We start from the raw sequence: 115,343 nt of genomic DNA on the forward strand, positions 1-115,343 counted from the left end.
CTAATTTCATTATAAGGATCGATCATCCCAGGGGGCAAACCAAAAACGATAGAAGGCATCCGCAAGGATACCATTCTATCGCTTCTCATGATTAACGTATCATTTTCTTATAAGACTTGATGGTCTGCGTATGCATGCCTTCATGATACATGCTGAACGCAAGGAGCTCGCCCACGGTTTGGAACGTCAGTGGACCGATGGTCAGCGGATGTGCTGGAGACTGGTCCAGACGATTCGAGAAGGTTTCGCGAATACGCGCGGTTTGTTCTTGCAAAAGCGCTACCAGTTCGGATAACGCAGGCGGCTCAGTGGTCCAATCCGCAGGCTTGGTACCGGTTGCGAACCATGCCTCGAAGCCTTCCGGCATTTGTACAGGCTCACCAGCCGTTGCAAAAGCGAACTGTTCATGCACGGTGTAGATATGTCCGAGGTTCCAGCGAATATTGTTCGTGAATCCCTCCGGAATGATATTGGCCTCTTGCTCCGTTACATTTTCTACCGTTTTGATCGTTCCGCCTCTAGCAAAATCCAATTGATTGAAAATAGCTTCATTCATATTATAATAACCCCTTCCTATTGGTACGTAACTATACTAACGTAGTATCCTCCCTATCGCAAGGAGCCTCAGGAGATTTCCCGCAGCCTTTTGAAGGTAGACACAAAACAGTGCCGTGCTGTACACGATTAGACGTAATAAAGCCTGGAGCTTGAATGATCGATTCATTCAAAATCCAGGCTTGGGATAACTTAACAAAGATAAAATTAGGCTACTCTGGCGATAATGCGATGACTCTCGAGAACTACTCTTGCATCCTCCGTGGCAGGACGATAGCCCTTCTCCAGCATTTCTTTAATATAAATTTTGTTGTACACAAAGGAGAATACGATTCCACTGATCCAAGCTCCGATTCCCAACGTAAAAGAACCGAAAACGGCGGAAAGAATAAACATGATAACAGCCCACTTCAGATCGCCGCGAAACAAAGCCGGGAAAAAGGCAAAAAACAGAGTTGTCCAGCTAAAACCAACCTTCACTTGCTTGGTAACTCCAGCATCATTTTTCAAATAGATCTTCATGATTCACACCCCAACGATTAGTGAAAAAAGAAGTCGTTCTCCAAATCTATGTAGTTCTTATGTAGTATCCCCCATGGCGCAACCGAATCTTTTTTCCTATGACTATATTACCATTTGATGGTATGGAAGTTAATCATTTTTTTTGATAATGTCGAAAAAGATGTAGAATCTTACATAAATATCATTCTTCCACACCTGATCCATTTGGACCGCTCCCGTGAAAATGTTTATACTATAGTAAATCTGTACATAAAGGAGTCGATCAAGATGAACTACTGCCGTCTCGGAAGCAGCGGACTCAAGGTTTCGAAGCTCGGCCTGGGCACGAATGCTTTTGGCAAAAGGGCCGATCAAGAGACTTCGACACGCATTATCGACCATGCACTGGACCATGGCATCAATTTCATCGATACCGCCAACATTTATGCGGGCTCTGAATCGGAACGAATCATTGGACAAGCACTGTCCGGCAAGCGTCATAACGTCGTATTGGCTACGAAGGCAGGACTTGTGAATGGCCAGGGACCCAATGAGCGGGGCTCCTCCCGTTATCATCTGCTGCAAGAGCTTGAGAACAGCCTTAAGCGGCTGAAGACGGATTATGTGGACCTGTATCAGATTCATACCTTTGACCCCCATACTCCTCTTGAGGAAACCTTGCGCACGCTGGATGACCTGATGTCGTCGGGAAAAGTGAGATATATCGGCGCCTCCAACTATGCAGCTTGGGAAATTATGAAGGCGCTTGGCATCAGCGAGCTTAAAGGATATGCCCGGTATGTGTCCACCCAGACGAGTTACTCTCTCGCGGACCGAACACCGGAACTGGAGCTGGTCCCCCTCTGTCTGGATCAGGGCGTTGGCATCATTCCGTATTTCCCTCTGGCTGGCGGTATTCTTACCGGCAAATACAGCCAAGGCAGCAGCACGCCTTCCGGCTCCCGTGCCGAGACTGATCCGAACTTCAATCGCTTCCTGGAAGATCACAATCTAAAGCTCGGTCAGCAAGTCAGTCAGCTCGCCGCAGAGCACGGTCATTCCCCAAGCGCTCTTTCCCTTGCCTGGCTGATGAATCGCCCTGCGGTGTCCACGGTCATTGTCGGCGCTACGAAAACCGAGCAGCTGGATGATAATCTGAAGAGTCTGGAAATCGAGATCGATGAGACACTAGGTTCGAGCCTGGACGAAGTCAGCAACGGCTTTGTGTATGCCAAGCCATTTGCGACATATCGACTGGGTTAAATAAACCACGCCAAAAAAAAGCCGCTCAACGAATGGTTGAGCGGCTTTCCATTTCAAGCTGGCCTGCTGTTTTTCTATTTCAGGATCTCTTCAATGCGAGTTTGAACCTCTTCGCTGAGTTCAATGCCGGATGCCTTCGCATTCTCGGTTACCTGTTCCGGACGGCTTGCGCCGACAAGCGCACTGGCAACGTTTGGTTGACGCAGAATCCAGGCAAGCGCCAGATTGCCTACGGACACCTCAAGCTCTGCCGCAATCTTCTCAAGCTCATGAACCTTCGCGATTTTTTCCTCGGTAATGCCTTTGCGCATCCAATCCAGCTTCGCAGCGCGGCTGTCGGCTGGAATATCCGAAGCGGAGGTGTATTTCCCTGTGAGCAGTCCTTGGGCCAGCGGGGAGAATACCACCTGACCGATGCCCGAGCGCTCGCTGAGCGGAATAATTTCTTTCTCGATATAACGTTCAAACATGTTGTAGATCGGTTGGTTTACCACGATACGGTCCAGCAAATAACGATCCGCTACGGTCAATGCTTCCGCGATTTGCGAAGCCTGCCATTCACTGACGCCAACATACAGCACTTTTCCTTGGCGAACGAGATCATCAAGCGCGCGAAGAGTTTCATCAAGCGGTGTTTCCGGATCATGACGGTGGCAGTAGAAAATATCAACATAATCATGACCCAGACGCTTCAAGCTGGCATGCGCCTGCTCCATAATGTGCTTGCGGGACAAGCCGCGATCGTTCGGACCATCACCCATCGGCCAGAAAGCCTTGGTCGCCAGCACATACGATTCACGCGGATACGCTTTCAGCGTTTCGCCAACCAACACTTCAGCCGCACCCTTTTCATAGACGTTCGCTGTATCAAAAAAGTTAATACCCAGGTCATAAGCCGTCTTGATGGCGTTCACCGCATTCTCGCGCTCAACATAACCGCCGTATGTAAGCCAGCTTCCCAAGCTGATCTCACTGACCTTGAGACCTGTGCGGCCCAATTTTCTATATTTCATTGCAATTCCTCCTTCAATAAGATAACGATGGTGGTACATCTGTTATTCTAAATTAGTTCCTATTCTTAGGGAAGAAGTGAAATGTTCTTCACTATATTATAGAGAGGATAGCTGATATACTTGAGTATAGTTAGTAGAATATCGGAGGGAGCCTTTCATGATGGGGAATAAATCGAGCAGCTACATACCCAAAACACCCGAACATATCGAATGCAATATCGAAAAAACGCTACTGGTCTTAGGCGGAAAATGGGCATTTCTTGTCATCCGCGAGCTCTTCGGCGGAACGAAACGGTTTGGCGAGCTCCAGCGAAAGATCCCGAACGTCAGTCCGCGGGCACTGACCACAACGCTTCGTCATCTGGAAGAGCAGGGCGTGCTTGAACGCGAGGTATTCCCTACCGTTCCGGTTACGGTCGAGTACACCTTGACCCCCAAGGGCATGGATCTGCACGTCATCTGCAAGGAAATGAAGCTGTGGGCGGCGCGGTGGACCTGACCCTCTCATATAAGCCATATAAAACAAGACACCTTTCACTATAGAGAAGGTGTCTTGTTTGGCATTCGACTGACCGTTTCACCCGGCCTCATCACACTTCCGCGTACGCCTCCGCAGCAGCATGCAGATAATAAGCCAATCCCGTCTGCTGCTCCTCCAGCATTCGAAGATGAAATTCATCGCGCAGGAAGAACTTCGTCTGCCCCGCAAAATCGGCAGCCGAGAAGGTGTGACCCTGCTCGTTCATAAACTGCAGATGATTCCGAATCGAAAGCTGAACACGCTCATCATCGTGCTTGATCCCGGTTATGAGAGCATTCGCTATGGCGGACATAAAAGCGGCTGCTTCCCTCGCCTGCTCGTTCATACTGGAAACATCGACAGGCTCCCCCTCCAACAAATCCACGTCATACTGCTCTTTCAGATGCTGATTCTGCTCCGCTAACGCATCCTCCCATTCTTCTGCACTGCCGAAGCCATTAAACAGATCTTGAGGTTCCATCGCCAGACCCTCCTTCGTGTAATGAATGGAACGCCGTAAGGTCTGAAGGATGCTCTCCAGCCGATCCTGCCTCTCCTGGAGCAGCTGCTCCTGCTCTGACAAGATGGAGAGCCGCTCCGGCGTCTCCGTCAGCAGCTCTTTAACTTGCTCCAAGGAGAAATCCAACTCCCGGTAAAACCGGATTTGCTGCAGCCGTTCCAGCTCCTTCGTCCCGTACAACCGGTAACCGGCATCACTTATTTCGGCAGGCAAGAGCAAGCCGAGTTTATGATAATGATGCAGTGTCTTGATGGTCACCTTGGACAGAATCGACACTTCTTTTACCGTATATAACATAGGTGTTCCCTCCTTCGACCTTCAGTCTAAGGCCTCCTCTTAGAGGAGAGTCAAACCGAAAAAACCTAAAAATAAGACGAGTGCTTCTGCACCCGCCTCATCTAGTTCTTACCGTATACTATATCGCATATAAGACGTCTCATGTTCTCCTGATTTCAGGTCATGCAATTCCATTATGGCTGTTCCAGTTCCAATCCCCAAGCAACCCCTTGTCTCATTACGCTTGCAAACGCCTCGTTCATCAGTCCTTCCTCCCGGTGGGCAGGCGTGATGCAGACCACTTTCCCGCTTCCGTAAGAATGAGCCCAGCCCGCGACGGACTCCCCGTCCACAGACTCCGAACGAAGGAACACTTCCGTCTCTTCTTCCCGGCAATGCACAAAGTAATGCTCATCCAGAAAGCCGAAGCGATCGCCCCCTCCTCCCAGAGCTGTCCCGGCTACAGGCGTATAGATCACCTCGCGGTGCACATCCGGATGATAGTCAAAGCTGCCGCGCAGCATGTTAACGTACTCTCCATCCTCCGCATAAGACGCGAGCCCCGAGTGCCAGGCTATCCATACGCCACCGGCGGCAACATAAGCCTGAATCTGATGCTCCGCCTCGCTGGTCATCCAGCGCTTGTCAGGGCTCCCTTGAGGATCAATCCGATCCTCGGCAAAGAGCACCACCGCATCCGGCTGTTCCTTCAGCCTATCGGCTAATTCGGTTACGGCCCCATAGCGAAGCTGAACCAAGCCTTGTTCCACAAAGGGCTTCACGATTCGGTTCAGGGAATCCGTGGCGAGCTGTCTGTCATGATAAAAATCGCCAACGATGGCCAGTATGTGTTTGGGTTGTGCCATTATAAACTCCTCCTTTCCTTGGTGCAGCACTCATCCGGATCGAAACGCAGGCCCTGATCTAAAAAGGCATCGTCTCGCCCTTATGATTGATCATCCAGCCGTCCTGCTCCGGCACCATGCGGCGTTCCACCAGATCCAGCAGGCCCTTGGCGGTATCCACGGGATCACCCGGTGCCTGATCTCCGCCCATCGGGGTACGAATCCAACCGGGATGCACGGCGTACACCATGAAATTATCGGCAGCAAGCGCCTTGCGGAGCTGGGCCGTGAAGAAGATCAGTCCGCTCTTCGATATCGCATACGGATAATCGCCGCCATAGGCGCCCGTGAAGCAGCCAGCCTCGGACGATACGTTGATAATGGCGGGTGCCGAACTCCTGCGGAGCTGTGGCAGCAGATGTTTTACCATTTTCATGGGCCCATAGAGATTGGTCTGCATGCTCTTCTCGACATCGTCAAAGTTTAAGTTCTCGATGACTTGATCCCGGCCATTCAGAATGCCGGCATTGTTAATGACCGCATCCACTTGATCCCACATCTCATGGATCTCTTCTGCCGCGGACGCAATGACGGCTTCCTGATCCACATCAAGATTCATGATCTGTAATTGCGCCGGGTAGTCGGATCGCAATGCTCGAAGCTCTGGATGACTGCTCTCTGTGTTCCGTACACCCGCCACGATCTGATGCCCGCGGCCAAGCGCCTCCCTCGTCAGTTCGAGGCCCAGCCCCTTATTAGCTCCGGTGATCACGATGTTCAATATGGTTCACCCCTTTGATGGTTGACTTCATTCTATTCCTTCTCTGCGAATGGGGTCATTCTTCTCGTTCCCGTTGTGCATACCTCTCTAATCCTGCTTCGGACCGAGCTCCTGCAATCCAAGCGTAACGCCAAGTTTATCTTCGGAGTCAAAATAGCCGTAACGGCCTGCCCCATACTCGCCTTTATGGTTCAGCGGATACCCTTTCCCTTCCAGGAAATCAATATGCTGATTAAAACCGTTTACGGTGAACATTACAAAATGCACGCCCTGCCCGCGGGATTGCTTGTATTCATTCCACGGACTCGGCTCATCATAGGGCTCCAGCAATTCCAGCACCATCGGTCCCATCTTCAGGACACACATCTTCGTCCGGGTCGGGCGAAGCTCCCCCCGCTGCCACGTATACGAATCCTCCGTCGGTTCCGGTGCGGCATGCGGATCGGGTATCGATATAGGCGGCATCTCCATGCCGAATAATTCACAATAGTGCCGGGCCGCCGCTTCTATATCATGGACGACGATTCCCATTTTGAGCAAGTGATTGTTCTCCATATGATTCATTCGGCTCTCTCCTTCTATCATGAAGATAATTCTTATTTGTCGTTCTCCAGCAGCTCGATCAGTACCTTCAGCTCACTAAACGTATCCACGTAGGCGTAACGGCCGCCCGTATATTCCCCCTTCTGGATTAGAGGCATGCCGCTGCCATTCAGAATCTCAAGCTTCTCCTTCATCCCCTCAATGACAAATGCAATGTGGTGGACCCCTTCGCCATGCGTATCCAGAAATTCGCGCCAAGTCGATGCCTGCTCATCCGGCTCAATCAGTTCCACCTGCAGCTGGCCGCAGTCAATGAAAGCCAGCTTCGAACGGGCTTCCGAAGGACCGCCGTTGTATTCGGTCTGTGCGACTTCCCGAGTATCGGTCCAGAACCATGCCGGAGGCTGGATGCCGAAAAATTTAGCATAACTCGCTCCCACCTTCTCGATATCTTTCACGATAATTCCGATCTGTGTAATGACTTTGGTTCCCAGCATACTTTGCTCCATAGTTTCCATATCTCCTTCTAAGATCAAGTTTGATGGCTTGGTATATTAACGCGGAGCAGATTACTCCTCCGCTTTAAACCCGTTGGATAGCTTGAATAAAAATAAAGTGATCAGCAGCGCAATGACGAGCAGGATCCAGGCCATGGCCGAAGCGTAGCCCATCTTGGCATACTGGAAGGCATTTTGATACAGGTACAGGGAATAGAACATCGTGGAGCCGTCCGGACCGCCGTTTGTGATGATGAAGGATTCCGCAAAAGACTGCAGCGTCCCGATCATGCCCGTAATGACATTGAATACAATCGCCGGTTTCAGCATTGGAATTGTAATATGAAGCACCTGTCTCCATGAGCTGGCCCCATCGATTGAAGCCGCTTCGTAGAGGGAATCCGAAATGCCCTGGAGCCCTGCCAGATAAATAATGATCATCTGTCCCGAGCCCCAGAGTGCCATCAGCACAAAAGCCGGTTTTGCCCAAAAAGGACTGGAAAACCAACCGGGTCCCTCGATCCCGATGAACCCGAGAATCGTATTAAGCACGCCGTTGTCCGGCTGCAGCACCCAAATCCAGAGAATCGACAGCACAACAAGCGGAACCAGCGTTGGCAGGAAGAACACCACCCGGAAGAAAGCCAAGCCCCGAATGCGCCGGTTATTCAGCAGAATCGCGATGAATACCGACCCGACCGTTGTCACCGAGATGCCAACCACAATCATGAACAGCGTGTTGTACAGCACCTTGTAGAATAAGGAATCCCCCGTAAACAGCTTGACGTAATTGTCCAGACCCACCCACACCGGCTCATTGATGATGTTGTAATCAGTCAACGAGTAATACAATGAACTGAACAATGGATATGCCGTAAATAGCAGGAACCCGATGATCCAGGGTGAAATGAACAGCAGCCCATTCCTCAGATTTTTACGGTCTGTCTTGGAAGACATGATGCCCCCATCTCCCCTCTATCCTTTAATTCCCGAGAAGGTAATCCCCTGGATGAAATATTTTTGAAGCAGGAAAAAGATGACGAGTACCGGCAGGGTCATACTCACGCCGACAGCCATCAGCAGCGTCCAGCGCGGATCGTTGACGGACATAATCTGCTGGATGCCAAGCGACAGCGTATACAGCTTGTTATCGCTCAGGAAGACGAGCGGACCGATAAAGTCTCCCCAGGCTCCTGTGAAGGCGAAGATCGCCACCGTTATAATGACGGGCAGGGATAGCGGCAGAGTTAACTGCCAGTAAATACGAAACTCCGATGCACCGTCCACCTTGGCCGATTGGGACAGCTCTTTGGGGATGCCTATGAAAAACTGCCGCAGCAAAAAGATAAAGTACGCATTGCCAAGGAAGGCCGGAACCACCAGCGGCTTGAACGTTCCGATCCAGCCGAACTTCTGGAACAGGACAAACAGCGGTATCATCGTCACCTGAAACGGCAGCATCATCGTCATGAGCACTACGATAAACAAGGCATCGCGGCCCTTCCATTCAATGCGGGAGAAGCCGTAAGCAACCAGCGTATTAGCTAATACTCCGCCAAGGATCGCCATTGCGCAGATGTAGAGCGTATTCTTGAAGTACAGCCAGAACGGAAACTGCTGAAATGCGGTTACATAGTTGGACCATACCGGCTCGGACGGAATCCAAACCGGCGGGTCCGCGAAGAGCTCCGTATTGCTCTTGAGCGATCCGGATATCAGCCACAGAAACGGGATGATATAAGCAAGTGCGGCCAAAATCAGAATGATATAGATGACATAGGTTTCAATAGACTGTCCCTTGAATTTGGTGCGGATAGAAACCACCTCACACTTCTTCTAACCGGAAGGTCCGGCTGACTAGTGCCTACAACTGATAACAGCTTGATCAAGCCGCCCTTACTTCTTCTTGTCTACTTCCTCCTGGAGCTTCTTCTGGGCAGCCTGAAGCAATGGCTGCGGATCATGGTTGTTATAGATCACGCTGTCGCGCAGCAGCATAAGCTCGTTGGACATCTCCTTGGCAACCGCCGTCAGCGCCGGATGGCCGGAATCCGGGGAGCTTGCGACTTCACGCACGATTTTATAGATCTCATCTCCCTCTTTATCCCACTTGATTGCGTCGTTTTGCTCCTTGTATATGGACAGCGAACGCCACTGGTTGATGTTGTCGGCCATAATTTCCGGTTTCACCCCGAACAGAATGAATTTCATGGCGGCTTCGGGATTCTTCGCGCCTTTGGGAATCATGAAGATATTCGTGCCGAAGTTGGACGAGTTCTTCCGCCCTCCATCCGGTGCCGGAATCGCAGCTACCTTATAATTCACATTCGGAGCATACTGCTTCAATGCGTTGCTGAACCAATTGCCGTTGATGGTCATCGCAACCTTGCCCGAGAAGAATGGATGATCCGGAGAGAACGCCCCGCCAAAACCGGAAGAGAACGATTTGATTTTCTCGGGATTATATTTCTGTGCGTACGTGTTCATCCAGTTGTACATCTCTACCAGGTGCGGATCATCGAGCTTCACTTGTTTGGAAGCGGTGTCATAATAATCTGCGCCAAAGATATAACCCCACATGTACGACTCGTCCCCGGCGTCCAGCCAAGGGATGAAGCCCAGTCGATCGATTTTATCGCCATTCAGCTTCGTTAATTGCTCAGCCGCAGCATCCAGCTCCTCAATGGTTTGTGGTGGCTGATCGGGATCGAGACCGGCTTCCTTGAACAGGTCCACATTGTAGTACAGCAAGTTGACGTTGGAATCCTCAGGGAACAGGTACGTTGTGCCCTCCACCTTCATTAGATCCCGGTAAGCATCCAGAATTTCATCCTCTTTAAAATCCGTAGCTGCAAGCAGGTCGTCGATCGGCATCAATGCCCCCTGGGCAGCCAGTGCGTATGCGCTTGCATATTCATTCGTAATGACAACATCCGGCGGGTTGCCCCCGGAAATCGCTGCAAGCAGCTTGCCATTCGAAATGCCGCCATCTGGCGGAACATAAGTAGCATTAAACTCAATATCCGGATACTCCTTCGTAAATTCGTCCATTCGCCATTGATCCCATTTCTCCGAATCGCCGCCCCATGGATACCAATACGTTAATTTCCCTCCATTCGATGAGTTTCCGCCTGCATTCTGCTCTTCTGAGGCACCTGTGCAAGCAGTAAAAACGAGACTGAAGCATAAGACAGTCAACAGCAAGACCCATCCCCTGTTCTTCATTGGCCAATCCCTCTTTTCGTTTAGGATAAGTTTCTCGTCTCCTTATTTCTCTATTGATTTGGATGCAAATTACGCGAATGGCTACCCTCCTTTTTTGTGAACACGTGTTTATTTTGAATCAAGAAGCAGCTTACCTGAGTAAGCCAACCTCCTGGATCAAACTGAACTTGATGGTTAACCAATCTAATACGCTGTCGTATGCATCACCGCAATGGCTGGCAGGAATCCCGGATCACCAGCTCGGTTGTTCCCACATAACGCTTCGAATCCGTCGAACTGACTTCAATCGTTTCAATCAATTTGCCGGTCAAAGCATCCATCATATCGGAAAAATCCACATGAATGGACGTCAGCGCAGGATGAATCCTCGCACTTAACAAATGATCGTCAAAGCCCATTAATGAAATATCGCCGGGCACGTTGATGTCTGCCTCGTTCAATGCACGCAGCGCTCCGAAGGCAACGCTGTCGTTGCAAGCAAAGATCGCTGTCGGTAAATCCTTTGTCACTTTGAGCCAATGCTGCACGGATTGATAGCCGCTTCGCTCCGAGAAGTTGGATGGAATGATCCAGTCGGACCGGACCTGCAAGCCATGGGCCTCCATTGCCTGCCTGAAGCCCTCCAGCTTCTCCGGTCCCGACCAGCGCAAGGGGTCTCCGGCAATATGCGCAATCTGGCGGTGTCCCAGACTGTAGAGATAATCGACACCCTGCCGCATCCCCTCCAGGTTGTTGAAATTGCTGATCACCCGGTTAGGCTCAGAGCGCCCTTCCAAATGCTGATCGACCACACCGACCACAAAGCCGTCCGCAATCAGCTCCTCAATGAACGGCTCGTGATTCGCTGCACCGATAAAGATGCCTCCGTCGATTCGCTGCTGGTAGAACGTATTCTTCACATTCCGCATGATGTCATCGTCTTTCGTATTGCGGATAATGTAGGTCAGCACGTAATATCCTCTCTTGGATGCGCTCTCAATTACGCGGGTAATGAGTGCGTTGGTGAGCGAATCGTTAAACACTTCCTCGCGGGAAACCATGAACAAACCGATCGTCGACGTTCTCTTCCCCGACATAATCCGCGCAGAGAAATTGGGTGCGTAATTATACTGCTCGATCACCTGCATGACCTTCTCCCGCGTAGCCTGGGGAACATTCGGGTAGTTATTGATGACTCTGCTTACCGTGCTGCGAGAAACACCGGCCATTCTGGCGATCTCCGTGCTGTTAATTTCAGACTTTTTCAATCGAGTCCCACCTCATTAACACGTGTTCATAAACGGGCGTGTATATAATATGTACTGTGTCGTCCATAGAAGGTTGTAGACAAGGTTCTATGCAGATTTCTCCGTGACATATCAATCGGATACTATCACTGAATCGTGAACACGTGTTTACATTTACAATGTAATCGCTTCAAAATGTTTTGTCAATATAAATAATCAAATCACGATGGCTCCAAATTGCCGTAATTCCTTACGCCTGCCCGGTCTCTATTAGAAAAAATGATTTTTCCTCAGTAGTTTGCTAGAATGGTCAAATATGCAAACGTATAACAGAAAGGATGTTAAACGAACTATGAAAAGAAAATGGTTGAAATACACCATGCTCCTGTTATCCATTGGAGTCTTGGGGATCGTCTCCTACTACACCTATTCTATCATCCAATTCTCAAACCATATTTCCACGGCTGTGAAGCCAGCCGAAGAAACCGATACGGCTCACAACGAAGTTGTTGAAATTCCTAAATGGGAAGGAAAAGAGCGCATCAATATCCTCCTCATCGGCGGGGATTCCCGCGGTGATGACGCTGGCAGATCGGACACCATGCTGGTTGCCTCCATCGATCCGGTTACGAAGAGAGCCCATCTATTCTCGTTATTGCGCGATTCTTATGTAGAAATTCCCGGGCATGGCAAAGGACGGCTGAATTCGGCATTTGCTTATGGAGGGATCGAGCTGACCAGACAAACCATCGGCGATTTGTTAGACTTGCCCATACATAAATATGTATATACGGATTTTGTCGGGTTCATAGCGCTTGTCGATTCATTAGGCGGAGTCGATATCGAAGTAGAGAAAGACATGTACTATACCAGCAAAGCCGACAAGCACATGTACGACATTGATTTGAAGCAGGGACTGCAGCATCTGGACGGTAAAATGGCCCTGCAATACGTGCGATTCCGGCATGATGCCAAATCTGATTTTGCTCGGACGGAACGACAGCGCATCCTGATGACGGAAGTCGCCAAAAAAATGCAGACCACGAACTCTCTTATCAAACTTCCGGGCATCCTGGATTCGATTGCGCCCTACATCGAGACTGATTTAAGCCCCAAAGAAATGCTGAAGCTGATGGCTCTCGGCTTTGACGTGAATCTGGACAAAATCGACCAGCAGCAGCTTCCCCCGTTCTCGCTGTTGTCCAACGAGAAGGTCGGACGAGCACAGGTGCTCGGCGTAGACAAGAATAAATTGCAAGCGTATGTGAAGCAGCTATTCGAAAATGATACGTTTCAATAAATAACACGTGCTGGGAGGGCTTAGCCCTCTCTTTTTTTCACTTTTCTATATCGTCCGAGGACGCTCCTGCAGCAAATCCGACGGGGCGCTGCCCGTCACTCGTCTGTAAATCCTGTAGAAATAGGAGAGATCCTGGTAGCCGAGAAATTCGGCAATCTCCTGGACCGTCAGCTGCGATTCCGTTAACAAATAGGCCGCACGCTTCATCCGCTGAGCATGCACGTATTGGCTGATCGTCTGCCCTGTGACACTCTTGAACAGCACGGCAGCGTAATTGGGTGTTTTGGCAATGGCATCACCGAGCTCCTCTTTTGTTATTTTCTCGCGGTAGTGCCGCTCGATATACGACTTCATCCGCTCCACATGCAGGTGTTTCTCCGGCGTAATTGCGCCTCTGTCGAGCTCGCGGCTGATATAAATCAGCACTTCTGTCAATAATGCTTCTATTAGGATGACATAATAAGAGGGGCGCTCGTGCCACTGCTGATGAATTACCTTCAAACGCTCGTGAATCAACTCATAACAGCCGGGTTTATGTTTCAGTGCTTCTGTCCGTTCAAGCACTGACAATCCCGCCGACACCGCTTCGGTCCATTGAACCATGATTTGAGTATGCGTTACGGTGGGGATGCTCTTCCCATAATACGGAACACCGGCTGGAATAAGCAGCAACTCTCCCTTCTCCATAATCAGCTTATCTCCATTCACCCAATATACACATTTTCCATATGTCACAAGGCTTAAGCGCCACGTTCCCTGCTCTGGATCAGCTTCTTCATACCAATCGACACCGCTAACTTGCCGTACTTCCACCGGGGTACCCATGATTCACCTCATCTCCATACTATATTCCAATCATTGTACTATAGTTCATATCATGATTCGACAAGACAGGCTACAATGTGATCATTAAGAATGATTTAATTCAATCGAATGCTGCAAAAAAATGCTGGAGGATACAATTAAAGGAGGAGCAACCATGCAAAAAACAAAAATGATCTGTACAATGGGACCTGCGTGCGATTCCGTTGACATCTTGAGGGACATGATCCAGGAGGGAATGACCGTTGCCCGCTTAAATATGGCACATGGAGAGCTGGAGGATCATGCAACCCGTATCCGGAATATTCGCCGGACAGCTGCCGAATTGAATACGTATGTGCCCATCATGATGGACATTAAAGGCCCCGAGGTGCGTATCGGCAAGCTCAAGGAGGCTTCCTGCCTTCTGCAGGCAGGTCAGGAGCTGATCCTGACAACAGAGGAAATTCTGGGGGACGCACAACGCATCTCGGTCAATTATGCCGAACTGCATCTAGTGGTTAAACCCGGTGACCGTATACTGATTGATGACGGGCTTGTGGACCTGAACGTACTTCATGTTGACGGCAAGGATATTCATTGCAAAATCATTAGCGGCGGTACTCTCAAACCGCGCAAAGGCGTCAACCTGCCAGGAATCAAGACGACGCTGCCTGGTGTGACGGAACGGGATATCATGCATATCAGCTTTGGTCTGGAGAATGGCGTCGAGATCATCGCCGCTTCATTCGTGCGCAGTGGCGATAACATCCGTGAAATCCGCAGCATCCTGAAGGAACGCGGTGCAGAGCATGTGTTAATCATCTCCAAAATCGAGAACGGTGAAGGCATGGAGAACCTGGATGACATCATCGAAGCTTCAGACGGAATCATGGTCGCCCGCGGAGACCTCGGCGTGGAAGTGCCAATCGAAGAGGTACCTATGATGCAAAAAGAAATGATTGATAAATGCAACCTCGCCGGTAAGCCGGTTATCGTGGCAACCCACATGCTGGAATCGATGCAGGTTAATCCACGACCAACCCGCTCCGAGGTGAGTGACGTGGCTAACGCGGTGATTCAAGGTGCCGACGTTGTCATGCTGTCCGGAGAATCTGCCGCAGGCAAGTATCCGGTTGAGTCTGTGCGCACGATGGCGGCAGTTGCCCGCCGTGCCGAGACGATGATCGACTACAAGGAGCAGTTTGCATTCAAATCCAGACAACAAGTGGCGGATATTACCGAAGTCATCAGTCAAGGGGCTGTCAGCTCTTCCCTCGTCCTGAATGCCAAAGCCATCATTACGGCAACAGAGAGCGGATTTACCGCGCGAATGATATCGAAATATCGGCCGCAGGCACCGATTATTGCCGTTACGCAGCATGAAGAAGTGTTGGCTAAAATCTGCTTGCTGTCCGGCGTCATTCCGGTCAAAGGCGACAAGGTTACGACTACGGACGAAATGTTCGAATCCGCTACCCGCAATGCAATCAAGACGGGCTACATCGAAAAAGGCGACATTATTGTATTGTCGGCCGGTGTGCCGATCGGTCAATCCGGCAACACAAATCTCATTAAGGTTCAGCAAGTGTAATATGTAATCTATAAGGCCTCCAATCGATTTATTCGGTGCCAATCCGTCCCTCTGGGCATATAACTAACTCAGAGGAATCAGCGCAAGGGTGATGTGCGCTGTTTCGTATCGGATAAACCGAACATTGTATCGGAGGTCTTAAACATGTATATACCGCATCAGATGGGGAAGCCGTGGCAGCCGTCTGCAAACCCTCATCCCAAGCAAGCTCACCGTTATTCAAGTCCGTACCAGATGCTCTTCCACTGGAACCGCCTGGACTGGAATTTCCCGAATCCTTCGATGAAGCAGCGATTCGAGGAGCATCAGTATTGGAAGCACTGCATGCCCGCAGGCATCAAAGTGGACCATCAAGGACGCTTCTACGTATCGGTTCCGCGCTGGGCGGAAGGGATTCCCGCTACGCTGAACACCATTGTGATGGTGAACGGCAAGCCGGTGCTCGACGCTTTTCCAAGCTGGGAGTGGAATACGCCGGGGGATGTGCGGATGCTGCAATCCGTCCTTGGCTACGAGATCGATGAACATAACCGGATGTGGATTCTGGATCAGGGAAAGATCGCTTACGACACTTCACCCGAAGGCTCGCAAAAGCTGGTCATCTGGGATCTCGGCACAAACCGCCTGATCGATTCCATTGTCATCCCGGACGATATCGCTCCGCCCCGTACATCGTTCCTGAACGATATCGTAGTGGATAACCGGAATGGTTATGCCTATATTACCGATTCAGGCTCCGGCTTTCCGGACCACCCGGTGTATGGCGGGATCATCGTCTATCATATGAGAACCAGGAAGTTCCGGCGGGTGCTGGACAGTCATTACAGCACGCAGGACGTGCCCCGTTTCCGGTTTGAGATCGACACCGAGCCGGTCTACCGGAACAAGCCGGTCCGAATCGGTGCGGACGGCATCGCTTTATCTGCTGACAGAAGCACGCTGTTCTACTGCGCGGTTACAGGACGCAATCTGTACGCTATCGATACAGGACTGCTGCGGAATTTCAATATTCCCGATTCGATCATCCGGAATTCCGTTCAGACCCTGGGCAGCAAAGGAACGACGACCGACGGAATGCATGCGGACAATAAAGGCAATGTATTCTACACCATGCTGGAAGGCAAGGGCATCGGTTATTATTCACCCTACACCCGCTCCTTCAACAAGCTGCTGTCCGACGACAGAATGCTGTGGGTAGACGGGGTGGCTTTTGATCAGTTCGGCTCCATCATCTTCAACAATAACCGCCTGCACCGCATGTTCGAGGAGCCGCAAAATATCGACTGGGACGATCCCTACAATCTGATCATCTGGAGAGCCTATATCGGGCCCGATGTGAAGTCGTACTTGTATGGTTAATGGTCCATGAAAAAAAGGGATAGGCAGACCGGGCTCTCAAGCCTTTTGCCTATCCCTTTATGTATTAGAGCTGCAAAGCCTGGCCGCAGCGGCCGCAGTAACGCGTCCCCGCAGGTGACACGGTGCCGCAAGCCGCGCAGGTCAACGGCTGCGCGGAGCCGGATGCCTTGACGCCCGCCCTGGCAGCGTTCGGGCCGACCGCATGCCGGATTCGGTCCTCCACCTGCTGGGCAGGGTTGACGGCACGGTGCATCTCCCGCTCCTCCTTCGTGCCTTGGCGAATGAGCATGATGAGCAGCCAGATCCCGACACCTCCGACCAGTACCATGCCGGCCATCTTCCATAATCCGGCGGCATAAGGATAATCCCATGCCGCGTGCAGCAGGATGCTGAGCAGCAGCAAGGATATCATCATCAGGATTGGCATCAACGCACGATTCGTGCGGGCAGATCGCTTCGATGCCCCCCTCAGCCCGTACCACAAACCGGCAGCGGCAATGGCCGTCCAGGTTCCATGTCCGAATGGGGACAGCAGGGCTCTGACCCACAGAACAGCCAGCATCCCCGAAGTTGCATGCTGCTGCAAGTACATGTATCCGTACAGAATGCTCTCTATCGCAGCAAAGCCCATGCCTGCTGCTGCCCCGAATACCACAGCATCCATCAGAAACCGCTGCCTGCGGCCGCGGAGAAACAGGAAACACACCAGCAGCTTCGCAATTTCCTCAATGACGCCGATCATAAGAGCTGCTTGAATATGCTCCGACGTCGTGGTCTCCAGTCCACTGCCAACCGACCATAAGCGTTCCAGCATCCAGGCAATCGGCACGGCAATGATACCCGAGGCCACGAATACCGAGGCCAGCCTGATCGGCTTGAAGCCGAGCAATTGGGAGCTTCTCATATAAGCGACAAAGGACACCGGTCCCACCAATCCGCCGGAGATCATAGCAGCATATATCCACAGAGGCTGCTTCAGCCAGATGGCAAGCACAGTCAATACAACGAAGATACCGCCAAGCGCCAGCAGCACATCCATCCAGCGTTCCTTTTTCGGCGGAGCCAGGTTCATGGCCTCCACCGCAGCCGCTGCTTCCTTCGGAGCATTCGGAGCGACGGTATCCGCTGCCGTGTGGTGCAATTTAGCCAGCACCTCATCCGACAGCAGATCGGGCCTGCGAATCCGCAGCACTTCATGGAACTGCCGCCGGACTGGCTCATACTGCTGCAGAACAAAATGAAATTCATCCCGGCCCATCACCATCAGCTCGCCGTTCTCCAGGGCCGTCACCGTTCCCGTATGCGCATCGCCGCTCAGCAGATCCATCTCGCCAAAATAATCCCCGGGCTTATAAATCGCTTTCTTCCGCCGACCGCTGCGCACTTCGAAGCGGCCTTCGGCGATCATGTAGAAACGGTCCGCCAGGGCGCCTTCCGCTACAATGACGTCGCCCTTGTAGACTTTCCGTCTGACCGTAACTTCCGCAAGCCCGCGCAGCTCCGCGTTCGGGATCGCGGCCCAGATCGTCGCTTTGCTCAGCATCGCATGCATCGTGCGAATCCGGGCGGAGAAGGACAAGCTTTCATGGAACATCGGACTAGCCGCGGCCAGACGGCTGAACGCGTTCTGCTCCAGCTTTAGCGCCGTCACTTCACCAATGGCCTGGGCACCCGAGGTCCTTTTTTCTTCAAGGAACAGAGAAACCTCCCCGATCAATGCCCCCTCGCCCAAGACATCCAGCGTCACTGTATGGCCGATCAAATTCCGGGACACGATCTGAACCTGTCCGCTCATGATAAAATAACAGGAATTGCCGTAGCTCCCCTCAACAATCAAGTCATCGCCGTCATGAAAATGCTCTTCATGCATCGATTGGACGGCACCTTCCAGCTCATGCAGCGGCACACCGCGAAACAGCGTATGATTACGCAAAAAATCAATTGCCAGCATCGTCATTTACATTCTCTCCATAGACGAAAAGAATCCGCCAGACGGCAGATTCCTCTCTATTCATTATGTAACGACTCTATTATCGCATATTTCCGATGATGCTGCTGCGCGAATCTTCCATTTTTTTAATGAAATTCGACATTACGTCAAAAGCTTCGTTGCGCTTGTTTGTCATCGACTGCAATTGGAGCATGTCCATCTGCTGGGAATTCGAAAGATTGTCGATGGACCCCTTAAGCTTCTCGGTTGCTTGTATAAGCTCTTCTGCCGTGTATTCCTTCTTGGATGCGTCCGCGATTCCTTCCGCTGCAAGCTTGGCGGCGAGATCATCCGGAATCAAATACTGGCCATTTACCGATTCACCGGCCAAGGCACCGTTAATCTCCGCCATCGTATCGTTCTTCTTGGCGATTTCCTCGTTGCGCTTCTGCACGTCTTGAATCTGGTTGTTAAGCTGTGTATCCAGCAATTGAGTCCGCTGCTGCTGTACAGCCATCAATGCGGTCTCAATATCCATACTGGTGATATCGATCTGACCAATCGAGTTATTTGTTGCGCTTCCGCCTACTGCCTGCTTCACCGACTGGTAAGCCTGATCATTCATCATAATGCCTGTGCCTGCAACCACACCGACTAACAAAGAAGCGGCTGTGGTTACTATCATTTTACGGTTCATCGATCTTCAACCCCAATTCTCTGATTCTTTATACCTAATACAAAATCATAGCAGATGAAATATTCATGAACAATACATGATCTCCCATATTTAGGCAATGTATATTCAATTTCAAATAATTTATTTCGCGGCTGTGCACGGCCTATGGCTCATTATAGCGGGTTAACCCTTTCTTGAAATCCCCCTCCGGGGGGATGGACAAGTGGATGCATCCCGTACGTTGCGAAGAGCAACCATACCTGATGCAGAGCAACCCGTTTTGATGGAAAGCGACCTATCGCCTGATCACCACGGCTCATGATGATATACGTGGGAGACAACAGGATCCCAGCCAAGTAAAACAGCTTGTACGAGAATCGTCATTCTCACAGGTTCACCTCTGCCATCAAATTTAGTTTCAACTTCAATTCACGCACCCATGTAGGGTGCGACTTTGAGCCAATGTTCCAAGATCAAGACCTTTACTATTTCAATCCACGCACCCACGAAGGGTGCGACCACAACATTGCTATTTACGATACTGTCCTACGTATTTCAATCCACGCACCCACGAAGGGTGCGACAAAGGTTTAGCCGTCACATCATACAGGTTGCCCATATTTCAATCCACGCACCCACGAAGGGTGCGACCAAGGCAGCTTTGGCCGATTTGGCTCAGGTACGTAATTTCAATCCACGCACCCACGAAGGGTGCGACGGTTCTTGTGAAAAACAGTTCTGGAATCATATATAATTTCAATCCACGCACCCACGAAGGGTGCGACTGAGATAGCCTTCGGTTGTATCATAAGATGGATCAATGATTTCAATCCACGCACCCACGAAGGGTGCGACTTTATATGCTTTTGCCTCTCCTAACGCTTGATGAGCATTTCAATCCACGCACCCACGAAGGGTGCGACGAATACTACAGTGATAACTTAAGTGATGTCACTATGATTTCAATCCACGCACCCACGAAGGGTGCGACAATGCCGATCCGCCCATTTCAGCCTCGATACCTACAATTTCAATCCACGCACCCACGAAGGGTGCGACGCGCTCCCACTCAGCCATGGCTCCGACCAACGTGATATTTCAATCCACGCACCCACGAAGGGTGCGACTCGCTTCTATATGCGGGCGCTTTTGCCATGCTCAAGATTTCAATCCACGCACCCACGAAGGGTGCGACGACAAACTCATCAGGTTCCTGGTTGATCCAATATATTTCAATCCACGCACCCACGAAGGGTGCGACGATAATCACAAGGGCGAGGAAGTAGTTGATTATCTATTTCAATCCACGCACCCACGAAGGGTGCGACTCGGTGTCGCCGGAGACGTCAGTGTGGTCCTTGCTATTTCAATCCACGCACCCACGAAGGGTGCGACTCAACAAATTATGGAATATTTGCTGATATATCTATTTCAATCCACGCACCCACGAAGGGTGCGACGTAATCCAGTGGGGTTTCACGTCAAGATTTTCTAGATATTTCAATCCACGCACCCACGAAGGGTGCGACGTATACCCGGGTTTCCATCCCTTTAGAGAGGAAATTTCAATCCACGCACCCACGAAGGGTGCGACTTGGAGAAGATGAACGACTGGGTGCGGAGATTTATTTCAATCCACGCACCCACGAAGGGTGCGACTCCGATTTTTAAACAAAAAAAGTCAAATAATCGGCATTTCATTAAAAAAGCATTCTGTTATTGTGAAAATGTCCCGAAAAAACATACTTAATTTGTTAATTTAATAAATTAATGTAATTTTTGAGGTGCGAATCCCCCAGTGAAATCATGTTCGCTTCCGATTCGCACTACAAAATTAAAAGGCCTTCCATATCCAAAAAATCCTTTATGCCTACATGTTCTACCTTATTCTTATAGTTGTTTCCAAGTTGATAGAATCTAAGGCTATCTTGTTCTTTGTCTATCGCATCTATCAGTTTCATTTTCAACACAGCAAACTGAGTAGCATCAACAATGCATTCAAAAACAGAGTGTTGAACGCGTTGTCCATAGTCTTGGCAAATTTTCGATACTTTTCTTAGCCTTCGCTGGCCCTCGCTACTCATTGTGCTCACATCATAAGTTATCAAAACAAGCATTGACTGCACCTACTTCCAGAAGAATGGAGGATACTCGTCCAAGTCATTGCGCAAATGACGTGCTAACAACAAGGCTTGTGCATGGGGAACCAGTCCCCAAGAGATTTTCTCTCCAAGATAAGGGTGTGTAATCTTCTCTTGCTTTTTGTTTTGCCATGCGGTCAGAAATTTCTTTCTTCCCTCATCCGTCATGATCACGGCTCCATTTTCTTTCCTCAGAAAATCCTCTTTGTTGATGACCTTCTTGTTTATTAATGATAGAACAAATTTATCTGCATAAACGCCACGCAGTTCTTCCATCAAATCCAGGGCCAGAGAGGCCCTGCCTGGGCGGTCCCGATGCAAAAAACCAACGTACGCATCTAGCCCAACGCCCTCTAACGCTGATGCCGTATCATTAGCCAAGAACGTATACGCAAGAGACAGCATAGCATTAACGTTATCTAGAGGAGGTCTACGAGAACGGGTTCGGAAGTAGAAATCCTCTTTTTGTTGTAAAATCATGTGGTCGAATAATTGGTTATAGACTAATGCCGCTTGCCCTTCCAACCCCCGAATTCGCTCCAGATCCTCGCACTCACGAATACTGATCATAATGGAAGATAAATTCTGTGATCCTGTTTTAAATTTCTCCACATCAATACGGAGAGGATAATCCCTTGTCATTCGCTCAAGAATCCACTTATGGTTATATATTTTCCCTACAATAAAATTGCGTGCAATCCTTGCTGAGAGAGCCTCATTTTCCGACACAAGGCACTGCTTCTTACGTAGAATTACATTGCCCTTGCTCGCACCAATGACTCTTGCCAAGAATCTGCCATTCATCGTCATAAAAACAATGGATATATTCCTCTCAGCGCAGTACCCCATTAGTGCTGGGCTTGCTCCCGTGTAACCGAAGGCAACCACCGATTCCAAATTGTGCAACGGAAGTCTGCCGAGCTTCTCCTGATCCTTCAATAGAACAATATTATCTCCATCAAGAGATAGGTACACATCCGGCTGTGTGATAAACAACGTGTTTAAGAGTTTTTTCATTCTCTGATTTTCCCCTCGAGATAGCTCCTGACCGTTCGTTTGTTCATAATCTCCGGTATACATATGGCATGAAGGGAACAGCTACGGCAAAAAGAACCAGTCTTCACTTTTGGTGTATGCTTCCGTCGATGGTAGTCATGCATCTCAGCAACAATGGATTTCACTTTGTCTTTGATTTCCGTTGTTAGAGGCACCTCGACTCGATGCTTGATTTCATTGTAAAAAAGAAAACCAGTAGTCATTCGACACAATAGCATTTCTTCCAGGCAAAGGGCTTGTGCAGCTAATTGCAAAACATCGGCATCGCTAACTTTAGGCTTCCCGCGCTTATACTCAACGGGATAAGCCAAATAATGGCCTTCTGCACCATGGATCGAGACACCATCATCGTCTCTAATGAACTCAACAACATCACAGATCCCTGTAATTTGGAGTTCCTCCGATTTTACAGGCATCCCACGAACGGTAAGCTTGTCTCCGCGTTTCTCACGGATAAAGGGCTGATCTGCCTTACGATGAAGGTATTGGCCCTCTACTGTTTTCACGTTTTCTTCCCATTGCTGCTCGATATGAATGAGTGCCCACTGTCGTTTACAGAATTCAAAATGCTGAATGCCCGAGAGCATCAAATAATCTTCGTCTTGATTACTGTCCATCCAGAACTTCAGCCTTTAGCCCATCTAGTGCGTACACTTCAACCGCATAATCTTCAAATGATCTCGGTTCGTCCGTCTTGGATGTTATATTCAAGGAACGATGTACCTTTGCGGATGAATATTGACCTAATTTGGAGCTGTGCTCCCACCAATACACCTTATGCACTTCCATACTGCCATCCGGTCTGGCCGAAGATAAATCATTCTCAAAAAGGGTAACCAATGCCTGTTTGATTTTATCCGCATCCTCATTGGTGAATCCGGTTTTCTCTGCCAGCTGCGTATTCACACTTCCATAGAACACATACAAGCCAAAATCCACCCGATGCTTCATCCCCATCGTATCCGATCCACGATCCTTGCCTGACTCGGAATTGACACTCTTCGTAATCTGCATGCTGCTTATATCAATGGGATCTACACTTCTTGCCGTATGAATGGATACCGGCCCTCTTACGCCGACAGAAACACCTCCGGAGCCTGAGCCTTTGAACGCAAACACCTGCCCGAAACTGCGGACATCAATCCATTCCTGACATGCCACTCTAGCAAAATCATCACTGGATACGGACTTTGACTTCAAAATCTGACTCAGCTCAGCATTGCCGTCTGCACGCTCACGCAAGCTATTAAATTCATCGTTCTTACGATCGTTGGATTGTACAAAAATGGTCTCCCCCATATCCTGCAGACGGTTTCTGATTTTGCGCTTAATCGCAACATCGGAAATCTCGCCATAACCGTCATAATTCTGTCTTGGACGGTTTCCATTAAGCGGGTCTCCGTTCGGGTTAGCATTATGTACAGATAAAATAACGGCAAAATCAATTTTATGATCCAAATTGCTCATTCCAATCACTCCTTAATCGTTAGATATTTCTGATGCAGTAGCATCGTCAGTTTTATTTTTCTTCTGGTAGAGCTCATGACGCTGACTATAAAAGCCGAGCAGATATTGGCCGCTCAAAGATTTATTGTTAAACTCTTCGGGTTTGAACGCATACCCGATTTCATCAATGATCTTACTCCAATAGGTCGCGTCCCTTCCCAATCGGGCTTGATAAGGCTGTAAAGCTGCTTGAATGACTTGCCATGTGCGCTCGGGATGCTTAGCAAAGGCATTCATGTATCGTATGGCATTTGTCGCCCGCTTCTCATCGCCTAAAGCTCGTCGTTCCAGTACATCCGCAACCGCAAGCATTCGTCCGAACAAATAACTGCGGTCATCGTTATTCACATCCAGTGCCAATCCAAGTCCCTCCTGTCGATCTGTAAAATCTTTATTAATCAATGCGCAAGCAATACTCAGCGTTTTCTCCCATTCCCAAGTTTCCATGGATACCGGGTTAGAAGCACGAATATATACATTTTTGATGATGTCCTGAGGAACTTTGGTGCCATCCACAATACATGGAAGCATACGCTCCATTAAACCTTTGACCAGCTTGTCCCCGGCTCTTGGCCCATAAGCGGCAAAAGCGATATCCTTTGTTGACGGCGCTCCATAGAAAGAAACGAATTCGCCCTGTTCATTTTTTCGGTACCGATGGAGCCACGCGCACGAGGTGTGCCATTTCACTAGCCTATTTAAATAAATTTCCATGTTTAAATTACGATAATACAATACAGCCATACGCCCCGTAGTTGCCGAGTCAAGAATCATAATATTGACCTCTCCACTGAATGGATCCGATTTCGAAACCAATTTGTTCCGGTAACCGTCCAAGGCTTTAGCTACTTCGCTCGCAAGTGCTGTATTAGTACTCGATTTAATGATGGCCTCTGATATGGCCTCAGGATCAAGGGCAAAGGTGTCTTCTGAAGGATCAGGAAGAACTAAAGCATCGTTCCCCCATACCAGAAATACCCGCTGATCCATAGTTTTACCTTGCCGATTAATGAGCCATTTCAATGCATTATGTGCTTTTTGCGACACGTCATAACTGATACTTGCAGCATCCCTACTGTGGATAAATCGTCCTCGAAAAGTAAAACCTGTCGTATCATTCGCCGAGATCAGTTTAGCCTTATCAGCAGCATTTCGAATTTTATTCGCATGTTTGTCCGTACTCGGCAACCTCTTACCGGACACATAACAAAGATCTTCGCTACCCAACTGCTCTTGGTAATATTGGATAAATGAAAGATACATTTCAGAATCGTTCCAAACCTTTGTGAGAATTCGATCAGGCGAATACACATTAAAGCGGATAAATGCGCTTGTCTGTTCGCCAGCCACAACACTAAAAATCGCAGGCTTCTCAGGATACAAAGCTTCATATTTCTTATCCCATTTTTCAATAAGCTGATTGGCCCCGTCCACACAAAGAATACTGCACCTCACCAAATCATGAATTAATTGCTTCTTGCTTAAATATTGATAGATACTCTTCACCTTGGAGTGTGTATAGGGTGAATCAGCCCAGTTCTGAAGTTCTTGTATGTAAGTTGCAAAAGGCTCCTCTCCCTTAATCTTACCGCCGTAAGCGACGTAATCTCCGGATACATAACTCAGCTTGTCATGCAGCGGATAAGGAGCAATCACCGCCCCGGCACGGCTTGCTGATTTTTCAGTGCATGGGATCAGTGTACTCATATCACTTTTATCAACAATAACCTCGGCAGAATGAAACTCTCCACTTTCGGTTACAGTGACTTCTATATGAGCATTCTGAGTTGTGTGTGATACAGGCAGTAGTGTAAATTCACGATTATATCGCTGCTCCGTTTCTCCGACACAATCCAGATTCGATTCATACGTTTCATATAATTTCATGAGCCAGCTCATGGATTCCCCTCCTCTCCCCAACTGGCTAACAATTGATCTGCAGATTCCACATTGGTATGATCAAAATGCTTCGGCTTCATATCCGAGATAGTGCGGACCTGAGTACACGCCTCTGGCCTAGGGAAAGTAATAACCCCATCCTTCATAACAGCGTTCCAGAGTCTTACCTCTAATTGCTCTCTACCGGTTTCATCCGGATAATTAATCCCATGCACCATATGACCCAGATGAATATCCCCATAGCCACCGTAAAAACTTTCGCCTTCGCCAAAAACACACGGCTCCACGTATCCTTGACACTCACGTGCACCTAAAAAGATATCTCTGCGACCACCAACCTGAAGCGAACGTTTTAATATGTTATGGTGTTTATGTTCGTTACGATCAAATTCCAGATCCGGTCGGTTCATGTTAAAAACAAAGTGAGCACGCACTTGATATTCTACGTCCTTTAAGTACGTGTAATTAGCAAGCGTGTTGCCTCCGCTATAATCGATTGTTCGAATGCCTTTCGACTCCATACGGATCGCTTTCATGACACGAATCTTATCAATGACCATAATTAGTGTGGGTTTCCAATAAATTGACTCTACAATGCCTTTAATAGCCTGATACGTCGGCACCTGATAGGAAAGTTTCTCCCCGCCCAGCTTTGTCAGAGGATCAGTAAATAATGCGTAATCACCATAAACCTTAAACTCTACGGAGTTTCTCATAGATTCACCTCCTTTCAAAAAATATGACTAATACAATTCCAAACCCGACCAGCTATCATTCTCCATATCGAGTCCAAATTCTTCGCTATATGCTCCGTCACGCAGCACCATCATTTGTCCATCCAATATCCGTTCTAATCCACCGTTCTTGTCTAAGGTCCGCAATTCATGATCAAATAAATTGATAGTGAACTGCTGCGCTCTTCGCAATAGTTTCGAGAAGTCGTCAATACGCTCAGCCCCGTTAAGCTCTGCTATAATGTCCTTACCTTCTTCTCCGTAAGGGACGATTACTGAAGTATTACGGTCATCAATCACATTGAAATGCTCTGCCGCAGTCTGATAACTGTTGACTATAAACAAAGGCAGCCTGACCTTCTTGTTGGTAGCGTACTCCTGATAGTATTTGTTATTAGCTAATCCCCCGAATAATAAGTTGGTCATACTCTGTCCTAATTTAGGAATCGAATAGTCCAATGCCGATTTGAAATCCGTATAGAACTCCTGAAAATATTTTTCCATTGCTTGCACAGACAATAGGTGACCGCCATGACACAAGGAATCCCGTTTCAAATCGATCAAAATTTTCTTGGAAATCTGTTTTCCCTTCTGAATCTCCTTAAGATGTCTCAAGTTCTCCTCTTCGTGATCAATCACATACACCTGTCTCAGAACATGTTCCCCATGACGGTTACATCTTCCGGCTGCCTGCGCAATCGAATCCAAGCCTGCTAAGGAGCGAATGACGCATTCAAAACTGACATCGACGCCGGCTTCAATTAATGGCGTGCTGACACAAATCACTTTGTCTCCATTCTTTAGAAGTTCCCGCACTTCATCCAGTTTCTTTTTTCGGTGAGCAGCACACATTGATGTGCTTAAGTGGTAAATAGGAATCTCGGAGATGCCCGTTAACAGTTGCTGATACAAATTTTTGACAACGGATTTCGTATTCAAAATCACTAAAACACTTTTTGTTTCGCCCATCCGATCAGTGATAAATTCTACTAGGCTCTCATTATTAAAAAAATGATCTGTTGCACAATCCTGTATCTCTACTCTTTTGAATGCCGTAATTACTTGTTGTATATCCTTGATCATTTCCGCATCTGGACTGATACTCAGTTTGTGCTCCACGAAATCAAGTGCTGGTTGCGTAGCCGTACAAAGAACAATGCTAGAATGAGCGTACAGATTCAGAAAGTTCAGTGCTGTATTAAATAGGGATACACATGAAACAGGTACCTTCTGCACTTCATCAAAGATAATGACGGATTCGCTCAAATTGTGAAGTCTGCGAATATTTCGACTCCCTTTGTCATAAAACACATTCAAAAACTGCACCATCGTAGTAAAAATAATTGGAGAGTCCCAGTTGTCTTTGGCTAACTTCAACTTTTCCCGAACGGACAACATACCTTCCATATGTTCATCATCTTCATCAGATTCCTCAACCACGTTGGAATGATGCTCCAGTATATTAGCGTCATCCTGAAGAATCCGTCGCACTTCAGCTGCATTCTGTTCTATTATTGTCGTGTATGGTAAGACATAAATAATATGCCTTTTGTTATAAGTTCGAGCATGCTTGAGTGCATATCGAAGACTGGCCAATGTTTTACCGCCGCCCGTTGGGATCGACAACGTATAAATACCCGAGGGTTTTTCAGCAAAACGGTCGCATTGCTCTGACATCTGATTTCGAAGTCGATTAATTGGTGAAGAACTATAACTTGCAAAGGAATCTATCTCTTTCATCAATCTGCTGTAGTAGGTATCAAAGAGACCCTCGAAGTGCGGCCTCTTGTATTCATCTAAACTTTTTTCCTCAAAACACCTGGTATTGGTTCGATCCGCATCAATAAGTGCACTAAAAACAAACTTAGTGAGGAACATACATTTATTCTCTAGGGTGATTGATGAGTTTCTACCCATGAATTCACTTAATTCAAGTTCTGCTTGGTTAACATATAGACGGAAGTCATCTTCACCAATTGTATATTCAAAGAAACGTCGTACACTTTCCTCATACTCCTCTATCTCTTTGTCCCGAACACGATTTAAATAATTCGATTCCAATTCAGGACTCAAAAAATCCTTTAGATAAGAATGATGAGATATGATCGCGTTACCTACAATCTCTGCTAAAATGCCCTTGTATCTATCAATTCTCCCAGTATGAAATAACTTATAGAGCAGACGCCCCCCAGCGGTAGAGTGATCAACACTGCCTCTTTTCGGAGGAGACTCAGGATTTTCTAAAGCTTCGTATAAGTAATTTTTGAATTTATCCGTGTACTTCCCCATATCATGAAGCATCCCAGCAAGCCCCGTAATATGCTTAACACCTAAAGGCTCCCCATACATCTCGGCTAGAATTTTGACACCGAGTAGATGCTCCTCAACAGACTGATGCTCCAGGTCACTTTTGCGAATATGGGCGATATAGGCCATCTTATGCCCCCTTTATTTGCCTTGTATATACATACAACATAGTTCTTTATTCCTATTAAAATACTAATATTCCTAACATATATAATTCTGCAGACGCATCTCCAAGACCTTCCTGAAATATACAATTTTCTATCATTTATAACTGAATTAGCTAAAAAACAACGGATGATCGCAAAAATCTGCGAATTACCGTTGTTTTTATGTTAAGTATGCATTGTAAAATACTACTTTTTACTCAGCTAGGAATGCGGCCACTTCAAAGCAAGCAACTATGTAGGGTGTGACTTCTACGAAATTTGCGGAGCAACAGATTAAATGAAAATTTCAATCCACGCACCCATGTAGGGTGCGATGCGGTCCTTCCGGCAGCATGACGAATTTATTCTGCGGATTTCAATCGTAAGCGTCAAACAGCCCCCACCTTGTCATCAAGTTGAGGGCCGCGCTATGTTGAATCTAAGCTTTAAAAGTAGTTAAGGTCAACGGCAGCTTTGACGACCATGGCAATAATCTGTCCACTGGTGTATAAAGACCGACTATGATACTTCAATCTATACTCTCATCTTATACGAATTATTGTTCATTGTCCCTACTATAGCAGCCAGGTTTTCATAACTTTTTTCGCTTTTTGTCAAGAACGGATCAGGTCATCCATAGTGGACACCACTCTTCCGATGTTCCAAAACAGTCAGTGTTAAAGCGTTATTGAGAAATCGAGTCTTTTAAAAAATCCGTAAAACTCACTGAGGATCTGCCAATCAGGTTTTCCAAAACGGGATTAGTTTGCGAGAAATCTCCCTGTCGACTTGCCTGAAACATACCCATAAGCATGCCGACCATCGCTTCCGGCAGTCCTCTGGACATCAAGTGGTTCCGATATTCATCATCCGACACGACAATTCGCCGAATCGGTCGCTCCAAGACCTTGGAAGCAATAGATGCGATTCTATCCATGTCAATCGCTTCGGAAGCCGTAAGGTGAGGAGTTATACCGTCATATCTCTGCTCTGTCAGGATTACCGCTGTGGCTTCAGCCAGGTCGGAATGGGTGGTCCAGGCAACAGGACCATCTTCCGGAGCAATCAATTCCCCTGTTTTCAAGGCATCACCCATCCACATTATCGCTGATGAGGCATAAAAGCCGTTTCGCAGCGACGTGAAAGCCATTCCTGAAGATTTTAGCATCTCTTCTGTAGCAGCATGGACGTTCATAGGAGGAAAATGCGACGTTGCAGATGAGAACATTTGGCTAGTGTACAGCAGTTGACTAACACCAGCTTTCTTTGCTGAGTCGATTGCGGTTTGATGCTGACGAACAGCAACTTCTCCCAAGGAGTGGGACGAGATAATAAGAACTTGAGATGCTTCCTCAAAGGCGTGAAGAAGACTTTCGGAATCATCGAAATTTCCTTGCCGAACACGAACTCCGCGTTCTTTTAGATCCTGTGCCGTGTTCACATCACGGACACTTACACCAATATCCCCGGCAGGAACACGCTTGAGAAGTTCCTCTACGACCTTCCGACCTAATTTTCCATTCGCTCCTGTAACAACAATCATTTCCGCACTCATCCTTTCGTTTGCAAATCAGATAGAGATTTTCTTGTCATACGATTTTCTTTGTGCAATCATATTCGTATAAGTGCATGTTCAAAAAAGTCGCGGAATCAGACACAAACAGATCAAGTCGTTTATTTTAAAATCTGCGAAGCGACGTTTCCGGGTACGCGAGCAAGATTTAAAAAAACAACGCAGAGGTGTGCAATGAATTTTCAGTGACTTTTTGAACAACAGTCTAGCACCAACCTCCTAAGTAAAGGATAAAAGGATTGAGTTGTGCAAACAACCTGCAAAAAGCTGTTTTTGTTGTGTTCCCAACATTTTTGTCCTTTTGTCTGTTAATTGAGTTCAAGAGAAAGAGGGGGGTAAAATGTCGGTAAATCCCGAGGATCCGCGTGTTAAAAGAACCCGTCAATTGTTCGTGCAGGCTTTTAACGATTTGGTTGAGAAAAAGAGAAACGTCTATTCCATTTCTGTGCACGATATCACGAATCAAGCAACCATAAATCGAACAACATTTTATGCACATTTTCAGGATAAATATGATTTTCTTGAATATTGGATGACGGGAAAGTTCCAAATGACTATAAGGGATAGACTGCCGGAAGAAACAAGATGCAATGCGGACAATTTGCGAATCCTTATTCAAACCATATTCGATTTCCTTATGCGGTTTCAACAATGTAGTACGCCGGGAGACAAGCAGTTTGAAGCGATGTTTGAAAATACCATGCATCAGGATCTTCATCGACTCCTGCTTAAACGGATAAATGAAGTGGACACACAGGGCTTTTCGCAAGAAAAATTGGAAGCTATGGCACTCGTTATCAGTTGGAGCACATTCGGATCGGCTTTGCAGTTGAGCCGGACCCCTCAAGATCGCTCAGTAGAAACGATGTTTGAAGAAGTCATTGAGGTTATATCGGTCAATTTGGCCCCTTTTTGGGAGCAAACAACCAGCTAAAGACACGCCTCGTTGACCCCGCGTCTTGATGCTTCAGCAGAGAACAGTACTACAGCTGATTTCGATTGTCCCTAGGCAAGAAACGAGTCGTAAGGACGACGCAAGAAGTGAATATCATCGAATATCACCGGCGAGCGGAGATGCCCCGCGGAACTAACTGAGACCACACGGGCACCGTCTGCCGCAGCTAGAGCATCATGTAGGCGTCAAAACCCACACACCTAGAAAATTAAAGGTAATAGGCTTTTTTGCACGAATTGTGTTATTCCGGATGCTCGGATCCCAAGGTATAGGACTTTATCAAATGGCCTATTCGGTGTATACGCTTATTCTTACTGTCATTGCGGGAGGATTTCCTACGGCAATTTCCCTTTCTACGGCCAGAGACCCTAAACTTGGGTGGCAGTTATTTAAAGGAACAGCCATTTTTCTTGTCTTGTTCGGCATCGTATTAGGGTTTTATTGCTATCGTCTCGCATCTCCAATCTCTCTCCTGCTGGGTGATCCTCATCTTGAATTTGCCTAATGTATTGCCCCAGCTATAGCGATCGTTCCATTTCTTAGTTTGCTGCGCGGGTATCTACAAGGAATGGAATTTAACAGCTATATTGCGGTATCAGAGATTATTGAACAGTTGTTTCGCATTGCTATCATGATTACGATTGCGGCTGCATGGTTACGTTTCGGTGTCCCTTATGGTGTCGGCGCATCGATGCTGGGAGCTCCTGCAGGTGCAGTCGCAGCTTTATGCTTTTACTGATGGTACTGGTAGTTTCTAGCATTCGCAAACTGGACTTTAGCAATGGCGGCAGCTGAAAAATCCCGGTATATTTTGGTTTATCTTGACCGCGATCTCCATCCTTGCCACACGTTTAATTGTTCCCACATCTGATTTTCTCGATGCTATCCTAATTCCCAATCGGCTGCAAGCTGCAGGCATGAGTGCCTCCGATGCGATTTCCGTTTACGGCATTATTACTGGAATGGCTACAACGATCGTGTATATGCCTTCTTTCGTTACATTTGCTTTGATCTACACCTTATCTACCAAATTCACAACAGATTGGCAGGCAGCAAAGATCGATTTGCGCCGCGTACAAGAGCGGCCATGAATGTCGTTTGGCTCTGGGGATGCGGATCTGCTTTGATTTTGTTCTTTTACGCAGGGGATCTTTCGAACTTGTTATTTTTCGAACAGTTTGGCGGAAAGCTGTATCCGCTAGAAGATGAAGAAGTAGAGGAAGACGGTTCATTCAATTTCCGAAGCCAGTATTTCAATTGGTGAATGGTTTGGCCATGTGCTTGGCACCAAGCGGACATGGTCAGTCCGCTAGATTTAAAATCTGTGATCCTAGCCAACCATTCTTGCAAACGTTGCTGTTTGTCCATGAGATAACCACCTTGATTTAAGATATGCTCATTTTCTCATGGACTATTGAGATATTAAATGTGGGGAGTATTTGACGCTTACTTTCAATCCACGCACCCATGTAGGGTGCGACTTAATCAATTCATACAAGACATGATACACATGACAATTTCAATCCACGCACCCATGTAGGGTGCGACAGATTCTGTTGTCGCTAGATTGTTACCCAGGGCAAATTTCAATCCACGCACCCATGTAGGGTGCGACCGGAATCTCCAGTTTCCATCGTAAAGACGTTTCAAATTTCAATCCACGCACCCATGTAGGGTGCGACGGAGTATTTCGCATTGCGAGCTCAGGGAGTATCCCGATTTCAATCCACGCACCCATGTAGGGTGCGACCTGACAAAAAATCCTTCGCTGCACCTGTGACCTTCAAATTTCAATCCACGCACCCATGTAGGGTGCGACGCTCCGGCTTATGCTCGTCATCGCCTTTCACGTAATTTCAATCCACGCACCCATGTAGGGTGCGACTTGAGTCAGTTGGAGCTTCCGACGCTTGCAACATTTCAATCCACGCACCCATATAGGGTGCGACGCTCCGCGTATTGGATAGCCTGGCGAACGATACGAAGCATTTCAATCCACGCACCCATGTAGGGTGCGACCAGGAACCGACCTTTATTGCCACATATGCCAGGAAATTTCAATCCACGCACCCATGTAGGGTGCGACATGTCCGCCAGAGAGCTCCAGGCTGCAATTAAGGAATTTCAATCCACGCACCCATGTAGGGTGCGACTGCATCGTTAGAGGGGCGTGACTGGATCGGATTTATTTCAATCCACGCACCCATGTAGGGTGCGACTCCCCTATAGAGCGAAAAACGGAACGGATAAGTTATTTCAATCCACGCACCCATGTAGGGTGCGACTGCACCGGTCGCGCCGCGCTTGGTAGCGTTGCTATTTCAATCCACGCACCCATGTAGGGTGCGACGACTTTATCTGTATTGTAGGGGATTGAGGGCAAAAATTTCAATCCACGCACCCATGTAGGGTGCGACGGACATTCCATTTACGTCCTCTCGCAGGATAGACATTTCAATCCACGCACCCTTATAGGGTGCGACCGTATGGGTCACGCTGAGATGGCGAAGGCAGTCGATTTCAATCCACGCACCCTTATAGGGTGCGACGCCAGGTGGGGGAGCAATGACATCCATTTGCAATTTCAATCCACGCACCCTTATAGGGTGCGACGTCACGAATTCATTTATGAAGGGCCTTACGAAGAAATTTCAATCCACGCACCCTTATAGGGTGCGACGGCATTACGGTAAAGGTGTAACTCGTCCAATATCTATTTCAATCCACGCACCCTTATAGGGTGCGACGCGCAGTATTAACGTCATCGTCCGCATACATAATCGATTTCAATCCACGCACCCTTATAGGGTGCGACTTGATAATCATCCCGTCTTTCTCCAGCAAGTCGAGATTTCAATCCACGCACCCTTATAGGGTGCGACCTGGATTGTCCATTGCTGTCTCTATTCGATTCCAAATTTCAATCCACGCACCCTTATAGGGTGCGACTCTGTTTTTCGGTCAAATTAAACTAAAAATAACGAAATTATAGAGAAAAAAACAGATATTAATCCATATAGACATTTATAAAAAATACATATTTTTCACATTAATGTATTATAAGGATATAACATGGTGCGAATCTACCTGGTATTTTATGTTCGCTTTACATTCGCACTAAACTCGCTACTACCACTAATAAAATCATATCATATCCCTTAATTTGTTATGTCAGAAACCACTTATAATTACTTACTAAATAACGCTTGCTTCAAGGATTTCCTTCTTATCCTTTGCTAGTGAATTTGTGATTATTCAACATATAAATAACCTTCTCAACTATTGAGTTCTTTGGAATAGCAATACTATGTATTTCACTAGCTGAAGCCAAACAATCTAACAAGCTGTTTATACCGCTATCATATCGTTGACTACGCAAGTAATAAAGAGATAACTCGCTTAAAAAACGAGTATATTGATCGGCCACCACTTGATAAGTATATGTTCCAATATCGGCTTGCTTCAATGCGTATGAAGAAATTTGACTTTCGAATTTTTCCAGAACAAAATCAATGTTGAAATTATACTTATTAGCAGCTTGAATAATTTTGATTAGTGCCGGAAGGATCTCAGCTTCTCTCGATTCAACATATGCTACATATTGAGGCAGAACCTCAACCTTCCCCATCATCAGCTGGTATAAGTATGTATTGGCCACTGCCCACATTTTATATTGATTTATAATTAGATGACTTTCTTCCGAATCCTCTTGAACCCAGCTCAGTTCAGAGTATAGTGATACATATCGTAGAGCCTGCTCATAATCTCCTCGTTCATCACAAACACCCGATAGCAATAAATAGGAGTATATAATGTACAAAAATAACGGGCGTTTAGGTTCCTTCTCGAGATCATACCTTTTAGCCTGTTCGTATTTGTAAGTGTACTGAATAGTTGCCTTACGGCCCATCTCTTCTGCTAGTTCCTCAACCTTTTCCCATTGTCGAAGGGAACTATAGATATTTACTAAGTCTTTCAACGCATCCAATTGATCTATTTCATCTAACCGCTCGACGAATCCCTCAAATTTGGTGGCAGCCCGAAGATTTTTTTCCTGGTCATGCCCTATGGATATTGTAAATAATCGGTAGTGACATAGTGCTAATCGCTCTGAATGTTGATACTTCTCGCTTTCGGCTACAGATTCGTATATGATTGCTGCTGCTGAACGCTTTTCTTGGTTTAATAAAACTTCAGCTGTATCAAAGAGTAACGGCACATAAGATAGGTTATCTGTCATGTATCGTACAACCTTCTGAATTAACTCCAGCTTATCCAGTTCGGCACAACGATATAAAAATGGCTTCAGCCTTCTCCAATTGAGTGGATAACTGAAACATTCCTCCAGATATAACTCATAAAAGCTGCCCTCAGGCAATCCCATAGCTGCAACAATACGATCCAACTGCTGCATGGCAATGGGTCGAACCCCCTTAATGATAGTACTTAATGTTCCTGAGTTAATTTTGGATAGCTCTCCAAATTGATTTATCGTTAATCCCGTCTTCTTGAGGTAAGTCTCCAGTTCTGACCGTATCGTGGTTGTATGTATCAATTCAAACAACCTCCAATAAGAATATTCCCTCTCTGAAACATCCATAATTTAGTTAATCTATATAATAATAGCGAATGACCCACCAAAATTATACATATTTACAACCTATCAAAAAATCCTCTCAAGCACCATATCTTTTAAGGACAATTTTCAGTATAAAATAAATCTTTTAGTGACTCCAATAATAACTGCCTTTCGTCTACACTTCTTGTATAAGAGGAGTCGATACATATTATGGATAAATCGGTTGCAATAACATTGGGCATTGCGATACGAGAAATACGAAAAAACCAAAACTTAACTCAAGAGGAGCTTGCCGAGAAAATCGGGTCCTCATTTAGCTATATAGGCAGGCTGGAAAGAGGAGAAGGCAATTTCACTGTTCAAACCCTCGAAAAAATTACAACAGCGCTAAATATCGACTTCTTTGACTTTATGTCACTAGGTAAAAAAGATAATGACATTATCCTTGAAATTAACTCGCTGCTATTGCAGCAGGATGAGGAAAACCAATTAAAAGGATTGAACATCCTTAAGGAGTTATATCGGAATTAGATAACATACATGAAAAAGAGATTCCTCAATTGATGGGAATCTCTTTTTTTCTTATAACACCAGTCAGGATCAAAAGGGAGCGACTATAACCTTCCCATATCCCCCAACTGTAAACCTAACACATTATTTTAACGATCTTGCCTATTCGTCTTTTTTTTCCAGTATCCTTCTATTTCGTTTATAGCATTCAAAGCATCTGCTCTAACCCCAGCGTTTTCATGATTCGCGTACTTAACTAGATACGGTAAATATTTTTTCCTGAAAGTGAAACTTAAAGTCGTTAACGCGTAGTGAAGACATGATTCTGGCAAATCATCAAGTTGAATCGCTAAGATATCAAAATTAATGTTATCTATTTCCTTATAAGTTGCTGCTGTAAGTATTGTATTAAATGCTTCCTCTTTGATCTCATTATTCTTTTCTTTGATGCCAAAATCCAGCAACCATTCAATTAAACCTTCAATATTATCAATTGAATTGTTGTAGGACTCAAAAATATCACGAAGGTGACTTAGAATTTCTATCTTTTCTTCATGATCAGAGCCTGAGAGTGTCTCTTTCAGATCTTCTATATTCAAATTTCTCTCCTCACTTTATTATGGGGTAAATGGAATATGCGTATCATTAGCAATTGACTCATCATAATGAGGACTGTTTGCTCTGAGGACATTTTCTTTATGGAAGTTCCCATTTGAATCCATGGTCCATTTCCATTTGGGGTCGACTTGCTTGACCTCTACTCGATATATCCAGCCATTCGCGGCATTACTTCCAGATGGTGCTGATAGGTCGACACTGTGTGCACGTATATCCCATGTCTTCCCTGATTCATCAAGCCATCTAAATTTCACGCCTTCCTTTGCTCCTCCAGGTACTTCCCGCCATGGAATTTGCTTTGCATCCGGAGGTATTCTTGAAATCAGATCATTAACGTCTGTAACGCCTTGAAAGTCTCCTATATTTCCAGTCCCTATCTTACTTAGATCGATATTCTTCGAATGGTTCTTGCCCGCATTCCCCTGCTCCTTGCTGCCATCTCCACCCGCATCATGCCTAAGATTAGGCGTCTTCTTCACCCCAACCCGGTTAAGAGCAACGCCGCCAAGGATCAGGGCACCCTGCTGCCCAAGATAGGTCGACATCCCCATCTCATTCATTCGCTCTTGCTCAGTCTGTATCCTCTCATCGAATTTTTCTCGGGTATCCCCGACATCAAATGCCATTTTGGCACCCCATACAGTCGTATTCACGATCTCCTCAGCCGTTCCGACCGTAGCATCGTACGCCATCTGCTTACCGGTGCCAATTGGGTCCTCAATCAAGGAGTTTGCCGTATCTTTAACCGAGCTCCAAAGCGCAGTTGCCCCTGATTTGGCTCCCTCCGCGAAGGCTTTGGCTTCATCCCCCAGATCCTTCAGTTGATCTCCAAACGACTTTTCCTCTATCCCCTTCCCAGAATGGACTTCGCTCATCCCGTCTGGGATCACTAGTTGTGGAGCCAAACATCTGTGATCTGTATGGTCTGCCTCATTATCCACCTGCATGAATCTATAGGCGATTCTCTTCAATTCCTGACTGGTCACCTGCATGTGCTCAATCGTCAACTTCATGTCTCGGTAAGCTTGCTGGAAATCATAATAAAAACGAGAACACGTCGTGCCATCCCAACAGGATACCAGCATCTGGATCTGTTGATTCAAAGTATTTTTATTGGTTTCCAGTTGATCGGAGGCTCTATCAAATTGATCCGACACTGCGAGCAGCACCTCAGGAGGCACAAGTATCTTGGTCATAAGTCAACCTCTTCGTCATTTGTTAACTAGTAATTTTACTTCATTTCAAATAACTGGAAAAGGTTCTGAGGTCCTTCATATGTCCATGATACACATACACCATATCGTGATATAGTCATTTCTTCCTATTATTAAGTCTATTAGATTCTGCTTGGAAGTTATAAGGCTATAATCTTACAGTCAATGCACAGTCCCCAAAAACGAAACGAAAAACTTGCCGTTCGTTTTCTCCATTTCTCCGTTCGTTGTTGGAGATAGACCGCAAGCAAATGCCAACTCCACGTTCCGGCCAAACATCACCTTCTTGGAACTTAAAAACCCGCAGCCCGAGCAATTAAATCCACAACCGTCCGAGGTACTTTCCCATTTCTTCTCAAAGTCTGTCATGGCTCTTGTCTTTGCGAAAGACTCCGTGATCCAAGGGGAAAATGCCAGCATCGCTACTAACAAAATAACGGATAAAGACAGAGATATTTTCTTTTTCATAATAGGTTGTTCTCCTCTTCATAAAAACACTGCTTGCAACCGCTCTATGATTTAGTGAAATTTTTTGATGCTAGATGGGATGCATTGCTTTCTTCTTTCGTAATTTTACAAGTTTACTGTCAGCGAGATTATCCATAAAATTTCCCCCTCCAACATCCTCAACCCCTCTAATTTTACCGAAAAAAAATCCAACGTCCGCCATAAGCCATCGATGCCACAAAAAAACCAGCCCAACACACGAATAGGTGTTGAACTGGCTCTTAACGTACAGCATGCTACGCAGGTTCCGACCTGCTCACGCCGTCCGTGATCACGGCAATCGCTCCATCTCCTGTTACGTTACAGGCTGTGCCGAAGCTGTCTTGCGCAATATAAAGGGCAATCATGAGCGAGGTCAGCGTTGTATCGAAACCCAGCATCGACTCGAGCAAACCCAAAGCTGCCATAACAGCACCTCCAGGAACGCCGGGAGCGGCGACCATCGTAATTCCGAGCATCAGGATGAACGGGAACATCGTCCCGATGGAAGCTGGCATACCCGTGAGCAGCATAACCGCCATGGAGCAGCTTACCAGCGTAATCGTACTGCCGGAGAGGTGAATGGTTGCACACAATGGGATAACAAAATCAGCCACCTTCCCACGGACCCCGTTCAGCTTGGTTTGACGCAGTGTAACCGGAATGGCCGCAGCCGAGGATTGAGTACCTATAGCCGTAAAATAGGCCGGCACCATGTTCTTCAGCAGGGTAAACGGATTCTTGCGCGCGACTTGACCTGCAACGAAATATTGTATGACCAGGAAAAGCACGTGCAGCGCAATGATCATAATGAATACTTTTGCGAATACCGACAGGATCATAGTCACTTGCCCGCCATAGGTCAAATTGGCAAACACGCACAGAATATGATACGGCAGCAGCGGAATGATGACCGAGGCGATCAGCTTCTCAACAATCTCCCGAAAATCCACCATCACCTTCTGCAAAGCCTGTCCCTTGATAATAGCCGCGCCCAGCCCAAGCGTGAAGGCCAGCAGCAGAGCCGTCATGACGCCGAATACGGGAGGCATCTCCACCTTGAAAAAAGGTTCCAGCAGCGCCTCTTCCGGATTGGTATAGGAATTGATCAGGCCGCCAACCTCCAGCACATGCGGATACAATAATGTCGCTGCTACAAACGCTAACAGACCGGCTAGAACCGTGGAGATATACGCAAGCCCGGTAGTGACACCTAACAGACGACCTGCTCCTTTTCCGAGCTCTCCGATTCCGGGAGCAATGAATCCGATAATAATTAATGGAATAGCAAAACCAAGGAAGTTCCCGAACAACCCGCTAAACGTAGCCAGGGATGCAACCAGCCATTCCGGCGATAATGAGCCGATCACAATACCTAGGATAATGGCAATCAGGATTTTCGGCAGTAAGCCGAGTTTTTTCTTCTTCATGTCACGATCACCTACAGATGTTTTTTCGTTTATTGTCCACTCCGAACGGACGATATTCCGTCGGAGACGGAATAAACAAACTTTATCATATTTTGGATATCATTGTCATTAGTCAAAATATGACATCTGCATCTTTCGGTGGATTGTGCCGACCCACACTACGCTTTAATAATGGAATGCCTCGTCTCCGATTCAATTCTAGATAACGTCAGCCTTGGCTCTGATGCTGGCAGCTGCATCCCGAACAGACCCTGCAGCAGTCACGGCGGATATCACGGCAACACCATCGGCTCCCGCTCCAACCACTTCTTCCGCCTTCTCTGCCGTTATCCCGCCGATCCCAACGATCGGCATATCGATTCCGGCTGCGCGCATGGCCCGCAGAAGTCCTGGGCCCTGCACCGGCTTGGCATCCTCCTTCGAGACGGTCGGATAGATCGGACCGACACCGATGTAATCGGCGCCGTGGTGGATCGCCCGGCGAGCTTCTTCTATTGTATGCGCGGAGACGCCAAGAATCCGCTTACCGATCCGCTCACGGACAGAAGCTGCGGATTCGTCGTCCTGCCCGATGTGCACGCCGTCGGCGTTCAGCTTGAGAGCCAGCCCCACATCGTCATTGACGATGAACGGAACACCGGCCTGGCGGCACAGATTCCGGATTCGGCGTGCCAGCTGAATCCTTGGCTCGCCGGTAAGCGCAGCTCGCCCTTTTTCCCGGAACTGGACCATGGTCGCACCGCCGACCATGGCTTCCTGAACAACCCATTCCGGTTCAGCGATGCAGTTCACACTGCCGAGTACGAGGTACATTCGCAGATGCTGTCTCATCATCTCGGGTGCGATCCTCCCCGTCATCGGAGCACCCCCAGACGACGTTGATACGCCCAATGATTTGTCGGCCCATGTCCTTGCCCCAAGTTCAAGCCGTCTTCAATGGCCGCCTGAATGAATGAGCGCCCGCTTCGAATGGCATCGAATGCGCTCATGCCCTGAGCCAAGCCTGCAGCGATTGCTGCTGAGAAGGTGCAGCCGGTCCCGTGTGTATGAACGGTATTCACCCGCTTCCCGCTGAGTTCCGTGAAGGCAGCACCATCATATATAAGATCGATGACTTGAGGATCTCTATCATTTCCTACAGCCTTGAAAATGGGGGAGTTCATGTGACTATACTTCTCCGGGTGCATGGCTGTTCTCGCTTGATCATAGGAACGATTCACAACATCCAGATGCACTTCTATGTGCTTTTCCGTGTGCTCTTTCAAAATATCTTCCATGTGATCGTTTATGTGATCGTTTATGTGATTGTTTTTGTGATTGTTTTTGTGATCCTCCTGGTGTTTGTCCATGTGTTTTTCCATCTGCTCTTCTGTGTGTTCTACCAAAATCTCTTTCATGTATTTGTCCGAATGTTCTTCCGAATGTTCTTCCAAATGTTTTTCTAAATTCTCTTCCCGATCCGCCCCTGCGCTGATGCCATATATCCGTGCTTCTTCGTGATCCCTATCTTCTCGGTCAGGTCCTCCCTCATCATGGCCGCCCTTAATAACAACGATCTTCGGACCGAGCGCATAAATACGCCTTGCAGCCTCTCGCCGGTCCTCCATCGTCCGAATGCGCATCCCTGCCAATACTTCCGCCTCCGGGATGTTAGGGGTAACCACCAACGCCAGTGGCAGGAGGTGCTCTTTCATTGCAAGCACCGCTTCGTTCTGCAGCAGCTCGGCGCCTCCCTTGGCAATCATCACCGGATCAACAACAACCTTCTCCCAGCCAAATTTTTGGATCTGATCAGCAACAAGACGGATGATCTCAGCGTTAAACAGCATCCCGGTCTTCAATGCGTCTACCCCAAGGTCCGAGCCTACCGCTTCGATCTGCTCCGCCGCAGCTTCCGGGGGCAGCGGATAGACGCCGTGAACCCCCAAAGTATTCTGTACGGTAATGGCGGTTATAGCCGACATGCCGTACACGCCGAGCTCCTGGAAGGTTTTCAGGTCCGCCTGGATTCCGGCACCGCCTCCACTGTCCGATCCGGCAATGGTCAACGCCCGGGGTACGCGAACCTCTGTCATCGGGCACCACCTGCAGCAGCAGCTTCACGGATGGCCGCGTAACCCTGCAGCGAACCTGGATGAAGCTTGGACAGCTCATCCAGAAAAGCGTTCTGGAAGCTCCCCGGCCCAAGATCAGCCGTACGCTCCGCTGCCCGGGAGGCGGCTGCGCCATAGAAGGCGAGGCCCGCTGTGCCTGCAAGCAGCAGGTTGGATTCAACTGCGGCAAAAGCACCCAGCACCGAGGTCAGCAGGCAACCTGCTCCGGTGACCTTTGTGAGCAGCGCATGGCCGCCGGTAATGATGCGAACATCAGTCCCGTCGGTGATCACGTCTTCTTTACCCGTGATCACCACCAGGGTGTCCAGCTCCCGCGCAGCCCGCACCGCAAGCTCGGCATTGCCGATATCTCCGCTGCTCTCTGCATCAACACCCTTGATCTCGCGGGCCTCCCCAACAAGGTGAGCCACTTCAGCCGCATTCCCGCGCACCAGCGAAACCTTCACTTCGCGCAGGATCCGCTGCGCCGACTCCGTCCGAAAGCGGGTCGCGCCCGCACCGACCGGGTCCAATAGGAGCGGTACGCCATGGGCATTCGCCGATAGCCCGGCGGTAATCATCGCGTCTACCAGCTCGCGGTTCAGCGTGCCGATGTTTAGCACCACGGCACCCGCGATGGCAGCCATATCCGCCACTTCCTCCGGCGCATATGCCATTACCGGCGACGCGCCCAGCGCGTACAAGCCGTTAGCCGTAAAATTCGTAACCACCACGTTTGTCATATTGTGAACGAGGGGGCTCGTCTGCTGTACCTTGCTCAAAAGCGCCGAAACCTCTTTTTCCCATATATTCATATGAAATCAGCCTCTCTTATCTATGCTAGATCGTTACAGACACTACTCTTTACAGCACCGCAGCCTGCATCTGCACCGGCCACTCCTCCTGCTTGTAAGCCATGTCCCAGAACATGTACTCCAACTGGCAGCTCAGCATAAAATGCTCCGTCATCCGCTCCCGCTCCGCCGCTGTGGCGCTTTCCGCCCACAGGTCGACACCGTTACAAAACTTCGCCGTCGCCTCTTCCCCGCGGTTGCCGTAAAAATAAATCCAGTCATAGAACGGGTGAGATTCATCCGGCTTCACTTCATCCAGCAGCTTGCAGCCAATCTCCAGATACGTCCAGGGACATGGCAGCAGCACTGCCATAATCTCGCCAAGACTGCCCTCATGCGCCACCGTCAACATGTGACGGATATAATGATGCGCGGACGGCGCAAGCGGATACCCCTGAAGCTCCTCGTAGGTCACCCCTGCGGCAGCGCAAAAGTTCTGATGCGGATGAATCTCGCTGTTCAGAATAAAAGAAATCTGTTCATTAAAAGTCGCAATCTCATTCCTGCTGGTAGATTTGGATATGGCAATGCCATAAATCCGCATGTAGGCGTTCAAATACTCAAAATCCTGCTTCACATAGTGAATCAGTTGTTCCCTCGATAATGTTCCGGCAGCAATCCCTCTCACAAAGGGATGATCAAAAATCGCTTGAAAAATGCCATCCGACTGCCTGCGAAGCTCTTGCGTGAAACTCATACTTATCCCCACCTCTCATGAATTGAAAAGCAGGAAGTCCGGTTACGCACACAGCCTTCAAGGCAACGCTAAAAAGCCGCCCCCGAAAACTGGAGCGGCTTCGTCAACAAGCCCGGGTACGATAGAAAAACATACCGAGGCCTTATATACGAAGGCTCCACTTTCCTACGCTAGTACGAACTAGATCAGGTTCAAAGGGTCCAAGATACACTCTTGTCTCAGCCGCCAACGGCTCCCCTAGTGGACTTCCTATTCTTTTGTCTATTACTGTACATAGGTTTTTGGATGGTGTCAAACGTTAACCGTTGGTTAACGAAATTCTTATGCACGAACCTGTGCAATCGGGTGACCTCGTTGTTGAGCGATTTAGCGAAGGATTGTGGATAGATAATCTGCACCAGGGCCAAGGGAAGAAACGGAGTCAATGTTAGGACACCGCATCGTACCAGAATAGCCATGTTCGCATAAAAACTGATCTCGATACACTGAAACACAGACGCTTCAAAGGCATATCCCCATAATGAGTACATCCGAGCAATTCAAATACATGATTTGAAGAGGAGCCTATTGATGACGAACCAATCGAAAGCTGTTAAACCCATTCGGGATGGCTGCACCTCGTAACGCAGTCTTAAGAAATTTCGCTGTGCTGAAATGGTGGTAGTCGTGATGGTTATGGGTGTGGGTGTGGGCACAATCAACTCACCTGGGTCTACGGTAATACTCCGGGGGTTTGTGATGGTTATAGGTGTGGTTATGGGCACAATCAACTCACCTGGATCTACGATAATACCGGGGGTTTGTGATGGTTATGATGGTTATGATGGTTGTGATTGTTGTGGGCATGCTGCTCTTGGGGCTAACGGACAGAGGATACGTTATTTTCCTAGAAAAGTGTTACTTTTGAGATTAACGGACATGAGATGCGTTATTTGTGATATGAGTCGGTAAATTAGCTGTTTTATGAGGTAATAAGGAATCCTGAGTCCGTTAGATTCAAAAAAGGAACTAAATGAGGCAAATAGCGGATCTGATGTCCTTTAATATGTCGAAGACATCGCCAAGAGCCAAGGTTACTCGTGAAATAGTGTCGTGAAATAGTGGTATTGGCGCAGCAGAGCTAACGCCCATTCGGGATGGCTTCACGTCCGTAACGCCGTGGATCATCTGAAGAAATCCTGCTGCGCTGTAATGGTGGTAGTGTGATGGTGGTTATTCATGGTTATGGTTATGGTTATGGTTATGGTGGTTGTTTGATGGTGGTTTGATGGCGGTGGTGGGCATGGGCATGCTGCTCTTGCGCTAACGGACAGAGGATACGTTATTTTGCTAGAAAAGTGTTACTTTTGAGATTAACGGACATGAGATGCGTTATTTGTGATATGAGTCGGTACATTAGCTGTTTTATGAGGTAATAAGGGATCCTGAGTCCGCAAAATTCAAAAAACGGGCACAATTGAGGCAAATAGCGGATCTAGAGTCCGATAATAAGTCGAGGACAGCGGCACGAACCAGGGTTACTCGTGAGATAGTGGTGTTGGCGACCAGGCTAGTATATTAGGTTATCTGATTATGTTCATTGCCCTTCCCCGCGTAGTCAGCTTCGCTCTTATTCTACTGTGAAGATTCGTTTCACTCCAATAGACGAGTGTTATACAATGGCAACTAAAGGGGGAATGTCGCTCATGTGGCGTAAGTACAGGTTTACCCAATCGGTCTGGGCAGGCATTGCCGCCGGTATCATCCTTGGACTGATCTTGAATATGGTAGAGCATTTCACCTCATACAAAGTCTACACGCTGCTCCTGAACGTTGATTACGTGCCTGTCCTGAAGGAACTGCAGCTATCCGATCTCACCGAGTTTATGCTGCACCTTCTAATCTCCGTCCTGCTGAGCATGGCTCTAACCCTCTTCCTGCAGCAAAAAGCATGGTCTCGTAAACGCAGCATGTCTTTTGTTATCCTGGTCTGTCTTGCCGTTGGACTTCTTCTGTTCCCCACCACGGCGTTGTCTGTTCGCACACCGGCGTTGTCCGACCTCGCCGCCCTGGCGTTCTGGCTGACCGGGCATCTGGCGTATGGCCTTGCCCTGGGCTGGATGCTGACAGGGGCACGCAGGGGGTAAGGTTGTGCTGCTCACTCGAATCCACCATAGGTGATCAGATTGTAATATCCAGTGCCTTCATGTGATCAGCTTGGCTTATTCAACGCAAAGTGGCCGCTCCCATTGGAGCGACCACAGCTATATACCGGAATGCGAGGAATCCGCATTCAATTCGATTTCATTTTAAGCGAATTCTAGTGTCCCAAGGACAAGTCCTTGTCTTCCCCATCGGATTCTTCATCGTCGACGTTCGCGTCGTCACCGGATGCCGCTACTCCATCCATAAAGTCTTGAATCTGACCGCTGTTGCGCGTCAACGTGGCGACGGAAACCTCGTGCTTCTTCGCAATATCAGCCTTCGTCGTTGAAATGTTCAGCGATGAGGTTACTATATATTCTAACGCACTTGCATATCCGCCCTGTTTGCGGTACTTCGGATTGGCTTCTCTGGAGAAGCTGTTCCAGACCATCAAGAGACTGAACACTTGAAACAGCTGCTGCTCATCCTGCAATTCGTAATCCTTGCAAATCTGAGGAAACACGGACTCTGCAAGCTCGCGATGCTCATCGTCGTTCCAATCCATCCATCCCAGCTTGTCGTTAATCATCTGCTGCAATTGATCGACCTGTAGCTTAGGCTCTGCTGCTTTCGCACCAGGGAACTGGATGACTTTACCGTAAACCGTACGTTCATCTCTTTCAAGACAACATCTTTTGTACTTTTTGCCGCTTCCGCAGTGACATAGATCGTTTCTTCCTAGCTTTTTCATTTCCTAGCTCCTATTTGAATGATTTCTTCTATTATACATGGAAAGTATAAAAATGCGCATCTCAAGCCTGTCGAACTTAAGGCATGCCGGCCTTACTCGTCATTACACTCTCTTAAAGGGGGGGCTTCCGATAAGGAGGTACTCAGGCAAGTTAGATAGCAAAAAAGCGCGGGTTTTCCACTATGAAAGCCGCGCTCTTTCATATTATTCTATAATATCGTCATAGCGCAAGTAGGATGTAACAAATTTGTTAGAACCTATAATAGACTTGTACCATTTTTGGTAAAGTTTCCATAGATCCGCATCATATGGCACATTTGGCCCGGCCCAATGGTCACAGACAGCGATCCCAATATCCCCTGACGCCGAGTCGTCACATGCGCAGCCTAGCTCGATTCCTTTCTCTATGAAGTTGCCCCCAAGCGGTAAACAGCTCCTTGACTCTTGTTGTTTTGCTGGCTCGAGCGCCTCTTTTCGGAGCTGCAAGTCCCTTTATGGGACTTGCGCGAGCCGCGAGCGCGCCTTTGGAGCCTGCAAGACCCCCTAAGGGACTTGCACTGGCCGCGCCTTACCTCAGCGGATATACCAGCTGGATATCCTTTACCGGGGCCAGCCCTTCATACAGCGCATGATTATGGTCTGCGCCTACAATACATAATAGCCGTTTTCCCGCATGCTGCCCAATAGCATTCTTGATTCGCTGATTCATGATCAGATGCCGGCATACCCACCTGAGTAGATGGGCCTGCGGATTGATTCGCTCCAGCCATTCATACTTCTCCTTCGTAACCCGATCGTACGCTGCTGAATTTAGAGGAATCGGACCCGATGCCCAAGTCGACAGCTGCCGCTCAAACCACTCATCCAGCTCGGCATTTAACTGCTGCTTTTGTAGCTCGCCGTAACCGTGAAAAGGGTCAAAATCGTTCCACACATCAAGCAAGCTCTACCCAATCGATCGGCACGAACTCATATTTCTTCTCTTCGCATAACGGAAAGATCAAATCCCAATACTCGCTGGCTGGCTCACCCCAGTATCCACGATGGGATCTGTCCTGCTGGTACTGCTTCCAACTGCTCGGAAGGACCTCTCCACAAATAACATCCGGTTCGAACTCAAGAATGAGCTCCTTAATGACATCCAGGGTCAAGTTGTACTTCTGCCTCAGCCCCTCGTCATGGGTCACTCCCAATATGCCAACCGTGGTCACGATAAATCCTTCCACCTTGCCCACATTTCTTGCGGATTCAGCACATACACCCCGTCATTCCTGAACATGAAATGGTGCATGATGAACTCTCGGCGAAGGGTCGCAAAATCCTCATGATAGCCCTTAATGAACTCATTGATCTCCTTCTCGCTGTACTTTCGTTCCTTTTCAAGCTGAGATACCATATGCGTGAGCACGATGAGTTTCTTCTTCAGCTGGGCAGGAATACTCTTCAATTTCCCATCGGAAGTGAAAAAGCTCTTCATAACGGAATCCTTCATCCGTTGATCCTCATCCAACACGCGCTCCGAGCCGCCAGTTGAACGTACTCTTTGATAGATCAGGTTTTCCGTCGCCGTCGCGGTATTTCTAATAAAATAATCATTCAGCGAAAAAAAGATCGTGTTCTTGTCCCTGCGCTCATTAATGAGACTCGCTTCCCGCAGCTTGGCAGCATGATGGGTGATCGTCGCCGGTGTGACGCCAATCTTCTCAGCCAGAAGCTGTCCGTTCAACTCCCCTTCGGCAAGCAGGATGAGCATCTTGATTCGGGTCGGGTCCGCCAGCGCTTTATGATAACTGACCACTTTGTCCAATTGCATAGCCAATCCTCAGCTCCCTAAATAATTTAACAAACATCTAATTTATCAATCATTAAATTAGATGTTAAACCATGAGGAATAAAATGTAAACCTATCCATGATAAATAGGCTTCAATAGCAAAACTAAGAAACCCGCCCTTCTATCGAAGGAACGGGTTTCTAATGACTCCAGTTGTTACTCGGCGCTCGGCCTGATATGCACACTGCGACTAATCGCTGCGTCCCAGCTTACACAACCGCCGCGTCTACTCTGCTCTGATCGGCATTTTGGCATCTCTTGCATACCTTAAGCGCCGTGCCGTCAGACTTGTTGGCAACGTAGAGCAGCTTAATGCGCGAAGTGCTGCATACCGGGCATGTGCCGCGACCGCGTGATGGCATGTTCCATAGTGCGCGGCCCCGTTTGGTTTTGGCCATGATTCATATCCCCTTTATTTCATAATCTCTCTAATGATCTTGCGAACCCATACACATATACAGCTCGTCCACAATGCGCTTCACCTTTGTTATATGAAGTCTGATCTTTAGGATTCACGCGCTGCTATACCTGTGCAATTCCATTATAGAGGAAGGCGTGCCGCCAAATATAGGGAATAAATGCTTATGAATTCTTTTTTACATACATGGCTTCGTGCCTGCCGTTAAGGGCTCCATATTCGGTGTATATCCGGAACATCTGATTGTTGGAAGCTAAGCTGGTACACGTCAGGGTTGGACAGAGCCTCCCACTCTCGGAAACCGATTCGGTTATCGTAATACTTCAACAGGAGCGAGATCAGATTGCCATGTGACACGATGACGGCATTTTGGCTGGGACTCTGCAATATCTCCTCCACTACACGAACCGCACGATTCATCGCCCTGTTGCTGGATTCTCCGCCCTCATAACACAGGTCCATATCATCATAGGTTCTGCGCAGCATCTCGCGCCATGCAGGAACGTTCTTGCCCGATAGAACTCTCTCCATTAGCCTCTCGTCCCGTTTAATCTGTATGCCCATGCGATCCGCCAAAGGCGATATGGTGTCATAGGCTCTGCGATAAGTGCTCGAAACCATATGGTCTATCCCTTTGTCGGACAGAAATTCCGCAAGCGCATGCGATTGCCGGACCCCCTCCCTGGTTAACGGAGCATCCGCAGCTTGTCCCTCCGCTTGGCAATGCCGCACGACGTATATTTTTTTCATGGAATTGGCACCTCCTTAACCCATTAATCCTTGTGAACCCTTGATAAGGCTCATGGCTGCATGACCGGTCAGATTGAGGTCACCATCATCCAACATAAGGCGAACTCTCTACGGTTAAAAAAGGCGGGCAATAAATTCGGTTTATCTCACAATCGGCCCAACCCAAGTTTCCGATAGGAGGAATCATTCGATGCCAAGCTTCATCCGCCTGCTTCCGAACAGCTTTATCCGCGCGATCTTCATACCCGGACGCGGTGAGGCAACCGACAATCAAAATCCAAACGCATTGACGGATACTAGAAAACCGAGTGATAACGAGGGATTCCCCCCTTTTTCTCACTCGGTTATTTACTAGTGCACTGCAGAGCTGCCCGGTTTTCCTAAAGCTTGCTCAATATCTGTTCTATGATCTGCTGATCCAAAACGGTATTATGACCCGATATACAAGTGTCAAAATCCATTTCTTTATAGTTCAGCAGTGTCCGAATATAAATTTCCTTGTCTACGTTTAGGCTTGGGATGATCTCATCCATGGAGTCTCCGACGTTATCGCCAACATGGATCACCTTGTCCGCTTCATCCAGTACACTTATGGAATCCACAGTATGTCCTGGCGTATACATGATTCGTATATGGTCCTTAGGGAAATATAATTCGTTATCGAATGTCAGATTGGGAAGGACCAATTCTGCTTCACCCTCAATGAATCTCTTGTTTTTCTGGATCATGTCTTCCCAGCCGGAATCCATCATGTCCCTGCATAGCTTGTGAGATACGATGGTGCAGTCCCGGAACGAACCATTCCCCCATATATGATCCCAATGATGATGTGTATTGATCACAATGATGGGCTTGTGGTCGTGCTTTATGTATTCTTTAACTGGTTCGATGTTCAAAGATCCCAGACCCGTATCAATGATGTAATTATTCCGGTCTCCCATAATAAGCTGGACATTTAAATCCCATCCCGAGGGGATATGGTTGGTAAACAAAACGCTTCTATTCTTTATCTTTTGAATTTTCATCATTCACTCTCGCTATCTGTCATTTTTTCGATCATGAAGCTTACTCGTAATTGTGTTCTTATCAGATTCTATGACGCGTGTTAGTCTAAAGTCAACATGGAATGCGCGTGTTTACTCTAACTTGTTAGTCGCTTCGCTCTTAACTTTTTTCCCGGAATATGGTTTATACCACCCTCCGATATGTTACCATACACCATGGTAGATCCAGGAAGATATTTTGAAGGAGGTACTTATGAGCTATCGCGGATCAGAGTTTTACGATAACGAAAGTAACTTCGAGAAGTACATGTTGCGGAGGCAATGGCAGGAGAACGCCAACGATACGTTAGAGAAGCCCGTCATCTCGCAGCTGCTCGGGGATATCTCCGATCAGCATATTTTGGACCTCGGGTGCGGAGATGCCGGGTATGGCGCCGAGCTGCTGGATAAGGGCTGTTCCACTTATGTCGGCATCGAGGGTTCCCGCAATATGTTCGAAGCCGCCTCCAGTTCACTTGCAGCTTACAGCAACGGTACCGTAGTGCACACGATGATAGAGGATTATACGTACCCGCCAGATGCCTACGATCTGGTGCTGTCCAGACTTGCCATTCATTACCTTCAGGATATTGAGCATGTCTTCCGCTGCATTCATCAGACCTTGAAGCCAAGCGGCCGGGTGATCTTCTCCGTCGAGCACCCCGTCATCACCTCCACGCTTCAGCCATCGGGCACAAGAACCAACTGGGTGGTGGACCATTACTTTAACGAGGGCTACCGCGAACAACAATGGCTAGGCGGCACCGTTCATAAATACCATCGTACCGTCGAGGCTTACTTCCGAGCGATGCAGAAAGCCGGCTTTATCGTCGAACAGCTTCGGGAGTCCAAGCCGGTGCGAGAGAATTTTACGAACGACGAAACCTATGAGCGCAGGCTCAGAATTCCGTTGTTCCTGTTTCTTGTGGGAAGAAAGAATGCGTAATACATACCATTTCGAATAAAAAAGCACCCGTCCACTTCAATGAAGGGAACGGGTGCTTCTTGTTCTTCTGTTTAGGATGATTGTGGAATAGCGGGAACGCCTGCATAAACTCATCCGTTAATCGTCAACTCCTCTTACGAGGTTCTGCCTGCCTTGCTGCCTTTATTGAATCCTTCAGACCTGCGTTTACGGGCTTGGCCATCCTTGGGCTTATTCGTTACTTCCGCCTTTAGCTTACGTGCCATCTCTGAATACGGATTACTAACTGCGTCCACCTTGGGTTTACGCGCGGTATCCGTGCTCGAATGGCGCACTGCGTCCGGCTTCGGCTTGCGTGCCGTGTCGGCCTTCGGTTTGCGGGCTGCATCACCCTTGGGCTTAGCAGGTCTGGCCGCCGCCGACTTGGCATTGCCCGGTCTTGCCGAGCCCGATTTCGGGGAACGGTCCACCTTGGCGGATCTTAATGAACTCGACATCGGAAAGTCATGATCTTTAACCTCGGGAATGGACTTTCCGATGAGTTTTTCAATATCGCGGAGAAAAGGAATCTCGTCCACTTCGCAGAACGAAATCGCCGTCCCACTAAGGCCCGCACGCCCTGTGCGGCCAATCCGGTGAACGTACGTTTCCGGGATATTAGGAAGATTAAAGTTAATGACATGCGACAATTCGTCAATGTCGATGCCTCTGGCGGCGATATCCGTCGCCACCAACACCCGGGTCTCCCCGCTCTTGAAATTCTTCAATGCCGTCTGGCGGCTGACCTGGGATTTGTTGCCGTGAATGGCTTGTGCCGTAATATTCACCTTGGTCAGATCGCGCACAACTCGGTCAGCGCCGCGCTTCGTACGAGTAAAGACCAATGCGGACACGATGGATGGATCCTTCATCAGCTCATTCAATTGCTTCTGTTTATTCCCGGTTTCCAGCAGATACACCGATTGCTTGATTCGTTCAGCCGTAGAAGATACCGGTGTGATCTCAACTTTTACGGGATTCTGCAGCAATGTTTTTACAAGCTGGGTGATCTCCGCAGGCATCGTGGCCGAGAAGAAGAGCGTTTGCTTTTTGCTCGGCATTTTGGAGATAATACGTTTCACGTCATGGATAAAACCCATATCCAGCATACGGTCAGCCTCATCCAGCACCAGAATCTCCACATGCTGCAGATCGATACGCTTCTGATTCATGAGATCCAGCAGTCGGCCCGGGGTCGCAATCAGGATGTCCGCACCTTGCTGGAGCGCCCGTTCCTGCGTCTTCTGCGAAACGCCGCCAACAATAGCGGTAGAACGCAATTTCGTGAACTGGCTGTAGGCCTTGACGTTATCCGAAATTTGCAGGGCAAGCTCCCGGGTCGGCGACAATACCAATGCACGAATGCGTCGCGCCATGCCCGGTTTAGGGGGTTGTTCGTTCAATAACTGGATCATGGGTACCGAAAAAGCGGCTGTTTTCCCTGTTCCGGTCTGGGCACAGCCCAGCAAGTCTCTGCCGGCCAGCACAGCCGGGATCGCCTGAGCCTGGATCGGCGTTGGCTCCTTGTAATTCTCCTTCGCTAAAGCCTTAAGAATTACAGGGGATATATTTAAATCTTGAAATGTCATGGAATCTCCTTTATGGTGAATAGCTATATTTTTCGCATCACGTAACATGGGGCATCTCTTCTTAGAGTCTCCACAAGCCGTTCCTTTACGTCATAACACATAACGATACCACAGATTGGTACAAAAAAAGAAGCGGAATTTTCCTCCGCTTCTCTGGTTTAAGCTCCAAACCGCTGCCGATACCCGCATTTTCTGCATAATTCCTCAACGGCTTCCCGCCGCGAAAAGCCATCCACGAGATTATTCGCCCGCTCCCCGTCCACGATGTCCGAGAAGGATTTCTGATGAATATTCCCCAGGTTGATGACACCTTCCCCATCCAGACAGCATGGCACAACCGTGCCGTCCACAAGAATGGCCGCCTGGCTGCGAAGCGCATGACAGAAGCCTTTTCCTTCATCCTCCGGCGCTGTCAGGCTTGGCCACTGGAACTCGTAATCCTGGTTCAGATAGACGTGATCCGCCACCCTCACGCCCCCGCCGGGTTCAACCCTCTCCTCGATTCGGTAGTCCAGATTAAATTCCTGTTCCAATATTTCGAGCGTCTGGCGATTTCGGCTCTTGTCCAGATTGGTTGCATTGTCCTGCGTCAGGTTCCATAAACGGAATGAAAAGATGACCTTAAACTCCTCTGCGGCACGGACAAAGGATAGAATCTCCCGTAAGTATCCCTCGCGGTTCATTGAACCTTCGTGTCCATCAAAGCTGTGGAGGGAAAAGTTCATCTGTCTCAGCGCTGGCTTGCCCAGCAGCTTATGCCGGTTCTTCGCGATCAACGTGCCGTTGGTCGTGATGTTGACCTTGAATCCTTTTTCATGGCTGATATCCAGCAGTTCGTCGATCTTCGGATGGAGCAGCGGCTCCCCCTTCACGTGCAGATAAATATAACGGGTGTGCGGCTTGATCTCGTCCAATCTTCTCGCAAAATCCTCTACCTTGATGAAGTTGGCCTTGCGCTCCGTCGGCGGACAAAACGTGCAAGCCAAGTTGCAAATACTCGTAATCTCTATGTAAACTTTCTTAAACGTCTTCAAGATGTTATCCCCAATCCAGATGTCTATGATTGCATGGTGATTTGCTAGCTTACTAGCTTGCCAATCCCTCATATCGTACCATAGGCGGGCCTATACAGCTACAACTACAGATGCTATCAGATGCCATTCTGTCTTCCATTTTCCTTCTTCTTCATTCAAGGCAATATAATACCAAAACTTACGTTCTTCAAGTAGCATTTTATCTTCAAGTGATTTGACGGTTACTATAATCGACCCCTTTTGAGCGCCTTCATAGTTACTTTCATCAAGCGGTGTGAATTGTGGTACATCATTTTCTCGTTCAGGAACCTCTGTCCCGGTTTTCTGTTCCGTATTAGTAGGTATCGCTGTTGCATTCTACAACCGCTAAGTAAAATACTAAAAACAATGATAGCAGCGCATATCTTTCTTCATACGGTCCCTCTTATAAAAGAACCGCGCGGGAGCGCGGTTCTTTTAAACATGCAGCTACAAATAATCGAAGGCGGGAATCCCCGGGTCCGCTTAATTTACTCGCGCAGATGGTTGTACTAACGCAGCTTATTTTGAATCGTTGTCGTCATTCTCTGCAGCATCGCCAGCTTTGTTACCCAATGCTGCGCCTGCGATACCACCTGCAATCGTGCCGATTGGACCCAATATGGAACCAACGGCAGCACCTACGACGCCACCGCCTGCAGTTCCTAAGGCTTCTCCAGCGTCAATATCCATGTTGGTCGTGTCGCGGTCAGAATCAACCTTTTGATTACGATCATTTTTATTAGCCATCCATCTCACTCCTTCGACATTGTGATAGGAACAGCTCCATCTTGCCAGACGTTGTTCCAAATCATATCTTGCCCTAACGGATCTGAAAGAATTCTTAAAAGTATAACCTGCTCAGATCTTTGTCCACTCCAAAATAGGTTGCGTATTTTAGACGATGTTTGCGGATTATGGGATTATGTAAACGGTACCAAGACTGCTACAATGAACATGCAATTACGAAATGAATGCAAGACTGACTTCGCCTTTGGATAACGCTTCTAGAAGCCCCGCAGAGCGCTCTCTCAGCAATCTCTCCATTTCCTGATCCAAAGGATTTGCGGTCTCTGCCGATCGCTTCATCCCGCCGGCCTTGCCATGAGCTTCAATCCATAACTGGGCTGCAGCTACATGGTTTCTTAAGATTTCTTCGTCTTCCGGATAGGATGGGAGCTTGCTCCGCCATACATGGACTTGCTGAAGCATAACGGCTGCATTCTTCCCTACGTATAACCGCTCTCCCTCCGCATAGACCTGATCTCCAATCGCCAGCCCCTGTTTCGAAAAGCTGTCGATGTCCGTGATCAGCGTATTCGGAGCGTTGTCCACGCTGTCAATGGCAATCGTATATAATTCACCGTTCGGACACTTCAGGTTCACCATTCGATCAAAGATGCTGTGTACCGTTCCATGAAATTTCAAGCTTCTTATTTGTTGAAGGAATCCCGCATCGCAAGAGATGGCTGCGCTTACAACACAAACAGCTTCAGTACTGGTTTTCTTCCCGCAGCTTCCCTTTATATCGCCTCCTTAGCTTACAAATGGATAAGTGCTGTCTTTTGTCAGGCTATCCCTTTGAATGTTTCATTCACCTTGGATCGGCCATGCCTTAGTTGTGGATAAATGACCTTAGAGCTATACTGAATTCAAAATTAGCCAATATATAAACGTCGAACATATAACAGGTGAATGACTTTCCACTGCCAAAAGGATATTTTGTGAATTATATCACAGTTGAAGTTACGAACCGCTCCTGACACCCTTATTGTAATCCAGGGCTACACTCCGGTCATTGTACAGCGAAACTAAAACATCGCATATTCACTGTGCACATTGCACAATGAGAACAAAAACAAAGGTGTGTGTTAAGAATGCTTACCATCAGGGACATCCTTCAGATCAAAGCGATCGAATGCATTAAACTCGTTGCAGGTTCGGCAGGAATTAATCACCAAATATCCATTGTGAATATTATTGAAAATCCGGATGTATTCGATTGGCTGGCTTCGAATGAGCTGCTCTTATCCACCGGATATATTTTTAAAGATAGCGAGGAGCTGCAGAATCGGGTCATTCATGAATTGGCCGAGAACAACTGCGCGGGCCTGTGCATCAAAATGAAACGTTATTTTGACCGTATTCCGCAAAACATGATTGATCTGGCGAACAAGTATGGGCTTCCGCTGCTGGAGCTCCCTTTTGAATACACGCTGTCCAAGGTGATCGCGATCATTAATGAGAAGACCAATGCCGATTATGACGCGCTGAATCGCAGATCGCTCGACCTGCATAATGCGCTGTTCAAAATTCCGCTGGAAGGGGGCGGTATATCCTAGCTGTCTTCTCGTCTTGATTGAGCTACCGTTTCCGGTTATAGCATAGCGAGACGAATTTTTATTTAGGGTTTTGCATTATTAACTACATTGCGTATTTCCTGGTGGTTCTTCCGAATATCTTGTCTCACGGGGAAGAATCCCATTACCTCGTACACAAGTACTTCTCTAGTTCATCTCCAACTTCTCCTTCTTAACCTAGTCGATACTTCGGACACCCTATACCCCACCAGCCAATTTCCCTTCAGTCGATACAAACTTGACTTCAACATTCCTTTTCCCATCCGTCAGGTTGGACGGGATTTCATATGACACATTCCTTCGGATCAGAAGACGCACGGCCTGATACTTTGGTCTCTCAAAATCCTTGCCGCTTAACTTATCCACAGATATGTACCGTTCCTCTACACCCAGCTCCCGAAATTTGACGAGCTGCCTTTCCGAATTTTTGTCCCTCGTAGATACTCGACCATATGCCAGTTTCAACAGTCCCACTCCCATCTTGTCGTTTCAAAAAGTGATTAAATATCTTGGAACATTCCTAAAGTCATTTTAATGGTTTTGAACGTAGAAACATAGGGATTCTAAAGTGTCCCAAAAATCATACTTTATGGCACTAATTGAAATTCACCCCACCTCAAAAGAAGAAGGCCAAACGGAGGATCCGTTCGCCTTCTTCTTTTGAAGTGGTAGGTAGGGTTTCTTTTGTTGCTGTTCGTTAAAGTCAATACCGCAATGCTTTGGTAACTGAATGAATACCGTCGTTACTAAATATCCGACTATCACTAAGTTATTTTTCATTTAAATCTATTTTCCAATCAACAGAAGTATATATTCTTTCCATTAATGTCCGGACTACCTTAAATTCTCCTTCAATATGCGGAAGTCCCTCTATAACAAATTCAGAATTATCACTAATCTCAGTCCCATTTCCTGAAGGAGATAAGCCACCTCTGAATTGAACTGGATATTTCTTTATGTCACCAATAGGCTGAATAAACCATTGATCATTTATAAAGTTACTGTTGCTAAAGCCATTAATTTTAATTATAGTTTGACTGTTTTTATCCCCTCCCTCAGTGGATATAGTGACATCATTTAAATGAATCTGATCTTCGTTGTTTTTTCCTTTGAACGTTATTCTGTTTTGTCTCAATTCATTTGTATTAAAAACAATCGAAGAACCATCTTCCTCCAATAGTGAAAGACCATCAAATACAAAAACAGCGTCATCTGGAATATTTATAAAGGAGTAAGACCAATGTGTGATTTTTTCATCTTGGGGGTCAGTATAATGATGTACTTCTAGCAATCCCTGCTTATGCCCACCCTTGGTACTTCCTACACTATGGATTTCATTTCCAGTATCATCTTCAAAGTGAAACATAAGACTTCCAACTTTTAATCTATGGGAGGTCGAAGTGGTTTCCATCTCTAGTCTCGTTGATGAAGGGGTTTGAATTAACCTATTCATCTGAACAGTAATATTTGTGTTAGGAACAATATAGGACTGATTAATTTCTTTTACAGTGGATATCTGATTAGCTTTATTTAAATCCAACGCAAAATTGAAATTCCAATCTCCCTGTATCGTTTTTTGATTACTGACCGTACCTCCAAGATGATTAATTTCACCAACTACCTTAATGCTTTCTGATTCAATAATGTTAGGAAATATCACAGATAACTGGTAGTAATCGTTGGTTTTGCCTACATTGCTAAACTCACCTAATATATTTCCTTTCTCATCTTGAACATATATGCGGTTTTCTTCACCTAATTTCAGCATACCTTCTGAACTTAAACCATTAGAATTAATAAGCTGAAGAGCCATTACCATACGTCCGCCGTCTGCACTAACTTCGTTTATTTTTAAGGTATAACCATGATCTACGACTAACACGCCAGGATCCAGAATAGTTCCATAATTTTTTGCATCTAACAATCCAATGTCAGTTGTGCCCCCTGATAAAAGTGATTTAAACGTGTCAGCAATAGTTGGCCCAGATATATAGAGGAATGACCCAATAATTAATATGACTGATGTGAACACAGCCAATAACCTTTGTTTTTTCCATCCCTTTTTTTGACGAATTGGATCCTTCGTTCTAACATGATTATAAATGGAATGCATAACGTTTTCATTTATTTGTTCTTTGGGGCTCTCCACACTAAATAAATAACGTAGATCACGATGCTCATTAAGAACTCGTTGATAAACTTGTGTGCAGTGAAGGCATGTTTCAATATGGAGTTTTTGGAGACTATTATCCTCTTCAAAAATTAAATTTTCAATCTCCGAAGTTTCTAAGCATTTCATTTAAATCATCTCCTTTTTCCTGAATTGTTGAACGAAGCTTCTTTTTAGCACTAAATAATTCATTTCTTACTTTCATTGAAGATATTTGCAATATGTCAGCAATCTCTTGATAACTGAGTTCACCCAGATAACGAAGTATCAGTATTTGTTTTTTTTTCATGGGCAAAACATTCAATAAATTCATTATGGATTTTTTTTGATCCTCATATATAAATTCACTTTCCGGTGTCCTGTAATCTGCTACGTTTTCATTCACGGCAAAAGGAAGTTTTAGCATCCACTTTTGTTTTCTTTGAAAATCCCTCATTAAATTGATAGCAATACTAAAAAGCCATGTTGAAAACTTTTTCGATAAATTATGTTGATCAAGTTTTGTGTATGCCTTGAAGAAAGTTTCTTGGGTAAGTTCCTGTGCATCACTATAATTCATGCCCATTTTAATAAAATAACTAAATATTCTGTTCTGATACTGATCGATTATAATTGAGAATTTATCTATTTCTCCGTTCATTATCTCTAAAATCAACTTTTTTTCATCTGTAAAATTGTCCATCCTAACCTCACCTCCAAACTTTTTTCTTTACTGTAAGACGTATATAAAGCCAAACATGTCTAAAAATAGTGAAAATATTATTGAAAATATTTTCCTATTATTGTAATATAAGCGTGTACAAAAAATATTGGGAGGGGAAATTGTGAACAAGTTAAAACAAATCATGCCCTTATTTCTTTTACTTAGTCTTTTTCTGAGTACTTCAATCTTTGCCACCTCAGCGAACACGGTTGAAAAAAGCAATGAAGCATTGGATGTTGCACACCTCTATTTTAAGGCTTTACTTAAAAATGATGTAAATGGAATGATTGAGTATTCTAATGATCTAAATTACATTGACAATAAGAGTAGAGAAAAAGGATATAATGAATTTGCAACAGACACTTTAGTTAGCTACGAAATTCTCAAAGTTGAAAACATTAATGATACGGAATATCAACTCCAAGTCCAACTTACATATACAGACGTAGATAATTACCCTCCTCTCCCATACACCGTTTCCAAAACTGAACAGGGGTGGAAGGTTATAATAAAGCCTTTAGAAGTTAATCTTGACCCAGGTTCATCAGATTATCTTAAAGTCAAAGCTGGAACACCAATTCATAAAATGATTCAGGAACCTGAAACAACTATCCAGCCATTTGCTGAATTAGTATATTATTCTTTTGACCTTTTTGGTCAACAACCTTTACTTGGACAAACAAATTTCAATATTTCTAGAGGCTCTGTAACTGTACATGGTTGGCAGAATGATAGAATTGGTACAGCGTCAGTTCGTTACGAAATTGTTAAACCTTTATCAGGAGGAAATGTTAACTGGTATGGACAAAAAACGGTAAATGGTAACTATCCACAAAATGGAACGTGGTACAGTGAAAGCATATCTCTTAGTGCTTCGCCAATAACGAATGCTCGTATAAGAATTACAAATATGAGTTATGATGTATTTGGAGCAGGTAATGTCTACGAGTAATTACAAAAAAGCGTGAGTTTCCTGGGACTGATCCTATAACGTGAGACAAATTAAAAACACCTTCAATAGAAAGCAACCATCTCGTAAGAAATGGGGACAACTTTGGAGGTGTTTTTGCGTTGGCAACAAGAGTCAGCTATCCAGTAGAAATGAAAGAGAAAGCGATTAAAATGAGGTTCGATAGCATCCCGGTGAATATGTATGTTATTGGTTAATAGGTAGGCTCATTCGGCTCAGTAGCCCCTTACGAAGCCATTTTACTCCTCCTCAGGTGGATACACGGACGACCAGCCAAACAGCCATAAAAGAATCCCCTTCCATGGCTGTTCACTCTTGCTTATTTTCGTTTCATTGGCACTCCGCTAACTCTTGATAAACACAATTTTTACGCCAACCACCTGTTCCAACTCATTCACGGCCTTATACACGCCGTATGCTCCATCGCCCATGCCGGTACGAGATACGACGCCCCCATCCAGGACACCCGCTTCTTCTCCGCTCTCGGTGATGTCGCAGCAGGCATAATACCATTCCGTATCCGTGTCCGAGCTATCCGATGCTGAATCCGCATCCGGAATTCGGTACTTTTGAATATCAAAAATACCCGCCTGCCCGCTATCCACCCCAGCTATAAAAGGACACTTGATCCACTCCAGGAATGCCCCCTGTTCAACTGCCGAGTGATGGTAAGCCGTTAGCTTGGCGTTGGCTTCGCCCCAATCCGGGATTTCCACCTTCTCCACTTCCCCTGCCCACGTTCCATTCAATACGCCTTCCAACACGCCCATAATAATAATGTTCGTCTCCAATTCATAACAAGGATCGGCCACAACCAATTGTCCGGAATTCACTTCAAAATGGCCCAGTTGAATGTTCAATGAAGATACCTCCAATAACTCCGTATGATGGTTCTATTTTAGCACGTATGATGCGGAGAGTTTAAATGGGGTTCCTGCCTCTAATTTGACATGCCTCTCGAATCTTATTGCAAAGCTTCCGCAAGGATGACTTCCTTCGTGTGCTCCGCCTGGCTCAGAATGTTCGACTCGATGTATATCTTGATTTCGATTATAGAAAAACCGCTCCAATATAACCGAAACGAAGGAGCGGTTTGTATACAATAATTTTCAATTAATGAATCAATAAATCTACCTTAGACAAAACCTCATTCAAGGTCTCCTTAGGAACTCTGCAAATAAACTTGGCTTGGCGAGATTGCCAATCGAGACTCTTGATTTGATCAGAAAGAATAACCCCTTCTATCGGTAAATCCTGAGGAATAACAACCTCAAAGGGGTAGCCTTTAGCCTTGGAAGTAACCGGACAAAATAAGGCTAAACCGACCTTACCGTTATACGTTACAGGTGAGAGTACAAGAGCTGGCCGTTTCCCCGATTGCTCATGACCAGATTGAGGATTAAACTGAATCCATACCAAGTCGCCACGATCAGGAATGTATTGTTCTTTTACCATGACTCCCGTCCTTGCGGCTCACCCGTTTGAACCTCGGAATGGATATTATCAGGCGTTATTTTCGAAAGTAGATCTTCCAGTGTGTTGGTCCGTGGTTTGATGACGAGATGACCATCTTCAACGTCAAGATCGATTTCTGATCCCTCCTCAAGTCCTATCTCCATGGCCAGTGCCTTTGGGATGCGAATGCCTAAACTGTTTCCCCATTTTTGAACTTGCGACATGCTACCACCTCACACAAATGTTTATACAAAGTATAAACATTATTCGGAATGAAGTCAAATTATCGACCTTTAATAAATTATACAAGATCCTTTGATTACCTCCTGAAGGCAGGATTCGTTTTCTTCTTCTTCGTCCCGCTGCACAACCACCACAAAAAACGCACCTCCCTATAGAGATGCGTTTTTCACTGGCTCTCATATGCTACAAACCACATGTTACCTGTTGCTTGCAGGGTTACTCCGGGATATTCCCCCCGGCCACCCGGTCGCCGGAATTTCCGGATGGATCGGTTACTTCGTCATCCTCGCCGGCATGAATGATCAGCGAGCGTCCCAAAACGGAGTTCGGCTGGTTCTTTCCAAGAGTTCCATGCTGGATGATCATCTCCGCTTCCACGGTACCGTCTGCACCTACGACCAGATTCGGCATATCGCCAACATGGCTTCCTTGTGGATGCTTGAGGCCATGATGCTTGTCGGTCGGATTAAAATGCCCACCAGCAGATTTGAAATCTCTATCTTTGATCGTGTTCTCATGTACATGGAACCCATGTTTTCCTGGTGTGAGGCCAGATGCGGTAATCTTCACCTTTACCCCGTCATTGATCTGCTCCAAGGTAGCGGAACCAACAGACTCTCCTGCCGCATTGTACAGCTTGACTACAAGATGCCCCAGAGTTTCCTCCCTGAAAGCCTGGTCCCAGAACACCGGTTGGTTAACCGGATCCGAAACCATGCGAGCGGGTACATCGCTGCTGCCGGTAGGAAACTTAGAATCCGAGGCCGCCGTTCCTTGTTTCGCAAACGGGCCATCAGCGGTGAAGTTGTCCTTGCCGTTAACATAGTGGCTTATTTTAGACATCGAGTGTTTCATCGCATCTAAAGTTCCTTCGGGATTCGCAGCAGCGAACAAAATTCCTGTAAACAGCAGGGCTCCGGCCACAAATGCGCCAGCCATATATTTTAACTTGTTGGTCTTCTTTTTCACTTCATCGCCTCCTGAATAATGTTATTCATTCATCTCCCAATCCCCTGATTTTATACGTCTAAGGCGTTATTTTATGGGATGAGGCGTTCGGTAATAGTCATTAATTCCAAAGATATTTACAATCAATAAATAAACTCATACTTTCTATAATATCCAGCTACTGAACAGAAAAAGAGAGGGGCTCCGATAACGGCTTTAACGCCCCTCTGGCAAAATGAGTTCTCTCATCCGATCCGTATGTTTGGCCGAAACCACATATACATCTTCTCCCCAATCCTTGAAACCGTAGCTGAACACACTTTCCTGACCCTCTTCTCCCAACCACAGCTTGATGGCATGAATCGGAGATTGCTGGGCATAGATGACCATCACGTCGTAATTCGGGTCCGTTCGTTTGGCATCATCCGGCTTCTTGCGAGCGGCAAGGATCGCTTCCTCAAATGCGATTACAGCCTTCTCATCCTTGAAAGACAGCAGTGGATCCCCATTCATCTCGTCCCATGTCTCGAACGCTGAAATCCGGATTTCGGCAACCTGTTCGTCTAGAAGCTGCATCGTCTCCCAACCGGGTTCCTTATCGCAACCTACCAATAGAGCCGTTACGTAGAGCATCATGATCATTAATAAGCGCTTCATTAAACCGTCCTTCCTTATCTACGAAAATAACATTATTGGATGACCCCATGCAGCTTCAGCTTGTCCATCAGCATGGTTCTGTACGTCTCTTGATCATAAAGGGAGTTGTTGATTCGCTCCTTGTTCAGTCCGAGACTGTCCAAGATCCGGTGCTCCAGCTTGCGCCGGGCTTCCAATACTTCCAGCGTCCCTTTAACGCCCTCCAGCGGATATTTCACCATGCCAACGGTCACCGGATTCTGGATGAAGCAGCACTCAAAAATCATAACGGCAGCCTCATCTCACGTCTGCTCCGCAAATGCCTCCCACCGCTCAGTGATAAGTCTCCTGTTGAGGTCCAGCGGAAGCTCGTAAACATCCTGCTTGGACAAGGAATGATATAGATCATCCGGAAAAGAGGTACCGTATTCGTTCTTTAGCTTCTGGTAGGGCAAGAGCTTCCAGCGGCCTTTTGGGGCGGCTCGCTCGATCAATACTTCTTTCAAGGTGCCTGCGGCTTGCAGCAACTGCCCAAATTCTTCTTCAGTCACACACGCCGTTCCCTCATAATCCACCGGATGGTCAATATCCCCTTCCAACACAAGCCGGGCCTCGATGTTTCTTTCGGTTAAAATATCATAAATCATACGGGACGTCGTCGATTTGCCGAATCCCGGCAGACCTTCGACCATGATCAATTTTGTCTTCATTACAATTCCTCTTCAAATCTCAAAAATAATGGCAGCTTCAAGTTATTCTGTGTGGGCCAGCTGATATCCTCTTGTTTATACAAAAAGACTCCGGACGTATTGCGTCCGCAGCCTTCTTTCATGAAGATCCACTCATCTCAATGGTTATCGAGCCGTAGATCACTCATTTAAATGCATATACAACAATTGCTGAAGCGCATACGGTGGAGACAGATATTGAGCAGGACGGAACCAATGAGATTGTTGCTACAGTTGGTACTGCTGCCCAAACATCAATTTACAAAATTAAGAATGATCATATCGTAGTAACAAATCTAAACGAAACGCTGGAGGCACAGGAAGTGACATATGATAAAGAATCCAATACTTTTGTAAGCGGTGTGAAGATTTGGAGAGTCAAAGGTGAGGAATTAGTGAGTTCAAAAAATAATTCGAGCCAACTTGGCTCTTTTTTTGACTAAAACATATTATCAATTACTTAAGTTTCATTAAACGTTGGATAAAACGAGAATCCTGAACTCCATACTCATCATAGCCCCTATTTCTCTCCAAGGACAACCCTTCATACTTAGTGATCACCCTACCAGACCAGCGCTCATATCTATTCGCCTTTATACTATAGACATCTCTTTTTTAACGGACTATAATGACAAAAGCGCTCGAAAAAACGAACATTAAGGCGGTAAACATGAGTAAATATATGCAATTGTTTCAAGGGACTTCTTTTTCAAGCAAATCTCCCACCGAAATTCAAGTGTTAACAGACTGTCTATATTGCATCAATGCGGACGGAATGATTGAGCGAGTCGTGGCGCCGGAAGACGCCGAATATCAATCCTTGCTGGATACGTATCAGGGCAGCGACAGCTTTCATCGATTAGAGGAGGGACAGTATTTCCTTCCGGGTTTTGTTGACTTGCATGTTCATGCCCCGCAGTGGGCTCAATCTGGAACCGCTTTGGACATTCCGCTCTATGACTGGCTCAACACCTATACCTTCCCGCTGGAATCGAAATTCTCCGATCTCGAGTTTGCGCAAAAGGTCTACGAGGATTTGGTAAGCACCCTGCTAGCCAACGGAACCACGACGGCGCTTTATTTTGCCACGGTGCATAAGGAAGCCAGCCTGCTGTTAGCCGAAATCTGTGCGGGCAAAGGCCAGCGCGGACTTGTTGGGAAGGTCGTCATGGACGATCCCGAGCAAAATCCGGATTACTACCGCGATGCAGACACATCCACAGCATTGGTGGATACGGAAGCATTTATTATCGCTGTCAAGGAACTCGCCAAGACCACGAAACAAGGCGTGTATCCCGTCGTCACCCCACGATTCATTCCAAGCTGTACCGATGCGGGGCTGAAGGGTTTGGGCGAGCTGGCAGCCAAATACGATACGTATGTGCAGTCCCACTGCAGCGAAAGCGATTGGGCACACGGTTATGTGAAGGATCGATTCCAGAAAAACGATGCGTTTGCCTTGCATGATTTTGGCCTGCTGCGTGATAAATCGGTCATGGCTCATTGTAATTTTCTCGATGATCAGGATGCCGAATTATTCGCTGACACCGGAACCGCTATCGCGCATTGCCCGATATCCAACGCCTATTTCGCCAATAGCGTCATCCCGGTTGCCCGCTTCCATGCCCACAATGTTGAGATTGGTTTGGGCTCTGATCTATCCGGCGGCTTCTCGCCCAGTCTCTTCGATAATATAAGACAAGCCGTGATGTCTTCGAGGATGCTGGAGGATGGCGTGAACACCTCCCTTCCGGCTGCCGAGCGCGGCGTACCCAAGTCGCGGATCACGGTCCATGAGGCATTCTATCTGGCTACGGCCGGAGGCGGTGAAAGCCTAAGCTTGCCGATTGGCCGTATTCAGGAAAACTACGTATGGGATGTGCAGGTGATCGATACGAGACTGCCGTCCGCGAAGCTGCCGATTTTTGATGAGTTGGAGGACGTACAAGATATTTTTCAGAAGATTATGTATCTCGCACGGCCTGAGCATATTCGCGAGGTCTGGGTACAAGGAGAAAAGGTTCATTCACGCTAAGATATATCGCAATTAATCCAAACATTCGAGGTGTCCATCGGAGTGAAAACACAAGCAGACAAACAAGATAACACGCAAACGAACTCACAGCATTTAACGGTTCCGCCTGACGGTAAAATATCTGTCGGGAAATCCGCCATTCTCGGTTTACAGCATGTCGTCGCGATGGACGTTTATGTTGTTCCTTTCCTAATTGCCATGTTAATCGGCTTATCGCCCAATCAATCCAGTGCATTAATTCAATCCACGTTTATTGCAGCCGGGCTTGCCACGATTGTGCAAACGTATTTCTGCATGAAGCTGCCGATGGCGCAAGGTCCATCCTATGTTCCGCTCGGTGCAATTGTTGCGATTTATGCCGCCAGCGGAGGCGGGGAGCTCGGTTGGAGCTCCGTGCTGGGTGCCAGCCTGGTGGGTGCAATCCTCGTGGTGATTTTGGGGTATACGGGAGTTTTCAATAAAATCGTGAAATCCTTCATCCCGCCCATTGTCGGGGGCACCATCATCTTCATTGTAGGTTTGTCTTTATTGCCGGTTGCCATCCGGGACAATATTTACGGCGCCACGGACGCAACCATTAATCAAAACGTGCTGCTGGCCCTGATCTCAGCGGCTGCACTCATCCTGTTTGTCATCCTGGGATCCCTGTTCCGAACGCGAGGCGCGATATTCCGGGTTACGTCCGTCATGATCGCGTTAATTATCGGCTGTATCTCGGCCAACTTGATGGGTGTGCTGGATTTCAGCGCTGTCGCCAGCGCCAGCTGGTTCAGCATGCCGCAGATACCATTTAAGGATTTTGGCTTTTCGTTCGACTTGTCGGCGATTATCACCATGGTCATCATCTATCTCGTCCTGCTGGCGGAGACGACGGGTACATGGTTTGCCATCAGCAACGTCATTGATAAACCGTTAACGGATAAAAATATTAATCGGGGCGTCATCGGCGAAGGAATCAGCTGCCTGATTGCTTCAGGACTCGGCTCTACGCCGGTCACTGGTTACTCTACCAATGCAGGCATTATCTCCATCACGGGTGTGGCAAGCCGCCGGGTCTTTCTTGCGGTAGGCGGATGGTTTGTCCTCTTCGGTTGTTCAGGCAAACTGGCCGCTTTGATCTCCTCAATTCCAACCGCCGTCATCGGAGGCGTATTCGCCATCGTCTGCGGGATCATCTCGATTAACGGGATCCAGGTTATGAAGAACGAGAAAATCGGTGAAAAAGAAATGTACATTATCGCCATACCGATGATTTTGACGTTAGCGTTAGTACTCATTCCTAAAGACTTCTTATATACATTGCCTACATTCGTGCAGTATTTGTTCGGTTCACCCATACTAGCGGCTGCTCTTGCAGCGATTGTATTGAATAAATTGCTGCCTAGCGCGAAGTAAAATGGTAAGGCCATCGTAATCACACATGCTAAACACGACTGCCCCCAAAGGAACTACGTCAGCGTAGGCTTTAGGGGCAGTCTTTTACATATGAGCCTTGCGGTTGAGCGGGAATTACCGTCCCATGCAAAGCTACGATTCAGTTCGCAGTTTATAACTCTTCTACCTTGGGAAGTAGGGGGGTTGTGGATTTTTTCCGTATCCATATCGGCAGAAGCTGCGGCGTAGCAATGCCAAGCAGAACAACGATGATCCCAACCCATCGAAGCAACGACACCTCTTCATGCAAAATTAACACCGAAGCTACCACGGCTGCCGGAAGTTCCGCCGCACCCAGTATCGCGCCCAGACCTGAGCCCAGCTTCGGTACACCAATGGAAAAGAAAAGGACCGGAATCACGATGCCCAGCAGCCCTAAAGGAAGACCAAACTTCCAAAGTCCGTCTGGAATCGCACCATCATAAATGAAGGAAGGCGAGAAAACCATCAAAATAATGATCAGGGCACTAGTGGTCATATACAAGCTTTTATTCACCGCAGGCACTTGTGTAGCCACCCTCCCGCTTACGAATATATAGAAGGCAAACGACACGGCCGACATTAAGCCGAAAATAACACCTTTGGCCGTAATCCCACCAACACTTGGTTCAAGAATCCCCCCTGCTAAGATCGTACCGATAAGAAGGATGAGCATCGAAATGCATTTCTCGCGACTCGGGAACTTTCTATCAACGATAGCCTCCAGAATCACCCCAATCCAAGTAAATTGAAATAAGAGAACGATCGCAATCGAAGCAGGCAATTCCTCCACGGCAAATCCGTAAAATATGCCCGTCAAACTGATGGTGATGCCAGCAACTAATAACGAGAGGCCCAGCTTCATCCCCAGCTTTTTTCGCGAAAATAACAAGACTGACAGGAGCAGCATGACCCATCCAAAAAAGTACTGTGATCCTACCAGCTGCTGCATGCTGAATCCATCTTTCATTCCAAGCTTGATGATGGTAGAGAGCGATCCATAACTGCATGCCCCTAAAAAAACAAGTAAAGCATATTTCAGTAACCTCATATTCATGGTAAACCTCTTCCCTTTCTGGTCCATAACAACATAAAGCCCCTTGTCATTTCACTGACAAGGGGCGAATGAAACCAAAGAATATTTCTTTGACAAAGTTCCGCCACTCCATCCACAGGATAGAGTTTGGTTTATTCAATTCAGCAAGCCATTCATTTACAACAAGAGATATAATATGATAGATCACATACGATGTCAACTGGAAAATCGAACAGGCCCTTCATTAGAATAACCGCTGCACAATAACGGGTGCCCATGCCCCGCCAGGCCGCCGGTTCTAAGATGGTTCCTTCCATAAAAATGCTCATCCCGTCATTTTATTAGATATGGATGCACCATCATTAGAAAAAAACGCATCTCCCTGTGGAGATGCGTTTATTGATGGCATGCCTATGCTGCAAAAGCCATCCCCGAGCAGCTTACCAACTATTCGGGAATATTCCCGCCGGCCACACGGTCGCCGGAATTCCCTGATGGATCGGTTACGCCATCATCTTCACCGGCATGGATGATCAGCGAGCGTCCCAGCACCGAGTTCGGCTGACCCTTTTCAAGGGTTCCATGCTGAATGATCATCTCCGCTTCCTCGGTTCCGTCTGCGCCTACGACCAGATTCGGCATATCGCCAACATGGCTTCCTTGCGGATGCGCAAGGCCGTGGTGCTTATCTGTCGGGTTAAAGTGACCGCCGGCAGATTTGAAATCCCCACCCTGAATCGCATTCTCATGCACATGGAATCCGTGTTTGCCTGGCGTGAGACCGGATGCGGTCATCTTCACCCTCACCCCGTCATTGACCTGCTCCAGGGTAGCGGAACCAACCGACTCTCCCGCCGCACAGCATGGCTCCGGCAAGAAATGCTCCGGCCATATGCGCAGAGTTTGTACGTCTTGCAGCAATTGTATTAATTAGATATTACTGTCCTGTGTGAAGTAAGTTGTTGAGCGAGGCAATATCATATATTTAAAGAGGCTGACCTTAAAGTGACTACGTTTATCGTAGGCTTTGGGGGTTGGCCTTTTTTCATTTAGAGATCATTAATAAGCGAATATTGGGGATAGCTACATAAATAATCCTCAGATTTTTGAAGTCTCATATCTTCATTAAGTAATCCATATTGTTAAATCTAGTAAACTAGTAATTTCTGAATCTTGCCTGAACTTGGTACCTCCTTACCCCATCCCAATTAGAGTAATCTTCCCCATTAAAAGAATTTACTATGGCCTACACAGTTACATCCCAGTCCATCTCTCTACAGGATCTCAGTTCATTCCCAAATTAAATAGAGTTCAAAATACCATCAAAAACCAAAATATATCGTAATTTAATAAGTTTCGATTTGTAAGAAATATATGCGTTTTATTTCATTAGCCGTAGTGTTCTTTATGATAAAATATAGCAACTTTTGTTCAATATTTGGGAAATGGTTGTAAAAATGGGATTATACCTCTCTTTATTAGATAGGAGTGTTCTCTTCAAAAAAGGAAGGGGGTCTTATTTTGAAAAAGAATGAGGATATAAATCGTCGTTTTATCGCGTATATGGCTAATCTTATTTACTACAACTCTATTAATTATGACAAAAAGAGACGAATGAAAGACAACCGATTTCCTCTGATGCTAGACAACAATGAAAATCAAGAGTCAGCATTGTTAACAGTTTTCGATTCAGAATCTGTGCCACCAAATTTAAAAGATCACATTACGGATCAACTACTTCATCAAGCTTACGAATCCCTCCCAGCACAACAACAAATGATTCTTTCTTTTGCTTACGTACAAAAATTAAATGACAAGGAAATAGCCAAGATATTGGGAGGATCTCAACAGAATATTTCGAAACACCGATTAAAAGCACTAGCTAAATTGCGTTGGTTAATAACGAAAGGGTGAGAAATAATGTCGGAGGTTGACTTCACTGCTTATATAGCTAATTTAGGTTTTCCCATTGCAATTACTTCGTATCTACTTATTCGTTTTGAAAAAAAAATATCTGATTTAAGCGAGGCTATTGATGGATTGAAGAATGAAATACAAAAAAACGTAAAGAAGTGATTTTATGATGATTGAATTGTTAGTACAAGCTCAGGAAAATCGCGATCAGAATGCAACATTACAAATTTTAGAATCCTTTATACCTAAAATAAAAGCCTCTTTGTTACAAGTCCCAGCCAATCATCGAGAAGATTTAAAACAAGAACTCTATGTAAAAATGATCGAGGTTATACAAACTTTTGATATTAGTGAATTGAAATAAAATACGAGAGCGGTTGTAAAATCAGATATTCACTTCTCTTTATATAGTAGAACGCCAGCAATAAAGCGTTCAATAAAAAATCTCAAGGAGGTCATGTAAAATGGCTTGTGCAGCAAACATTAGTAATACTGTCAATGGAGCGATCACTTACAATGGAACACGTTACGATATTCTAGCTTTAGCTGAATGGGTATCTTATCAAAGTTGGAGAAAAAGCGGTGGACTTAACGGAATGCCAGTTGCAATGATCATAACGCAATGGGGGTTTGAGCATGGATGGGGAGCAACTGGACTCGCAGATATTCAAGCGACACTTAATTTCGCCTTCCAACGTTCAGCTTGTGGATACAGTGGAACTTATGATAATTCCAGACCATCCGGACGTAATTTGATTTTTTCAACTCTTCGGGACGGCATTTCCGCTTACGCCAAACTGATGATAGAAGGTTACATCCATGTTCGCTATGCTTACTCTAGAGCTGGAGGTAACGCACCTGGCATTCGTGCTGCCGTAAAAGCTTTACAAGATGGTTATGATCCGAACTACACTGGACCAGCCTCTGGTTTCTGTCATTCTCAAGTATTTGCACTTAACAGCTATGCAACAAGGCGAATTTGGGCAGAGCATCCTTACCCTGGCATGGATACAACAATCACTAACAGCAATAATACATGTCTCAATAGTTTAATGTACATCCAAAAAACAGATCCTAATGTATACGGACTGCCGAATTTGTATTAATTATTCTATTAAAAATGCACTATCAAGGTGATAAGTGCATTTTCTTCCAATTAATCTATTCTGATACGAACTGCTTCTTGGATATATCTAATGAGTAGACTATTTTTTCAATAGCTTGTTCAGCGTTCTCTTCTTCAGTATTTCTAGTAGATACAACCAACATGCCATCTTCATTCTTTGGGAAGGTATCAATTGCATAATTAACAGTTTCTCGTTCGTTATTTCCTGTTTTAAATGTTAATGAAAAAACTTTCCCATTTTCTTTATCTATACCAAATGCATAAGAATTATATCCTCTAGAAGCAGTATATTCTGGAGTAAGAAGATAAATATCAACTTTATCAAAACTGATTTTCTCAAAAGAAAGGGGTTTATCGGTTTTCTGTACAAATATGAAATCATTTAATTCCTTAATCACTTTTTCGGAACCATCATTTTTGAGTACTACATCATAATCTCCTCTAAAAGTGAAGTCGCCTTCTGCTCCAAAGACGCTTGGCACCTCAATGTGACCAATTTCCTCTTTGCCCCTAGATACAACCAGAAGTTCCCCATGCTCAGTATTCACTTGAGCTCGGACAGTGTGGTTCTCCGTAATGGAATCCAGTTTAATACTGTATCCATTATCGGGAAATTGAGACTTTAATTCATTATTATTCCCTTGGTTCTGAGTATTCGGATTCGAAGTGTCTTGAGATACTGAAGGCTGCTCATTTCCACAAGCAATTAGCAAGGTACCACACAAAATAACGGCATTTAACATCAAGATAGGCTTCTTAATAATTTTAATTCCCTTCTTTCAATTCATTGTTGAATTTAATATAGATTAGTATACATGATAAATAAACCAAAAAGTTGATATTATGTCATTTTATATTTAAAAAATAGTAACAAATGGAATTACTTAATCTAATTGGGGTGATAAAAGTGGTTTGTCGAGATCAATTGCTCAAAAGTATCCAAGCTGTGCATGTAGCAGTCAGAGCATATTCTAAATGTATATCTAGCGATGAAACAAATGAAATGGATAAGCAAGAACAGGAAGTGTTCCAACGGTTCGGTTTAGAATTATCTACACAACTAGCCACACTCCGTAGGATGTACATTGATAAATTCAACATCGATCCTATCACCGGAAGACCACAGGAAGTATTAATGCCTTGTAGTTGTTGTCAAGTCGAATAAAACTTCATAAATTTTCGCTCTATTTAATAAGTGACTAAATTCAAAAACCGGGAGCAATTCCAATTTTTGTTAAAGTCGATAAAAGACGGATTGGCACATTTAAAATGTTATTAATATTATATGGAGCCATGGGTCAATATGTGTTAGTGTAAAAAGGAAGCCGATCAATATGATCGGCTTCCTTTTTCTATTGCCTAAATGGCGAATAGCATTAGTTCATTCATTCCAGTTTCATTGATGATTTCTACTGTTTCCATATGACGAGTGTTTTTGACTCAAATGGAGTTCCCCTCAAATATCAGACTTAAAACATTTACTTTTTATTTTCAAGTAACATATCTAGTCGTTTAATTACTTCTTTGAAGTATAAATTTTGGATACGTATGTTTCTATCAATGCCTATTAAGTAAGCAATAATAATAACTGCAAGTATTATAATTAAAATGTCCATAGTTTCTCTAATTCTCCGTCATTTAGTAAATCATAAATCGACAATCTTTTTTCTCACAATAAATATAAATGAACTCCCCGCACTTAATCACTTAATATTTCCAATCTATCATCCAACGTCGAATAAAACGTATTGAATACCGGAACAGCTTGTTCATCCTCGTTGTCATGATCCCAAAAGATCGTCAACCAATCTTCGAAGCTGGATAATGTCTTCACAATGGCTTTTGAGCTTTGACTAATAAACCCTAATCTGTATTCGTTATTAGGGGTTCCATCCTCACATATGAATACCCAGTGATCATTGGAGTTAGCAACGGCATCAAACATAGTAAGAGAAATAAGACGATGGGAGGCAATAAATTCATCTGTCTCTCGAATGTGTACTTTATCGGGAAGATCCGGAAGAATCACTTTACTCTTACTTACTGTTCCACAAGGGGATTTCTCGCTAACCCCGCCGATAGGTTCACAATCCAGTAAAAATATCCCATTAGAGAATTCGCTTACAAAAGTACAGAACGATTGTGGCAGCTTCATCCCTAATCTATCCTCGAATTCGCTAATATCCTGATGATCTGCAACCTCATATCTATCCACTTCAGGATACCTTTTTTGAAAGCGATTCGCAAACTCTCTAACGTCCATCGCAATCACCCCTCTTATATTTAATTACTCGAGAAGTAGATAATAACTAGCTTTATTTTTCAAAAACAGAGTGATATGTTTTATAGTGCAATTCCAGCTGGCTGGCGATTTGAAGAAGGAGCGCATCCGCTCTCTTGATCAGGTTCATTAAATATGTAGGTTGTATTTTGCTGATGAGGGAGCTCTCATGTGATAAATAGGATATGGTCTGTATAAATATCAACGATTCTACGTTTAGCCCTGAATGCTTAGAAAACATCCGCAGTATGTCGTCTAACACAATATTGGATGTTGGTCGCCTTCTCTCCTTCTTTATATATAATGCATTGAGCATGGATTCTAGTGCCCTGTTGCATAACAATAAACTGACATGAAGCAAGTTTTTGTCCAGGAAGTGCAGGGATAAGTTCATATATTCTTGAGAGGAAATAGTACAAAGAATCATCGTATCGTGGTAAGAGTAATCGGCTTCCTTCTGGAATGGTGGATTCGCATTTGGGTCGGTCTCACTTGCTACCATCGATTTCATGAATTCCTTCGCTCCCTTTTAACTAAGAAGGTAATCTAGTCATCCAATTTAGTATTTTTCAGTATCTGTACTATACCATTGTAAACATTTTGTAGGCAATAGCCTACGGAAATTCCCTTATAGAACCACATAAGATGAATTTAACTATCAATAAGGGGTTATAACGTGACTAATCATTGTAATAAATCGATAGAGTTACTTGCCTTCGGCAGGGCTCTTCGAAAGACTCGCAAAGAAAAAGAGCTCACCCAAGATCAGTTAAGCCTCTATTCCCGTGTGGACCGGTCTTACATTAGTGAACTTGAGAATGGGGAAAAAGCGCCTACCCTGCTCACGATTGCGGCATTAGCAAGGGCGCTTCATGTTAAAGCATCGCTACTGATTGAGGGGTATGAGAGGGAATTAGAGAAATAAAATGTTAGTTTCCAGTTTAAGATTCAAGGATCTTCTGAATTTCCTTCATCAGATACGTGTAGGACATCGCCGCAGCACAGAACCAGATCGGATTGACGATCCTGAGTTGATTTAAGAAGAAGCTCGCCAGTTTCCTGCATACGTTACTCGACGTCTGTATGATTGGCCTTGGCACCACCTGCAATCTTTTTTACATTTGCAAAATAGACTTTCCGAAGGAACTCGTCCGCTTCTTCCTTCACGTCTTCATAACGCTGCTCAACTTCACCATATTCCGTGAAACCATGCAGGATTCCGTACGTCCAACGAAAGGAGTACTGGCCAGGTACTCCTTTCTTTTAATTATCCCTTCTCTCTTACAAACTACTGCAGGTCCAGCTGCATGATGGAATTCGCCCACCACAATAAGATCAAATTCGTCCGGTGCGAATGATTCATGATGCTTCTTCATCCCTAACCTGTAGATTGAAGCACACGCAATCCGCGTTCCCTTCTTTTTTGAGACCGTTATAGATACTAAAAGTTCGGCCTTTGCATTCATAGCCAGGTTCAACTCCATCCCCAGCGAGAACCTTTACTTCAGTTCCCCGTTCGATCGCATTAAGCGTTGTCGTCAACATCAATTAAATACACCCGCTCCTGAAACCCGCCTCGAGCTTTCGCCTTCTTCTCCCTCCAATCTTCAAGCTCTTCCCATGTTGCCCCATGCACGACCGCCAACGCCCGGATAACCTCAAGCATATCTGCAAGTTCTTCCAGCGACTCCTTTGGACTTGGAGCAGCAAAGTATTCCTCCGACTCTTCTTTGAGCTTTATGATCAATTCTTTCTTATACTCTTCCTCATCCAAAATCCGTGTGCGAAATTCTTTGCCTGTAGCTTCAATGACTTGGGGAATCAGATCCCGAATTAGCTTATTGTAAACCGGCATAGATTCTCATCCTTTACATGGTTAATTGTATATTCATATTGTATCTTACCTTAGAATTAATGAACTATCTTCGATTTCTATAGAAACTAAAGAGATGCCCCTATGAATGTGAGCCTGCGAGCTCACGGGATGCACCCTCAAATCAACATAGCCTTTATATCACTCAAGATCCATTAGTCGCTCAATAGTCTCCCTTTTTTCCAGGTAAAAGGATTTGACCTTTTTTTACAATAGGCGCTACGTTACTTTCTTTATGATCCTGCTTACAGCCTTACTTTCCCAGACAAAAATCATTTTCTGTTGGTTGCAATAGTAATAAAAAAGGAGTAGACAAATTTGTCTACTCCTTAATACCGACTTTATTAATTTAATGAATATATTACTCTTTTTTTTGATCTAATCGCCGACGAAATACTAAAGCCGAGACAGCGAATATAACGAAAGCTACTGTTGAAGCAGCAGTAACCATCTTCAACACATCTCCTTTTGGGGATTCGAACAATAGAGCGACCGAGATGATTAAAACAGCACCAGTTAAACCCATTCCTAAAATCGAGATCGCCAAAATCTTATTCATCTAGTCACCTCACAGGTAATTGTAACAAGCTACCGCTCCAGCGATACCACCAGCACCAATAACTGCATATGCACCAATACATGCAGCACATATCGGAGCAGTTACTGGTGTCGGTACTGCACACGAACCGCCACACGCAACTGCAATGCTGCACGGCCCTGTTCTCGGTGAACGGTCGTATGCGGGAAACCTCGTCATAAACCTACTCCAAGGTAGCGAAACCCACAAGCTCCCCAACCGCATTGAACAGTCTCACCAGAGAGACGCCAACTAAGATGGTGCTTTTTTTTTGCCCGAACATTCACCCATCAGGTCTTTGCATTTCTCCTACCGCTTGATCCCCATCAATTGAGGCCTTACATCCGTAAAGCCCTCACCCGGCTTACGCAAAGCTTCCAAAACCACCTGCGCATTATACCCGTCATGGAAATCATAGATGATACCGGACTCTCCGTTCAAAATTTGAACAATTTGCTTAAGGATAGGCAGCGGACTGACAACGTCGTCCACAGATACAGGCTGCAGACCGGTATCCTTGCCGCCCTGGTACAGGTTGCGCCAATTCTCCAATGCCAGGGTACCTTCTGCCCCGTGGATCACCAGGGAAACACGCTCCTCCTCTTCCCGTTGGTCGGTTCCCGATAGATGAATCTCAATTTCATCATGTAATCTGAGAACGGCCTGGACACGGCTTTCGGACTGATTGGAGTCCGGCGGAAACTCGATATCGCTCTTCACATGCGTAATCGGCCCGAACAATTGCTGGATCATCTGGATCCAGTGAATGCCAACCTCCAGCAAATATCCGCCCTGCTGTCTTGATGTGATCCATGGATTCTGCTGCCAGGCCCTCGGCCACTGCGGAAACTCCAGGAATAGGTCCATTCTGTGGATCGGGCCGATCGCCTGCTCCTCAAGTAATCCCTGCAGCTTCAGTACGGCCGGGTCAAGCGGAAGCGAGAAATGCACCGCATGGAGCCTATTTGCCTTCTCGGCCAGCTCCACCAGACTCCGGGCTTCAGTCAAGCTGTTAGCCAGCGGCTTCTCACAGAAGACGTGGATGCCCTTGTCGAATGCGATCCGGGCCACGTCATAATGCAGTGACGGCGGAACCGCGATATACACGAGATCCATGGACACCTCGTCCAGCAGCTGACGATAGTCGGTGTACAGCCGTGGACGAATCCCTGCTTCTGCGACTTCCCGCTCCAGACTGGATGCATCACTGTCGCAAATCGCGACCAACTCGATCTTATCCGCATATTGCGGCAGTAAGCGGTGAATCATATGCCGACCCATGTGTCCCAAGCCGATGACGGCCATTTTTAGTTTGCTCATCCTGTTCTCCTATTCCATTCACGATAAAATTTTGTCATTGAATGCCACGCCCTTATTATAGATCAAGGTCCAACTGCGCGTACACTCAGATATTACCATTCACTCCACACCCTTCAACGACTCAATCATATGAATCCGCGTTACTTTTTTCCGAAGCATGAGGTTGGAGATAAGGGTCAGGATGAACGCCAATACAACAGATGCCAGGATGATAACAAGGTTTAATTGATCCGGGATTTGCTGATGGGTACTCGAAAGCGCCCTGATGATGATGGAATAGACATAACCGCTGATCGGCAGGGCAACAATGACCGCAAAAGCGGTTAATAACATATTTTCAGAGAAGATCAGCCGGTTGATTCTGCGTTTGGGATAGCCTAATACCTTCAGGGTGGCAAGCTCGCGATTCCTTTCGTATATGTTGATGGAAGAGATCGTGTAGATGGCACCGAAGGACAGAATGACCGCACAGATGATAAACATGATGAAGATAAAGCTGTTTTGCTTCAGCATATATTGCGCTGATTTCTTGAGATCATCCTTGTCTGCAATGGCATCCACCTTCGGGTCTTGTTCAAAAAAGCCGCGAATGCTCGCCAGATCTGCAGCGCTCTCGACGCTCACTAACCGTGAGGAAGGAGCGTAATCGATCCCCAAGCTCTTCATGTAGCCCGGTGTGCTGTAGAATGACGGATTCGAATACTGTGTGGATATGTCCAGAACCTTCATATCGACGCTGGTTTGATTAAGCTCCGGTGCTGTAAATTGAATCCGGATCATATCCCCTTCGGAAATACGATACTGATCCGCGTAAGATTTAGGTACCAGCACCCCATGATCTGCCAACGATAGCCGATTCCCTTTTTCGTCATAAAAGTGGATCAGCTCATTCTCTTGCTCCGTAACCACAAGCGTAGCCTGTTCTTTGTTCTCCCCTTGGATGAATTCCACAGGATAGGTGGACAATTCGTAACTGTCTGCAATGCCAGGGGGCAGTGTTACCGTATCCGGGAACGATCCCGTGTAATAATCGACTCGTAAGTCATACGTATTTACCTCCTCAATTTGGCCGGCTACCTGGAGCAGGGCCGTCTGCGTGCCAAAAGCCGTGATCAACAAAACGGTACTGACCACAACACCAACCGAGCTTGCGAGTGCTTTTTGTTTATTTAGGAATATATTTCTTAGCATGATCTTGTAGCTGTATGGCAGCCGGCGCCACATCCCGGGAACTTTCTCGATGAGCAGCTTCTTCATCTTCTTGGGCGGTTTCGGACGCATCGCCTGAGCAGCACGTTCTTGTAATATCGCTCTGCCGCTTAAATAACAGGACAGCATGCCAAAAGCGCTGGAGCATATCATCGGAGGAAGGAGTGTAAAAAACGAAAGGGTGAACGTCAGGTCAGGCAGGGAGTAGGATCTTCCAATCGACGTTGTAATGAGCGGAATGAACAGGGCGGCGGCGATGGCGTAACCCAGAATGGAGCCGATAACACCTGCCAGCACAGGGTAGCCCATGTAATGAAGCAGGATGCTTCTATTTTTCACCCCTAATCCCTTCATAATGCCCACTTGATTGCGCTGGGAATCGATCATCCTTGACATGATCAGAAACAGGATCACCGCTTCAATCAAGAAGAGAACGATCGGGATCACCCGGCTCATCAGTTTATTGTTATGAATCGTTTGATGGATTTGGGAATAATTGAAGGTCCGTTCTTTGCTCATCTGGCTTACATAAGGGAGTGAATCGGAATTGGCTTCAATGGCCTGCCCTATCTTGTCAATGTCGTAACCATCCTTGGCATCAATCAGGATCTCATTGTAAAAAAAGCTGCCTGCGATTTCAGATATGGTCTCCTCGGGGATATAGGCTGCTCCATAAGCTTGATGATCCTGGGTTTCGTTCTTTTTGGCATGCTCCACATTCTCATTCAGGCCGCTAATCGTGAACGTCATATCCTTGTCATTCACACGGAGGCTGAGGGGATCACCGACACGGTAATGATGCGCCTCGGCATAATGGGAGTCCAATAGAATCTCATTCGGCTTGGTTGGCATCCTGCCCTCAATCATCTTGGGCGTGTTAATTTCATTAGATGCAGGGATCGAATGCAGTGTTAGTGCAGCTTTAGCATCTTCAAAGGACTGTGTGGCATGAACGGTGTAACGCCCTTCGATATGATGAATGCCCTCCATACTGTGTAGACCAGCGGCGTCCTCCGCAGAGATTTGACTGTAAAATACGTTCAGATCGCTTAAATTATGCTCTTGAAAATACCCCTTCGTATAGGCGCTAAGATTGTCACTTAAGGTGACCAGCCCCGTGTAGAAAAAGGCGCCCACCGCGATAACCAATACAACGGCTATGAATTGTCCCATCGATTGTTTCATATCCCTTAATAATTTCAACGATAAAATCTTCATCACCACTCGATCCCTTCAACGCTTTGTTTGTGATCATTAATCGTGATGCTCTCGATCCTTCCGCTCTTGACGCGGATCACTTTATCCGCCATCGGCGCTATGGCCGAATTATGGGTGACCAGAACGACGCAGGTCTTCGTTTCCTTGTTCAAATCCTGAAGGAGCTTTAAGACTGACTTCCCTGTCACGTAATCCAAAGCACCGGTGGGTTCGTCGCAGAGCAGAAGTGCGGGATTCTTGGCAACCGCTCTCGCGATCGCAACTCGTTGCTGTTCGCCGCCAGAGAGCTGGGAAGGGAAGTTCTTCATGCGATTCGCTAGTCCAACCTTATGTAAAATATCACGGGCGTCCAGATGGTCCTTACATACCTCTGTCGCAAATTCAACGTTCTCCAGCGCATTCAAATTCGGGATGAGGTTATAGAATTGAAATACGAAGCCAACCTGCTCCCCGCGGTATTCGGTTAATTTCTTCTCGCTCCATCCCGTAATCTCTTGATCCCCAACAAACACATGTCCTGAGCTGGCGGTATCCATCCCGCCGAGAATGTTCAAAATCGTGCTTTTTCCCGCCCCGCTGGCTCCTAAAATAACGACGAATTCCCCCTCTGATATGGAGAAATCAACGCCCGCAAGGGCTTGAATCTTCACTTCGCCGATTTGATATGCCTTGGTTACTTTTTTGAATTCGATTAACGTTGCCACTTCTTACATCTCCTCGTATTAAAAATTTCAGTTGGCCTTGATGCGTCTACTCTCTATGTTACACCCTACGTTACAAGAGACACCCGACAAGCGATGTATTCCATCATCAGCCTCAAGAAGGGTTTTGCTCAACTACTGGCTAAGGGATTTCCCCTCCATTCCTGAGGAAACACGAGCCTCAAGCAAACAAAGAACCCTTCCGAAGAATCCGGAAGGGCCCCTATCTCACATTGTTTCTCCTTCTGCGCTTACAATGGCTGAATCCGAACGGAATTTTCCAAAGGCGAAAAAAAAGACCGCCATCCGACTGAGGGATAGCGGTCTGTTCCATTCTTCTAACTGTTTTCCAAAATATCATTGAAGAGTTGTCCGCCACCATCGACATCAATGATTTTAAGGCGACTCGTGTTCTTGATAAAAATGGTCTTGTATTTCTCCTCACCGTCTGGGTTCGTGAGCAGAAGAATGCGTTCGTTTTTGTTATCGGTTACCGTTCGAAAGGTATAATCTTGCGAATCTATATTCCGAACAATCACGTCATATTCGGGAAGTGCAGACCACGCGCCGTGGTCTAGGCTTTCCTCGGCTGATTCATTGTTTTGCTGCGACGTCTCAGTCTGCGCGGATTGTTCGTTATTGCCTGTGGCATTCCCGTTGTTATCCGCTGGGTTCGATTGGCAAGCCGTCAGCAGCGTTGCGGCCGTAATCACAATCAAAAGCATTTTGTTCATTCGAAGTCATCTCCTGTTGCGTTAGTGCTTTTTATTAGGTTATTTGGTGCGGCACCTGACCTTTGCTGTGCAATGAAATGTGGTTTAACTTAAAAGCGTCTCTGAAGCGAGCGTAAACCCTTCAATCGCGACATCTTCGTCCACTTCAATCATGATGCAGCGTTTACCTTGGTAATTAACCTGTTTGATGTACCTTAAATCCTGCGGACTAACCGAAATCGTAGCTACCTTGGTTTCGATCTTAATGGATTTGGAAGTAAACTTCGGCAGGACGCTGGTTGCCTTCATCTCATAGTTCTTGTTGTCCACGATCGTTTCGAATGCCCGCTCCACCTTCTCGGTTGTCACGTCCTCTACGCCGCTTGCGTTCAGTACGCGCTCCAGATCTTTATAATCCAGCTTCGGAGGTTCTTCCTCCTTTGTCTCTTCGTTAATTTCGATCACCCGGTTGATTTCCTCGTACACCTGGGCAATGGTGGCTGAATCGAGCTGTTCGCCGGCCACTTCCTTGACGATATCTTCGAAGATCGCTCGCTCTTCAAGTGCCGTTACGGATCTTTCCCCATTCAAGACCTGTTCGACAAAATGCGGATCCGGAAAATTCGATTTTCCCGTACAATACAAAATACGATTCACATCGGAATAATTGTCCGTCACGCTAGGGTACAGGAATCCTTGCTCCGGCGTACTTAACTTGATAATCGGATCTACAATGACATTGTACTTGAACTCCCTCTCCACATAATCGAACAGGAGCGTCTTCCGTTGTTTCTCCGTAGAATTCACACTGCATAAAATGAACGGATGAGCAAACACCTCGTTCTTCTCGCTCTCTTCCGCTTCATCGTTTCTCGCCTTGGTCGGCATATAATACTGTCCCCGAACGAACGTGACCACCATATCACGCTCATATTTGGCATCCGCCAGCATTCTCTCGACAAGCATCAGCATCAAGTCCTGCCATTCTTCCGGGTCACCCGATACGAGAGCTTGGTGAAGCAGTACCTGCGCCGGTTCCTCCGCTGCTTCCTGAAACCTCAATTCGAACAATTTTTGATCCAGTTCGCCGGTCAGCAGTTTTTTGAAATTACCCATATATAACTCCTGCTTCTCCCGATCCACCAGCTCGAACGGCAGACGCTCCCAGTGATAGATTTCATTCGTTTCCTTCGTAATATAGACATTGAGAATATCGTAAATATTCAGTAAATCGTGGTCCAGCTTAAATTGCTTGCGTATGTTGGCGACTTCTTTTTTGTTCATATCGGACTCTGCAGCTCCTTAGATATATTCTGGCTTATTTAGTATAAAGTATTGGAACGTAGATTTGTTAGCGATCTTGCGGCTTGTATTGCTGTACCTTAGGCCAATTCTCCTGCGGCCCTGATCCTCTATTGTGGCATATTTGAATACCTGAGTCGAGTACATATCCTTGTGGGAACCCATATCAAAACAACGAAGGCTTCTCCTGTTCGATGCTGCAGATGCTGCAACACGCTGCATATAAAAAAAAGATGACTCCTAGGGTCCATAAGCGGCCCGTTGAGTCATCCCTATTAGATCAAGACGATGTATATCCGGATTTAGTTGTTCCAGTATTGCTTGGCAATCTGTTGACCTTGGTTGATCTTCGCCCATTGCTCGGCTTCGCTGAGCTCGTTACCGCCATCACAGGATGCAAAGCCGCATTGATGCGAGAGCAGCAGGCGGTCCTTATCAATGATTTTGGAGGCTTCATCAAGCAGACGGATGACGCGTGCTTCATCATCAAGCGTATTGGTTTTGGAAGACAGCAAGCCCAGAACAATCTCCGTATCCGGTCTGTCCTTGAAAACCTCTAGTGCTTCAATCGAACCCGCACGATCATCATCCCATTCCAGGAAGAAGCGATCATATTTCAACTGCTTCAGGAACAGGTTGGCGATTTTCGCATAAGATCCACCGCCCATGTTGCGGGAATCATAGTTACCGCGGCAGTTGTGTGTCCACATTTTCAAGCCGAGGCTATGACCGAAGTCAATCACGGTATTATTAATATCAATAAATTCGGTGGCGAGCCCCTGTACTTCCGCTTGATTGATTTGCTCCCCTGTAAACGGAGAGTTCGGGTTGTCGTCTGCAAACAGCTCCCACAAGCAATCATCGAATTGCAGGATTTTGCCGCCTGCCGCAGCGAATTCCTCCACGAATTCCTTATACGCCTTCACAAGGCCCGCTTTAAGCTCCTGTTTGTTCTGATAAACCGCATCCGTGCCGCCAATGTTATCCGACCAGGAAAGTTCACCGTAAATATGGGAAGGAGACGGTACGCAAAGCTTCGTCTGCTGATCGCCTGCCGTATCTTGGAGCTGTTTGAACAGCTTAATGAAGTGATGATTCTTTCCGCTCAGTTTGCCCGTAATGCGCAATCCAATATCTTTGCGTGTTTCATATTTCGAGGTTCCGTCCACATCCCGGAAGAAGTAGCCATGGTCCGCGATATAACGCTCAACTCCGCCAAAGCCCCATACAAAATCCAGGTGCCACATCGATTTGGAGAATTCGCCGTCCGTAATAACCGACAGGTTATGCTCGATTTCCTTGTTCACGACCTGTGTGATCGCCTCTGTCTCGCACTCGGCATACCCTTCAAAATTCTCATAGAACGGATACTGGATATCATCACGATGTTCAATTTGCGTTTTATATTTCAGCAGCTCTTCGGGCCGCAACAAACTTCCTACGATCTGGAACTTATCCGTCATGTACATAACCTCCTCGTTGTATAGCGATATCATATCACGACGAGCAGAGTTAGAAGGCATACCAAAAGATCATAACTAGTTATAGCTAAAAGCTATAGGGAGAATGATGACAGAGATTTCTATGGATACTGAATTCAACTGGATATCGTACAGGGAGACGTTAATGATGCAAAAGAACTGGATACTACACTGTCATACTTGGCGACGCTGATCACTATCTTGGAAAAAGGTAACGAAACTCGTGGGTGAGCAACAAAGTACGTTGGTCCTTCGCCATTTACGCCGACAAGAAGATCAACCGGGATGCCTACAAGGTGCCATAAATCAAGGAAGATTAGCGCGGCACGGGTATTCAGCCGATAACCGGCCAACTGGAGCAGTCGTTTCGATTGCAAACCTGACTGAGTGTTGGTCAATCGGAAGAGACTATCAAAGTGGTATGCCGCTGCTGTACAACGGTGCCGACAGGCAAGACAAGTGTGTCAGTTTAAAAGAGGATAAGTTCAGCTATTACTCCCGTGGCCGTTATGCTTGGAAAATGTCCGATGTGCAGCGCATTTCGGAGACGATTCCTGCGAAAGGGCAGTAAGGGTTCTGGAATTGGGAAGGGAGGCGGCATGACAGAAGAACCTGACAAACCGGCAGACTGATGCTCTGGAATTTATTGACCACGATATGAACACAAATTGACTCTAAAGTGACTCTAAGTTGAGCACCACATGAAAGTTTTCCCGTGATAGGATGTAACCATAGAAAAAGGCGAGAATGACACTCATGGCTGCATGAATGCGGCATATGACCGAAGAGTACCTCTTTTCGCCTTTTTTACTTAGTAAATCAGTATTACAGTCAGAATTAAGGTAGGTTTGAATATATAAGTTGTGGGGAGTTTGGGATTAGCGATAGTTTTTTTAGGCAGGTCAGGAGTGATGCCTTGACAACTCTTGCAGCAGCTTTTAAGTAGTGAGAAGTCCCATCCTGTTGCAGATATAGCTAACGATAATTCTTATCTATGATTTCGACTAAAATATATGGTAGCTTAGAAATATGAATTTAATAGTGGAGGTTTACATGGCGCGTGTTACAGCATTACTAGGAGCGGGTGCAAGTGTAGACATAGGTGGACCACTATCAGTAGACCTCACTTATAGGGTGAGGGCAAGAGTACAGGAAATATATGATCCTAAGACTCAAAATATCAACAGAGTGCCATTTTTTAATGAAGTTCCCACGAAATTGGATAATTATTTTTCACCAGAAAAAGTCATTTTGAGGATATATTTTATGCGCTTGAAAGCCTCTCTTCATTCACACGAGGATGGAGACCAAGGACTATTAAAAAATTCAAACCTCATCTAGGATCTTTGTTGAGTCCTATTAATGAACGTTTTTTCGACGAATTGTTATTATTACATGCTAAAAGAGATTTGCTTTCAGAGGTAGGAGATGCAATAAACGGTTATGATAGTCTTTTTTATAGAAGAGAAAACTATATAGGGTATGAAGTTCTTTAAGAAGAAGCTGGTATAACGGACACAAACTTGACTCAACCTGCAAAATCACCAAAAGACGAACCCAATTACGGGTTCGTCTTTTTTTCTGATATCATTTGCTATGTTCAGACAATAAGTTGATCATGAGCTCTATCAGAGCATATTTCAATGTTTTGTTTTACGAACAACATCATGAGAATTGAGAAAAAAGAAATCAAAGAGAGCTCATGTTTTCCTATTCTAAAGTGGCCTACTCTTTTTGGTTTATCGTTTAATTTTTGAAGTAACTATACAAAATAAATCCTGAGTACTTTAAATCAAATCCATTTTTTATTGAATGATAGTTCTCAACTGGTACTCCAAATGAAAATCCTGAATTCTCTTCAAATGCAATCTGCCCCAGTGGTATGATTTCTTTTTTGCTGGTCGTAATTTCAAAAAGGTTATTTGGAGCATAAGCATGTGATGTTCCATCTGCATTGAATACATTATTAGACAGAAAGACGCTATCGTCTTTATTGATCTTAGTTGATGTTTTAAAAGTGAAATATATATCATTTTCTCTATATTGAACATTCTCCAATATTATTTTCGTGTTATTTTTTTCTAAAATGGTTACTTCTACTTTTTTCGTGTTTTCAGTTTTATTTGCGATCCACTCTGGTTTAATATGAACATTTATTGAGACTGGTTTCTGAATTTCTTGAATTTCATATCCATTATTTTTTAACCTATTTTCAAAACCTTTAATTTGGTCTTTTTTTGAAAACTGCACTACAACTAAGATGATTATGAAGATCAGAATAAGCATGACTGATAAACCTAGAAGTGTTTTTTTACGCATAACTTCCCCCTGCAATTTAAATAAGTCAACAGAGATGCATAAAGCAGCTCTGTTGACTATAATACTCTAAAATAAAATTATTAAAAAGTTTTATCAGCATTACTATATGCTGGGAAACGGTTAGATTTGCTTGAGAAGTTTATTGTCACTCCATAGGTAGATCCTGTACCGCCAAACGATACACTTGAGATTCCAGTCGTATTCCAAGTATGTCCATAAAAGCTTCGTGCATACCCGTGGTAATTGGTGAACGTGATTGAATATGTGGCTGAGGCTGCGAACCCTCTACCTAAATATGTAAAGGTACTTGGATTAACAGCAATAAGTTTGGCGTTGTCTTGATAATCAAAAGCAACTCCTTTTTTTCGATCCCCGTGGCTAGGGCTGGATTTACAACCGATATATTCAAAATATGGAAATTTGAAGCGTAGCATTGAGGAATTCGTCTATGTAGAGCCGATCGTTTGGAACAATTGTACCGACAACATGGTCGGCGGTCATCAGCGGTATAAGATCATGGTCCATGAACAATGACATATGGAGTTGGCCGTGAGTGTCTTCGATCTAGATGATCAACAGGAACGTCATCTTAATCTCGCACTTAATAAGGTGTCCGGCTGTCAGCAGTTAGATGAATCAATTCTTTGATTTCTCGATTGGCCGAGAAGCTCCAGTCCCGTGTGATCGTGGCAGAGAACGTTAAAGGTAAGCTTATTGGTAAGGCAAAAGGATTCGTTAGTCTGGTCTTATAGGGCACGAGACAAATCGGATACAAGCCGCAGTTATTCCTACTTAATTCAGCAACGATAGGGGTCCCACAGAAACGTGAGCGAGTCTTCTTTGTGGCCGCACCGGAAGACACACCTTTCCCGAAACTTAAATTGAAATTCAATGAGGCGCCTATACAGTATAGGGAGATTCGGGCCGATCAGGGACCGCCAACTAATCCAGAAAGTAAGACTTTCCAACGTTGGTACAAGAAACGTCCTCCTGACCAAAACATGGGAGATGTGACTGAACGCGAAGAGGGAAAAACTAGCAACTTCAACACTATACTGGTTAAGAATCAAAAATCGCGAACACGCTAGCCAACCATCCTACGCGATGACGTACCGTAACAGATCTCTGATACGGATATCATTTGGATGCAGATCTTTCCGAGCAACTATGATTTCATTGATTCGGATGTACATTACGTGTGCGGTATGAGCGTTCCGCCGTTTATGATGCAACGTATCGCTGAACAGATTCACCTTTGATGATTTAAGGCAAATTAAAAGGAGGACGCAGTAACGTCCTCCCCCATAGACAAAGGTATCTCCGGCTAAGATAGCGGCCCGCCACGCGTGGCATTTTGCAGGCATCCACTATCTCGCATATCATCTTAACGGTTTCACAAATGTACTACGCCGTAATCCATAAAAATACTGCACGAGGCTGGATGCTTTAACTTTATTTTCTTGGATATGTTCAGAACTCGTTTTTTGCCAACTCGTCTGTCTTCCAAAGGAAGATTATTCAACAAGATAACATGGCTCTCCAGACTTACCTCTATACTGTAAAATTGCTCCTCCTTGTTTGATATTCATAACCATCCTTGAGGTGGCCTATCTATATCCATCAACAATAACCAGCACTTATCCTCTATGATCAAATTTGAGAACAAATAAGGTAATGTATGCTGTTGACGGAGTTTCTGTTCAATAAGTCATTCCTCTACCAGTATTTCTGCTAATCATTCTTCTCTGCTGTTTCCAAAAGAAAAAACACAGCCAAGTCAGCCATGTTTTTCAAAATGTTACTTGTTCTCTTGAAGCACCCTGTTCCACTCAACAAATACATAGCTATGCGATGAAAGCGGCTCCATTTTTTGCCAAAGCTTGAGTATTCACAAACAAAAAGCTATGCCACTCGTTTGTTGTTTCTCCAGCCAATTAATTTAATTTCCGCGTTCATCTGCCTCATCATGATCCTTGCTTCCAAACTCATCGAGCAACGCACGTACTTCACGTGTGGACTTAGCGTTCATTAAGCTATTTCTGAGTTCACTTGCTCCTCGGAATCCACGGACATAGATTTTGAAGAAGCGGGCAAGAGGGCTGAACGAACGTGGCAGCTGTGCAGAATAGTGATCATGGAGATCCAGATGCAGCCGCAGCAGATCAAGCAATTCCTCACTGCTGTGTTCCTTCGGCTCCTTCTCAAAAGCAAACGGATTCTGAAAAATGCCGCGGCCAATCATAATGCCATCCACGCCGTATTGTTCAGCGAGCTTAAGGCCAGTCTGACGGTCCGGAATATCTCCATTAATGGTTAGCAGTGTATCGGGTGCCACCTCATCACGAAGCTTCTTAATCTCCGGAATCAGTTCCCAGTGAGCATCTACCTTGCTCATTTCCTCTCTTGTTCGCAGATGAATGGACAGATTCACAATGTCTTGTTTCAAGATATGGGTTAACCAGCCGCGCCATTCGTCTACGCTGCTAAAACCGAGCCTTGTTTTTACACTGACGGGAAGTCCCCCGGCTTTGGCGGCCTGGATAAGTTCCGCTGCAATGTCGGGACGGCAGATCAGACCGCTTCCCTTCCCATTCTCAGCTACATTCGCTACAGGACAACCCATATTAATATCGATGCCTTTAAAGCCTTCCTTCGCCATGCCGATACTCATCTGACGAAAATATTCCGGCTTATCTCCCCAGATATGGGCTACCATGGGCTGTTCATCCTCTGTAAAAGTCAAACGTCCGCGCACACTGTGGTTCCCCTCCGGGTGACAGTAGCTCTCGGTATTCGCAAACTCCGTAAAAAACACGTCCGGCCTGGCTGCTTCACTTACGACATGGCGAAACACAACATCCGTCACATCTTCCATGGGCGCCAGTACAAAAAAAGGTCGTGGCAAATCACGCCAAAAATTATCCGTCATATCCAATACCCCTCTTTAAATAACCAGGAAAAATCTTTATCCCGAAATAGTAAATACAAACTGTTCAAACTCTTGCTTTTTCCTAACTTATAGCATGTTTAAGCAACATAAATCAAACGGCAGTATATGTTAATCGTAGCAGCAGTGAATACACTCCTAAAAACGATGTGCTCACGTCAATGCAAGTTCATGTTCATAACGTATTGCGCCGCAATTCATAAAAATACTGCACAATCGGATGCTTTAACTTCATCATATCTGCCATGTTTAAACCTGCCGGCTCTTCGCACTCATTGAACAGACCGTTCGATAACCAGTCGCCGATTGATTACCGATGACTGGCTTCTTAATTTGATTGGTGTTTTGACCCTATCTCACAAATGGATGTCCGCCCCGTAGACTTTCTATATATAATAGGTAATATAGCATTGACCAGAGTTGCCAAAATATATTAGGACACGCGGGTAATTCTGATCCTTTCGCTGCCAATATTGTACAAAGAGAGATAGTAAAGTAAATCTATCATTTCAAGATCAGCTAATCGTTTTCTAAATGAGTAAGTAAATATAATTATAAATCATCGAGATATATTAATCACGAAAGGGCTTTCCCATAAGTAGGTTTGCTACTTTCCGTCGTTTCTTTTCGTTCGTAACAAACCGTAGTTTGTGCCCAGCGGCGCATTCTCCAAACGTCATTAAACTATGCATGGTCTTCATCAAGTTTGTCCTCTTTCTCCTCCGCTCATTTTAGAACGGAATAGAAGCCGGCCAACGAATCATGAATGCCCCAGCATTCACAGTTCGGTTTATTGACATACTTCTGGATATTCAATTCCAACTATTCTCATCGTTCACGTTCACTCACCCTTTAATGTCCGATTCACACAAAATAAATTCCTGGTCGTACAAAAGAAATTTAAGGATTGGGATTTCCCAAAAGACCCGATACTACTAACAGCGACCAGTCCCTTGTGGCTTAACTGTCAAAAGATATCACTAGACGTTGTTGGTTATGGTTTGACTAGAAAATATTTAAATTTATGCGAGATCAATAGGGGGCGAGAGGTACGACTACACCGACTCAAAGTTGATAAAACGTCTATAATATTGAGAATATATTACTTTATTTGCAAATATAAACCTTTATGTTAAACTTGTTTTGTGAAATATTCCCAAATGATATAAGGTTGTGACATAGTACTACACTGGTACCGCCCCTAATGCAGAGGCTGCTGAAAGCAATTTGGCAATTTTTTTTCCGCTATATTCTGAAATTGTGAATTCAGACTCAATTTTAAGTGATCTTACTGAGGAAGAATATCACGAGGCAGTAAGAAATGCTATTCCTATAGAATCATTGATGGTAGAACCCACAGAAACTCAACCAGAAGGTAATATTAAACCTATGGCTAATATGTCTTGGGCTTTTGATAATTTGCAACCACCCGGTCCATCTGGTGGGGCCCACTTCTCAGGTGAATTCACTTCTTCAGCAACTAAATTCAAGATTACTGTTGTTCAGTGGGCTACTAATAGTAACAAAGCCCCCTCTGTGAATTATACACTCGTCAACAGAGATTATTTTGAAACGCCAGCCCTCATCTATGGGAGATTTACACATACGAACGAAACAAAAGAGATATGGAACGTACCTCCTGGTACATACCAAGTAATGGTGACTAATTTGAACGACTTTGCGATTTCTGGAAATGGATATATCGATGGTATCTTTTAAGTTTTTTAACAATTAATAACAACTCAGAAGGGGTGATGATCATGAACAAGAAGCGTTTAAGAATATCTATAATCATTACATCATGTTGTCTTGTATTAATGGGCTCATTTTTTATAATCAGAGAACTTATAGATACTAAGCAAGTTGTAGACTCGACTATTAATGACACCACTCCTCCAAAAGAAGCATTACCAGATTGGAAAATTGAATACGATAGAAAAGCTCGAACAGAACCGGTGGAAAGTGTAGTAACTGAACATGGAGAATTTTATTATGCACCTTTTCCAAAACAATTTCCACGAGAGGAAGTTGTTAGAGGAGATATTGGTGAGGAAGTGACCGAAGATACAAAGCAGTTGATAATAAGAGGATATTATTACGAAAAAAAATAAAAATAATATCATCGGATACGTTTTCCCTGGTCTAACATTCAAAGATGAAGGCTAGAAAGTGAAAAAGGTTTCCAAGAAGCAAGCGGGACTGACCCTATAGCGTAAGACAAATTAAAACACCTTCAAGTGATAACCATGTCGTAAGATATGGAGACCACCTTGGGGGTGTTTTTGCTTTGGCAACAAGAGTCAGCTATCCGGTAGAAGTAAAGGAGAAAGCCATTGAAATGAGATTGGATGGTATTCCAGTGAAAGAAATAATGGAGCAACTGAACAGTCTGGTTGTCACCGACGCGCAGATAACGCTCCTTAGGAGTCTTTTTTCGGTCATATGAAAGACCACGTAAAGAGTCGAAACTGCAAATCTATAGCTGAGTTAGAGCGAGAAATTAAGCGCTATATTCATTACTATAATAATCACAGATACCAATGGGATGCTTTAACTTCATTTTCTCGCTCATGTTTAAAATTCGCTTTTTGCCAACTCGTCTGTCCACCAAAGCTAAAATATTCAATAAGATATCATGACTCTCCAAGCTTTCATCTATAGAAATCGATAAAAACTTAGTAGCTACTACGACAAAATTGGATTTACTTAATACGGCCTGTGCTGACAAAAGCTCTTTTGCAAGCTCTGAAATTTTTCTGCTTCTTGCAATGACTTTAAGACGATCCTCGGGTACGGTCCCCTAGGTATCCTTTCTGATCGCTTCAATTTCATCATGGCTGATAGGAATTTGGATATCCGGATCATTCTTAATTTCCTGCTCCGTCTAATACCATCGGATGGAGCCCGTTGTATCACTCATATTGAGTATGTTCTTTTTATCTACGGCAAGATAACAAATTCCGGATTTAGCAGGTAGATAACGATAACTGGTTGCCCGGTATTCGACCCTACCAAGTAACGCAGGAGAGAGAAAGCTCTCCAGTTGTTGCTTTAATTTGCTCCAGGACATCTATCCTCCTATGTTCTCAAAGCCTTACTACCCGTATTTCGCGGTAGATTTATGGCAATGACACCTATAGTGCCAGACTAGTTTGATATAAAATAACAAAATTTCTAAAGTTAAAATATTACCCGTGGGTGAAGATCTATCATACCATGATTATGGTCATGTATAGAAACAAGAGGAACCGCCATGAATGGCAGTTATAATAGTTCGATCCTACATTCTTTAAAATATTTCAATCAATTTCTCATTAAATTTCTTATACTGCTGCGTCACTTTTCTTTAGGAGATGCTGGTCGATGTGTTTCTTGCTTTCCTAAAATCGATTTATGATCATGCATATATACCTTCTAAATGTATTTTATAGGGAAAAACCGCTCCATTAAAACTCAAACGAGGGAACGGCTTGTATATCATAGTGTACGGTTAGTGAATCAACAAATCGACCTTATGCAGAACCTCATCCAAGGTCTTCTTTGGAACTCTGCAAATAAACTTGGCTTGGCGAGATTGCCAATCGAGGCTCTTAATCTGATCAGAAAGGATAACCCCTTCGATCGGTAAATCCTGTGGAATAACCACCTCGAATGGGTAGCCTTGTGTTACTGGCCCTGATCTCAGCCGTTCGTGATCCTGGGCTCTTTGTTCCGAGCCCGTGGATTGCGAAAACGGCCTATTTCTTGTCCCTGTCACTACTTTCCGCCCTTAATGGCGGCTGTTGTTAGAAGTGAGCATCTTCATTCCTCTGTATTGCATTACATATCTATCGATCTGCTGAAAGATTCGTTCGAAACGTAGGCAAATTGTTTGCCTTACCCATCTCGCTCAGTAAATTCTCCATGCTCGCTCTCTGAAAGGACGCCAGGTATACAGCCAACAGTTCATCCGTCTCCTCTTCGGATACGTCGAGTTCAAACACGATCAGCACATCGTCCTTCACGTAGATTTTCCACGCGTTCAGTTCTGATCCTTCCTCCATCTCATGCTCCGGTTCCTCTAAACACATACATCTGCGATAGTCGGACAAACTCCACATGCTCTCATCGAAAATGGCCCAATATGGCATCCGATCCTCGACACCTAACTGCACGAGTGCCTTGGCAGCGAGAAAACGTTGAAGCGATCGATTTTCCAGCTGTCAGTCGGGGGAGTTCCACGCGCACAGATAGACCGGCGGGTCTTCCTTCTCCAGATCCTGAATTCGGATCCCGCAATATATCACAGATTCTCTACTTGATAGAAGATCAAAAATGCCTTGTCTGTCGTAAAAAACGTGATACGCTTCGCAACGAATTCAATCTAATTTATTCAATCTAACAATCACGAATTTAATAAGTCTGATGCTGAAACCTTTTCCCAGCCTTCAAGTCCTATTAAATTTAATATCCGTTCTTTTTCTGAAGCATCAAATTTGTCCGTATCTTTTTTAAGACTCCCATCAAATTCCTTCATGTAATGCTCATTATTCGTATCCGTAATGTACATGTAATAGACATCTTGGATGGTATCACCATTGCGAAATTGAAACTGAAAGACATACATTTGTTTAATTTCTTGAATATTAGGCAACGGTTCGGGTTCTCCACCCTGTGCCCATTGTGCGGCATTCCTCAGCAAATCAGGGTCACTTTGAACATTGATCAATTCGGGTTGAACGCGACTGGAATCATTACGGTACATATAAATATTTATCATATCCAATTTTACGGATTCTTCTATTTGATCCTGATTTCTTGGCGAACAGGAAGTTACGATCAAAGCAACTAGAACAACGCATAACAAAACTTTTTTTAAGTTAATATGAATCACCCCTATAAAAATTTTTTAAACAAAGGATGAATTTACCATTAAAAAGAAGAATATGTAATTTGTATCGGTATTAGCCAAAAGGAGTTGGGATTTTGAAGAAGTTTTTTTTCGGTCATTGCCTTAGTCCTATTGATGCCAAATCTAGCATCAGCTGATCAAATCGCTGTACCACAACAAGAAAGGTTATCCTCTATTAATCAGATCAAGGAATACGTTTTGACAAACAGAGACGTTAACGTAATGTTATACGATGAAAACGGGAATATTCTTAACGAATTCCATAGCGATGGTAATGTTATTAATTACCAGTATGACGCAGACGGCGAAATGATATCTTCAACAGATTCGTATAACGGGATGCAGATCTATGAGCTTGACAAAAAAACGAATTCTCTAAGTATTAAAACTTATGCAAACTCGGCTTTTGTGAATGAAAAGAACCTTGTTAATGAAAACGAGCAGGTTCCATTAGACACATCAGAAAACATTCCTATTCCCTATCCCATAGTTCCCTTTGCATATGAAAGTACAGTTATTTCGGGAGTTAATATGAATACTCTAATAACAGATACTGACTTTACCAATTCTTCAACCATGAGCTCATCAGCTATTCAGACATTCTTTGAGAATAGAGACTCAGTTTTGAAAAATGTTGTTCTAATCTATTATTTAGACTCGAATGGTAATCCATATTTTAATGGTCATACCATCAATGCCGCTTCAGCTATTAGTACAGCTGCCACAACAAACGAAGTTAATCCCAAGGTTATACTGGCAACTCTGCAAAAGGAATCTTCTCTAATTTCTGCTAAGCCAGGATCCGTTGATTATAGTTCTCGACGGTTCTATTATGCAATGGGTTATGGAGCAACCGATTCTGGTGATGATCGATCAAAAGGCGGATTTAACTATCAGATTTCCGGTGGAACACAAACTCTTAAAAATCGTTATACCCAATCACCATCATCTGGGTACCCAATAAAGCTACCTGATGGCACTGTTACTAGTATTAATTTTGGTAAATCTGTAACTTCCGGCGGGGTAACGTACAAAAACTATGTTTGGGTAGATAATAGAGCCACCTATTCTCTTTACCGTTATACACCACACACCATCGATACCTCACTTTTACCAACTATCGGGGGTGGAAATTACCTTTTTGTAAAAATTGCAACTGGTTGGTGGGGCTCATCAACTTGGAAATGATTTAAATCTATCCGTCACCGTTGGCAAAAGGTAGCAGATTATATGTTTGAAAGGGATTATTCCGAATGAAGTTAATGCACAACCCAAAAACGGTTGATAAAACGACTCCAAAGTGAAGCAAAACAAAAAGAGAAATAGGCCGTGAGTGAATGGGGTATCGACATATTTCTAGTCCTGCAACTGGCACCGCCCTCAAGGCTGATATTGTTAAGAGCGAGGATGTTAGCATCCTCGTTCCTTTTTACTATCAGCATCGTCAATGGGAAAATCCAGTGCCACCATAGTTCGAATCAATGAGCCACATCCTTCCCAGCCAATAGTCAACGTTGAGATGATCATCTTCTCCACTTCATGCTTCAGCGATCGAATAAGATTCCTTCTTAACGGCTTCAAACATCGCTTTCGAATACATAATCGCAACAAAATGCGACCACTTGATTAAACCTACCCTGACATGCTGAGAAGGATGTGACTTAATTCGCAAAATGACCAAACAACATAAAGAAAATAACAGCTAAAATCATTAATCCTATGGAATAAAAAATCAGCACCATTCTTGCGCCGCCATATTCTGAAATCGTGAATACAGACTCAATCCTAAGTGAACTTACTGAGGAAGAATATTACGAGGCAATAAGAAATGTCATTCCTATGGAATCATTGATGGTAGAATCCACAGAAACTCAACCAGAAGGTAATATTAAACCTATGGCTAATATGTCTTGGGCTTTTAATAATTTGGGCCCAAACGATGGGGGCCATTTCTCAGGTGAATTCACTAGTAGATCGAAATTCAGGATTACTGTTGTTCAGTGGGCTACTGATAGTAACAAAGCCCCCGACGTGCATTATACACTCGTTAACAGAAATTATTTTGGAAAGCCAGTCCTCATCTCTGGGAGATTTACACACACGAACACCACAGCAGAGATATGGAACGTACCTCCTGGTACATACCAAGTAATGGTGACAAATTGGAACGATTTTGCAATTTCAGGGAATGGATATATTGATGCTATCATATATTGATCCTATCTTATAAGTATTTCCTCAACAACAAACGGTCATATGAAAGACCACGTGAAGAGTCGAAACTGCAAATCTATAGCTGAGTTAGAGCGAGAAATTAAGCGCTGCAAGTTCATTTTTATAGCGTACTGAGCCGTAGTTCATAAAAAAACTGCACAATGGGATGCTTTAACTTCATTTTCTCGCTCATGTTTAAAATTCGCTTTTTGCCAACTCGTCTGTCCACCAAAGCTAAAATATTCAATAAGATATCATTGCTCTCCAAGCTTTCATCTATAGAAGTCGATAAAAACGTAGTAGCTACCACAGTGAAATTGGATTTACTTAATGCGGCCTGCGCGGACAAAAGCTCTTTTGCAAGCTCTGAAATTTTCCGGCTTCTTGCAATGACTTGAAGACGATCCTCGGGAACGGTCCCCTTGGTATCCTGTCTGATCGCTTCAATTTCCTCGTGGCTGATCGGAATTTGGATATTCGGATCATTCTTAATTTCCTGCTCTGTCTGATACCATCGGATGAAGCCCGTTGTATCACATATTAAGGACGTTCTTTTTATCTACGGCAAGGTAACAAATTCCGGATTTATCAGGTAGATAACGATAACTGGTTGACCGGTATTCGACCCTTCCATGTAACGCAGGAGAGAGAAAACTCTCCAGTTGTTGCTTCAATTTGGTCCAGGACATGTAATCCCCCTATATTCTTAAAGCCTGATTCACCCGTACTTCGCGGCAGATTTATGGCAATGCCACCTATAGTGCCAGGCTAGTTTGATTAAAATAACATATATTCTAAAGGTAAAATAATTCCCTTGGATGAAGGTCTATCATACCATGATTATAGCCATATACGGAAACAAGAGAACCGCCTTGAATGGCAGTTCTCTTAGTTCGATCCTATATTCCTTAGAATTTCTCAGTGTCTTGTCATAATTCGTCTTCTTAATTTGTTTATAAGATTGTATCCATACTGAGGCTATTCTTCATGGCATAACACCTTAATTCTTTCCGCCATAGCCCTTATAAGTAGCGTAAACTGCATCTGCATATTGATCTGCCAGAATAGGACGGCCATAAGAATCCGTAGCTCCCGGATACCAGTTATCTCCACCGTTGTAGTGTAATAATCCGTTGTAGATATTTCCAAACTTCGTAATCTTCTCATTTAAAATCAACGCACCCAGATATACCTGATCTTGTTCACTGCTATGATTATACGCACGGCCAAATTTTGAGCTGAATTGAGATAAATACGCATTGCGTGTGTTTGGTTCTACCTGCATCAATCCGTCGCCGGCCGATGGACTACCTGGTAAACCTGCTCCAAAGCTGCTTTCCTTTTTGATAACAGCACTTAGCAATAAAGCAAAATCTCCGCCTTTCCCATAGGCATTGTCCGCATTCATGACATATGTCCATATATGGCTCGGAACCTCGGCAGGCTTTGTTACTATAGGAGATGGTGAACCCGTATAAATCTTGACCGATGACATTTTGTCATTGATCGTGTTGCCAACCCAGGAAGAATCTGAAGTAAAGGTCCACTTTGTTCCTCCAAAATTATCATTCTCATATACTTCAACCGTCCAACCGCTTGGAACCTTAAGAGACGACATCCAGTCATTCGGAATTCCGTTTGCGTTCAACTGAGACAGTGTATAATTGCCTATCCCGAGTGTCACTGCTTTTCCTCCATAGTTTATATCTGCATAGAATGTTACTCCATTCGTTGTCGGTGGTGGGGTTGGTGGCGTAGTTCCGTCGCTACCGCCTTTCTGCCATAAAGCGGGAACATTGGACGGTTCCCAACCTACGAGAGAAGTATGTGCCTGAAGACAAGTATAAGTGCTTCCACTATAGGTTACTGTGTCATTTACTGCATATGCGGTATTTGGAGCCCATGCTCCTCTAGCGGCTGCGTTTACTGATGGTAAGGCTGCACAGAATGTGAATAGAAATACTGCTAAAATTACCAAAAGTGATAAGCGCTTAAAAGGAAACCTTTTATTAGTCATTTTCAAACCTCCTTGTTTTTTTATTTATCTGTAGCGCTCCCATGAGACATGCCACAGGTTTTAAATGTGCTATGATCTTACTTTATTTCCGTTTTTTTAAGTTAATTCCATAATTTTTTTAATCAGACTATTACAATTCAAACAATACAACGGCATGAAAAGCGACCGGCAGACTGCACCTGATCATTAGAAACGGCAGCGGACGTTTACCAATACGTCCAAACTTATAAGGAGTAATATCCGGAAGTCCGCATTACTGCCGATCCTGAGATAACGAATTTACTTAAACAACAACAAGGCGGCTCCTTACGAGGAGCCGCCTCTATTTTTTGTATGGGTTTTAATCTATATTTTCAATACCCCATCCTCCTGCTTCGTTTTTAGTAAAGAAGTAGGTAATTCCTTGATTTTCAACACTCCCGTCTGAGGATTTTTTTGCAAAGCGCACGCCTACTCTAATTTTGTTCTGGTTGATCGACTTTTTCTATGAGATCCAAATCATAGAACATAAATTGATCGCTTTCGTTTGTGTAATAGAAGCCTTCTCTTATAGATTCCAAAGACTCCTTATTCAGATTCTCTTTAAACGTTTCTTTGTTGTTCTCCACAACCGATTCAAGATTGTTCCTTAATTTGGAGATAATGTTGTCGTCAAAGAAGCTGCCTTTATATTTGTCAAAGTCAATAGAGACGCCTTTCTTAAAATCGGCTGCTGTAATGACCTTAATTGCTTCTTTCTCGACTGGTTCGATCAGACTTTCTGTGTTTGTTGGTGTATTGTTGGTTGAAGTTGCTAGGCTTGTTGTGGTGGTAGGTTCTTCGCTATTAGAAACAGTGTCAGTGTCATCTGATTTCCCGCATGCAGAGAGAAGTAATGCTCCGATTAAACATAAAGATAAAATTCCGCGAGAGAGATTCTTCATTAGGTTGAATCCTCCTATTTTCTCAAAGCCCGACTACCCGTATTTCGCGGCAGTTTTATGGCAATGACACTATAGTGACAGGGAAGTTTGATTTAAAATAACTAAATTTCTAAAGTTATGGGAAGACAGAGTAAAGCGAAGGATTCCACATCAATTAATATTTTCATTTGTATTTGGTGGGGTAGCCTTCCGCTACCCTCCAGTTTACTCACATGGGCTTCGACTTAGCCTTTCCTTAATAACAGTGTGCAACATTCCACATGCACTGTATCTCCTTAGGAATTACCCCGTTGCACATATTTTCCCGAACCATTGTACTTATTGGTCTTTGTACTCCAAGTGAATATTCCCTCTGCCAGATCCCAGCCGCCTTCGTCTCTGAAGTTCTTCCAGTACTGATGTACTTTACCCTTTGAATCAATCATAACTTCCTGATCCCCCAGCAACTGAAGAACCTTACTCAATGTCCCATATTGAAGTCGATATACATATAACTGGGTATTCGAGGGGACATAAGAGAACGTAACAGCCACATGTTTCTCGTTCTTCGATACTGTAAACACTTGGATCGTCGGTGGTTCAAAGTCTTCATCACTTACAATGCCAGTATTAATTAAAACAACATGTCCCTTTACGTTAATCAGATAAAAATTACCTGATTCAGTGAGAATGAACGATTCTTTTTTCTTGTCATTGTTAATGTCATCGGTTTTGACTATTTTAACAACTTCATTAGGATACTTTTCAGCAAAGATGTCTTTCGGTTTCTTTACTGCAGCGGAGACATCACCCGTAAACGAAAAGAAAACTGCCAAACTCAGCAATAATGCCATTGTAGAGAATTTGCCTTTCATATATAAGCCTTCATTTCTAGTGTCATCATATCTTCGTTATATTAACGTAATCTTGCCTTATCCACATGCTCAGCCCGAATCTTCAGATCGGTAATATTCGCTTCGACCAATGATTGATAAATCTTCTGAATATCAGATTCCGTTAGAATCGCGTCTGTCTTCTCAGCTTGAATCCGATTCATTTTGCGCTGAATATATTCGGACAGTTCGACATCGTACACAATCAGTTCGTCCGATTGGATTTTTCTTAGTTCCGGATCTACGCTGAATCTACAGCGCATTGTAAAAGAAACCAAAGAAATGTAACGGCTCTTTTGGTAGTCAGGGAGCAAACTTTTGATTGCTTGAATATGGCCGTAATTTTGCATAAAGGGATTATACATTTTAAACCGGTTACTAACTGTCCATGACTTATTCTCTCTTGTTCCCTTAATCTCTCCCGTATAGTTCTTCGTCTCGACAACAAACAATCCTTGTGGCGTGATTACCACATGGTCGATCTGCGAATAGCCCGTATGGGACTTCGAATTCGTCACCATTAAATCACTTACATATTTACATCCTTGGGGAAGTTGGTCTAGTTGAATATTAATCTTATGCTCACCCAGTTCACCAATTCGAGTAGGCTGAACCTTGGGTTTGGTGTTGTTTCCTGATGTTTTGGCTTTATTCGTATGTTGAGCCGGCTTTTTCTTTGGCTTATCAGAGGATTTGAACAAGGACTTTAATTTTTCAAACATAAGAGAGCTCCGTTCTACATGTATTGGTGATTCATCCGATCCTTCTCTTAAAAGGCGACGTACTCCTCTGTATACTCCATTCAGTAGAATTAATTACTAGCTGCGTTTTTCCCCTTGATTTTAGAATGTCTCCCTAATCATACTACAAAGCTATTGACCCATCGTATATTTATACATTAACTTACTTATATAAGTCATTTCCCTAAATATGGAATGTGGATCTGGAGGCGAATATCTTTGGTACCTACAGATAGAACAATCAGTACGGAGCTATTACGTTACTTGGAGAAGGAAAAACTCAGCATTTCCTCTTTTGCAATTAAATCGGGAATCAATTCGGGAACCCTAAGCCGCTTTATCAATGGAAACCAGCCCCTTTCCGTTTCAAGTCTTGATTTAATTACGAAAGCCATGAATCTGGAAGAAGGATATTTTTATTCTCTATATGTAAATGAGTCAACTCTGAACTGGAGGCGACTTGGCCCCTTTATCATGCGATGTGCCGAGCTAGGGAAACTCAACTGCATCGATCAGGCTGTTGATTTGATCATCGATAACCCAGCTTATTCATCCCTTCTTTTTGATAGCGCTGAAGCACTATTTCACAAAGGAAATCGGGAAGCTGCTCTGATCATATACAAAAAAGTTGCAGAAAGTGAAAAACACCAGCATGCCGAAAGATTAGGTTTGTGTCAATACAGGATATTTACTTGCTCCCTAAACTCGGATCAGGAGCATAATCTGAACTGTACCATACAATTTGAAGCTTATATCAAGCGACTTCCTGAAGGGGTACAATTAGATGCTTTAAAAGATTTAACTAACACGTTGTTGTCCTTAAACAAAAGGAATAAAGCAAAGTACTATGCTCAGGAAATGGGACGCATCTCCAGAATGCTGTACGCACATAAACATAATAAAAATAGGCCTCATAGGAAGCCTATAGAGCCAGCCAAGCCGTTGTTTGGATATATTTTATACTCTGATCTGCTGTTAGGCTCCATAGCTGCAGATAACGATGATTATGATCAAGCAATTTGTTATTTATCCTATTATGAGGATCAAAGCTGGATTATAGAATCAGATGAAGCTGCCGAACGTACCAAGGAACAATTCAGGGAATGGGCTAGAGGCAACCGTTATCTATATGAACTAATGAAAGGCAACATAGACGTACTTGAACCATACATCGAGTATATCTCTTCCAGGGAGAACGAAATACTAAGAGCTTTATTTAAAATCATCCAAGCAGCTAACATGTATCACTTTGAATTTGATGAATATCTCGAAAGATTTGAGAATCTGATCAAGGATCATCTCAAGCGACGAGAATCAGTTGGCAGTTATACCGAACAAATAATTGATGACCGCTTTTCTAATTTCCTTACCGATGTCGGTATGTATTATATACGGAAGGATAACATTCAAAAAGGCTCAGAATATATACTGGATAGTTTAGAATTCTCTTATACCAACAATAACGCGATCAACATCGTAAGATGCTGCACAACCATTGAGCATATACAGTCTAAGCTAAATCATGGCGATCTAGAAAGGTATGCTGAAATTCGTGATAAGTTAAAAGTTAGCGGTACTCTTATTCATCCTTAACTTTGCAGGAGCTTTAGTGTTATGGTAGCTTAACTGCAGCAATGCTCCCAAGATGAACTTAGCATCTATTCGCGAGTGGAGTGATCGGATATCAGTGAATTAGAGAACGGAGAAAAAAGCCAAGGCTGATCGCTGCATTAGCCTTGGCTTTTTATTGTACTCGTTATTAGGGATTCCTTCCTCACATATGAATACCCAGTGATTATTAGAGTTCTCAACAGCATCAAACATCGTTAAGGAAATAAGACGATTGGAATCAATGAGCTCATCTGTCTCTCGAATGTGTATTTTATCTGGGAGATCCGGAAGAATCACATGACTTTTACATATTGCCCCACAAGGTGACTCTTCCCTTATCCCACCAATAGGTTCACAAGCAAGTAAAAAACTCCCAATAGAGCACTCACTTAGAAAAGTACAAAACGATAGTGGTAGTTTTACCCCTAATCTATCTTCAAATTCTCTAATTTCTTGATGTTCTGCAAACTCAAATCTATCTACATCAGGATATCTTTTTGAAAGCGATTTATGAACTCTATGACACCCATTGAAATCCCCCCTCATATGTTGAATTACTCGACAATCATATATCAGGAAATCACTTCAGAATTGTCAAGTTGAATGATTATTGAAGATACCTCCAGTATCTGCGTATAATGATATCTTGTTTCAATATGCTTTCAATATTTAAATGCATATCTTTAAAAAATCGAGCGATACAACTCGAAAGGATTGGATGCTACTCTACCAGATAGGTGAATCAGCACATCGTCCACACGGTTCAGAAGCTTCTGGAGCTGCGAGGCATCCATGTGTGCAGAAGACGGCCTTTTGCCCCTGCTGACACAGGAAGCGACCACTAACCAGATGATGATATTGAAAGTCGAAAGGTCTTTTGATGGGAAAGAATCATTTATTTGTCTGCTATTTCCATTGATTGATGCTGAGATTGATCGGATTATGCAACAGCAGGACGGCTTAATGTATAATGACGGTAACGCCAATACATCTCATAGTGAAGAGGCGGCGTAACTATGAGATGTGCAGTATATATTCGTGTTTCGACAGACAAAGAAGAACACTTAGATTACTCCTGATGAAGTGGTGAGAAGAGACCTTGCTGAAATAACCAGTAAAGTCTCTTTTAACCATTCTCCTTTTAAACCATTTTGCCATGGTTAGAAAGCATTACTCGACAGCTTGGTTGGATTTACAATCGGGTAATTCCGAATCCTTTTGTAGATACACTAATGTAGTCGGAAGCTTGATATTCCATTCCTTTACCAAACAAGGGGTTTCTGAATCTTTTGAACAAACTGGAATATCACTAACATCGACCCCATGATCCCTTTTTATCTCTTCAATTATTGAGATATATAGCGGGTCATCAATTGTCGGTGGATTTCCGCCATTCCATATCTCATTTGTTGCCATGTAATGCAGCACTGTTTCGGTGTATGCAAGCTGAACGGGAATTACTACTCGTGCCGCTCCTGCTCGTAAAAAATCAGTGAATAATGGATCTGTATCTGTGAGAGGAAAAATATCCATCCATCTTTTCTTATCCCCCCAGAAATATGGATAAAATCGATAGGTGATGTTGTCCCATTCAAAAGCCTGTTCAAAGAATTGGATAATTTTCCCTTCCACTAATGCTTCATTTATTTGAATTTCAGGAAAAGCAAATGTTCCTGTACTTAGAGAACTAAATTCTTCGTTTAATCTCCATACGCCTCCAACCCTTGTTTGTGCAAAATCGTTAGTTAATAATCGGAGAGCTCCTTTTCTTAATTCCTCGCGTTCAATTTTTCGATTAAGATCAGGATTTCGCCCTTGGATCTGTATACCCGCTTGTATTTGTGAAGCATCGATTTGAGCATTGTAGTCATCAAGGGCGTCTTTATAGGCTTTCATTATAGCCGCATAAGCTTTAAGCTGCCATTCTTCATGTTTTTTGGCACTAATTCTGCATCTAGCTACAAGACTGAGATTAAATCCAAGACAATTAGCGATAACAGTAAACGGGACTGTTCCTTGAACCTCTGAAAATGTTCCTGAACCAGAGGATAAGTTGACACCAGCAACTAAACAATCTAGATAGGTTCCATTGTATCCATTTACTACTTTATATCCAAATACATCAATACATCTATAATCATCGGGTAAGGTTAGTTTGTTCTCATACATCTTCACAATATTTATGTTTGCGTCTTTGTCGGTGCTCTCGGCTGCAGATGCAGAAATATAGATGAACTCAGTTGGATAAGGCTCAGCATCCTGAACATTGTACTGTGAGATCAAATCCATATAGTTGTATTTATCTATATGGTATGGAGCAAGAGGTCTTCCCCCAATATTGGGAGGAACTGGTTTTGAGTTTTTTACACCCGGGATTGTTTTGTTAGAATCAACGTAAAGGTAAAACGCAGCAGGTTCAGGAATGATGAACTCCAGCATTAATCGGCGACCATAATTAATCAACTTTGCCTTATAATACTTATCCACCCACCTATAGATGCCGACCACATTACTACTGTTATTGGGCTGAAATCCATGCTCGTTGGTTTCTTCTATGCGTTCCAGAGTCCTGCGTGTACGTACTTCGCGAGCTCGGTGCATAACGCGCTGTACAGACTTATCCGTTATCTCTCTAGCGAAGCTCGAGGCGCTTTGATTTGATTCTGTTGATGTCTGGCTAGTTGCATAATCGGCATGTGCAGTCATCTTAACCGCGCCATAACTAGCTGTGACTGAGACCCCTGCGTCAATTTTCGTTAGATTCTCTAGGGTATTAGATGATTCTTTTTGCAATTCAAATCTTTCGGTGGATTGTAGATCTTTCTCATTTTCTTCAAGATCTTCAGATTCAGTTATGATGGTTTCCTCATGCTCGCTTACACGACTGTGGATTCTTTTTTTATACTCGGATTGGAGTACATTTTCGATATGAGCAATTTCTCCTGTACAGTAATGATCAAGCTCTTGTTTGACAACTAATAAATCACCTACTCCAAGTGGTTGGATGCCCCGTGCGCTAGCAGAACCTGGATCAGGTGACTCGGTAACTTGAAGAAAAGCGTTGTTTACAACAGGTACATTTTCTAGTAGTTTTTGAAATTTTTCCGCGTTCCACACATAGTTTAGTTCTACAATTGGAAAGGAGTTTATGTAATTGGAGGCAACTTGATATTTTTCGCGCTCCATAATCTCCTTGATATCTTCAAAGTATACTCCTCTTGATATATTTAATCTTAAGAGTAACTCCTGAGTAGAGGAACTTACATAGGTTTGATCAGTAAAATCAAATGTCCAAGGGGCATGCATGGTTAGTTGGTGATTATCTCGCGTGACTTGAAAACCTTCAATATCTTGAGATTTAGTCCTGCCTGAATTCAATTTATCGTTTGTAATGTTAATCAATCGACTTTGTTTTTTGTGCGCTTCTTCAATCTTCGTTATTTCGTCGATCGCCCTATTAAGGGCATCGAATTGCTCGAAAGTTTTATTCAGTTCATGAAGGATTTGTTTTGAATAATGGTTCTCAAGCGATTTGTCAAGGGTAGAAATCTTGGGGATAACTGTAGAGGGAATAATTGCCCTCACTAAAGCTAATTCCCCAGCTGATAGAGGTTTATCATGGTAATCTTGTGTTGCAAGCAATTCAAGCAAGTGAATAGCCCGTACCCCGTCATACACAAATTCCCTGTCTTCAGGATGTTTCTCCGGAACGAGAGTGTGAGCATATAAACGATCCCACGCCATATCTTTTAGAAATTGAGCCCTCTCGCTCTGTAAAAATAATGAAAGATCCTGTCCCAGTACATACTCGGCTTCCTGAATGGCCTTAGATACACTATTTTCGTGGGAGGCTCCTCGGGCAGCCCTTTGAATGATTGTTAAATGAGATGTCTGCTCATTCTGATCTAATCGTTCAGAAGCTAATTGTGATGCTTGAGATCGCGCATCTGGACCCTTAAGCTGCTCTATCTTGGCGTGGAAAGGGGATTTTTGTGTAGCACTGTAGGATGCAAAATTTCTTAACAAGTCATTTTCGGATGCCTTTTGGACAGGACGTACATTTACAAAACGAAAGATCTCTTCTAACATGTAACAACTCGCTCCTTTAAGTGTTTTTATAGAGAGGGGATGCTGAAAGAGTAATCAGGGTTATATTCCCCATACAAACGGCCTTCTGGGTCAAATGAAAAGCCAAGGTAATTCTTATAGAAGTTTAGGTGACGATGAAAGCTCCGGTTTATTCGCATTAAGGGAAGAGGTGGGCCTTTATCAAAATCCGAAAAAGTTCCGAGTAAGCCACCGTAGGTCTTGACTCTTGCATTCTTAGCGATCTGGTAAGAATAGCTTGCAACGACCATTTTTGAGAATAGATATTTCAAATGTTTGAACTTGAGCTCGATTCTTGTCTTATTCGTGAATAGAGTATTAAATTCAGGAAGCCAATTTTCTAACATTTGTCTATATATTTGATCCAAATTTGTAAATTTGAATATGGTGTCATCGTGCAGCCCCGTTTCTTTGTATGCAGAATGTTTCTCGATTTTTGTTAAAAACTCGTGAAGGTGCTTATAAAAGGCGCATCCCCAGATCCATACATACCCGGTTTTATGGAACGCTTGTTGAAAGTTTTTTAATGAAGCGTCATCCATTGCGGGGTAAGTAAAGTCTTTTGTAGCCCTAGGGTCCATGTCATCTGGATCACGTGCTCCTGAAGGAAGGTCGAATGCAACTGATGTGCTTGTGGATCTGTTTGTGATGTAGACTCTTTCGTCATCGGAGCTATTGACCAGAATAGGTCCCCCCATCCATGCATGTGAAAAAAAGCTCAGTTCCATAAGAGAACCAGGGACAGATGAGCCAATCTGTTGAACTTCTCTATATACATCAAGAATGGATAGAATATTACGCTGACCGTCTTTTAAAGAGTAGTGGCTCTCACCATGTTCTTCCGAACGATTATAATTATCTAGAGTAAGCTTCTTGTAAGGAGAGGGCGTTAATTTTGAAGTAAGGATAGTGAGCTTACCTTTGGGATATGTAACTGAAAGAGATATGAGATCTCCTCGACGAAAGTCAAAGATTTTAAATGTTAGATCTTCCTTTGTTTTATTTGCAACTAATATGCGCTTTACTCGATTATCGCAAAGCAGATAGAAATCCACATTTTTAAATTGATAATCAAAGCCAGCTACAAAAATATAGTGCTTCACATTAATCACCCTTTATATAGTATTAATGGATTTTAATACTATAGCTTCCCGAAAAACACAATATATATTCAATATTCAAAAAAATACCGATCTCATTGGATAAAAGTTGATAATTATAGCAAATCCCGAAGCTCAGCTTAAGAAAAATCATATTGAAATTGATGAAAATGCCGCAGCCTTGCAGTACGAGCAGAAAAATATTGGACAAATATTTTATACCCATGATGCCTCTACTGGCGAGTTCATCACTTTGGCATCGTAGTACATCACGGCTCAATACCTCTTCGGGCTAGACTCATATTAGAACATTTCACTCAACAAGGTTTCTGCCGAATTGATTTTGCGACATCTTGGAGCATTGTTGTGTATCTCGACCGCTTTGAAAGAAATTCTTGAAGTTTGTAGACAAAAGCTTTTTGATAAGTGAAATGAACGAGAAGCAGTAGACAAAAAGTCTACTGCTTTCTAGCCTGTCGAGACTTTCTCTACAGCCCGGCAGAATGGGGAATATATGTACCAAACTCTCTCCTAGGAGTGCTGAAATAGATGATGTCTGGTCCCTCGACTGGGTGTTTTTTTCGTTGAATAACAAAATTATATTCCCTATTAGTAGACCAAGCAGTAAGATACACATAAGTATGGACTGAGGAAAATGTTATATGAGACGTTGGACTGCAAAAGAAAAGAAAAGTGTTAATGTACTGTTTGACGCTAATATAAAGACATAAATTCCTGCATTATTACTATCTTCTATTAACAAAGAATGAAATTCACAGAAAAAATTACCTTCCATACTTCCGATTGAAATTGAAAAATACTTTTTTTGGACTTTTAAGTATGGGTACAGAAAGGACATCTAAGCATAAAAAAAGAAGTGGGCTATTAACCCACTTCTTCACTTTTCCCGCCAATACACCTCAACTATTAGTCTTTCCTGACCAACAGTGAGCAACATTCAACATGCACCGTATGCGGGAACATGTAGCAGTTGTTTCGCTTCTGTGTTAGTTGGTTAAAACCCTTGATTTACAGGGGTTTTAACTATGGCCTATTGTTGTATCTGTTTGTGTTTGATTGCTTGTTGACGATGTTCGTCAACAAGGCGTCAACAAAAAAATCAATAACGTTGAATATACAGGAGTCGAAAACAGTCTCCATGTAATGCCGAAATAGGTTTTGCCCCTGAATCGACATTAAAAATAACCTATTCCGCATTATGATATTTGCTTAATCCGTTTCACCAATATTTTTTCGACTTCTTCCGTATCCAATGTATCCAAGAGCGTAACGCCACCAATATTGTTGAGATGCTCGAGCAAAGGGCGATAGATCTTCCGATTGTAAATTGGTTTTCCCTTGCGCTCCATCTCAGCGATTACATTAATGACCCCGCGGGTTACGTTCGGATTCCAGGACAAACTGCGTTCAAGCACGTTATGTGCGAGGTCTTGTCTTGAAACCAGATACTTGGTCAGCTCAAATCGATCCTTGCGGTTCTCATCGTAGGTGAGATATCCGAACCACCAAAGTCTTGCAATGCCATTACGTGTTTCGGGTTTGTTTTTGATAAAAAAACGGTCATAAGGATCTTTCGCGCTGAAGATTGTACGTTCGGGAGGCCATCTCTCCTTCATATACTGCCAGCATGTGATATGAGTCAGATAAGCCCAGAAACCTTCTTCTACGGCTTGTGCCGGCGTCAGATCCTGCAGAGCTGTGTAGATATGAGCCGCGTTTTCGACATCGAAATTTTCACGACTACTGACGGGCATTTTGAGATTGATATCTTCTCTAAGTGGCACCCGGGACGGAGCTACCCATGTATCATGTCCGAAGTATTCGCTCAGCCAAGGTTTATCTTTTTGATACCACTCCGCATTGTGCAGCAGGTTGTGTTTTAATTGGCTGAGTGCGGTTTCTTTAATGAAGAATGTTTTCATCCTGTGACCTCACTTTCTTCGGAAGTAGTTTCTGTAGCCAAAAGGCTGGAGAGCGAGAGAGTCAGTGGATCGCCTATTAGCTCCTGTGCGATGGCAACAACGCCTTTTTCATACTCCTCCAGTTTGCTCATGTCGTAATTTTTTGCTTTCATACGTGCTTTGAGCGATTTGTACCAACGTTTATCTTCATAGAGCACAAAGTCCCCAAAGCTGTTCTTTATCTGCTCAAGCAGGGAGCTGAGCACTGGGGTAATAATGAGGGCGGCTAGGACATATTCATAACCGCCTGCACGCTTCAGTCCGTTGTAATTGTCGAAGTTACCCCGGGATAGTCTTATAACGATTTTGTCGTCGGTGTAGAGATAGTCAAGTGCCGGAGCTTTTCTTTCATCATTTCTGATTATCTGAAAGATGGAGGATACATGCCCGACAGGCTGAATTTTTTTGATTGCATGGAACTCTTTTTCCTGCGCGATAGCCAGTATATCGCCTTTGATAACCTTAAAGCTGTATCCTTCATAGTCCGAGTGGAATTTTGTGTTGCTGTAGTGGTCCATGGTAGCATTGGCTAAAATGAAAAACCTGACAACCACTCTTCCGTTAACGAAATCTCCTGGGATATCCACAGTAAACTGCTCGTCAGCTGTGGTGAGCAGTTTACGATATCGCGTGTCGGAGCACTCGAAATGAGCCGCATAGAGTGCTTGTTGCGAAGTGACCAACGCTCTGAGTTCGTCATTATTCGTTGAAAAGTGAATCTTGAAGCTGTAGCTACCAGCGCCACTTGAGGTTGCCGGTTCAATCACTGCAGTAAATTCACTTTCTGCAAAGTTATCGTTCAGGTTATACAGTACAGGGTGCGGAAAATGCCGGGAATTAAGCTTCATGGATCGAAACCTCCAGAGCGTAACGGTATTTGTCTTTCAGTTCGATTTGCAGCAGACTCTTTTCGCCTGCTTTCATGGCGATCGGTCCTAAGATCCCGTCTGCACGGACTGGAACCTTTGCTCCGCTGCCCTTCATTACTGCCGACTGGATTTCAGCCGCATCTGCTTCATCTTCTCCCACGATGCCGATTTTCAGCATCACTACGCCATCCTTGTCCGGGATAACCGAGACTTGATAAGATGCTGTGTCAGGGTTTGTGCAGAATGCCCGTGATTCTTTCAATTTAACAGGCTTTCTTTGGCTTGCCTTCTGGCTTCTGGATCCTGCAGTGTTATCCGCGGGAGCCTGTCCTGGATTTGGTGCATTACCCGGCCTGCTGCCGGGCTTGTAATCGGGCTTCGGTTCTCCTTCATCTGGGCGGTCTTCACTGTCTGGACGCTCAGAGCCGGGCTTGTCACCGGGCTTTGGTTCTCCTTCATCCGGACGGTCTTGACCGTCTGGACGCTCAGAGCCGGGCTTGTCATCAGGCTTCGGTTCTCCTTCATCCGGGTGGCCTTCACCGTCTGGACGCTCAGAGCCGGGCTTGTCACCAGGCTTCGGTCCTCCTTCATCCGGGCGGTCTTCACCGTCTGGCCACTCAGAAGCGGTTGCCACTTCCTGCATGGCGTATGAGACAGGATCTGACGGTTTACGAACAATATCCTTAACGGTAACCGGCAAGGGGTCCGTCTTTTCGCCATCGGGACCGCCTGCTGCATCTGATGCCTTTTCCTCATCTTCATCCGGAAGAAACTGATTCATCAGGTCCACATCCAGTGCCTCGGATGATTCCAGTGAAAGCAGTTTATTCACGTTTTCGTTGATCCATTTGAAAATGGCATCTTTAACTTTTTTGGCAAGTTTCGGATCTACCTCGTAAAGGTCAGGGACCCAATTGCGGTGATCCGGGGGTTCCATCCCACGAAGTATTTCATTGAGTCTACCGCCTTCGGCAACAAAAATGCCGGCAAACTTAATCGGGACTTGAAAACTTCCCTTGTCGAATATCTTCATCCCTGTTTTCCGGACCATTGCTACTCTCTTGGGGAATTCTTTTCCCTCGAGCAGGTGGAGTCGCACTTGGCCCATATTCAAAAGGTCATTTTTAATGATTGTAGGGGAGCTCAACGCTTTGTAGTAATGATACGCATAGTATTTGGCATCCCCCTTCAAGTGCTTTTCCAGCAGATCAGGAAGCGAAATCGTATCGATCAGCGTATCTTCAACCTTTACTACCAGGCGGTTATCCGCGATCGCCAGGAAAAAGTTTTCCAGAACGGAATTAATAACTTCTTCGCTCCAGTCGGGTTCATAGGAAAACCCCGCGATATACAGATCAGTTCCCGGTTCATTTCGGTTGTATAAGGTTGGCAGATCGGAAAGGCGTAGAGGCAGATTTTCCTGCGAATTGTGGTACCATCCCGTGCCTCTCGTTAATTCCCCTTGTTCATTTCGATGCGAAACGAGCATCGATACCCCTTGGAAGGCAGTTACATTCTCTTTTTCAGAAAGAGTTCCGTAAAATACACACTGCAGATCGGAACAAGCGAAAGGAGCATGCTTGCCGATTCCGTATGAGCCGCCGTCACCGCTCGGTTTATTAGAGACCCCCGTTGATTTTACAAGCGAATCCCAGTCACCGTCCTCGATAGTTGAACCGTCAACGCCTTTTGTGCCGTAGTCGCTGATTTTTAGCATCTTGATTTCGGCACCAGCAATGGTCTGCAGTGATTTCTCGAAGAACCTTAAAGCTTTTGTGTTATTAAGACAAGCTGCTTTGCATTGTTCCAGAATGCGTTCAAACTCATCTCTTCTCGGAAATTCGGAGGCAGGCAGGGTGTGCATTTTGAATTCAACCCTGACCGGCCCGTCGTTATTTAGGCTCTTGGCATCTGTTGAGTTTTGTATGGTTTCCCGGGCTAAAGAGTCCCATTTTGAGGTTTTAAAATGATACATCCCCGGGTTATTAAAGCCGTCTTTTGAACCGCCATTATTTAAAGGAAAGTTCCAATTCACTAATGAATTGTCGGCCACGATAATTCCCTCCTATCGATTTTTTTTGAAAGAGAATGAATACTGCTCTGAAGATGATTCTTCTTTAAAGCGGCCCTTTAAAGCCCGCAGTTCTTGATCCAGGGTATCCATAATTTGTTTAACATGCTCATCTGTGTAATCATAGTTGTTTTTGTTAGCGAGGTTACCTATCAAGCGCAACTTATGAATGACATCAGTTACTCTTTTTTCAGCAAGCCGTTCGAAGCGTTCTCTTTTTTCTTCCATGGACTATTCCTCCCACCAAGTTTCCTTTTCCCTGCTATAATTCTACATAGATTTATAGTCAATATATTTATAAAATATAGTACTATAAATAGAAAATGTAGTTTATTTAATGATTGATTATAATTAAATAATTAACAAAAATAAAAGAGGGATATTAATTCAAAAAAGTAAATCCAGGTTAAACATTATTCAAATATATTTAATATAGAGCATTAAATATTTAAAAGACCAAACAGACTACTGCAGTAATTCGGCAGTCTGTTTGGCCTTTGAGAAGAGAGATGAAAGACATTTCAACCAACAACTTCGGTAATGAGTCTCCAGCGTTCTCATATTGGAAGTCAGTGTCATTTATATTCAGAAGTGTCCACGAAAATGTGTAGGAGTATTCTTGCATATGCTCGACAAAGATCCGTTCATAATAAATAATCTTTTCTTTTTTTTAAAATTAAATACTCTATACAAGTAATAATTCTCGAAATGCTTCTCAGAAAATAAGAGTTCGTTCATTGTAAAATAAAAGGGATAGCATTTACCAAAATTAGTTGTCTTTACTTCAATAAATCTTTCTGTTCCATCGATATTATAAGATTTGATGTCATATCCTAATCCGTCACCTATTTCCTTTGACGCCCAACAAATACAGGAAGCTAAGTCCCCGCGGCCTAAGGATTGTAAACGTTCTTGTTCATATTGATAGATCAGCTGTTCTCCCATTTCACCAAGTGTCTTATTCCTATTTTCTCGATCAATGTAATCAACAGATACGTTTGGAAAACCACCTCTTCTTTTGGGGCCTTTATCGCTTATAGTGGGGCAATCCTCTAATAATTCTAGTAAGCTGGAATCAGCGTTCGGTTTCACGTCCACATTTTCAATAAATCCACTTTCAGTTATCTTGTCAAAAATGTCTAAGATATGTGTATTTACTTTAAAATAAACATCAATAGTATGGGAAACCAATGTTTGGTAGTTCCCCCTTGGCTTATACCCTTCTACATATGGTAAGCCCTTATCAATCATAGCAGCACTGATATTACAGTGTTTAAATTCAATTGATCCCCTTGAACGATCGGATAACATTGGTTTAAGTTTTTCAGCATTTACCGATTTATTATAAGTTTCCCCTTTTAGTTCTGTGATAAGCATATTCATATAGTCTGTGACTATTAATTCCACTTCATTTTTAGACCAGTCTTTCGGCATGATCAGCTCTCCAACGATTATTTGTGTCAATACATGTATGTCCAATTGCCTCGTAGTCCCTCAATAAACTTTTTATTTATACATCCTT

The 115,343-nt window shown here is 44.9% G+C and carries 107 protein-coding genes, 9 pseudogenes, 2 CRISPR repeat arrays and 1 riboswitch; of the genes and pseudogenes, 31 read left to right on the forward strand and 85 right to left on the reverse strand.

Annotation, left to right across the window (positions count from 1 at the left end; genetic code table 11):
• Positions 1–91 precede the first annotated feature (91 nt).
• Positions 92–556: a DinB family protein gene (locus WDY75_RS25295; RefSeq protein ID WP_006208455.1), complete on the reverse strand. Its 465-nt coding sequence runs from the start codon at positions 554–556 to the stop codon at positions 92–94.
• A gap of 206 nt (positions 557–762) precedes the next feature.
• Complete coding sequence (locus tag WDY75_RS25300) at positions 763–1,077, reverse strand: hypothetical protein (RefSeq protein WP_006208454.1); 315 nt, start codon at positions 1,075–1,077, stop codon at positions 763–765.
• A 267-nt stretch (positions 1,078–1,344) separates the two neighbouring features.
• Here WDY75_RS25300 and WDY75_RS25305 point away from each other — a divergent pair, with 267 nt between their 5' ends.
• Positions 1,345–2,319 (forward strand): aldo/keto reductase, encoded by a 975-nt coding sequence (locus WDY75_RS25305; protein WP_063478714.1) that lies wholly within the window; start codon positions 1,345–1,347, stop codon positions 2,317–2,319.
• 74 nt (positions 2,320–2,393) lie between these two features.
• Here the strand turns inward: WDY75_RS25305 and WDY75_RS25310 are convergent, their stop codons facing one another.
• Positions 2,394–3,332 carry an aldo/keto reductase family protein gene (locus WDY75_RS25310; RefSeq protein WP_006208452.1) on the reverse strand — a complete coding sequence of 313 codons (939 nt, stop codon included), beginning with the start codon at positions 3,330–3,332 and terminating at the stop codon, positions 2,394–2,396.
• A gap of 160 nt (positions 3,333–3,492) precedes the next feature.
• Here WDY75_RS25310 and WDY75_RS25315 point away from each other — a divergent pair, with 160 nt between their 5' ends.
• Positions 3,493–3,831, forward strand: a complete 339-nt coding sequence (locus WDY75_RS25315; RefSeq protein WP_036642884.1) for a winged helix-turn-helix transcriptional regulator — start codon at positions 3,493–3,495, stop codon at positions 3,829–3,831.
• Between the two features lie 91 nt (positions 3,832–3,922).
• Here the strand turns inward: WDY75_RS25315 and WDY75_RS25320 are convergent, their stop codons facing one another.
• The 9 genes from WDY75_RS25320 to WDY75_RS25360 all read right to left on the reverse strand — a co-directional run bounded on the left by WDY75_RS25320 (position 3,923) and on the right by WDY75_RS25360 (position 11,786).
• Positions 3,923–4,669, reverse strand: coding sequence for a MerR family transcriptional regulator (locus tag WDY75_RS25320; protein ID WP_063478713.1), 747 nt, complete (start codon positions 4,667–4,669; stop codon positions 3,923–3,925).
• A gap of 173 nt (positions 4,670–4,842) precedes the next feature.
• Complete coding sequence (locus WDY75_RS25325; RefSeq protein WP_063478712.1) at positions 4,843–5,514, reverse strand: ThuA domain-containing protein; 672 nt, start codon at positions 5,512–5,514, stop codon at positions 4,843–4,845.
• A gap of 58 nt (positions 5,515–5,572) precedes the next feature.
• A complete protein-coding gene (locus tag WDY75_RS25330) occupies positions 5,573–6,265 on the reverse strand; it encodes an SDR family NAD(P)-dependent oxidoreductase (RefSeq protein ID WP_231888108.1) in 693 nt (230 codons plus the stop codon).
• A 96-nt stretch (positions 6,266–6,361) separates the two neighbouring features.
• Positions 6,362–6,838 (reverse strand): VOC family protein, encoded by a 477-nt coding sequence (locus tag WDY75_RS25335; protein ID WP_036642846.1) that lies wholly within the window; start codon positions 6,836–6,838, stop codon positions 6,362–6,364.
• 32 nt (positions 6,839–6,870) lie between these two features.
• Positions 6,871–7,326 (reverse strand): VOC family protein, encoded by a 456-nt coding sequence (locus tag WDY75_RS25340; RefSeq protein WP_063478711.1) that lies wholly within the window; start codon positions 7,324–7,326, stop codon positions 6,871–6,873.
• A gap of 60 nt (positions 7,327–7,386) precedes the next feature.
• Positions 7,387–8,271: a carbohydrate ABC transporter permease gene (locus tag WDY75_RS25345; protein WP_063478710.1), complete on the reverse strand. Its 885-nt coding sequence runs from the start codon at positions 8,269–8,271 to the stop codon at positions 7,387–7,389.
• Between the two features lie 18 nt (positions 8,272–8,289).
• Complete coding sequence (locus WDY75_RS25350) at positions 8,290–9,138, reverse strand: carbohydrate ABC transporter permease (protein WP_006208444.1); 849 nt, start codon at positions 9,136–9,138, stop codon at positions 8,290–8,292.
• Between the two features lie 72 nt (positions 9,139–9,210).
• Complete coding sequence (locus WDY75_RS25355; protein WP_006208443.1) at positions 9,211–10,539, reverse strand: ABC transporter substrate-binding protein; 1,329 nt, start codon at positions 10,537–10,539, stop codon at positions 9,211–9,213.
• A 203-nt stretch (positions 10,540–10,742) separates the two neighbouring features.
• Complete coding sequence (locus WDY75_RS25360) at positions 10,743–11,786, reverse strand: LacI family DNA-binding transcriptional regulator (protein WP_006208442.1); 1,044 nt, start codon at positions 11,784–11,786, stop codon at positions 10,743–10,745.
• Positions 11,787–12,117: 331 nt separating this feature from the next.
• Between WDY75_RS25360 and WDY75_RS25365 the strand changes: the two genes are divergently transcribed.
• Positions 12,118–13,065, forward strand: coding sequence for an LCP family protein (locus WDY75_RS25365; protein WP_063478709.1), 948 nt, complete (start codon positions 12,118–12,120; stop codon positions 13,063–13,065).
• A 45-nt stretch (positions 13,066–13,110) separates the two neighbouring features.
• Here WDY75_RS25365 and WDY75_RS25370 read toward each other — a convergent pair whose 3' ends face one another.
• Complete coding sequence (locus WDY75_RS25370; protein ID WP_063478708.1) at positions 13,111–13,890, reverse strand: helix-turn-helix transcriptional regulator; 780 nt, start codon at positions 13,888–13,890, stop codon at positions 13,111–13,113.
• Positions 13,891–14,044: 154 nt separating this feature from the next.
• On the opposite strand from WDY75_RS25370, the gene pyk reads away from it, so the two are divergent.
• Both pyk and WDY75_RS25380 read left to right on the forward strand, forming a co-directional pair.
• Entirely contained in the window at positions 14,045–15,460 is a 1,416-nt protein-coding gene (gene pyk / locus WDY75_RS25375) for a pyruvate kinase (protein WP_063478707.1), read from the forward strand.
• Between the two features lie 144 nt (positions 15,461–15,604).
• Positions 15,605–16,819 carry an L-dopachrome tautomerase-related protein gene (locus WDY75_RS25380; protein WP_006208438.1) on the forward strand — a complete coding sequence of 405 codons (1,215 nt, stop codon included), beginning with the start codon at positions 15,605–15,607 and terminating at the stop codon, positions 16,817–16,819.
• A gap of 64 nt (positions 16,820–16,883) precedes the next feature.
• Here the strand turns inward: WDY75_RS25380 and WDY75_RS25385 are convergent, their stop codons facing one another.
• The 10 genes from WDY75_RS25385 to WDY75_RS25430 form a co-directional block, all read right to left on the reverse strand.
• The gene (locus WDY75_RS25385; protein WP_063478706.1) at positions 16,884–18,776 is read right to left on the reverse strand and encodes a cyclic nucleotide-binding domain-containing protein; all 1,893 of its coding nucleotides are present in this window, start codon (positions 18,774–18,776) and stop codon (positions 16,884–16,886) included.
• A gap of 73 nt (positions 18,777–18,849) precedes the next feature.
• Positions 18,850–19,446, reverse strand: a complete 597-nt coding sequence (locus WDY75_RS25390) for a hypothetical protein (protein WP_006208436.1) — start codon at positions 19,444–19,446, stop codon at positions 18,850–18,852.
• Positions 19,447–19,846: 400 nt separating this feature from the next.
• A CRISPR array of direct repeats spans positions 19,847–21,084; the repeat unit is 32 nt; unit sequence ATTTCAATCCACGCACCCACGAAGGGTGCGAC.
• Between the two features lie 167 nt (positions 21,085–21,251).
• Positions 21,252–21,542 carry a CRISPR-associated endonuclease Cas2 gene (gene cas2 / locus WDY75_RS25395; protein WP_063478705.1) on the reverse strand — a complete coding sequence of 97 codons (291 nt, stop codon included), beginning with the start codon at positions 21,540–21,542 and terminating at the stop codon, positions 21,252–21,254.
• 9 nt (positions 21,543–21,551) lie between these two features.
• On the reverse strand, positions 21,552–22,583 hold the full coding sequence (gene cas1c, locus WDY75_RS25400) for a type I-C CRISPR-associated endonuclease Cas1c (protein ID WP_063478704.1): 1,032 nt from the start codon (positions 22,581–22,583) through the stop codon (positions 21,552–21,554).
• Positions 22,580–23,239 (reverse strand): CRISPR-associated protein Cas4, encoded by a 660-nt coding sequence (gene cas4, locus WDY75_RS25405; RefSeq protein WP_063478703.1) that lies wholly within the window; start codon positions 23,237–23,239, stop codon positions 22,580–22,582. Before cas4 ends, cas1c begins: the two co-directional genes overlap by 4 nt.
• Positions 23,229–24,089, reverse strand: coding sequence for a type I-C CRISPR-associated protein Cas7/Csd2 (cas7c, locus tag WDY75_RS25410; RefSeq protein ID WP_063478702.1), 861 nt, complete (start codon positions 24,087–24,089; stop codon positions 23,229–23,231). Before cas7c ends, cas4 begins: the two co-directional genes overlap by 11 nt.
• A gap of 12 nt (positions 24,090–24,101) precedes the next feature.
• Positions 24,102–26,027 (reverse strand): type I-C CRISPR-associated protein Cas8c/Csd1, encoded by a 1,926-nt coding sequence (cas8c, locus tag WDY75_RS25415; RefSeq protein ID WP_063478701.1) that lies wholly within the window; start codon positions 26,025–26,027, stop codon positions 24,102–24,104.
• The gene (cas5c, locus tag WDY75_RS25420; RefSeq protein WP_063478700.1) at positions 26,024–26,743 is read right to left on the reverse strand and encodes a type I-C CRISPR-associated protein Cas5c; all 720 of its coding nucleotides are present in this window, start codon (positions 26,741–26,743) and stop codon (positions 26,024–26,026) included. The genes cas8c and cas5c overlap by 4 nt, the downstream gene beginning before the upstream one ends.
• Before the next feature lie 27 nt (positions 26,744–26,770).
• Positions 26,771–29,197, reverse strand: a complete 2,427-nt coding sequence (locus WDY75_RS25425) for a CRISPR-associated helicase/endonuclease Cas3 (RefSeq protein ID WP_063478699.1) — start codon at positions 29,195–29,197, stop codon at positions 26,771–26,773.
• A gap of 702 nt (positions 29,198–29,899) precedes the next feature.
• The gene (locus tag WDY75_RS25430) at positions 29,900–30,757 is read right to left on the reverse strand and encodes an SDR family oxidoreductase (protein WP_063478698.1); all 858 of its coding nucleotides are present in this window, start codon (positions 30,755–30,757) and stop codon (positions 29,900–29,902) included.
• A 439-nt stretch (positions 30,758–31,196) separates the two neighbouring features.
• Here WDY75_RS25430 and WDY75_RS25435 point away from each other — a divergent pair, with 439 nt between their 5' ends.
• The gene (locus WDY75_RS25435) at positions 31,197–31,721 is read left to right on the forward strand and encodes a TetR/AcrR family transcriptional regulator (RefSeq protein ID WP_231888011.1); all 525 of its coding nucleotides are present in this window, start codon (positions 31,197–31,199) and stop codon (positions 31,719–31,721) included.
• A 271-nt stretch (positions 31,722–31,992) separates the two neighbouring features.
• A pseudogene (locus WDY75_RS25440) lies at positions 31,993–32,481 on the forward strand (oligosaccharide flippase family protein).
• Between the two features lie 527 nt (positions 32,482–33,008).
• Here WDY75_RS25440 and tnpA read toward each other — a convergent pair.
• Together tnpA and WDY75_RS25445 are read right to left on the reverse strand one after the other, a co-directional pair.
• Positions 33,009–33,110, reverse strand: a pseudogene (tnpA, locus tag WDY75_RS30810) (IS66 family insertion sequence element accessory protein TnpA); the annotation flags it as partial.
• A gap of 81 nt (positions 33,111–33,191) precedes the next feature.
• Positions 33,192–34,691: a CRISPR direct-repeat array (repeat unit 32 nt; unit sequence ATTTCAATCCACGCACCCATGTAGGGTGCGAC).
• Positions 34,692–34,968: 277 nt separating this feature from the next.
• Positions 34,969–36,156, reverse strand: coding sequence for a lipopolysaccharide assembly protein LapB (locus tag WDY75_RS25445; RefSeq protein WP_231888010.1), 1,188 nt, complete (start codon positions 36,154–36,156; stop codon positions 34,969–34,971).
• 375 nt (positions 36,157–36,531) lie between these two features.
• Between WDY75_RS25445 and WDY75_RS25450 the strand changes: the two genes are divergently transcribed.
• The gene (locus tag WDY75_RS25450; protein ID WP_006208434.1) at positions 36,532–36,852 is read left to right on the forward strand and encodes a helix-turn-helix domain-containing protein; all 321 of its coding nucleotides are present in this window, start codon (positions 36,532–36,534) and stop codon (positions 36,850–36,852) included.
• Positions 36,853–36,980: 128 nt separating this feature from the next.
• Here WDY75_RS25450 and WDY75_RS25455 read toward each other — a convergent pair whose 3' ends face one another.
• The 9 genes and pseudogenes from WDY75_RS25455 to tenA all read right to left on the reverse strand — a co-directional run bounded on the left by WDY75_RS25455 (position 36,981) and on the right by tenA (position 44,223).
• Entirely contained in the window at positions 36,981–37,430 is a 450-nt protein-coding gene (locus WDY75_RS25455) for a hypothetical protein (protein ID WP_006208433.1), read from the reverse strand.
• Positions 37,431–37,448: 18 nt separating this feature from the next.
• On the reverse strand, positions 37,449–38,645 hold the full coding sequence (locus tag WDY75_RS25460; RefSeq protein ID WP_063478694.1) for a WXG100 family type VII secretion target: 1,197 nt from the start codon (positions 38,643–38,645) through the stop codon (positions 37,449–37,451).
• Positions 38,646–38,825: 180 nt separating this feature from the next.
• The gene (locus WDY75_RS25465; RefSeq protein WP_006208431.1) at positions 38,826–39,131 is read right to left on the reverse strand and encodes a hypothetical protein; all 306 of its coding nucleotides are present in this window, start codon (positions 39,129–39,131) and stop codon (positions 38,826–38,828) included.
• 275 nt (positions 39,132–39,406) lie between these two features.
• Positions 39,407–40,579, reverse strand: a complete 1,173-nt coding sequence (locus WDY75_RS25470; protein WP_063478692.1) for a dicarboxylate/amino acid:cation symporter — start codon at positions 40,577–40,579, stop codon at positions 39,407–39,409.
• Between the two features lie 198 nt (positions 40,580–40,777).
• Positions 40,778–41,437: a thiamine phosphate synthase gene (gene thiE, locus WDY75_RS25475; protein ID WP_063478691.1), complete on the reverse strand. Its 660-nt coding sequence runs from the start codon at positions 41,435–41,437 to the stop codon at positions 40,778–40,780.
• Entirely contained in the window at positions 41,434–41,976 is a 543-nt protein-coding gene (locus WDY75_RS30815; protein ID WP_409348341.1) for a bifunctional hydroxymethylpyrimidine kinase/phosphomethylpyrimidine kinase, read from the reverse strand. The genes thiE and WDY75_RS30815 overlap by 4 nt, the downstream gene beginning before the upstream one ends.
• 126 nt (positions 41,977–42,102) lie before the next feature.
• Positions 42,103–42,654 (reverse strand): annotated as a pseudogene (thiD, locus tag WDY75_RS25485) (bifunctional hydroxymethylpyrimidine kinase/phosphomethylpyrimidine kinase); the annotation flags it as partial.
• Complete coding sequence (gene thiM, locus WDY75_RS25490) at positions 42,651–43,487, reverse strand: hydroxyethylthiazole kinase (RefSeq protein ID WP_063478689.1); 837 nt, start codon at positions 43,485–43,487, stop codon at positions 42,651–42,653. The pseudogene thiD and the gene thiM, both read right to left, overlap by 4 nt.
• Positions 43,488–43,536: 49 nt before the next feature.
• Positions 43,537–44,223 (reverse strand): thiaminase II, encoded by a 687-nt coding sequence (tenA, locus tag WDY75_RS25495; protein WP_063478688.1) that lies wholly within the window; start codon positions 44,221–44,223, stop codon positions 43,537–43,539.
• 145 nt (positions 44,224–44,368) lie between these two features.
• Positions 44,369–44,472, reverse strand: a riboswitch (TPP riboswitch).
• A 1,436-nt stretch (positions 44,473–45,908) separates the two neighbouring features.
• On the opposite strand from tenA, the gene WDY75_RS25500 reads away from it, so the two are divergent.
• A complete protein-coding gene (locus WDY75_RS25500; protein ID WP_063478687.1) occupies positions 45,909–46,349 on the forward strand; it encodes a hypothetical protein in 441 nt (146 codons plus the stop codon).
• Between the two features lie 173 nt (positions 46,350–46,522).
• Here WDY75_RS25500 and WDY75_RS25505 read toward each other — a convergent pair whose 3' ends face one another.
• From WDY75_RS25505 to WDY75_RS25530, 6 genes are all read right to left on the reverse strand, one after another.
• Positions 46,523–47,098, reverse strand: a complete 576-nt coding sequence (locus WDY75_RS25505) for a YecA family protein (protein WP_063478686.1) — start codon at positions 47,096–47,098, stop codon at positions 46,523–46,525.
• A 568-nt stretch (positions 47,099–47,666) separates the two neighbouring features.
• A complete protein-coding gene (locus WDY75_RS25510; RefSeq protein ID WP_338841159.1) occupies positions 47,667–48,032 on the reverse strand; it encodes a hypothetical protein in 366 nt (121 codons plus the stop codon).
• A 1-nt stretch (position 48,033) separates the two neighbouring features.
• Positions 48,034–48,309, reverse strand: a complete 276-nt coding sequence (locus WDY75_RS25515; RefSeq protein WP_338841161.1) for a hypothetical protein — start codon at positions 48,307–48,309, stop codon at positions 48,034–48,036.
• Positions 48,306–48,911, reverse strand: coding sequence for a metalloregulator ArsR/SmtB family transcription factor (locus WDY75_RS25520; RefSeq protein WP_006208420.1), 606 nt, complete (start codon positions 48,909–48,911; stop codon positions 48,306–48,308). Before WDY75_RS25520 ends, WDY75_RS25515 begins: the two co-directional genes overlap by 4 nt.
• A 228-nt stretch (positions 48,912–49,139) precedes the next feature.
• Entirely contained in the window at positions 49,140–49,328 is a 189-nt protein-coding gene (locus WDY75_RS25525; RefSeq protein WP_009593181.1) for a hypothetical protein, read from the reverse strand.
• A 224-nt stretch (positions 49,329–49,552) separates the two neighbouring features.
• Entirely contained in the window at positions 49,553–50,098 is a 546-nt protein-coding gene (locus tag WDY75_RS25530) for a histidine phosphatase family protein (protein WP_063478684.1), read from the reverse strand.
• Positions 50,099–50,288: 190 nt separating this feature from the next.
• Here WDY75_RS25530 and WDY75_RS25535 point away from each other — a divergent pair, with 190 nt between their 5' ends.
• Complete coding sequence (locus tag WDY75_RS25535; protein WP_156515044.1) at positions 50,289–50,453, forward strand: hypothetical protein; 165 nt, start codon at positions 50,289–50,291, stop codon at positions 50,451–50,453.
• A gap of 25 nt (positions 50,454–50,478) precedes the next feature.
• Here the strand turns inward: WDY75_RS25535 and WDY75_RS25540 are convergent, their stop codons facing one another.
• The gene (locus WDY75_RS25540; RefSeq protein ID WP_338841172.1) at positions 50,479–50,994 is read right to left on the reverse strand and encodes an MBL fold metallo-hydrolase; all 516 of its coding nucleotides are present in this window, start codon (positions 50,992–50,994) and stop codon (positions 50,479–50,481) included.
• Positions 50,995–51,355: 361 nt separating this feature from the next.
• Here WDY75_RS25540 and WDY75_RS25545 point away from each other — a divergent pair, with 361 nt between their 5' ends.
• Entirely contained in the window at positions 51,356–52,087 is a 732-nt protein-coding gene (locus tag WDY75_RS25545) for a class I SAM-dependent methyltransferase (protein ID WP_063478682.1), read from the forward strand.
• Between the two features lie 134 nt (positions 52,088–52,221).
• On the opposite strand, the gene WDY75_RS25550 is transcribed toward WDY75_RS25545, so the two are convergent.
• From WDY75_RS25550 to WDY75_RS25565, 4 genes are all read right to left on the reverse strand, one after another.
• Positions 52,222–53,694, reverse strand: a complete 1,473-nt coding sequence (locus tag WDY75_RS25550; RefSeq protein ID WP_040680304.1) for a DEAD/DEAH box helicase — start codon at positions 53,692–53,694, stop codon at positions 52,222–52,224.
• Positions 53,695–53,852: 158 nt separating this feature from the next.
• Positions 53,853–54,728, reverse strand: coding sequence for a radical SAM/SPASM domain-containing protein (locus WDY75_RS25555; protein WP_063478681.1), 876 nt, complete (start codon positions 54,726–54,728; stop codon positions 53,853–53,855).
• 540 nt (positions 54,729–55,268) lie between these two features.
• Positions 55,269–55,496, reverse strand: coding sequence for a glycine zipper domain-containing protein (locus WDY75_RS25560; protein WP_006208412.1), 228 nt, complete (start codon positions 55,494–55,496; stop codon positions 55,269–55,271).
• Between the two features lie 213 nt (positions 55,497–55,709).
• A complete protein-coding gene (locus WDY75_RS25565; RefSeq protein ID WP_063478680.1) occupies positions 55,710–56,174 on the reverse strand; it encodes a hypothetical protein in 465 nt (154 codons plus the stop codon).
• Between the two features lie 449 nt (positions 56,175–56,623).
• Between WDY75_RS25565 and WDY75_RS25570 the strand changes: the two are divergent.
• Positions 56,624–57,082 (forward strand): annotated as a pseudogene (locus WDY75_RS25570) (PucR family transcriptional regulator ligand-binding domain-containing protein); the annotation flags it as partial.
• A 222-nt stretch (positions 57,083–57,304) separates the two neighbouring features.
• On the opposite strand, the gene WDY75_RS25575 reads toward WDY75_RS25570, so the two are convergent.
• The 3 genes from WDY75_RS25575 to WDY75_RS25585 form a co-directional block, all read right to left on the reverse strand.
• A complete protein-coding gene (locus WDY75_RS25575; RefSeq protein ID WP_036640777.1) occupies positions 57,305–57,571 on the reverse strand; it encodes a recombinase family protein in 267 nt (88 codons plus the stop codon).
• Between the two features lie 304 nt (positions 57,572–57,875).
• Positions 57,876–59,405 (reverse strand): DUF4179 domain-containing protein, encoded by a 1,530-nt coding sequence (locus WDY75_RS25580; protein ID WP_036640779.1) that lies wholly within the window; start codon positions 59,403–59,405, stop codon positions 57,876–57,878.
• On the reverse strand, positions 59,377–59,958 hold the full coding sequence (locus WDY75_RS25585) for an RNA polymerase sigma factor (RefSeq protein WP_036640780.1): 582 nt from the start codon (positions 59,956–59,958) through the stop codon (positions 59,377–59,379). The genes WDY75_RS25580 and WDY75_RS25585 overlap by 29 nt, the downstream gene beginning before the upstream one ends.
• A gap of 142 nt (positions 59,959–60,100) precedes the next feature.
• Here WDY75_RS25585 and WDY75_RS25590 point away from each other — a divergent pair, with 142 nt between their 5' ends.
• Positions 60,101–60,931 carry a hypothetical protein gene (locus WDY75_RS25590; RefSeq protein ID WP_036640781.1) on the forward strand — a complete coding sequence of 277 codons (831 nt, stop codon included), beginning with the start codon at positions 60,101–60,103 and terminating at the stop codon, positions 60,929–60,931.
• A gap of 362 nt (positions 60,932–61,293) precedes the next feature.
• Here WDY75_RS25590 and WDY75_RS25595 read toward each other — a convergent pair whose 3' ends face one another.
• The 6 genes and pseudogenes from WDY75_RS25595 to WDY75_RS25620 all read right to left on the reverse strand — a co-directional run bounded on the left by WDY75_RS25595 (position 61,294) and on the right by WDY75_RS25620 (position 64,941).
• Positions 61,294–61,809 carry a DUF4241 domain-containing protein gene (locus WDY75_RS25595; RefSeq protein ID WP_063478678.1) on the reverse strand — a complete coding sequence of 172 codons (516 nt, stop codon included), beginning with the start codon at positions 61,807–61,809 and terminating at the stop codon, positions 61,294–61,296.
• Positions 61,810–62,062: 253 nt separating this feature from the next.
• Positions 62,063–62,404, reverse strand: coding sequence for an endoribonuclease MazF (gene mazF / locus WDY75_RS25600; protein WP_006208407.1), 342 nt, complete (start codon positions 62,402–62,404; stop codon positions 62,063–62,065).
• Positions 62,398–62,628: an AbrB/MazE/SpoVT family DNA-binding domain-containing protein gene (locus tag WDY75_RS25605; RefSeq protein ID WP_006208406.1), complete on the reverse strand. Its 231-nt coding sequence runs from the start codon at positions 62,626–62,628 to the stop codon at positions 62,398–62,400. The genes mazF and WDY75_RS25605 overlap by 7 nt, the downstream gene beginning before the upstream one ends.
• Positions 62,629–62,863: 235 nt before the next feature.
• Entirely contained in the window at positions 62,864–63,616 is a 753-nt protein-coding gene (locus WDY75_RS25610; RefSeq protein ID WP_036640785.1) for a superoxide dismutase family protein, read from the reverse strand.
• Positions 63,617–63,811: 195 nt separating this feature from the next.
• The gene (locus tag WDY75_RS25615; protein WP_063478677.1) at positions 63,812–64,252 is read right to left on the reverse strand and encodes a hypothetical protein; all 441 of its coding nucleotides are present in this window, start codon (positions 64,250–64,252) and stop codon (positions 63,812–63,814) included.
• 32 nt (positions 64,253–64,284) lie between these two features.
• Positions 64,285–64,941, reverse strand: a pseudogene (locus tag WDY75_RS25620) (hypothetical protein).
• A 203-nt stretch (positions 64,942–65,144) separates the two neighbouring features.
• Between WDY75_RS25620 and WDY75_RS25625 the strand changes: the two are divergent.
• From WDY75_RS25625 to WDY75_RS25635, 3 genes are all read left to right on the forward strand, one after another.
• Positions 65,145–65,402 carry a hypothetical protein gene (locus tag WDY75_RS25625; protein WP_063478676.1) on the forward strand — a complete coding sequence of 86 codons (258 nt, stop codon included), beginning with the start codon at positions 65,145–65,147 and terminating at the stop codon, positions 65,400–65,402.
• Positions 65,403–65,629: 227 nt separating this feature from the next.
• Complete coding sequence (gene guaD / locus WDY75_RS25630) at positions 65,630–66,994, forward strand: guanine deaminase (RefSeq protein WP_063478675.1); 1,365 nt, start codon at positions 65,630–65,632, stop codon at positions 66,992–66,994.
• Positions 66,995–67,036: 42 nt separating this feature from the next.
• Positions 67,037–68,389 carry a uracil-xanthine permease family protein gene (locus tag WDY75_RS25635; RefSeq protein ID WP_063478674.1) on the forward strand — a complete coding sequence of 451 codons (1,353 nt, stop codon included), beginning with the start codon at positions 67,037–67,039 and terminating at the stop codon, positions 68,387–68,389.
• Positions 68,390–68,540: 151 nt separating this feature from the next.
• Here the strand turns inward: WDY75_RS25635 and WDY75_RS25640 are convergent, their stop codons facing one another.
• Positions 68,541–69,458: an EamA family transporter gene (locus WDY75_RS25640; protein ID WP_063479747.1), complete on the reverse strand. Its 918-nt coding sequence runs from the start codon at positions 69,456–69,458 to the stop codon at positions 68,541–68,543.
• A 432-nt stretch (positions 69,459–69,890) separates the two neighbouring features.
• Complete coding sequence (locus tag WDY75_RS25645; RefSeq protein ID WP_338841195.1) at positions 69,891–70,319, reverse strand: superoxide dismutase family protein; 429 nt, start codon at positions 70,317–70,319, stop codon at positions 69,891–69,893.
• Positions 70,320–70,964: 645 nt separating this feature from the next.
• Here WDY75_RS25645 and WDY75_RS25650 point away from each other — a divergent pair.
• From WDY75_RS25650 to WDY75_RS25665, 4 genes are all read left to right on the forward strand, one after another.
• Positions 70,965–71,357, forward strand: a complete 393-nt coding sequence (locus WDY75_RS25650) for a sigma-70 family RNA polymerase sigma factor (RefSeq protein ID WP_063478673.1) — start codon at positions 70,965–70,967, stop codon at positions 71,355–71,357.
• 6 nt (positions 71,358–71,363) lie between these two features.
• Complete coding sequence (locus WDY75_RS25655) at positions 71,364–71,519, forward strand: YvrJ family protein (protein ID WP_082834300.1); 156 nt, start codon at positions 71,364–71,366, stop codon at positions 71,517–71,519.
• A 4-nt stretch (positions 71,520–71,523) separates the two neighbouring features.
• Positions 71,524–71,721, forward strand: coding sequence for a helix-turn-helix domain-containing protein (locus WDY75_RS25660; protein WP_063478672.1), 198 nt, complete (start codon positions 71,524–71,526; stop codon positions 71,719–71,721).
• Between the two features lie 100 nt (positions 71,722–71,821).
• Positions 71,822–72,463, forward strand: coding sequence for a glucosaminidase domain-containing protein (locus WDY75_RS25665; protein ID WP_063478671.1), 642 nt, complete (start codon positions 71,822–71,824; stop codon positions 72,461–72,463).
• A 55-nt stretch (positions 72,464–72,518) separates the two neighbouring features.
• Here WDY75_RS25665 and WDY75_RS25670 read toward each other — a convergent pair whose 3' ends face one another.
• From WDY75_RS25670 to WDY75_RS25680, 3 genes are all read right to left on the reverse strand, one after another.
• Complete coding sequence (locus tag WDY75_RS25670; RefSeq protein WP_063478670.1) at positions 72,519–73,226, reverse strand: hypothetical protein; 708 nt, start codon at positions 73,224–73,226, stop codon at positions 72,519–72,521.
• Between the two features lie 956 nt (positions 73,227–74,182).
• The gene (locus tag WDY75_RS25675; protein ID WP_063478669.1) at positions 74,183–74,746 is read right to left on the reverse strand and encodes an SMI1/KNR4 family protein; all 564 of its coding nucleotides are present in this window, start codon (positions 74,744–74,746) and stop codon (positions 74,183–74,185) included.
• Positions 74,747–74,798: 52 nt separating this feature from the next.
• A complete protein-coding gene (locus WDY75_RS25680; protein ID WP_006208393.1) occupies positions 74,799–75,275 on the reverse strand; it encodes a hypothetical protein in 477 nt (158 codons plus the stop codon).
• Between the two features lie 165 nt (positions 75,276–75,440).
• Here WDY75_RS25680 and WDY75_RS25685 point away from each other — a divergent pair, with 165 nt between their 5' ends.
• Complete coding sequence (locus tag WDY75_RS25685) at positions 75,441–75,689, forward strand: helix-turn-helix domain-containing protein (RefSeq protein WP_063478668.1); 249 nt, start codon at positions 75,441–75,443, stop codon at positions 75,687–75,689.
• 600 nt (positions 75,690–76,289) lie between these two features.
• On the opposite strand, the gene WDY75_RS25690 is transcribed toward WDY75_RS25685, so the two are convergent.
• The 8 genes from WDY75_RS25690 to WDY75_RS25725 all read right to left on the reverse strand — a co-directional run bounded on the left by WDY75_RS25690 (position 76,290) and on the right by WDY75_RS25725 (position 85,140).
• Complete coding sequence (locus tag WDY75_RS25690; RefSeq protein ID WP_063478666.1) at positions 76,290–76,619, reverse strand: nucleoside triphosphate pyrophosphohydrolase; 330 nt, start codon at positions 76,617–76,619, stop codon at positions 76,290–76,292.
• Positions 76,620–76,998: 379 nt separating this feature from the next.
• Complete coding sequence (locus WDY75_RS25695; protein WP_006208388.1) at positions 76,999–77,196, reverse strand: hypothetical protein; 198 nt, start codon at positions 77,194–77,196, stop codon at positions 76,999–77,001.
• Positions 77,197–77,523: 327 nt separating this feature from the next.
• Positions 77,524–78,534: a Gfo/Idh/MocA family protein gene (locus WDY75_RS25700; RefSeq protein ID WP_063478665.1), complete on the reverse strand. Its 1,011-nt coding sequence runs from the start codon at positions 78,532–78,534 to the stop codon at positions 77,524–77,526.
• A gap of 99 nt (positions 78,535–78,633) precedes the next feature.
• Positions 78,634–80,961, reverse strand: coding sequence for an FtsX-like permease family protein (locus WDY75_RS25705; protein ID WP_063478664.1), 2,328 nt, complete (start codon positions 80,959–80,961; stop codon positions 78,634–78,636).
• Positions 80,961–81,665, reverse strand: coding sequence for an ABC transporter ATP-binding protein (locus WDY75_RS25710; RefSeq protein ID WP_006208385.1), 705 nt, complete (start codon positions 81,663–81,665; stop codon positions 80,961–80,963). Before WDY75_RS25710 ends, WDY75_RS25705 begins: the two co-directional genes overlap by 1 nt.
• 335 nt (positions 81,666–82,000) lie before the next feature.
• Positions 82,001–82,396 (reverse strand): hypothetical protein, encoded by a 396-nt coding sequence (locus WDY75_RS25715; protein WP_063478663.1) that lies wholly within the window; start codon positions 82,394–82,396, stop codon positions 82,001–82,003.
• Positions 82,397–82,480: 84 nt separating this feature from the next.
• Positions 82,481–83,659 (reverse strand): DUF4317 domain-containing protein, encoded by a 1,179-nt coding sequence (locus WDY75_RS25720; RefSeq protein ID WP_063478662.1) that lies wholly within the window; start codon positions 83,657–83,659, stop codon positions 82,481–82,483.
• A 320-nt stretch (positions 83,660–83,979) separates the two neighbouring features.
• The gene (locus WDY75_RS25725; RefSeq protein WP_063478660.1) at positions 83,980–85,140 is read right to left on the reverse strand and encodes a cobalamin-independent methionine synthase II family protein; all 1,161 of its coding nucleotides are present in this window, start codon (positions 85,138–85,140) and stop codon (positions 83,980–83,982) included.
• A 439-nt stretch (positions 85,141–85,579) separates the two neighbouring features.
• Between WDY75_RS25725 and WDY75_RS25730 the strand changes: the two genes are divergently transcribed.
• Together WDY75_RS25730 and WDY75_RS25735 are read left to right on the forward strand one after the other, a co-directional pair.
• Positions 85,580–85,729, forward strand: coding sequence for a hypothetical protein (locus WDY75_RS25730; protein WP_172963989.1), 150 nt, complete (start codon positions 85,580–85,582; stop codon positions 85,727–85,729).
• Positions 85,730–86,211: 482 nt separating this feature from the next.
• The gene (locus WDY75_RS25735) at positions 86,212–86,499 is read left to right on the forward strand and encodes a hypothetical protein (RefSeq protein WP_063478659.1); all 288 of its coding nucleotides are present in this window, start codon (positions 86,212–86,214) and stop codon (positions 86,497–86,499) included.
• A 405-nt stretch (positions 86,500–86,904) separates the two neighbouring features.
• Here WDY75_RS25735 and WDY75_RS25740 read toward each other — a convergent pair whose 3' ends face one another.
• Complete coding sequence (locus tag WDY75_RS25740; protein WP_063478658.1) at positions 86,905–87,477, reverse strand: hypothetical protein; 573 nt, start codon at positions 87,475–87,477, stop codon at positions 86,905–86,907.
• A gap of 806 nt (positions 87,478–88,283) precedes the next feature.
• Between WDY75_RS25740 and WDY75_RS30820 the strand changes: the two genes are divergently transcribed.
• Entirely contained in the window at positions 88,284–88,565 is a 282-nt protein-coding gene (locus WDY75_RS30820) for a hypothetical protein (protein WP_409348342.1), read from the forward strand.
• An 851-nt stretch (positions 88,566–89,416) separates the two neighbouring features.
• Here WDY75_RS30820 and WDY75_RS25745 read toward each other — a convergent pair.
• Entirely contained in the window at positions 89,417–90,406 is a 990-nt protein-coding gene (locus WDY75_RS25745; RefSeq protein WP_006208370.1) for a tRNA dihydrouridine synthase, read from the reverse strand.
• A 1,245-nt stretch (positions 90,407–91,651) separates the two neighbouring features.
• On the opposite strand from WDY75_RS25745, the gene WDY75_RS25750 reads away from it, so the two are divergent.
• The 4 genes and pseudogenes from WDY75_RS25750 to WDY75_RS25760 form a co-directional block, all read left to right on the forward strand.
• Positions 91,652–92,143 carry a hypothetical protein gene (locus WDY75_RS25750; protein ID WP_040680279.1) on the forward strand — a complete coding sequence of 164 codons (492 nt, stop codon included), beginning with the start codon at positions 91,652–91,654 and terminating at the stop codon, positions 92,141–92,143.
• A 41-nt stretch (positions 92,144–92,184) separates the two neighbouring features.
• Positions 92,185–92,535, forward strand: a complete 351-nt coding sequence (locus WDY75_RS25755; RefSeq protein WP_063478657.1) for a hypothetical protein — start codon at positions 92,185–92,187, stop codon at positions 92,533–92,535.
• Between the two features lie 176 nt (positions 92,536–92,711).
• Positions 92,712–92,834, forward strand: a pseudogene (locus WDY75_RS30825) (IS3 family transposase); the annotation flags it as partial.
• A gap of 32 nt (positions 92,835–92,866) precedes the next feature.
• Positions 92,867–92,911, forward strand: a pseudogene (locus WDY75_RS25760) (hypothetical protein); the annotation flags it as partial.
• A 13-nt stretch (positions 92,912–92,924) separates the two neighbouring features.
• Here WDY75_RS25760 and WDY75_RS25765 read toward each other — a convergent pair.
• The 4 genes and pseudogenes from WDY75_RS25765 to WDY75_RS25780 form a co-directional block, all read right to left on the reverse strand.
• Positions 92,925–93,494 (reverse strand): annotated as a pseudogene (locus WDY75_RS25765) (hypothetical protein).
• A 420-nt stretch (positions 93,495–93,914) separates the two neighbouring features.
• A complete protein-coding gene (locus WDY75_RS25770) occupies positions 93,915–94,181 on the reverse strand; it encodes a type II toxin-antitoxin system PemK/MazF family toxin (RefSeq protein ID WP_268741780.1) in 267 nt (88 codons plus the stop codon).
• 70 nt (positions 94,182–94,251) lie between these two features.
• Positions 94,252–94,554, reverse strand: a complete 303-nt coding sequence (locus tag WDY75_RS25775; RefSeq protein WP_006208365.1) for a hypothetical protein — start codon at positions 94,552–94,554, stop codon at positions 94,252–94,254.
• Positions 94,555–94,808: 254 nt separating this feature from the next.
• Positions 94,809–95,183 carry a hypothetical protein gene (locus WDY75_RS25780; protein WP_338842216.1) on the reverse strand — a complete coding sequence of 125 codons (375 nt, stop codon included), beginning with the start codon at positions 95,181–95,183 and terminating at the stop codon, positions 94,809–94,811.
• Positions 95,184–95,537: 354 nt separating this feature from the next.
• Between WDY75_RS25780 and WDY75_RS25785 the strand changes: the two genes are divergently transcribed.
• The gene (locus WDY75_RS25785; RefSeq protein WP_063479746.1) at positions 95,538–96,503 is read left to right on the forward strand and encodes an RHS repeat domain-containing protein; all 966 of its coding nucleotides are present in this window, start codon (positions 95,538–95,540) and stop codon (positions 96,501–96,503) included.
• A 1,147-nt stretch (positions 96,504–97,650) separates the two neighbouring features.
• On the opposite strand, the pseudogene WDY75_RS25790 reads toward WDY75_RS25785, so the two are convergent.
• The 5 genes and pseudogenes from WDY75_RS25790 to WDY75_RS25810 all read right to left on the reverse strand — a co-directional run bounded on the left by WDY75_RS25790 (position 97,651) and on the right by WDY75_RS25810 (position 102,063).
• Positions 97,651–98,218: pseudogene (locus tag WDY75_RS25790) on the reverse strand (hypothetical protein).
• A 311-nt stretch (positions 98,219–98,529) separates the two neighbouring features.
• On the reverse strand, positions 98,530–99,546 hold the full coding sequence (locus tag WDY75_RS25795) for a carbohydrate-binding protein (RefSeq protein ID WP_036640813.1): 1,017 nt from the start codon (positions 99,544–99,546) through the stop codon (positions 98,530–98,532).
• A gap of 455 nt (positions 99,547–100,001) precedes the next feature.
• On the reverse strand, positions 100,002–100,469 hold the full coding sequence (locus tag WDY75_RS25800) for a hypothetical protein (RefSeq protein WP_063478655.1): 468 nt from the start codon (positions 100,467–100,469) through the stop codon (positions 100,002–100,004).
• A 275-nt stretch (positions 100,470–100,744) separates the two neighbouring features.
• Positions 100,745–101,323: a hypothetical protein gene (locus WDY75_RS25805; protein ID WP_063478654.1), complete on the reverse strand. Its 579-nt coding sequence runs from the start codon at positions 101,321–101,323 to the stop codon at positions 100,745–100,747.
• Positions 101,324–101,364: 41 nt separating this feature from the next.
• On the reverse strand, positions 101,365–102,063 hold the full coding sequence (locus tag WDY75_RS25810; protein WP_063478653.1) for a nuclease-related domain-containing protein: 699 nt from the start codon (positions 102,061–102,063) through the stop codon (positions 101,365–101,367).
• Between the two features lie 237 nt (positions 102,064–102,300).
• Here WDY75_RS25810 and WDY75_RS25815 point away from each other — a divergent pair, with 237 nt between their 5' ends.
• Both WDY75_RS25815 and WDY75_RS25820 read left to right on the forward strand, forming a co-directional pair.
• On the forward strand, positions 102,301–103,674 hold the full coding sequence (locus WDY75_RS25815; protein WP_063478652.1) for a helix-turn-helix domain-containing protein: 1,374 nt from the start codon (positions 102,301–102,303) through the stop codon (positions 103,672–103,674).
• Positions 103,675–104,484: 810 nt separating this feature from the next.
• Positions 104,485–104,706 carry a hypothetical protein gene (locus WDY75_RS25820; protein WP_063478651.1) on the forward strand — a complete coding sequence of 74 codons (222 nt, stop codon included), beginning with the start codon at positions 104,485–104,487 and terminating at the stop codon, positions 104,704–104,706.
• Positions 104,707–104,862: 156 nt separating this feature from the next.
• Here WDY75_RS25820 and WDY75_RS25825 read toward each other — a convergent pair whose 3' ends face one another.
• From WDY75_RS25825 to WDY75_RS25855, 7 genes are all read right to left on the reverse strand, one after another.
• Positions 104,863–107,781: a hypothetical protein gene (locus WDY75_RS25825; protein WP_063478650.1), complete on the reverse strand. Its 2,919-nt coding sequence runs from the start codon at positions 107,779–107,781 to the stop codon at positions 104,863–104,865.
• 26 nt (positions 107,782–107,807) lie between these two features.
• A complete protein-coding gene (locus WDY75_RS25830) occupies positions 107,808–108,902 on the reverse strand; it encodes a hypothetical protein (RefSeq protein ID WP_063478649.1) in 1,095 nt (364 codons plus the stop codon).
• Between the two features lie 1,214 nt (positions 108,903–110,116).
• A complete protein-coding gene (locus WDY75_RS25835; protein WP_063478647.1) occupies positions 110,117–110,842 on the reverse strand; it encodes a DUF6339 family protein in 726 nt (241 codons plus the stop codon).
• A complete protein-coding gene (locus WDY75_RS25840) occupies positions 110,839–111,729 on the reverse strand; it encodes a hypothetical protein (protein WP_063478646.1) in 891 nt (296 codons plus the stop codon). Before WDY75_RS25840 ends, WDY75_RS25835 begins: the two co-directional genes overlap by 4 nt.
• Positions 111,719–113,803: a hypothetical protein gene (locus WDY75_RS25845; RefSeq protein WP_063478645.1), complete on the reverse strand. Its 2,085-nt coding sequence runs from the start codon at positions 113,801–113,803 to the stop codon at positions 111,719–111,721. Before WDY75_RS25845 ends, WDY75_RS25840 begins: the two co-directional genes overlap by 11 nt.
• A gap of 12 nt (positions 113,804–113,815) precedes the next feature.
• Positions 113,816–114,049 (reverse strand): hypothetical protein, encoded by a 234-nt coding sequence (locus WDY75_RS25850; RefSeq protein ID WP_063478644.1) that lies wholly within the window; start codon positions 114,047–114,049, stop codon positions 113,816–113,818.
• A 357-nt stretch (positions 114,050–114,406) separates the two neighbouring features.
• Complete coding sequence (locus WDY75_RS25855; RefSeq protein WP_063478643.1) at positions 114,407–115,255, reverse strand: DUF3883 domain-containing protein; 849 nt, start codon at positions 115,253–115,255, stop codon at positions 114,407–114,409.
• Between the last annotated feature and the right edge of the window lie 88 nt (positions 115,256–115,343).

The sequence above is a fragment of the Paenibacillus glucanolyticus genome (assembly GCF_037333485.1).
Taxonomy (GTDB): Bacteria; Bacillota; Bacilli; order Paenibacillales; family Paenibacillaceae; genus Paenibacillus_AQ; species Paenibacillus_AQ glucanolyticus.

Coding starts and splice junctions, on each gene's coding strand:
- WDY75_RS25315 (WP_036642884.1), top strand. CDS start 3,493: ATGGGGAATAAATCGAGCAGCTACATACCCAAAACACCCGAACATATC.
- WDY75_RS25580 (WP_036640779.1), bottom strand. CDS start 59,405: ATGAAATGCTTAGAAACTTCGGAGATTGAAAATTTAATTTTTGAAGAG.
- WDY75_RS25675 (WP_063478669.1), bottom strand. CDS start 74,746: ATGGACGTTAGAGAGTTTGCGAATCGCTTTCAAAAAAGGTATCCTGAA.
- WDY75_RS25460 (WP_063478694.1), bottom strand. CDS start 38,645: ATGACCAAGATACTTGTGCCTCCTGAGGTGCTGCTCGCAGTGTCGGAT.
- WDY75_RS25550 (WP_040680304.1), bottom strand. CDS start 53,694: ATGACATTTCAAGATTTAAATATATCCCCTGTAATTCTTAAGGCTTTA.
- WDY75_RS25800 (WP_063478655.1), bottom strand. CDS start 100,469: ATGAAGAATCTCTCTCGCGGAATTTTATCTTTATGTTTAATCGGAGCA.
- WDY75_RS25530 (WP_063478684.1), bottom strand. CDS start 50,098: ATGAAAAAAATATACGTCGTGCGGCATTGCCAAGCGGAGGGACAAGCT.
- WDY75_RS25355 (WP_006208443.1), bottom strand. CDS start 10,539: ATGAAGAACAGGGGATGGGTCTTGCTGTTGACTGTCTTATGCTTCAGT.
- mazF (WP_006208407.1), bottom strand. CDS start 62,404: ATGGTAAAAGAACAATACATTCCTGATCGTGGCGACTTGGTATGGATT.
- WDY75_RS25735 (WP_063478659.1), top strand. CDS start 86,212: ATGGCGCGTGTTACAGCATTACTAGGAGCGGGTGCAAGTGTAGACATA.
- WDY75_RS25345 (WP_063478710.1), bottom strand. CDS start 8,271: ATGTCTTCCAAGACAGACCGTAAAAATCTGAGGAATGGGCTGCTGTTC.
- WDY75_RS25835 (WP_063478647.1), bottom strand. CDS start 110,842: ATGAAAACATTCTTCATTAAAGAAACCGCACTCAGCCAATTAAAACAC.
- WDY75_RS25545 (WP_063478682.1), top strand. CDS start 51,356: ATGAGCTATCGCGGATCAGAGTTTTACGATAACGAAAGTAACTTCGAG.
- WDY75_RS25525 (WP_009593181.1), bottom strand. CDS start 49,328: ATGGCCAAAACCAAACGGGGCCGCGCACTATGGAACATGCCATCACGC.
- WDY75_RS25655 (WP_082834300.1), top strand. CDS start 71,364: ATGTCGGAGGTTGACTTCACTGCTTATATAGCTAATTTAGGTTTTCCC.
- WDY75_RS25445 (WP_231888010.1), bottom strand. CDS start 36,156: ATGCAGCAGTTGGATCGTATTGTTGCAGCTATGGGATTGCCTGAGGGC.
- WDY75_RS25560 (WP_006208412.1), bottom strand. CDS start 55,496: ATGGCTAATAAAAATGATCGTAATCAAAAGGTTGATTCTGACCGCGAC.
- WDY75_RS25720 (WP_063478662.1), bottom strand. CDS start 83,659: ATGAACAAAAAAGAAGTCGCCAACATACGCAAGCAATTTAAGCTGGAC.
- WDY75_RS25725 (WP_063478660.1), bottom strand. CDS start 85,140: ATGACGGATAAGTTCCAGATCGTAGGAAGTTTGTTGCGGCCCGAAGAG.
- WDY75_RS25450 (WP_006208434.1), top strand. CDS start 36,532: ATGGATAAATCGGTTGCAATAACATTGGGCATTGCGATACGAGAAATA.
- WDY75_RS25365 (WP_063478709.1), top strand. CDS start 12,118: ATGAAAAGAAAATGGTTGAAATACACCATGCTCCTGTTATCCATTGGA.
- WDY75_RS25805 (WP_063478654.1), bottom strand. CDS start 101,323: ATGAAAGGCAAATTCTCTACAATGGCATTATTGCTGAGTTTGGCAGTT.
- WDY75_RS25755 (WP_063478657.1), top strand. CDS start 92,185: ATGAACAAGAAGCGTTTAAGAATATCTATAATCATTACATCATGTTGT.
- pyk (WP_063478707.1), top strand. CDS start 14,045: ATGCAAAAAACAAAAATGATCTGTACAATGGGACCTGCGTGCGATTCC.
- WDY75_RS25385 (WP_063478706.1), bottom strand. CDS start 18,776: ATGACGATGCTGGCAATTGATTTTTTGCGTAATCATACGCTGTTTCGC.
- WDY75_RS25680 (WP_006208393.1), bottom strand. CDS start 75,275: ATGAAATCGATGGTAGCAAGTGAGACCGACCCAAATGCGAATCCACCA.
- WDY75_RS25370 (WP_063478708.1), bottom strand. CDS start 13,890: ATGGGTACCCCGGTGGAAGTACGGCAAGTTAGCGGTGTCGATTGGTAT.
- WDY75_RS25810 (WP_063478653.1), bottom strand. CDS start 102,063: ATGTTTGAAAAATTAAAGTCCTTGTTCAAATCCTCTGATAAGCCAAAG.
- guaD (WP_063478675.1), top strand. CDS start 65,630: ATGAGTAAATATATGCAATTGTTTCAAGGGACTTCTTTTTCAAGCAAA.
- WDY75_RS25500 (WP_063478687.1), top strand. CDS start 45,909: ATGTGGCGTAAGTACAGGTTTACCCAATCGGTCTGGGCAGGCATTGCC.
- WDY75_RS25700 (WP_063478665.1), bottom strand. CDS start 78,534: ATGAGCAAACTAAAAATGGCCGTCATCGGCTTGGGACACATGGGTCGG.
- WDY75_RS25795 (WP_036640813.1), bottom strand. CDS start 99,546: ATGACTAATAAAAGGTTTCCTTTTAAGCGCTTATCACTTTTGGTAATT.
- WDY75_RS25585 (WP_036640780.1), bottom strand. CDS start 59,958: ATGGACAATTTTACAGATGAAAAAAAGTTGATTTTAGAGATAATGAAC.
- WDY75_RS25300 (WP_006208454.1), bottom strand. CDS start 1,077: ATGAAGATCTATTTGAAAAATGATGCTGGAGTTACCAAGCAAGTGAAG.
- cas8c (WP_063478701.1), bottom strand. CDS start 26,027: ATGAGCTGGCTCATGAAATTATATGAAACGTATGAATCGAATCTGGAT.
- WDY75_RS25840 (WP_063478646.1), bottom strand. CDS start 111,729: ATGAAGCTTAATTCCCGGCATTTTCCGCACCCTGTACTGTATAACCTG.
- WDY75_RS25660 (WP_063478672.1), top strand. CDS start 71,524: ATGATGATTGAATTGTTAGTACAAGCTCAGGAAAATCGCGATCAGAAT.
- WDY75_RS30815 (WP_409348341.1), bottom strand. CDS start 41,976: ATGAAAGAGATTTTGGTAGAACACACAGAAGAGCAGATGGAAAAACAC.
- WDY75_RS25465 (WP_006208431.1), bottom strand. CDS start 39,131: ATGAAAAAGAAAATATCTCTGTCTTTATCCGTTATTTTGTTAGTAGCG.
- WDY75_RS25305 (WP_063478714.1), top strand. CDS start 1,345: ATGAACTACTGCCGTCTCGGAAGCAGCGGACTCAAGGTTTCGAAGCTC.
- cas7c (WP_063478702.1), bottom strand. CDS start 24,089: ATGAGCAATTTGGATCATAAAATTGATTTTGCCGTTATTTTATCTGTA.
- WDY75_RS25730 (WP_172963989.1), top strand. CDS start 85,580: ATGCCGCTGCTGTACAACGGTGCCGACAGGCAAGACAAGTGTGTCAGT.
- cas2 (WP_063478705.1), bottom strand. CDS start 21,542: ATGCTTGTTTTGATAACTTATGATGTGAGCACAATGAGTAGCGAGGGC.
- WDY75_RS25340 (WP_063478711.1), bottom strand. CDS start 7,326: ATGGAGCAAAGTATGCTGGGAACCAAAGTCATTACACAGATCGGAATT.
- cas1c (WP_063478704.1), bottom strand. CDS start 22,583: ATGAAAAAACTCTTAAACACGTTGTTTATCACACAGCCGGATGTGTAC.
- WDY75_RS25850 (WP_063478644.1), bottom strand. CDS start 114,049: ATGGAAGAAAAAAGAGAACGCTTCGAACGGCTTGCTGAAAAAAGAGTA.
- WDY75_RS25425 (WP_063478699.1), bottom strand. CDS start 29,197: ATGGCCTATATCGCCCATATTCGCAAAAGTGACCTGGAGCATCAGTCT.
- WDY75_RS25690 (WP_063478666.1), bottom strand. CDS start 76,619: ATGCCGGTTTACAATAAGCTAATTCGGGATCTGATTCCCCAAGTCATT.
- WDY75_RS25695 (WP_006208388.1), bottom strand. CDS start 77,196: ATGAATAAGATTTTGGCGATCTCGATTTTAGGAATGGGTTTAACTGGT.
- cas5c (WP_063478700.1), bottom strand. CDS start 26,743: ATGAGAAACTCCGTAGAGTTTAAGGTTTATGGTGATTACGCATTATTT.
- WDY75_RS25785 (WP_063479746.1), top strand. CDS start 95,538: ATGTTATACGATGAAAACGGGAATATTCTTAACGAATTCCATAGCGAT.
- WDY75_RS25715 (WP_063478663.1), bottom strand. CDS start 82,396: ATGAACAAAATGCTTTTGATTGTGATTACGGCCGCAACGCTGCTGACG.
- WDY75_RS25505 (WP_063478686.1), bottom strand. CDS start 47,098: ATGAAAAAGCTAGGAAGAAACGATCTATGTCACTGCGGAAGCGGCAAA.
- WDY75_RS25430 (WP_063478698.1), bottom strand. CDS start 30,757: ATGATTGTTGTTACAGGAGCGAATGGAAAATTAGGTCGGAAGGTCGTA.
- WDY75_RS25310 (WP_006208452.1), bottom strand. CDS start 3,332: ATGAAATATAGAAAATTGGGCCGCACAGGTCTCAAGGTCAGTGAGATC.
- WDY75_RS25380 (WP_006208438.1), top strand. CDS start 15,605: ATGTATATACCGCATCAGATGGGGAAGCCGTGGCAGCCGTCTGCAAAC.
- tenA (WP_063478688.1), bottom strand. CDS start 44,223: ATGAGTTTCACGCAAGAGCTTCGCAGGCAGTCGGATGGCATTTTTCAA.
- WDY75_RS25390 (WP_006208436.1), bottom strand. CDS start 19,446: ATGAACCGTAAAATGATAGTAACCACAGCCGCTTCTTTGTTAGTCGGT.
- WDY75_RS25295 (WP_006208455.1), bottom strand. CDS start 556: ATGAATGAAGCTATTTTCAATCAATTGGATTTTGCTAGAGGCGGAACG.
- WDY75_RS25335 (WP_036642846.1), bottom strand. CDS start 6,838: ATGAATCATATGGAGAACAATCACTTGCTCAAAATGGGAATCGTCGTC.
- WDY75_RS25325 (WP_063478712.1), bottom strand. CDS start 5,514: ATGGCACAACCCAAACACATACTGGCCATCGTTGGCGATTTTTATCAT.
- WDY75_RS25825 (WP_063478650.1), bottom strand. CDS start 107,781: ATGTTAGAAGAGATCTTTCGTTTTGTAAATGTACGTCCTGTCCAAAAG.
- WDY75_RS25615 (WP_063478677.1), bottom strand. CDS start 64,252: ATGAAGCGCTTATTAATGATCATGATGCTCTACGTAACGGCTCTATTG.
- thiE (WP_063478691.1), bottom strand. CDS start 41,437: ATGACGGGGAGGATCGCACCCGAGATGATGAGACAGCATCTGCGAATG.
- thiM (WP_063478689.1), bottom strand. CDS start 43,487: ATGAATATATGGGAAAAAGAGGTTTCGGCGCTTTTGAGCAAGGTACAG.
- WDY75_RS25855 (WP_063478643.1), bottom strand. CDS start 115,255: ATGCCGAAAGACTGGTCTAAAAATGAAGTGGAATTAATAGTCACAGAC.
- cas4 (WP_063478703.1), bottom strand. CDS start 23,239: ATGGACAGTAATCAAGACGAAGATTATTTGATGCTCTCGGGCATTCAG.
- WDY75_RS25745 (WP_006208370.1), bottom strand. CDS start 90,406: ATGACGGATAATTTTTGGCGTGATTTGCCACGACCTTTTTTTGTACTG.
- WDY75_RS25535 (WP_156515044.1), top strand. CDS start 50,289: ATGCCAAGCTTCATCCGCCTGCTTCCGAACAGCTTTATCCGCGCGATC.
- WDY75_RS25775 (WP_006208365.1), bottom strand. CDS start 94,554: ATGCCATATTGGGCCATTTTCGATGAGAGCATGTGGAGTTTGTCCGAC.
- WDY75_RS25470 (WP_063478692.1), bottom strand. CDS start 40,579: ATGAAGAAGAAAAAACTCGGCTTACTGCCGAAAATCCTGATTGCCATT.
- WDY75_RS25740 (WP_063478658.1), bottom strand. CDS start 87,477: ATGCGTAAAAAAACACTTCTAGGTTTATCAGTCATGCTTATTCTGATC.
- WDY75_RS25665 (WP_063478671.1), top strand. CDS start 71,822: ATGGCTTGTGCAGCAAACATTAGTAATACTGTCAATGGAGCGATCACT.
- WDY75_RS25780 (WP_338842216.1), bottom strand. CDS start 95,183: ATGATAAATATTTATATGTACCGTAATGATTCCAGTCGCGTTCAACCC.
- WDY75_RS25705 (WP_063478664.1), bottom strand. CDS start 80,961: ATGAAGATTTTATCGTTGAAATTATTAAGGGATATGAAACAATCGATG.
- WDY75_RS25820 (WP_063478651.1), top strand. CDS start 104,485: ATGTGTGCAGAAGACGGCCTTTTGCCCCTGCTGACACAGGAAGCGACC.
- WDY75_RS25605 (WP_006208406.1), bottom strand. CDS start 62,628: ATGTCGCAAGTTCAAAAATGGGGAAACAGTTTAGGCATTCGCATCCCA.
- WDY75_RS25320 (WP_063478713.1), bottom strand. CDS start 4,669: ATGTTATATACGGTAAAAGAAGTGTCGATTCTGTCCAAGGTGACCATC.
- WDY75_RS25520 (WP_006208420.1), bottom strand. CDS start 48,911: ATGCAATTGGACAAAGTGGTCAGTTATCATAAAGCGCTGGCGGACCCG.
- WDY75_RS25640 (WP_063479747.1), bottom strand. CDS start 69,458: ATGAGGTTACTGAAATATGCTTTACTTGTTTTTTTAGGGGCATGCAGT.
- WDY75_RS25670 (WP_063478670.1), bottom strand. CDS start 73,226: ATGTTAAATGCCGTTATTTTGTGTGGTACCTTGCTAATTGCTTGTGGA.